Raw genomic sequence first — 115,343 nt, forward strand, 5'->3', positions numbered from 1 at the left:
CATAATGCGATACCAAAATTCTGTATCTAATGTCTGTTTCATATGTTCATTAAAATACCCTATCGTTTCAAAACAGTCTCTTTTTATAAGTACATTAGTAGGCTCTCCAATTTTATTTTTAGGTGAATTCAAAAATTGTGGATCTTTTAAATATTGTCTTCCTGAACAGATGCCTTGTTTCACCTCAAAAGACTCCCAATATTGAAATAAATTACTATAGTTAGATATAAAGTAATTGATTTGATCTGTACGCTTCTCATAAATAAAATCCCGATTGCTGTATACCAGTCCAACTGTATCTTTCTCTAATGCCAATTGAATAAGTTCAGAGATGCAATTAGGTTGTAAAATATCATCCTGAAAGAGTAATTTCACAAAAGCTCCTTGACATTGTTTGATACAATGATTCCAATTTGCTCCAATGCCATCGGGTTGGTGCTGATGTATATAAATTGGCCATTGGGTCTTTGCTTTATAGCTCTCAATAATTTGTAAGGTATTGTCTTTAGAAGCGTCATCAGAGATCACAATTTCCAAATTGTCATAATCCTGATTTATTGCACTTTCCATAGCTTCAGCAATGTAAGACTCTCCGTTGAAAGTAGGAATACATATGGATACTAAAGGCTTGGCTCTATTCATTTTGATTGTACATTTTTTGATGAATCTTATTGACCAAATTGCCTTCATTATCAATTTGCCATGATGCAGAATCATTAGCCGTTTTCATGTAATATTCCTGTTCTTCGGTAAGTCTATTGGTATCGATATACCAACCACCATGACGAGCTTGGTAAGGAGCATCAGTTCGCCATCCTTTAGTAAAGTGTTTGAGTTTATAGTTATAATTGGGACGATATAAAGCAAAGGTTGTATCTATTTCGGCTTTGTATACATTGGGTTTTATTTGAGAGGTCCAAAACTTATGTTCCCAATTTACTATTTGAGGTTTATTTGAATTACTATCAGGAATATCATCAATTTTCAACGAGAATCCAACTTTGGTTCTATCATAAGCTTCATCTAAGAGCTTTCTAAATACCTCCATAAAATTATCAGGACATTCAGCTAATGGAACAATATCAGCGTCGGTCACCGCATAGTATCCTTTGCTGTATGTTTTAAAAACCTCATCTGTTTTCCAAAATGACAGATGACCAGTATTATCTTTCTTCTTATAAATACTTACCTGATCTTTTATAGCATTGAAATAATCGAGTAAAGGTTTATATGTGGAAGCATTATCAAGAACTACAATATTTGTATATCCTGAATCTAATAAGAAATCAATAAGCTGCTTCAAATAATATAGTTGATTAAAACTGATAATAATGATTGGTATGCTTTTAGGGTCTTTAAGTTGAGCTCTTACAGTAGGATTAAAAAAATGAGCAGATTGCATAGATAACTTATGCCATACCAACTGTTTTAGTTTATGAAGTTTAAATTTGATTTTTTTCAACAAAGACATAGAGCTTTCTATTTATTATAAAGCGAAACTTTACTTAATAAACCATCTCCTTTGTTAAATATAGTATTTAATACCGAACCTAAGAAAAGATACATATGATCGTTAATACTTAATTTCTTAATTTTTATAAGACTTTCAAACCAAACTTTCCAGGCATTATAGCGTTTTTTGTCTCTAATGAAATATTTAAAAATAAAAAGATAGAAACGATTTAAGATGTCCTTACTCTCTGGTGATAGTTGTGCACCTAATTTAGCTTCAAGCTTTTTCCGTGCCTGATAATAGTGCCAATATTTGTTATTTTCACTACTGTTGGAAATATTTTCTGAATGTGATCTTATATAATCCAGAGGTTCATCAACAACATCGTAATTGGGATATTTATGTAAAATGCGCGCAAAAAACTCCCACTCTTGTCCTGCTTGCAACGTCTCATCAAAACGAAATTGATTATCAATTAAAAATTGCTTTTGAAAAATTGGCCCCTGAATAGGGATTATAATACGTTTAGAAATAAAATCATTAAATGGATCTTCGGAATCAATTCTATCAGACTTAAGTCCGATAAGATTAGTAATATTATCTTCAAAAACATACGATTTACATATCGTGTATAAGCTCTTATTCTGAATTAATTTTTGTAACTGCTTTTCAAGCTTAGAGGGATGAAATATATCATCACTATCAATCCAATTTACATATTGTCCTTGGCTTTTTATTAATCCGTAATTACGACATGCATTGGCGCCTTTGGGTAAATCCTTTGGTCTATTGTAAAACTTAATTCGCTCATCTTTAGCGCTATAATTTTCCACTACAGTTTTACTATCATCAGTACTTCCATCATCAACTACGAGACATTCCCAGTTGGTAAAAGTTTGGTTTATAATAGAATCCAGCGTTTCTCCAATAAGACGAGCTCTGTTATAATTAGGAATAATAATTGAAACTTGAGGATTCATAGTTAGGCTAACCGCGTTGATTATTTACAATTAAGTTTGATGGTTCGTCATTTTGCCCTTTATAAATAAAAATCAAATTATGATAAAAATGAATGGCAATAATGTTCTCGTCAAAATAAGTAGGCTCATAACCAGGTTTGACATACTCTTTATGATTTAATCCATCTGTAAGGGATTTAAAAAAGCTCATCATGGTCTCTGGATTATTCATATTATCGCTGTCACCTCCTTTATCTTTCCAATACGATGTCTGTGTGTCTTCTATAACATAAATTCCACCAGATTTAAGTTTTGGAAATAAATGCTTGAAGGTAGTGATAACATGCTCATTGATGTGACTCCCGTCATCGATGATGATATCCAAATCTCCAATTTCTGTAATAGTTTTATCCAGAAATTTAAGGTCAACCTGGCTTCCTTTAAAAATTTTAATTCTGTTTTCCTGCAAAGCAGATTTATCATAGATATCCAAAGCATGAATTTTCCCATGCCAAAAGTATGATTTCCACATACGAAGCGAGTGACCTCCATAATCGTGATGCTCATATCCTCCAACTCCAATTTCTAACAGCTTAATATTCTTAAATTTATAAGGTCTGAAATGCTTTTGATAGTGTTGAAGATAAAAATGCCCATCTGCTTTATCGGTACCAAACATCAATCCTAACTTATTTAGATTAAATGTGTACCACAGCTTTAAGAGTTTGTTAATGAACTTGAGGATAAACTGCATAGTAAGATTCTAACTAGTATATAGGTTTATTAATTGCGCTCCTAAAATACGACTATCGTAATGATTTACAACAAAATTTCTAGCAGCTTTACCCATCTCATCACGAATAGCTCTGTGCGTGTATAATTTATAGATCGCACTTACAAAACCATCTACATTCTTTTCAGGAACAATAATTCCGGTTTCACCATCAATCAGACCATCATTCATTCCTCCAACATCAGATATGATTACAGGTAAACCCATGGCTTGCGCTTCTTGAATAACCAATCCTTGATTTTCACATCTTCCATTATCATCAATGATACCAGGAAACAGAAATACCGACGAGCGTTCCATTAGTAGTTTGATATCTTCCTGATTCTTTCTCCCTAGCAATTTAATTATTTGAGAGATATTGTGCTTCTCAATATATGATTGACATACGTCATATTGCTCTCCTTCACCTATAACCACTAGCTCAGCATCTTTAATATTATGCTTTTCCACAAATTGATGCATTATTTTCAATGCCAGTAAAGGGGCTTTGAACTTCACTAACCTACCGATAAATAAAATTCTAAACGTACTTTCTTTGCAATCTAAGTTAGGCTTAAAAAATGTTGTATCAAGACCAACGGGTAAGGTTGTAATCCTGTCATTTTCAAAATTAAGTTTTAATAATTTGTTTCTTGTGAAATTAGTATTTACTGTAAAACTCAGTTCTTTTAATGCAACTAAATCCTTGTAAAAACTGATATCATATTTATGAACGTCATAACCGTGAAATGTCACTACAGTTTTCTTAGAATAATTTTTTATTTGATCTAATAAATGAACTGCATTATCACCAAAATGAATATGCATGACATCGTAGGACTTAAATTCGAAATACCATTTATAATAAGCTCTGTAAAATTGTCTTAAGCCTAATGCTTTTTTACCTAATCTAAACACATTCAAACTCCTGATTAACTCTCCTCTAAATGGCCTAGCGCCTTTACTAAAAAAAATAGTCAACGCTTTAAACAGTCTTGAAATTATTGGTTTTGGTATTAGACTCTCTTTGGAAAAAAGTATTGTTTTATCTAATATATCTAAAAGCTCATTATTTAAGAAACTTGCTAGCTTAACATTTACAGAACGTGTTGCCAGAACATCGACCTCATGTCCTTCTTTCAAAAGAAAATGTATTTGATTTATAATAAAAGCTTCCGAAGCTGCTGGAAATTCTCCAACAACCACACCAATTTTAAGCTTCTTTATAGACATAATTAACGGAGAATAGCTTTAACAATGCGTTTGATATGCTTCAAAAATAAGATAACATCTCCCACAATGAAAAGAAATTTAAAATTTAATAGGAAAGCTTTAAGTAATTGTCTGTCTACAATAAGTGCATTTACATAGTTTTGAAATGACAAATGATACTTTCGTTTCAAAAATTTGTTCTTAGCATTATCCTTGTAGATTTCTCTGTGTGTAAAATAGCCTAATTTAAACCCTTCAAACACACTAATTGATGAATGAATACCAGAACCATGTTGACGATAATGAGCTCCAACAAAGTTTAGACATGCGCCATTTCCTTTTTTAAGCAACTGAGCTATGATATAAATATCTCTGAAGTACTTAAACTTATTATGAATACTAATATCCAACCATTCCTTTTTATAAACAAGTGTAAGATTACCAATATGCCAGCCTTTTAATGAACGCTCAAAATCGAAATCTACAATATCACTATCATCAGAAAAATACTTTCCGTTAAAGTCTAATTGCAATTCACCTGTGCTATTATTTAATACATTAAAACGCGTCCAGCAAAAACTGTATGTAGGGTTTATTTCTAAAAAATCAATTTGTTTTTGAAGTTTTTTAGAGTCTACCCAAAAATCATCTCCTTCACAAACAGCTATATACTTGCCTTTAGCTTTAGTAAAATTGTACACATAATTAAAACGACCTGATGGTCTCCCGTCTATAGCAATATTATTTTCTCTTTCATGAAGAAATAGTCTTATTACAGAAGGGTACTTTTTAGCATAATCGATGCATAGTTCGCGAGTTCCATCGTTACTACAATCATCCCCTAATAAAATTTCAAATTCAAAATTAGTATCTTGATTAATAAGTGAATCCAGACACTGCTGTATGTAGTCAATATGGTTGTATGTTATTGTAATTATTGACACCAACGGCTTAACCGATGAAGACCTGTTAGTGAACTCCTGAACCTCTTTTTTTTGATATGGAATTAATGCCTTATGCATTATTGATGTATGCTTCTTTAGTTAATTCCATATATATCAACTCTTCATCGCGATGCGTTTCTTTAAAGCCCAGTTTATCGTGTACTCTAAAAATTACAGGATGGTTAATTCTAATTCTTATTTTAACTTTATCAAGATTAAGATTAATAAATGCCTGCTTTAAAATCAACGGAACTGCTTTACTTGCAATTCCTTTTCCCCAGGCATTAGTATCACCAATAAATATCCCATAATAGCTTTCACCATCTTTAATATTGGTTAATTGAATATTACCAACGTAAGTATCATTATACAGGATAGCAAATCGATGTGAATCTTCTTCAGAACGTACTTTTTTAATCCAATTTAATTCATCTTCAATTAAAATTTTCCGATCAGGTGCACTTACAGTCAGCTCCCATACTTTAGGATCATTTCTCCATTTCACTGAGGTATACGCATCTTTCTCTTCTAAATAGCGTAAAGAAACGTTTTCATTTTTAAGATTCATTGAATTGAAATTTTAAGTGTTCATGCATATTATCAATTATATCTAACATTTCATCCTTGTTGTTATACTTTAACAAAAACATGCCTAATCGGTTTGATGAATTTTCAAATCGGTTGATAGGGTCTCCATTGCCAACTCGATAATGCTCATAGATAAGATGATTTTTGAGCGTTTCAGAAGTTTCAATGCCTTGTAAAACTCCTGATTCTAGACTGTGAACTACATAATGTGAAAAATAGTGTTTTTCTGATGTCATTCTCAAGTCACTGCAATCTTCTCCTAGGCAAGATTTAATAGCATACAATTTCATATCAACTCCTGTGCAGTGCTCTATAAGTTCTGGAAGCATATTCCCTCCGTTTCTTGGACCAATTTCAATAATATGTATTTGATTATCACTATCTATTATAATGTCAAAATTCAAGCCTCCTTGTTTCATTCCTAACAGTGTCATCAGCCTTTGAATTTCACGATGCACCTTATCAGTAATGTCTTTGGTATGCAATGTTGGCACACTGACAGAACAAGGCAAGAGAGGATTTGTTGAAGAAAAATGAATATCGCCAAAACACCTAAAAACCAATTCTCCATTAACCAGAAATCCGTCACCTCCAATTTGAAAGCCTTGCTTTTCAATAAACTCTTCAACTATAACCTTACCACATCTTGAAAATCCTAATGCACTTTCGAACTCATTTTCGAAATTTTGATTTGGAACGATTGTGAATATTCCTTTACTACCTGAGGAATCTACAGGTTTAATGATTGCCTTTTTTTGTAATTGATCTATAAATGTTTTGGCACTTTGATAATCATTAAAATCTGATGCTTCTGGTGTATTAAAATTGTGCTTTTCTAAAAACTGTCTGAACAAATCCTTTCTAGATAAAATTTCCACAGCATTATACGGGTTTACTGGTAAACCTAAATGTTCGCCTACACAAGCTGCAGTTGTAGCTGCTGGATCAGATGCATAGGCAGAAATACCATCTAAATTCAATTTAGATGCAAGATTAAGGACAGCTTCCTTATCAGTGGTACTTACATTGTAGTATTCATCAGCAAATTGATGTCCGGGATTATTTGGCAAGTAGTCACATGTAATCACATAAACTCCTAACGCTTTAGCTTTTTTGATAAACGACACCTGCAAATCGGAACCACCTAATAACAAAATGCGTTTCATAATTCTTTGTTTATTATGTCAGCAATCTTTTCAACGTATTTAAACTCTAAACCTGGATAAAGAGGTAAGCATAGCACTCTTTGGGAAATATCCTCAGATATCTTACAAACAGAATGTGGTAAATACGATAATTTGTTTAAGCTTGGATAAAAATATCTTCTGGGAAAAATAGCTTCCTCACTTAGTTTTTTGACTATTATTTTAAGTTGTTTTTCACTCTTTAGAATTATCGGACAATAACTATAATTCCATTGGGTGCCCTCTCTGATTTTAAAAAGTATATCTTGAGGCAGCAACTGGCTATACATTTCAAAAACAGTTTTTCTGCCATTGATAATTTCATCTATATAAGGCAAAACAGCTAATCCCATTGCACCTTGTAACTCACTCATTTTTGCGTTAATTCCAATACTTAAAAAATCTTCTTTACCAAAGTGGCCAAAATTATGATGAAGAAATAGTTGATCAAATAAGTCTTTATCTCTGGCGAAAATAGCTCCACCCTCTCCAGTATGAAACACTTTAGTAGCATGAAAACTACAGGTGCTTACATCGCCATAGTTAAATATGGATTGTTGCTTATATTTTACTCCAAAGCAGTGAGCAGCATCATAAATAACTTTTAGATTATGCTTTTTAGCTATGACTTCTATAGCTCTTACATTACAAGGATTTCCATAGACATGAGTTGCCAAAATTGCTGTTGTATTTTTAGTTATAGCCTCTTCAATCTTTGTGTCGTCTATTGTAAGATATTCAGGATGAATATCGACAAAAATGGGATTACAGCCTTCCCAGACAATACTCGAAACTGTTGCCACATAACTAAATGGCGTGGTGATAATTTCGCCTTTCAAGCCTAAAGCCTTTATAGCTATTTGTATGGGCAAAGTTCCATTTGCAGTAGCTAACACATGCTCAGTATTTAAGTAAGTGCTTAATTTATTTTCCAATTGCCTTACCAAAACACCTCTATTGGTAATCCAGCCCGATTTCCAGATACTTTCTAACAGTGATTGATATTCACTTTGTGGCGGTAAAAATGTTTTGGTTACATTAATCATCTAAATCATTTAAAATCTTGAATAAAAATCGTTCTTTATTATTAACCAAATCATAAAGATCTGGTGTAAAATAATCATCTCGCGACTTACCTATTGGTGTAGAGTTGTTAATTTTTGGTGCATTGAGAATAGGTTCTATATCTTTCTCCTTAAAACCATTAGACTTTAAGAATTTAAAGATATCCTCGTTGAGATGTGATTGTTTTAAAAATTTAATTGGAGCCATATCCTCTTTATATTGATCTGAATTCATGTAGGCATCGTCAATATTTCTTAGAATTTTGAATGGTTCTTTAAAGAAAAACAGAATAAATTGAGATGTTGCAGGGCCAATTGGCAACTTTCTATTGACTTCAGGAAGTTGTTCACGAGGATTGTCTTCATATAATAAATGTAAGAATTCACTAAAAGTTATTTGTTCATAATTATCAAAACGTTCATCTAAATCTTTTTTTGGCAACCATGGAGACTTTACCCAATCTCTAAATTCATAAAGTGAGATATACCTATCGTAAATATCTCTACGAATACTTATGATCTGTTTTCCTCTATGTTCATTTGGTATTTGTTTATAGATTCCATGTTCATCCAGGAAACCTCTTTTAGCTGAGGTATCTCTTATATTAGGAAATTCCTTAATAATCAAATAAGGTTTTTTCTTTAATTTAGAACGAAACATAACCCTCTCCAGAAGCGAGTAATGTCTACTTTTATATGCTTGAACAATCATTTTTCGTGCAAACTCACTTCCTGTTTTTGGGTAATTGAGCATGACGAATGAATCTGTAATTATCATTGAATTCTATTACAATTGATTTCTGGACTTAAAAATCCTTTTACTTTTGAATACACTTTATTATGCCCAATACTCTTCTTAACGTGAAATAATATTATTTCTTCTATTTTTAGCTTGGGCGCATTCGCTCTATTTTCTATCACTCTCAGCAATATATTATAAATTCCCTCATTCAATTGCGGTTTTTTAATAGAAATATTTATGCATTGCTTTACACCTTTTACACTTTCTACCACTGCGTCTTTCATCATTCCTGTACCAACATTTGTAATTAATTGATCAGATTCATTGTATATGGCAGTGGCAACATCAACTCGTTTATCTGTATCTTTCAACAAGGTTAAACAAATTTCAATATTGATATCTTCATCTGAAAAAATATCATCTTTAGTCTTGTTGACACCAATGGAGTGAATTTCGACAAAATCGTTAAGCTTGTCGTTAAACTCTAAATAATTATTTGTGCTTTTCTTTCGATTCGTTATGTAAAAATTCACAGCGTCTTGAGTACTTCCCATAAATCCTATGCGACCATTATTGAGAACCATCCCAGCTGTACATAAACTTTCAACAGAACTCATGTTATGACTTACAAATAAAACGGTTCGTCCGTGCCCTTGGCTAATATCTTGCATTTTCCCTATAGCCTTCTTTTGAAACTCTATATCGCCTACTGCAAGCACTTCATCAACTATTAAAATATCGGGTTCCAAAAAAGCAGCTACAGCAAATGCTAATCGCACTCTCATACCTGAAGAATAACGTTTTACAGGTGTATCTATATATCTATCACAGCCACTAAAATCGATAATCTCTTCTTCTTTTGATCGTATTTCAGATTTAGTCATCCCAAGAATAGCGCCATTTAAATAGATATTCTCACGACCAGTTAATTCAGGATGAAAACCAGTACCAACTTCCAAAAGAGATGAAATTCGTCCTTTTGTTTTTATAACTCCAGTAGTAGGAGTTGTAATTCTCGAAAGTAATTTTAGCAAAGTAGATTTACCAGCACCATTCTTCCCAATAATACCTAAAACCTCACCTCTCTGAACTTCAAAATTAATATCCTGTAAAGCCCATACATAATCAGAACTGCCTTGCACACTTCTATCATTTACCTCACCAACCTTTAGGAATGGGTTTTCTTTACCTCTGATCTGATACCACCATTTCTTCATATCATCACTTAATGTGCCTGTACCAACCAGACCTAAGCGGTATTGCTTGGATATATTTTCTACTTTTAGAATAACATCGCTCATTTAGAGGAGAATTTAGATTTAACTTTGTTTTTAATATACTTCAAAATTTTAAAAAAATACATGTTTTCCAAAAAGATCTGTATGTAATATGTCCATTTAAAGTTGATTGGGAGCAAGAACTCATATCCAGTCAAGTAAACCTTATTAGAGGTGAGTTTAGCACTCAATTTATTTAATACATTGCGCTCATGAATTATTTGTAGCCAATAAAACTCTTTGTCCAACGATTTAATTGGCACTTCAGGATACCAGGATGTGTGTTCCCTATCATAAACCGTCAAAGGTGATTCTGAGCCTGATACTTTTTCAATTAAACTAATGAAAGGTCCTGAAAAAACACCTTCTCTCAATCCTAATCTATAACCTTTGGTTACTTGTAATGTCAATCCACGAGTCAAATCAATTATAAGTTGTTTTTTAGGTTGAAAATTCTTCTGAATAGCTGCAACGGTATCTTTATGAAGACAATCATCATTGTCAAGCCTGGTGGTAATAATATGTGTCGTGGATTCATCGATCATTTCCACAATGTGCGAAGGCAACGATGTTTCAAAATCATTAAAACCATTTACATACTTCGGAATAAAACACGGTAGATCTGATATAATTTGCTGGTTAATTTTTCTGAATCTTTTTGGCGTATCTATATCAAAGTAGACCAACCATTTAAAGTCTTTTTCAGATTGATGTGTTATCGATGGCACACAATACTTTTGAAATAAATCATAACGATCTTTCAACCAAACCTCATCATTTACCTGATTACCTGTTTTATCAGATTGCCACATGTTTTGCCTAATGTTAAACCGTGTGATGATGAAGTGATTAAATTGCTCCATAGTATTAAATAGTATCGACAAAACTTCGCTCTGTACGATTAAAAATCACAATACCCAGAAACGCAATAGCGATAGTACATCCAGCAGTGTACAAAAGACCGTTTGTTGAGAAATCACCTTCGCCTAAAATCATATATCGCGCACCTTCAATAATATATGCTAAAGGGTTGTAATCGACAATCCATGCAAAATCTGGTAATTTTTTTGAAATCAAACTCATAGGATACATTACAGCAGACGTATACATCAAGAGTTGCACTCCAAAACTCACCAAGTATTTTAAATCTCTATACTTTGTTACAAGAGAAGATATAATCATCCCAAGACCTAATCCCATTAACCCCATTAGTATGACTAAAACAGGAAAGAATAATAGGAGCTTATCAGGATGCAGATCATAACCTGCATATAAGTAATACATATAAAATACCAGTAATATAAACAGCTGTATGCCAAGCTTTAACAAGTTTGAAATTACAACAGAAATAGGAATTATAATTCTTGGAAAATACACTTTACTAAAAATTCCAGCATTACTTTTAAACGTATCAGATGTCGAGTTTAAACAGTCTCTAAAGTAATTCCATATTGATATTCCGGCAAGATTGAAAAGAAATGGAGGTATTGATCCTGTATCAATATTAGCTACTTTATTAAAAATCAATGTAAAAGTAATTGCAGTAAATAGTGGCTGTATCAAATACCATAAGGGTCCTAGAACAGTTTGCTTGTATACAGTAACTACATCTCTTCTAACGAGAAGGACTAATAAATCTCTGTATCTCCATATTTCTTTGAAGTTAATATTGATTAACTTTCGTTTGGCCGATATGGTATAAAGCCATTCTTCTTTGTGGTCGAATTTCAAAAAAATTAGATTTTTTTAGGTCTTTATTCGGGGAATAAATATAGTGAAATCAGACTATATTATGAGATGAAAAACATATAATATTTTAAACAGTATATTAAGATGTGAAATAATCCCATGTAATTTTCAATCCCTCTTTAACTGTATATTGAGGCTCATACTGAAGTAATGTGTTAGCTTTATCAATATTGGCTAAAGAATCTCTAACATCACCTTGTCTTGGTGGCCCATAGATAGCTTCTAAATCAGAACCTGCAGCGACTTTTAAAGCATCCCACAAATAATTAATACTAATACGCTCGCCACATGCTACATTAAACACTTGATTTTTAGCTTCTTTAGGTGCAAAAAACCCTCGGATATTTGCCTGCACTGCATTATCTACAAATGTAAAATCTCTCGTTTGTTCTCCATCACCATTTATTTTTGGCGATTGATTATCCTTCAGAGCTTGCATAAATAAAGGAATCACTGCCGCATAAGCGCCATCTGGACTCTGTTTGGGACCAAATACATTGAAATACCGCAATCCGATTACATCAGTGTCGTACGTTCTTCCGAAGACATCTGCATACAATTCATTGACATATTTAGTAACCGCATAAGGCGACAACGGGTTTCCTATCTGATCCTCTATTTTAGGTAAAGTTTTACTATCGCCATAGGTTGAACTAGATGCCGCATAAACCATTCTTTTTACTGACGAAGCATCTTTAATCGCAATCATCATATTTAAAAAACCAGAAATATTAACGGCATTGGTTGTTGCTGGATCATTAATAGATCGTGGTACAGAACCTAAAGCAGCTTGGTGTGTGACATAATCTATATCTTTTACAGCATCTTTACAGGTTTGCAAGTCTCTAATATCGCCTTCAATAAGTTCAAAAGCCGGATTAGAATGAAACTCTGTTAAGTTTTTACGATGACCGTTAGAAAAGTCGTCTAAAACCCTAACTTTCTTCGCATTGTATTTTAAAAGGTATTCAACTAAGTTAGACCCAATAAAACCGCCTCCTCCTGTAACAAGAAAAGACAATTGGCTTAAGTCTTCAGAATGGTATTTATTGTTATACATTATAATCTTGCGTCTACAGTGTGTTTTGGTAATAATGATTTTACATCGAATATAACTGATATATCAGATTTCAATTTATTTAAATCTAATTCTAAAAACTCATTATGAGATACTGCTAAAACAATAGCGTCGTAATCTGTTCTTAATTTGGATTGATCACACAATAAATCAAAACCATACTCCTCGGAAACTTCATCTTTTGAAGCCCATGGATCATAAACATCAACATTAACATTAAAGGTTTCAAATTCTCGAATGATATCAATCACTCTTGAATTTCGAATATCTGGACAATTCTCTTTAAATGTAATTCCTAAAACAAGCACATTAGAATTTTTGATCCTTGCTCCCTTTTTAATCATCATTTTGACAGTCTCTTGTGCTACATAACCTCCCATACTATCATTCATCTTTCGTCCTGCAAGAATGATTTCTGGATTATAACCAGATTCAATAGCTTTTTGAGCCAGATAATACGGATCTACACCAATACAGTGTCCGCCAACAAGACCTGGAGTGAAATTTATAAAGTTCCATTTGGTTCCAGCAGCTTCCAGAACAGCTTTTGTATCGATATCTAATAATCTAAAAATCTTGGACAATTCATTAACAAAAGCAATATTTATGTCTCTCTGGGAATTCTCAATAACCTTAGCAGCTTCAGCTACTTTAATAGAAGGCGCAGAATGGGTGCCAGCTGTAATTATCGATTTATAAAGATCATCAACAACTTTGGCTATTTCAGGTGTAGAACCTGATGTAACCTTGAGTATTTTAGTTACTGTATGCTTTTTATCTCCTGGATTAATTCGTTCTGGAGAATATCCTGCATAAAAGTCCACATTGAATTTCAATCCAGATTGCTCCTCTAATATAGGAACACAGATATCTTCTGTTACTCCTGGATATACGGTAGACTCATAAATTACAATATCATCTTTCTTTAAGACACTACTCACTGTTTCACTTGCTTTGATTAACGGAGTGAAAATAGGTTTATTTAATGCATCTGTAGGAGTTGGAACAGTAACAATGTAGATATTAGAATCTGCTATATCCTTGATATCATTTGATATATATAAACCCGAGGTACTGTTAGAGTCTTTACTTAAAACAGACATGAGATGATTATTCTCAACCTCTAGCGTTTTATCTACACCATCTCTTAGTTCTTTGATACGTTTTTCATTGATATCAAAACCTACTACCATATATTTTTTTGCAAATTCAACTGCTAATGGCAATCCAACATATCCAAGACCTAATATTGTGATTTTTTTATTACTATTCATTATCAATTAATTATCGATTTTATAAGAAAGTTCAAATCTAAATAAAAACTCCAATTTCGGGCATATTTTTTATTGATTTCAACCTTATCTACCCAAATAATCGTTCTATTGTAATTTTCTGGGTCTGATTGCTTAGACAATATGTCTTCTTCGTTTCTATATTTTAGTGTTGCCGGACCAGTAATACCTGGTTTTAATTTTAATATGATACGGTCTTCACCAACAAGTTCATCAGCAAAACCTTTCACATCTGGTCTTGGCCCAACAAAACTCATGTCTCCAATAAGCACATTTACTATTTGAGGAAGCTCATCTAATTTATACTGTCTCAACCATTTACCAAAGCGTGTCGCACTTAAATCCAATTGCCCTAAAATATGTTCCTCAGCCTTAAGTGTTCTAATTTTAAAAATCTTAAATGGTTTAGCATGCTGCCCTATTCGCGATTGTGAAAACAATCCAAATTGATTAGTGTCTATTGTTGAAATGATAATTAAAAAAACTATTGGCACAATTAATATTGGAAAAAGCAATAAGGATAATATCAAATCAAAAATGCGCTTCTGTATTAATTGGTGCCTTGTAATCACTTTATAATCGCTTTAAAAACCTTTTAAAACGAGACATCATCTTTCCAAACTTAGTTTCATCTTTTTCATGATATGCATTTCCATACACACCATAACCGTAGCCATAACCGTAACCATAACCGTAACCATAACCATAGTTGTGATTTGTTTTATGCTTGTAGAAGTTTAATACAAAACTAATATTCTTTACTTCTCCTGTTTTATACTTGGCATTAATTAATGACAACATTCCTTTTTTAGTATAATCTAACCTCACCATGAAAATTGACGCATCCGCATATTGGGTTAATTCAAGAGCATCAGTTACTAATCCTAATGGTGGTGTATCTAAAATGATCATATCATACTCCAGCCTCAACTTAGTAATTAAATCCTTAAGATAATCACCCATCAATAATTCTGAAGGATTTGGAGGAATTGGACCTGAAGGAACAATATCCAAATTTTCTATGTGAGAAATATGCTTCACCTTATCGAATTCACTTTCTCCAATAAGATAATTCACGATACCTTTATCATTCTTAATATCAAAATCATCAAAGATTTTTGGTTTACGTAAATCAAGACCCAATAAAATTGTCTTTTTTCCTGATAACGCATAAACCGTGGCAATGTTTATTGAGCAAAACGTTTTTCCTTCACCACTTACAGATGAAGTAATCATTAGCGTTTTACCTTTATCTTGATCTTCTTGTCGCTTGTATATAAATTGTAAACTTGAACGAATTGCACGAAAAGATTCAGCTACAGCAGATTTTGGCTTTTCATAAACAATTAGGTTATTCTTATATTTATACTTTCCTATCAATCCCAGAATTGGAATATTTGATAGTTGCTCAACCTCATCAGATCCATGGATGGTATTGTCTAGAAGAAAAATGATGAAAATCAATAACATTGGTGTAAAAAAACCAACCATCAAGGCCATCATATAATTTAAGGTCTTGTTTGGACCAATAGGCGGATTACCAATATCTTTAGCTTCATCAATAATGGCAATATCTGAAACATTAGCCGCTCTAACTATTTCTGCTTCACTCTTTTTTGCCAGATACACGTCATAGGCCTCCTGGCTTATATCCATCTTTCTTTGAATCTTTAGAAACTGCTGCTGATCTGTTGGCAAGTCACTAAGTTTAGATTCTAAATTGGCAATGCTTGAATTTATAGTTCTAAGCTGCTCATTAATTGTAGTTTTTGTAGCACTAACGGTTTCTAATAAAACATTTTTAGCAGAAGTAATTTGCCTATCCAGATCTTTAAATATAGATGAGCCCTCCTTTGTTGTATACTCCAGGTTTTGACGCTCTAACGCTAATGAAGTGATCTTTGAAACACCATTTAATATGTTCATCTCATTAATACCAACCGACGTAGGAGCTGCAATTTCTGTGTAATTGTTTTTTGTAGATAGATAATTTTCTAGTGAATTGAGGTAATTCAATTTAGCTCTTTCTTGTTCTTTTACTAAATCCAAATCCTTTAGACGACTCGAGACTTGGGCCATTTCTTCACTTACGTTAAACACTTTATTGTTTTGTCTGAAGTCATTCATTTCTCCAGTAATCTCCTTTAAATTCAGATTTACTGCATTTAAACTACTATCTATAAAACGTATGGTATTTGTTGCATATTGATTTTTTCTCTCAAGTTCAAACTCACTTAAGATGGCTGCTGTTGCATTTAAATAATCAACAATTTTTTGTTTGTTATTACCTGATAATAAAAGCCTTAAAACAGATGAAGAATTTGAATAAGGACTTATTTTTACTCCAATTTGATATTTGTGTACAACGTCATCAAACTTACTAAACCTTAAAAAATACTCACCCTTTTTAACTTTAGAACTTGAAGGTTTTAAATGAACCACCCCTTTAAAAAATGGTAAATCCACTTTTTCACCAAACTTATAAACCTGAGTGAATGGTCCAGAAGGAATTTCTATTCTGTAAATCTGCTTTGAATCGTCATACACCTGTGCCTGAGCAGATCTGCCTTCATACTCTGTAAATATTTCAAACTTATTTTCGTCTAAAATTCTGACTCCAATGGGTTTATTTAAGATTTGAGGTTTTGATAAATCCAGTGCTACTCTAAATGGCGCATTCTTATAAATATCTACCATTCTGTACTTCCCTTGTACCATATAGGTCATGTAATATTGCAAGGAATCAATAACCTTTTCATTATGCGATCTGGTTCGTACAGTGGTCATTATTTTCCCGACCTTTCCAGAAACACCTCCCCAATTAAAGGAAATACTCGTGTTTGCTGTAAAAAATGGATTTTGATCACTTTCTACTGAAATAAGGGAGCCTAATCGATAAACATTTTGTTTTCTTACGTTGATGAAGTAAGCTAAGATCAATGCACAACCTACACTTATCAATACAAATTTCCAAAGGTTTAATACCTTAAATAGAAAGCCTCTAAAATCGAAAGCCAATCCTTTAGATGACACATCCATATCATTGTAATCTGTATAATCACCTTGACTCATAAATTATCGATTTATTAATAAAATAATGGTAGTTACTACTGAAAGCACAGAAAATATTGCTGTAAGACTTTCTCGTCCTGTGGTACCCGTACCCCATGTTTTCTGCTTTATAGGCTTCACATAAATCATGTCGTTGGGCTGGATATAATAGTATGGCGAATTCATCACATTTCTATCTGTTAAATCAAGATGATGAATTTTTTGACCTGTAGGATATTGCCTGATAATCTGAACATCTGTCTTATCACCTGTTGTTGGAATCTCTCCAGCGTTGGCAATAGCTTCATAAATATTCATTCGTTGTTGATATACTACCTGTGTTCCTGGAGATCCAATTTCACCTGTCGCTGTATAACGCAAACCTGATAACTTTACAGTTACAAATATATTAGCAGTTTCTTTAAATTCTTGCTCTAACAACTTCTTCTCTAACATGTTTTCAATCTCTTCAGTGGTATATCCCAACACGCTAATCTTGCCTAAAGCTGGAACTCTGATTTGACCATGCACATCTACAGTAAAACCATCAAAATAGGCTCGTTCTTCGCCACTTGCACTAAGAACATCTTCGCCAATTGGGTTAAAAATTGATACTGACTTCTGGTCTAAGGCTTTTACTCTAATATTTAGAATATCATTAATTTGAACTCGATAAGGCTTCGGACTCTCTTTTACCATTTGTATGGAGTCTGTGGCTGCACTTTTATTTTGGAGATAGACAATTTTCTTGTGTGGAACACATGATGAGATCAAAACGCCCACCAGGATAATAAAAATAAATAAAACTTTATTCATTATGTAGTCTCTTGTTACTTCACAAATATAGCCTATCACTATTAATATCAAAACTATTCATCGTTTTTTTGAGTATTATCGTTTTCTTTGTAAAAAAATTATCTTGAATTATTTAACTGTAGAAAACATATCAAAATCTTATGGCGAATTAGAGCTCTTTTCTAACCTCTCATTTAGCATCCATAAAGATGACAAAATAGCCTTTGTTGCAAAAAATGGTAGTGGCAAAACCTCTATCCTTAATATTTTGTCTGGAGCCGACTCACCAGACTCCGGACAAATTGTGATGCGTAATGGGTTGCGAATTTCGTTTTTATCACAATCTCCTCAATTCGACAAAAACCTAACCATCAATGATACTATTTTTAATTCAGATTCCCCTCAGTTAAAAATTATTGAAAACTACGAAAAAGCATTGCAGCATCCAGAAAACACAGAAGCTTACCAAAAAGCTTTTGAGCAAATGGATATTCATAACGCATGGGAATTTGAACTACAATTCAAACAAATCCTGTCACAACTCAAATTAGAGGATCTCAACCAAAAGATCAGTACGATGTCTGGCGGACAAATAAAACGATTAGCGCTGGCTCAAGCTCTGATTAGTAATCCTGACCTTTTAGTCCTTGACGAACCAACTAACCATTTAGACCTTGAAATGATTGAATGGCTGGAGCAGTATTTTGCAAAAGCACAGTTTACATTGTTTATGGTGACACACGACCGTTACTTTCTTGAACGTGTATGTAATGAGATTATAGAACTTGATCATGGTAAATTATACACCTACAAGGGAAATTACTCATACTACCTTGAAAACAAAGAGTCTCGCATTGCTCAGGAACAAGTAGAAACAGGTAAAGCAAAACAACTTTACAAAAAAGAATTGGAATGGATGCGTCGTCAACCTAAAGCACGAACCACCAAATCCAAATCACGAATTGATGATTTTTCAGATATAAAAAAGCGTGCGCACCAACGTAGAAAAGACCACAAAGTTCAATTGGAAATCAACATGGAACGCCTAGGCAGTAAGATTGTTGAATTCCACAATGTCTCAAAAGCATTTGAGGACAAGGTCATCCTCAAAGGTTTTGAATATGTCTTTAAACGTGGTGAACGCATTGGTATTATTGGTAAGAACGGAACAGGAAAATCAACATTCCTCAATATGCTAACCCATAGTATTCAACCTGATACAGGCAAAATCATTATTGGTGATACCGTAAAATTTGGATACTACACGCAAGGTGGTATTAAGGTTAAGCCTGAGCAAAAAGTGATTGATGTTATCAAGGAATTTGGCGAGTATATTCCACTAACTAAAGGACGACAAATTAGCGCAAAACAATTGTTAGAGCGGTTTCTTTTCGACGGAAAAAAGCAACACGATTATGTTGAAAAACTCAGTGGTGGCGAACAAAAACGATTGTATTTGTGCACTGTTTTAATTCAGAATCCTAATTTCTTAATCCTGGATGAACCAACTAACGATCTTGATATTGTTACATTAAATATTTTGGAAGAATTCCTACTCGACTTTCCAGGCTGCTTGCTTGTGGTATCTCACGACAGGTATTTTATGGATAAAATTGTTGATCACCTATTTGTATTTAAAGGTAATGGTGAAGTACAAGATTTTCCGGGCAACTATTCTGATTATCGCGAATATGATGCATCGCAACCTCCGGAAACCAAAGCTGAAAAATCCAATATAGAAGTTTCAGAACAAAAAGAAGATCAAAACAAAGCCAATAAATTAAGCTACAACGAACAAAAGGAATATAAGAATCTGGAAAGCAAGATTCGTTCTTTAGAACTGGATAAAAAAGCCTTGGAAGAAAAGTTCAACGATACGTCTTTGTCACAAGACCAAATAAACGATCTGTCACAACAACTTCAGGTCATTATTGAGGATATCGAGGAAAAAGAAATGCGATGGTTTGAATTATCTGAAAAGTTTGAATCCTAATCATGTTTCAAATTATTGAATACATAACGTTCTTATTTAAATCTACCAATCAACATGGAGTGCATTCCCCTTTTGTATATGATCTGGTGACCAAATGCTTTTATGACAACACAAGATATGATGCTTATGCTCAACTTTCAGAGTACAGGTCATTTTTGTTAAGCAATGACCAAGTTATTGACATCACCGATTTTGGTTCAGGCTCCAGAGTCTTCAAATCCAATTCAAGAGCTGTAAAAGCTATTGCTAAAACCTCTGGAACTACAGCAAAAAGAGCTGAATTACTTTATCGAATTGCACATTATTTTCAACCTGAGCAAACGCTAGAACTTGGTACCTCATTAGGAATAGCCACACAAGCTATGGCACTAGGCAATGAAACAAATCATATTCTTTCTATTGAAGGTTGCCCAAATTGTGCTGAAATCGCTCAGCAACAACTTTCCAATTTCAATGTCAATAATGTAACTATCAAAACTGGCTCGTTTGAAACCATTCTTCCGAAGTTAAAAGACAATAGCTATGACCTTATCTTCTTTGATGGGAATCACAACAAAACAGCAACACTCCGCTACTTTAATGAATTATTGAATACTGCTCACAACGACTCTGTTTTTATTTTTGATGATATCCATTGGTCGAAAGATATGGTCGAAGCATGGGACACCATCAAAGCCCATCCTAAGGTCACTGTCACTATTGACACTTTTTTTTGGGGATTTGTATGCTTCAGAAAAGAGCAAGCCAAAGAAAATTTCGTTATCAGATTGTAACAAGAGTTAATGTATTGCGTCATATGAAGTGAAATCTGTATCTTGCAGAACATCACTTTAAAAGTATATTCCAGTATGGGAAACGTTATTGAAATTAGAGATATCATTCGTGATTTTCAACTTGGTCAAGAAACCGTTCATGTATTAAAAGGTATTGATTTAGATATCGAAACTGGTGATTATGTTGCCATCATGGGACCATCTGGCTCGGGGAAATCAACGCTAATGAACCTTCTGGGATGCTTAGATACGCCAACTTCAGGAACGTATATTCTTAATGGAAAAGATGTAAGTCAGATGAGTGATGATGAGCTTGCTGAAATTAGAAATACTGAAATTGGTTTCGTATTTCAAACGTTCAACCTATTACCAAGAACTACAGCTTTAGACAATGTAGCTTTACCAATGGTTTATGCTGGTGCATCAAAATCCCAACGTAATAAAAGAGCTGAAGAAGTTTTAGTAGATGTTGGTCTTGCCGATCGTATGGATCACAAACCCAACCAACTCTCTGGTGGACAACGTCAGCGTGTGGCTGTTGGTCGCGCTCTGGTTAACAAACCGTCTATCATTTTAGCCGATGAGCCTACAGGAAACCTGGATTCAAAAACAGGTCATGAGATCATGGCACTTTTTGATGATATTCATAAAGCAGGAAATACTGTAATCATGGTAACGCATGAGGAAGATATTGCTGCTCATGCCAGTCGTATCATCAGACTTCGAGATGGTATTGTTGAAAGTGATACAAGAAACTAATAACAAAACACGATGCTCTGGATTTTATTAATTGTCGGTTTTTTTATGATGATCAAGATGATTAGTAAAAACAATCAACGTCTTCGCGAACGTCGCAATAAAGATTCGATGTTTAATAAACGTCGTTTTAAGCGATAAGTATGTTTCACCCTTAATGAGGATATTAAAATATGTTCTGGCAACCTTGCTATTTCTTGTCTTTCTAGAAGCAAAAAGCTATGTCATTCTTGAAATCTTTTTTAGTGTCCTTGATGAATCATTTTACAAATTCTATTTATTAACAGCTTCTGTAATAGAAACACTATGTATTTTACTGTTATTATATCTAGTGAATAAAAAATCACTATTCACCTCCTTCAAAATCTCTTATCGCTATTTACTTATTGGTTTAGCCTTAGGAGCTTCATATGTTTTTGTCCAGCAGCCTTTAAATAAAGTTTACAATGTAATTTTCAACGATGATAAAGCCATCGTTTTCGATTTTATTTCAGCAGACATCAGTATTTGGAAAGCTCTGGCAATAGTAGTTTTCATTCCGCTGGCAGAAGAACTATTTTTTCGTGGTTATATTCAAAACGGTTTAAACAAACACATTAAACCCTTGTTTGCCGTTATATTGTCTTCATTCTTGTTTGCCATCATCCACTTTCCCTTTATAGGTTTATTTTATCCAGATTCTGAATTTTTCATCCTAGATTTTCATTTAACTTATATTGCTTGTTTTGGCGGACTCATATCTGCACTGCTCTATCATAAATCAAAATCGTTTATCCCTTCTATAGTATTTCATATGAGTTGGAATCTAGGAGTGATTTTAGTATAATTTTAAAACTTTATACAAAATAGTTTTCAATTAAAACGTTTAACTTGCGTCTATGAAAATTTACACAAAAACAGGAGACAAAGGAACAACTGCACTCTTTGGTGGCACCAGAGTTCCAAAACATCATATTAGAATTGACAGCTACGGAACTGTAGATGAATTGAATTCACATCTCGGTCTCATACGCGATCAGGAGATCAACCAGCATTACAAAGCGGTATTAATGGATATTCAGGATAAACTCTTTACCGTTGGTGCTATTTTAGCAACCGATCCTGAAAAAGCTATGCTTAAAAGTGGAAAAGAGCGACTCAATATTCCGAAGATCTCTGAAGCCGACATTACAAGATTAGAGCAGGAAATGGATACTATGAACGAAGCATTGCCGCCTATGACTCACTTTGTATTGCCTGGAGGACATCAAACCGTGTCATTCTGTCACATTGCACGCTGTGTATGCCGTAGAGCAGAACGTTTAGCTAGTGCGCTTAATGATTTGGAACCATTTCAACCCGAAAGCTTAAAGTACTTAAACCGACTTTCTGACTACCTGTTTGTGTTGGCACGAAAGTTGTCATATGATTTGCAAGCCGAAGAAGTAAAATGGATTCCGAAGAAAGAATCCTAGAAGTACCACTTTGCAGAATAGAGTATCAGTTCTATAGGCTTAAACGATTGAAAATGTAAGTTCTTTTAAATTATTATTTAATTAATTCGATTTTTTCTTGACTTTTTGAACTATAATTTTATTTTTGCAAAAAATAAACACACTAAGAAATGTATTGGACATTAGAATTAGCATCATATTTAAGTGATGCGCCTTGGCCAGCAACAAAAGACGAATTAATTGACTACGCTATTAGAACAGGAGCTCCTTTGGAAGTTGTTGAAAATCTACAAGCGATAGAAGACGAAGGCGACTCTTACGATTCCATTGAAGAAATCTGGTCAGATTATCCGACAGACGAAGACTATCTCTGGAATGAAGATGAGTATTAAAGTAATTGAACATAAAATTACTTTCTCAATATAAGAAACGTTAAAAAGTCTCATTTGGAGACTTTTTTTGTGCCTTTTTTTTCGTAAAAACATAACACAAATCATATCTTTGGAATTCCTTAATTTTAAAGATAAAACGTTGTTCGCAACGTTCTAAATAATATATACACATGAGTTTTTTAAATTCAGTACTTAAAGTATTTGTTGGAGACAAATCCAAACAAGATGTCAAGGCGCTTTCGCCTATTGTTGATCAGGTAAAATCTTTTGAAAGTGCCCTCGAGCAATTATCACATGACGAGTTAAGAGCAAAAACAGCCGAGTTCAAAGAAAAAATTGCAGCAGCACGTCAACCACTTCAAGATCAAATAGACCAACTCTTACTAGATGCCGAAGCTACAGAAGACATTGACAAAAGAGAGGATATCTATGTTGAAATCGATAAAATTGAAGACGAGATCTACGAGGTAACCGAAGTTGTCCTTAACGATATTATGGCTGAAGCCTTTGCTGTGGTTAAAGAAACAGCAAAGCGTTTTGTTAACAACACCAAAATTGTTGTTAAAGCTAATGAATTTGACCGCTTGGTATCTGGCGAAAATGATTATGTGACCTTACAAGGTGATGAAGCCGTTTGGTCTAATTCATGGGATGCTGCAGGTAAGCCTATTACTTGGGACATGGTGCACTATGATGTACAACTTATTGGTGGTGCTGCTATGCACCAAGGAAAAATTGCAGAGATGCAAACTGGTGAAGGTAAAACCTTAGTAGCAACACTTCCTGTATACTTAAATGCCTTATCTGGTAAAGGTGTGCATTTAGTAACCGTAAATGATTACTTAGCAAAACGTGATAGCGCGTGGATGGCTCCAATTTTTCAGTTTCACGGAATGAGTATTGATTGTATAGACTACCATCAACCTAACTCAGAAGCACGTCGTAAGGCCTATAGAGCAGATATCACCTACGGAACCAACAACGAATTTGGTTTTGACTACCTAAGAGATAATATGGCACATTCGCCAGATGACCTGGTTCAGCGTCCGCATCACTTCGCTATTGTGGATGAGGTGGATTCGGTATTGGTTGATGATGCGCGTACACCATTAATTATTTCCGGACCGATTCCGCAAGGAGATCGTCACGAATTTATCGAGCTGAAACCTAAAGTTGATGATATTGTTAGTACCCAACGAAAAGAATTGGTTGGTGTATTAGCTGAAGCCAAGAAGCTAATTGCAGAAGGCGATACCAAAGAAGGTGGTTTCTTATTATTAAGAGCCTATAGAGGTATTCCGAAGAATAAAGCCTTGATTAAATATTTAAGTGAAGAAGGGATCAAGCAGTTACTCCAAAAAACAGAGAACTTCTACATGCAGGATAACAACAGAGAAATGCCTAAAATTGATGCAGAACTCTACTACGTTATCGAAGAAAAAAACAACCAGGTAGAATTAACCGATAAAGGTGTTGAATTCCTTTCTGGTAAAGACAATCCAGATTTCTTTGTGATGCCAGAAATTGGTTTGGAGATTGCAAAAATCGAGGCTAAAGGACTTACAAAAGAGGAAGAGGCTGAAGAGAAAGAAGAACTATTTAGAGACTTCGGGATCAAATCGGAACGTATCCACACCCTTAACCAGTTGTTGAAAGCCTATGCTTTGTTTGAAAAAGACATTCAGTATGTAGTGATCGATAACAAGGTGATGATTGTTGACGAACAAACTGGTCGTATTATGGATGGTCGTCGTTATAGTGACGGACTCCACCAAGCGATTGAAGCCAAGGAAAATGTAAAGATCGAAGATGCCACGCAAACCTTTGCTACAGTAACCCTTCAGAATTATTTCAGAATGTACCGAAAGCTATCTGGTATGACAGGTACAGCAGTTACTGAAGCTGGAGAATTCTGGGAAATCTATAAATTAGATGTGGTTGAAATTCCAACCAACAGACCAATTGCACGTGACGATAAACAGGATTTAGTTTATAAAACGAAACGTGAAAAATACAACGCTGTTATTGACGAGGTAACGAAATTATCTCAAGCAGGACGACCAGTATTAATTGGTACAACCTCTGTAGAGATTTCGGAGTTACTCGGAAAAATGCTAAGCATTAGAAAAGTACCTCATAATGTACTGAACGCGAAACTCCATAAAAAAGAAGCCGATATTGTTGCTGAAGCTGGACAACCAGGACAAGTAACGATTGCAACTAACATGGCAGGTCGTGGTACTGATATTAAATTATCTGACGAAGTTAAAGACGCAGGTGGTTTAGCCATTGTAGGTACAGAACGTCACGATTCTCGACGTGTCGACAGACAGTTACGTGGTCGTGCAGGTCGTCAGGGTGATCCTGGAAGCTCGCAGTTCTACGTATCGTTAGAAGATAACTTAATGCGTCTCTTTGGTAGTGAACGAATTGCCAAGATGATGGATAAAATGGGATTAAAAGAAGGTGAAGTGATTCAGCATTCTATGATTTCAAAATCGATTGAGCGTGCTCAGAAAAAAGTAGAGGAAAATCAGTTTGGTGTTCGTAAGCGTCTCTTAGAATATGATGATGTGATGAATGCACAACGTGAAGTGGTATACAAACGTCGTCGTCATGCCTTACATGGTGAGCGACTTCGAGTGGACTTAGCAAATATGATCTACGATACTTCTGAAGGTATTGCTGAAACCAATAAAGCTGCTGAAGATTTCAAGAACTTCGAGTTTGAATTGATCAGATACTTCTCTATGAGTTCTCCAATTTCCGAAGCTGAATTTGGAAAGCTATCGGTTCAGGATATTGCAGGAAAAGTATATAAAGCGGCGTTTGAGCATTACAGAGAAAAGATGCGACGTAATGCGGAGTTGGCATTCCCTGTGATTGAGAATGTATATCTCAACCAACGTGATAAATACAAGCGTATTGTCGTACCATTTACAGATGGCGTCAAGAATTTACAGGTGGTTACCGATCTTGAAAAAGCGTATGAAAGTAAAGGAACACAGCTGATTAATGATTTTGAAAAGAACATTACTTTGGCCATTGTAGATGATGCTTGGAAAACGCATTTACGCAAAATGGACGAGTTAAAGCAGTCGGTACAATTAGCAGTTCACGAGCAAAAAGATCCGTTGTTGATTTACAAGTTTGAAGCTTTTGAGTTGTTCAAGGACATGATTGACCAGGTGAATAAAGATGTGATCTCGTTCTTATTTAAAGGCGAATTACCTACGGAAACACAAAACAATATTCAAGAAGCGAAAGCACGTAAGCAAGAAAAGTTACAGACGCAAAAAGACGAGATTCCAAATATGGATGAACGTGCTGCACAAAGCCGAGCAGCTGGAAACACGCAACGTCAACCAGAAGTTGTAGAAACCATCGTACGTGACAAACCAAAAATTGGACGTAACGATCGTGTAACGATCAAGCATGTGATGAGTGGTGAGAATAAAGTGGTGAAGTACAAACAAGCGGAACCATTAATCGCTAAAGGCGAATGGGTCTTAGTAGATTAAGTATACTGTCACACTGAGCGAAGTCGAAGTGCAACTCAAGCAAACTGTCACACTGAGCGCAATCACATGTCATGCTGAGCATAATTATATGTCATGCTGAGCGTAGTCGAAGCATGTCACACTGAGCATTACCGAGAATCAATATACTTGTTGATACGAAGGTACCAAGCGAAGCTTACCGAAGTGCTAAACATAAAAATCCCGAACACAAGGTGTTCGGGATTTTTTTATGGATTCGACATTAATTAATAGCTTCTCCCTGATGTGCCGAATTCAAATGTATAGTTACTGGATTTACCAGTATATAACAATTGGTTAGTTGATCGTCATTTCTGACTTTACTAAAACGTATATTACAAATATCTAGCACTAAGCGATAAAATATACAGGTATATTTACGGGGTTTGGAAAATAAGTAGAATTACGTATCGACATCTTCTCTTGAATTTGCAACTTTAATACAACCTATTGGAAATCAAAAATATACCTAGTAATAGGTATAGTTTGGTGTTGTTTTCTAGAATATATTTATGAATTAGAATAACGCTGAGACTTGGTTTATCCAGAAGATAGATTTGGATAAGTGCTATTGATGTTATTATATAGGGCGTTGTGAGCAAGCTGACCAAAAACACGAATGAAACTAAACAAACTTAAATTAAAGAACTTTAGAAGTTATTCTCAAGAAACTGAAATTGATATTTCTGACTTGAATGTTATCATAGGAAAGAATGATGTTGGTAAATCATCAATTTTAGAAGCATTAGACATTTTTTTCAATAGCAAACCTGATAAAAATGACTTGTGCATCGAAAATGATAACAGCCGAATTGAAATTACTTGTGTTTTTTCGGATTTGCCTGAACAGTTAATCTTAGATGACACAATTGCAACCAGCCTTTCTGAAGAATACCTTTTAAACTCAGATGATAAACTTGAAATTAAAAAATCATTTCCTGTTTCAGCTTCAGGAAGTGTTTCGGAAGAATCTGTTATAATTTGTGATTATCCCGACAACGAAAATTTATCCGATTTACTTTCCAAAAAAAGAACGACTTTACAACTACAATTTAAAGAGTTAGGAATAAACCCAGAAGGAGTAAATAAAACTAAAAGCAAAGAGTTAAGAAATGCCATTCGTAATCACTTTTACGAAGAAGGACAAATAACAACTCAACAAGCCGAAATAAAAATTGACGGAAGATTAGACAACGAAGATAATAGAAAGAAAATATGGACAAATCTTAAAAAGTATTTACCATTATTCTCTTTGTTTTTTGTTGACAAGCAGTTAAATGACCAAGATTCTGACATTCAAGACCCAATGAAAGAAATAATCAAAGAGGTCCTAAAACGTGATAACATAACACCGTTGTTAGAACAATTAAAAGAAGCCGTACAAGATGCTTCGACAGACCTTGCTGACGATACAATTACTAAATTAAATGATTTAGACCCAGAATTAGCTGAAACTTTGCGGTCTAATTTCCCTAAAGAACCAACTTGGAATTCAATATTCAAATTGACATTAGAAGATGAAAGAGGTGTTCCGCTAAACAAACGAGGAAGTGGAATGAGAAGACTTGTTTTATTAAGCTTTTTTAGAGCACAAGTTGAGAATAGAAGAACAGCAAATGCGCCAAATATTATTTATGCCCTTGAAGAACCGGAAACGTCACAACATCCAGACTTTCAATTAATGATAGTAAATGCTTTAAAAGAACTTTCGGAAACGGATAACGCTCAAGTATTCTTTACAACACACAACTCAAATTTAGCTAAAGAAATTCCAAAGGAATCTTTGAGATATGTTTATTCAGATAATGGACAAGTAAATGTTGAAAGTGGCTTAAATGATGATGGAACAGATAATGAAGAAATAATAGACAGAATTATTCAAACACTTGGTGCATTACCTGACCCAAAAAACAAAGTTAAAGTTCTAATTTTTGTTGAAGGGGAAAATGATGTAAATGCATTGATAGGTTTAAGCAAGCTTTTAAATGGCACAGACGAAAACATAATAAATTTAGAAAATAACGAGGCTGTTGCATTTATTCCAACAGGTGGTTCTCAACTGAAATTTTATATAGAGAAAAAGTACTTAGACGGTTTATTACAATCACAAGTTCATATTTATGATTCTGATATTCCAGCATATGTGCAAAGTGTTGCTGACTTAAACGCAGAAGGAGTGGATACCAAAATAGGATTTAATACCACAAAAATTGAATTAGAAAATTATCTTCATCACGAAGCAATAATTGAATGTTACCAAGATTTAAATATCAACATAAATTTGACTGAAATTTTAGATGATGAAGATGTACCAACAAAAGTGGCTATGGCAGTTCATCAAGAAACAAGTGATACAGATTGGAATGCTATAAATCCTGACCCTTTAAAAACTGCGGAAAAACAGAAGAAGAAAATATCAAATGCTAAACGACAATTAAATAATCTTTCGATAGAGAAAATGACAGTAGAAAGAATAATAGAACGTGGCGGATTTGATGAAGTTAAAAGTTGGTTGGACACTATTAAAGGATTTGTGGAATAAAAAGCCAGCTCACAACAACGTATATAAAAAATAGCGGTTTTAGTGCTTAAACGAAAGATTAATAATAAAATAAAGGTCAGTTATAAACCGAAAAGTTAATGCTTAAAAATCCGCTACTTTTCATATACAAGGGCGTTGTATAACAGTAAGAATACCTAATAATGGGTATTCCGAACAATAAAAATATATGTACTTTTAAAACTAAAACCAACCATTATGAAAATCAAATTTATTATCTCGTTTTTAACAATATTAATGACTAATATAATTAATGCTAAAGACATTAAATTTACATTTAATAATAAAACTGGTCAGGATATAATAAATCTGGAATATTGGTTAGGTTCTGTAACAGAGTCGAATAGTCCTAGTTTAGCATATAATTCAAAAGGACCAGTTACAAAAGATACGGAAAAAAGCATTTTGATTGACTTTCATAAAAGAAAGAGAAACACTGTATTAATAAAAGCATATTTAAAAGGAGGCGGTTTTATCAGACAAAAATATACAATAGGTAAAAGCGAAACAAATCCAACACTAGAAATAATCAACATTGCAGAAAAAATACCTACTGATGAATTTAAGAAGATAAAAACAAAATTTACAGAACTAAAACTAGATGGAGAAAATATTAAGGCTAGTGATGTCAATGGTATTAACGCTTTAATAGGTTCAGTTCGGATTTATGACAGCAATGATAAAGTCATATATAAAATTGACCCTAACGTTTTAAAAACAAAAATTACGACTACTTCCTTACCAGATTTAAAGCAAAAAATTGAAGGAATTTTTTCTAGTGAAACTGCTATTTCTGGAGAAGTCAATCTTCCATTTGCAAACTTATCTTCATCATTTTCAACTGGAGATGTAGCAAAATTTATCTGGGAAATTGAAGATGTTGGTCAATTCAATTGGTCGTCCACAAATGGAAAAAGCCTTGCTCAATTATTTTATGCACTGCCTCAAGAAACTAAAGATGTTCTTGTCCAGTTATATTCCGATAATCCAAATGCGAAAATGAAATTTATTGACCAAGCCTTTATGATTGGTCGTCTTGAAGTAACCACAAAAAGAACAAGAAAGATAACTTCAGATTCAGAATTAAATGCTTCAAATTTTGTGACTGGAAAAGGAAACTATTTATTTTTAGATGATATATCCGATGAATTTGTAGTGAAAAATGTAATTACTGAAATTAATGGATATGATGCATCTGCTTTATTAAAAACAATGTATTTGAGCGAAAAAGCAAAAGAACAAAACTCAATTACTTCCCTAAATAACGAACGAATTAAAACTGAATATAATTTTCTAACACAACTATATCCTGAATTATTAAAACCAACTTCGGAAGTTAATGTTATGAAAAAGGCAATTAGAGATTTAAATAAGAGTCAAGATAATCAGTTGTTATTTATAAACAAGGCTTTAGAAAAACAGAACATTAAGATTGAGAACGTAGTTGAACAGAATAACTAACAATTACGTTGCACAACAATGGCTATAAGTAATTTCTTGTTCTCGCCTACTTTGACATGCACTTGAAAAACTAAGCACTTATATCCGAGACCTTTATGACACATTAAAAGAATTTTATATAGTGGAATTTATTTATAAAATATTAAGACAATATCCCGAAATAGGCACTCTATTTATAGCTACAACATTCACAGCTTTAGGGTTTATTTTTAAGACCTTAATTGATACATTTTTAGAAAATAAAAAACATAGAAATGAAATTAGAAAATTATATTGGACAGAAAGAATAAGTGCTGCTAAAAAAGCATCAGAATATTACTTTGACCTTTTAGAGCTGATTGGTTTAATGATTCATAAAATAGATATAGTATTAAATCACAACGAACCAAGCTCTTTAGAGAATGTAATGCATGAAACAATAGAGAAAATTTCCCAAAGATCTGTTAACCCTTCAACTTTTGAACATCATCATATTCATATTTTCTATAACTTCGATTCTGAAGTTTTTGACAAGCTTAACACTGAATCGTTTGATTTAATAAAAAAACTAGAAACAACTCATATTTCGGAAACTGATTCTAATGAAACTATAGACAAAAAGTTAAATCAAATGAAGTCTATACTAGTTTCATTAAAAGCAAATCATGAAACAAAAAAAGATTTGTATAAAAAGTACTTAAATAAAATAAATGAAGATTTATCTGAATTTGTAAAATAACTTACCACAATAACGTGTATAGCTCATTGAGGCTGAATTCCCAATCGGAATTCATTGCAATTTACTATCTTTCGGTTACGACGGAAAATCATAGCTGATTTCCCGCAATAAGACATACACATAACCGCTAACAATAATTATCGATAAAACTTCAAAACCATGTCTGAATTTCTAACAGAAAATAATTTAAATGCTGCACTTAGCCATATATTTGAAAGCGCCAAATATGAATTATTAATCATATCTCCTTATATAAAACTTCACGACAGAATTAAATCTATTTTAAAAAGTAAATTAAACAATCCCGATTTATCGATTGTTTTACTTTTTGGAAAAAATGAAGATGATATTTCTAAAAGTTTAAATCAAGATGACTTTAATTTTTTTAAGCAATTCCCTAATATTCAAATTAGGTTTGAAAAAAGATTACATGCCAAACTTTATGCAAATGAGTATGAATACTTAATAACTTCAATGAATCTTTACGATTATTCTCAAAACATAAATATTGAATCAGGAATAATTGGAGATGTCACAGAAAAAAGAATAGGTAAACAAACTTTAGATTATTTCAATAGAGTAATCGAACAATCTGAATTAATATTTGAAAAAGTACCAGTATTTGAAACTAAAATGTTCGGTTTATCCTCTAAATATCTGGACTCAGAAATTGAAATTGATAATAGCGATGCGTTTTACAGCAACAAAAGCTATAAAAAAGTATTCAAAAAAAATCAGGTCAAGATTACATACGACAACAAAAACAGAAATAATATTGGATACTGCATCAGAACAGGCATAGAAATCCCATTTAACATAAAAAAACCATTGTGTGACAATGCCTTTAAATCATGGAAAAGATATGAAAATCAAGACTATGCAGAAAAATACTGTCACTTTTCTGGTGAATTATCTAATGGAAACACTAGTGTAGGTAAACCTATATTAAAAGAGAATTGGAACACTGCAAAGAAAACACATGGCTTTTAAAAAATTTAAATAACAACCCAAAACCCAAAACCCATGCTACACCTCCTCTGGTCCATACTAAACGGCATTATCGCGCTCTACTTTCTATATGTGATTGTAGGCTTTATACGTCAAGGCAAATCCTTTTTTAAAAGGCGGTTTAAAGTCATGTCTATTGTTGTAGTATGTATTGGTATGGTTCAAATTATTTCGGCAGTAACGTCAGAAGCTCCTAACAACAAGATTATTCTGGCAAACGATTATAACACAACCAATCCTTCAAAAGTGATCAAACTCACACTTGAAGAGCATCTCACGTTTGATATCAATATGCTGGTTAAGTATTCTGTTGATCAAAACGAACTCATTCCCATAGAAAGCAATAGCTATGTAACCGGATTGGTGAGTGGCTACACTTGGGAATACAATTCTATTGAAACCCATAATTTCAAACCTAACGACAGCTCAGAATTTACAGTTCAAGGCACTCTAAACTGGAATTTGTTTGGGATTACCGTGTACAGCCAACCTAAAACATTTACTGGTACTATATCTAATCCTTAATCACCTTTTTAGTCAATTCTCCTTGTTCAGAAGTGAGTTGTATCACATACACACCTTTTGCTAAATGCGCAATAGAAATCGTACGTTCTAGCTGGTTGCCAACAAAGTTGATGCGTTGTAATAATCGTCCGTTGACATCATAAATATCGGCAGTATCAATAACGGTTTCAGAACTGATATGAAGCTCATCGTTGGCTGGATTAGGAAACACCTGTACAGTTGTGTTTGCTTCAAATTCATTGACTGATAGATTTGCTTCAACAGTCGTTTCAAAATCATTAGTAATGATTGGAAAATTAAAATCAAAATAAATTTCAGCATCGTTGCTAAAGGTATCACCAACAGTTAAGGTATCTACTGTTTTTATTTTAAATACCACATAGCCATCATTATTAGCATCATCAAAAGGCAGGTCGATATTTTCAAAAATAAATTCCACCTCATTGGTATTCTGGATTCTCGTAATATAATTATGACTGGCATCTAATGGAATAAGCGTACTGATATCAAATGTACTAAGATCTATTTCATCTTTAATCACCACATTAATGGCATTGGCTGTTCCTGTATTTTCAAAACGAATCATGTAACGCACATATTCACCCACCATAGCTTCTCTAATGCTATTGCCTTCCAAACATCGCTTGTCATTTGGGTCAAATGAATTCACAACAGTTTGTTTGATAGAGGTGATATTATCTTCTTCATAAATATCACCAGAAATTGGATTGATTACCGACTGAAACCCAATTTGATCTCCGTCATTTACAGGATTGTCAGGATCTGTTGGTGTATTGAAATTCATGGTGATGAATAATTCTCTAGTCTCATAAGGTTGCAGATTAGCATAGTTCCATTCGAGTGAACCAAACGATTGCATATCTGGACTCGGATTAGACGATACAAAATCAACTACAAAATCATCAAAATTAAATTCCACAGTTCCCGAAATGGTATTGCTGCCTTTGTTTTTATAGACCATCTTATAATCTGCATCAAAACCAGGTCGTGCTTCCGTAAGCGGAACAATGTAAATCTCTAAATCCATAAATGGTCCATTTGGTGTGATACAAAAATCCTGAATGTTCGGACTCATGCTTGCAGGGAAATCAGCAGCTATACTTTCTGGCGAAATCGTAAAATAAGAGGCATTCTCAATATCGGGAGAAATGGTAAAAGTTCCTGCTTGTAGTGGTACGATATAACCACCTGAATCATTGGTAATGATACTACCTTCGGAATTGCCATCGCTGATATTTAGTTTTAGATTAGGATAGATCAGATCATTAGTATCACAGCCATCCTGATTTGTATCTATTTTGACATCACCTTGAACAATAAAAAACTCACCGCCTGGCTCAAACGTACAGTACGAATTGATCACGCAATTCGTGTAACCATAAAAATCAATTCTATTCTGAATACTAGCGATTTCCGTGGCATCTACACAGATGAATTGAAGGTTCGGACAGTTATCAATAAAAAAGCTTCCACCATTGAGATCGTCGCCATTCTTCATAAAAATGGCATTAATATTACTATCCTGAATAACCAACTGACCTACATTTGGATTCTGACTAATATCTAATTGTGTGATTTGGTTATCGCTAATGTAAAATTCCTCAAGCAGTGGATTCTGACTCAGATCAATATCTGAAATTTGATTACTATTACACTTGATATAAATAATCTCAGGATTATTAGTAACATCTAAAGCAACCAACTGATTAAACTCGCAATTAATAATTCTAAGTGCTGTATTTAATGATAAATCAACATTTGTAATATTATTTTGCGGACACCATAAACGCTCCAGAGCTGTAAAAGCACTGATGCCTTCTAAAGAGCTTATAGACTGATTAATAAGATATAAATGGACAATATTGGCAGCTTCACTTTCTTGAATTTCTCCGTCGTTATTGGTATCAGCATCTATATCACCTACTCCATCATTATTCAGGTCGACACAGTTTGTATTTACTAGTGCGTTTTTAAAATTAGCATCAGGAATTGTTACAATTTGAGCTTGTAAGACATTACAAGAGAATAACAAGGCAAGAATAAAGTAGAAGTATTTCATAAAAATAGTTTAAGAAAGTAGAAAGGCAATATAGGAAATTTCTTAATACTCTTTAGAGCAATTTCAGTCTTAATTCAATGCAATGAGCACATTTGGATCTGGACAATTCTCTTGATAAAACGCTAAATCGGCTTTAGCACACACACCAGGATAGTCACCAACATAACCTTGTAGGTCTTTAATCATCTGAAAATGCAAATGCGGCGCATAATCGCCATTGACAGATGCATCACCAAGTGTGGCTAGTTGTTCGCCTTGCTGGAATGTTTGTCCGACACGTAGATTTTCGATAGAAGCCAAACTGAGATGTCCATACAAGGTATAGAACTCGATGTTATTGATGTGATGTTTTAGAAGGATTGTTGGTCCGTAATCCCCAAAATTAGTATTGTTGTTGAAGCTATGCACCTCAGCATCTAGAGGTGTGTAAATGGGTGTGTTGGCTGCAATCCATAGGTCGAGTCCGAGATGAATATTGCGTTCGGTGTCAGGATTAGCATCATTAAAATACGCACTGCGACGATAGATACCTCGAGTTTCGAGATAACCACCATAAGCCACTACTCCATTATGGGTTTTGATATGGTTGTTGATATAGGTTTCTAAAGCGTCTGGCGAGGACACATCAACGGTTTGGAGTTCCTCATTAGATACAGAGAGATCCAAAGGTATATAGTCTATTTTAGGAATGGATGGATTAATAACATAAAGCGACTGAGTTCCGAGTTCGGCTAAGACTTTAGAAAAGGGCTGTGAGGTCATGCAGGCAATTTTTAGCAAAAATATGAAATCTATAGATTACTATGCACTGCGACTTTGCTTAGTCAGGTTTGGGACACTTCGACTACGCTCAGTGTGACAGGCCTGCGTTTGAGAGAGCTACCAAATGTCACTTAGTGACTGAGATTCCTCGCTATACTCTGAATGACAAAGTCAAGACGATTTATTTGTCATTCAGAAGGAGGAACGACTGAAGAATCTGTATATAATTTTTAGGTAAGAGATGCTGAAATATTGCACTTCGTCAAGCTTCACTTGGTACCTTTGTGTCAACATATATGTTGACTCTCGGTAATGCTCAGTGTGACAGGTCTACGTTTGAGTGAGCTAACCAAATGTCACTTAGTGACTGAGATTCTTCGCTATGCTCTGAATGACAATAAAACAACTTCATTTGTCATTCAGAAGGAGGAACGACTGAAGAATCTGTACATCATACTAGGTTCTGAGATTCCGTATCAAGTACGGAATGACGTCGATCTATTTTGTTCATATCGTCAACCTGAACTTGTTTCAGGTTCTCATTAGTATTGCAAAAATTCCGAATCAGGTGTTAAATGACAATGTCTCTATTTCTTTAAAGCTACTTCCAAAGCTTCCGCTTTATCTTTGGCATACTGCAAAGTGCTGTCCATTGCAAAACAGGTTTTGTAGTTTTCAAGAGCTTTCAGGCTATCCCCTTTCAGTATTAAAGCATCAGCATAGCTATCATAAGGATTTGCCGAATCTGGATACATATCAACATTAAGTTTAAAGATCTTTAAGGCATCATCAACGCGGTTTTCATTAATGAGTCCGTAGCCTAGAATATTCAATTCTGATTCGTCAAAATTATAATCATCGGCATGATTAGCTTTCAAGTCTTTATAATGCGCAATGGCCTTATCGATATCCTCAGTAAATATATGCTCAGCAACTGTATTTTTGATACTTGGTTTTCTGAGTTCAAAAGGCTTCCCCTCTCTAATACTACCCATAGCAGACATCACATTAGCATAGGTTTCTGCCGAATTATTGGTCAGCACAATAAATCCGCTTTTATCCTCCACTTCATTATGTAAAAACGTAGCAAAACCAACCCAACCGCCAGAGTGACTCACCACTTTAGGCTCACCTGGATTGTACTCTAAAAACCACCCAAAACCATAGCCTGTATATTCACCATCGTTTGTTTTTCCAGAAGTCCAAGCTTCATCTAAATAGTCTTTAGAAATGATGGTATAATTAGCCAAGGCCATATTCCATTTGTAGAGATCTTGCAAAGTGGAATAAACCCCTCCATCACCTCTAACCGCATTAAGAAAATGGTAGTCGTTTAGTTTGTTGTCTTTTTGATTGAGTGCTGTTTCATAACCAAACACGCGATTTGGCATGTTTGGATCTGCACCTTCTTGATACTTATATAAAGTGGTATTGGTCATCCCAACAGGATCAAAGATGTGTTCTTTAAAAAAGTCACTTAAATGTTGTCCAGAAATCTTCTCAATAATTGTTGCCAATACTAAATACCCCGTATTACTGTATTCCCAGCGTTCACCAGGCTGAAAATCCAGTTCAGGACCCACACGATAGAATTCTTTTAAGACCTCATCGTTTCCAAGCAAGTAGGTTTTTGTCGAATCCTCAGGTGTCCAATGCATAGCCATCAAACGCTCGTAATCTGTGAGTCCAGACACATGGTGCAGTAGTTGTCGTACTGAAATGTTATCATAAGGAAACTCAGGTAAAATGGTATTGACCTTTTGATCGTAATCGAGTTGTCCAGCTTCTTTGAGTTTCATGATTGCCATTCCTGTGAATTGTTTACTTACGGAAGCCAATCGGAATTGTGAATTGAGATCTAACGAATCCATCGGATTGATAGAACGTAATCCATTAGAACTTTTAAAAACAACCTCACCATTCTCGTACACCAGAATATTTCCGGTAGGTATCCCTTGAGATGTCATTTGAGTAACAAAGTCGGCATATGGACTTGTTGTGTCTTCGGTTACTGTTGAATTAGAATCGGTTTTACATGAAAAAAAGCATACCAAAACAAGGTATACAAGCGCTAATGGTTTAAATGATGTCATCTGTTTTGATTGAAGTGTTTACTTCATAAAGATAAGAGTTTAAATGAATTGTTACAGATGTGTTGTAAGTTTTGGGATAAAGATGCATTATTGGATTTGTCATTCAGAAGGAGGAACGACTGAAGAATCTATGTGAAGTTTTTGGATATGAGATGCTGAAATATTGCACTTCGACTCACGCTCAGTGTGACAGGTCGAGGTTTGAGTGGGTTGCCTAATGTCGCTTAGCGACTGAGATTCTGAAATATTATACTTCGTCAAGCTTCACTTGGTACCTTTGTGTCAACATATATGTTGACTCCCGGTAATGCTCAGCATGACAAGCCACACAAGTAAGTATCGTTTAAAGATTGAGTGAAGTAAACAAATGCCACTTTGTGACCGACTGACTAGTCTTTTAGGACTACATCGCTATACTTGGCATTAAGTACGATGGTTTTACCTGAGTTTCTATCGTTAGGATAGTTCTCAATGGTTTTTTGAGACGTTAATTGATCATTTAATCTGGAGCGATTGCCTTTAAAGTATACACTATAATCTGTTTTAGGCAACGAAATCACAGCTTCACTATTTTCTAATATAATATTGAGATTACTAAATGTATCTGCAATATTAGAAATGACCAGATCGCCAAAACTACCATCAATAATAGCATTATTGGTAAGGTTTCGCAAAATAATATCCGACGAATTGCTATTCAACACCAAACGCTCAACCGTTTCAATTTGTGCATCTTCAACATACTTTAAATTCAGTTCACCTACGCTCCATCTTACAATATCCACAGGAGAATAAGACACATTGATGGAAGTCTCGCTTCCATCAATGTGATTTGCTACTAATGTAGCGTGTGATATATCTGCTTTTAGGTTGTTGATTACCGAAGACATTTTTAATTCACCATGTCTTACGTTCATATTCAATTTAGCCTTTTTAGGCATCTTGATCTTGATGGTACGTTTTAGGTTGTCACCTCTCATCTCTAAACGTCTTGCCAGACTTTCACGACGATGATCATGTGCTTCTTGGCGCTTTTCATGCGCTTTGTGACGTGCTTCCAAACGCTTCTCCATTATTTCAGCACGCTTTTCCATTTCCTTTTCTCTTAGTGCCATACGTTTCTCGATCTCCTTACCTCGTAATTCCATCTCTTTTCCGTATTTCTCACCCCAAACTTCCATTTTCTTAGCCCATTCTTTGTCAAAACGTTTTCCAAACTCTTCGCCCCAAGCTTCCATTTTCTTACCGTAGTCTTCTCCAAAGTTCTTTCCAAATCGCTCTCCCCAAGCTTCCATACGTTTCTCATAATCGGAGAAATCAACCTTAGCCATTTCTCGTCCCCAAGTTTTCATTCTCTCCTTGTATTCTTTACCGTACTTCTTTTCGTAGTCTTTACTCCAACGCTCTAAATAGGCTTCTCCATCCTTTTTATACGCTTCTGTATCAAAACTAACATTACTAATACCTTCAGGAAGTTCTGGTAATTCAGGGAGTTCTGGCATTTCAGGAACCTGAAGATTGGCCATTTCTGGCATTTCCGGCATTTCTGGTAATTCTGGCATTTCTGGCATTTCTGGAAATTCTAATTCACCTAAAACTTCAAGAGCTTCGAGTGCTTTCAGCGACTCTAAATTAACATGTAAGTTGCCCAAGTCTTCCCATGAGCCAGAGTGACCTTCCGAAGAAATCTTTACATAATCTCCAGAGCCTGTAACTTTCACATTCCAGTGTTTAAGTGCTTCCTGTAGTTCTTCCTTAGATAATTTTTCACCTTCAATATAAGCTTCAATTTCTAAGGTGTTTTTATTCCATGTATCAATTTCTATTTGAACATAGCTGGTATTGAGATCGATATTAACATCTTTGGTCACATCTACCCTCTGTGATAATTTTGTTAGCTTCTGTTGCGCAGTAACACTCATGGTGATACAACAAAACATTAACATAACTATTTTGAATTTTGTTTTCATGTCTTTATTTTTTATTCTGAAATCATAACTGCTTGCTAAAGCCTGATTCGAATTTCAGATCATTTGGTTTGTTAAAAGTTTTTAGCTTCTTCCGAAGTATTTAAATCATGTAATTGTTCTTTTAGACGATACAATAAATTGAGACGCAACTTTAAATTATCGATCAATGCGCTAACGGTCAATTCGTTTGGACCATTTTCGGTAAGTTCAACCGACAAGCGTTTGTACTCCTGATTTAACTCTGCAAGTCTCACAACATATCCATCAAACAGTTCTTTATTATCTGGTGTTAATTTCACCTTTGATAATTCTAAGTTGATGTTAGCTAAATAGTAATCTTCAACTTTTTTCAAATCTGGTGAAATGTCTCCCAGTGATTTTAATTGCTGTTCTTTTTCAGGATTTGTTGTCTCTACAACTTGTGGCAGCACTGATTTTGGCTCTTGAAAGAACTTATAGGCTCCAAAAGCCAAACCTAATAATACAACCACACTAGCTGCAATATAAAACACACTGAAACGATTTTTGACTGATGGATCTTCTGGTAAAGCTTTGTCTAACTTTTCAAGAAAACGTGCTTCGTGGCCTTCGCTCATTTTTAATTGCGATGTTTTCTCTTCATTTTTAAATAAATGTCTAAGATCTTGTGCCATTTTTAATAGGTATTAAAAGTTCCTTTAATTTCGATTTTCCTCTGGAGAGTTGTGTTCTTGATGCGACTTCTGTAATTTTTAAAATTTCAGAAATCTCTTGATGATCATAGCCTTCCATAAGATATAACATCACTACATAGCGATATTTATCAGGCAGCTTTTTAATAGCATCTTTCACTTCGTCCAGTGTTATTGTATCATCAACTAACCATTCGTTTTCATAACTCTCATCAACTACTTTCAGATGCACCTGATCCAATTCCTGCAAGTGTTGCTTCTTGGATTTTAAACAGTCAATAGCTTTATTTACAACGATACGTTTTAACCAGGCTCCAAAAGTAACTTCAGCTTTATACTGATTGAGTTTTGCAAATGCTTTGATAAAGGCTTCTTGTACGATATCTTCAGCTTCCATAGAATCTTTTACAAAGCGCATCGCAACTGCATACATCCCATCACAATACTGATTGTATAGTTTTAGTTGCGCAAATCGATCATTCTGCTTGCATCTCTCAATAATGTCAACTTGAAGTGTCTTCAAATCTCTTTTGGTTTGGTTGTGTTCACTTTAAAGACGATGCTAAAAAGTGAGTGTTGCAAAATTTGTTACTTTTTTTTAATTTAATAAGAAAAATGAGTCGCTCTTCGTTATTAGTTTAGCATTTCATTTATATTTGATAACGAAAAATTACTATCATCCTCTTTTAAGCTATGAATACGTTTTTAAAACGCCTACTTGTTACTTTGTCTGTTGTTGCACTCGGACTTTTTATTTACTCCTACTTTGTAGAAAATATTTTTGCTTCTCGACTGAGTCCTAAAGATACAGTAGAATTTAGATTGAACGACCTTCGACTTGAAGTATTCTACAACAGACCTTCCAAAAAAGGACGGGACGTTTTTGGCGCTTTAGTCCCTTATAATAAAGTTTGGAGAACAGGTGCTAACGAAGCTACAACATTTGAAACCAACAAAAAATTAATGATTAAAGGCATCTATGTGCCTGAAGGTAAATATACGCTCTGGACGGTTCCAAATGATTCTTCATGGAAAGTCATTTTAAACACCAAACAATATTCCTGGGGAGTTGATGAAGAAATGCAACCCATGTGGGATCCTAATTATGATCTTTTGGAAATCGATATTCCTGTGGAAAAATTAGACAGTGTTGTAGAGCAATTTACAATAGCTTTTGATAATTCTACAGACAACCTGAAACTTACTATGGCTTGGGATAAAACAAAAATAGCAGTACCTTTAAATGTAATAAACGACAAAAAATAAGGGTTTGTTAAAAAAATCAAAATCTTCAGCATTACATGAAAAAGAGGGTGTATCTCCATCTGAGATTACCAACACAACTTCTATTAAAAGTATTCAGAAGAAACGACGCGTACAACCCACTACCGAAGACCTAGTCTCTGAAATATTAAACGGAAATATCACTGCACTAAGCAGAGCGATTACCCTTGTTGAAAGCTCTAATCCTAAACATCTTGAAAAAGCTAACGAGATTATTCAACATTGCTTACCTCATGCAAATACTTCGATTAGAATAGGAATCACAGGTGTTCCAGGTGTTGGTAAAAGTACATTTATTGAAGCCTTTGGAATGCATTTAACAGCTTTAGGTAAAAGAGTTGCTGTGCTTGCTGTTGATCCAAGTAGCAGTTTGAGTAAAGGCAGTATTTTGGGCGATAAGACCAGAATGGAAGATTTGGTAAAAAATGACAATGCGTTTATTAGACCCTCACCTTCGGGAACATCGCTTGGTGGTGTAGCTCGAAAGACTCGTGAAACTATTATTTTATGTGAAGCAGCTGGATTTGATACAATAATTATTGAAACTGTTGGTGTTGGACAAAGCGAAACTGCAGTACATAGCATGGTCGATTTCTTTTTGCTACTGAAAATTGCAGGTGCTGGAGATGAATTGCAAGGTATTAAACGTGGAATCATTGAAATGGCTGATGCCATAGCCATCAATAAAGCCGATGGTGAGAATCTCAAAGCGGCTAAATTAGCCAAAGTTGAATTTAACAGAGCGCTTCATTTGTATCCACAAAAGGATTCAGAATGGCAACCAAAAGTCACCTTATGTAGCGCGCTCAAGCGTGAAGGCATTGATGACCTTTGGGCTTTGATCACAGATTATATGGCTCATACTAAAGCCAACAATTATTTTGAACACAACCGAACAGAGCAAAATAAATTTTGGCTACTACAAACCATTGAAGAACGTTTAAAATCTGATTTTTTTAATCAACCAAAGATTAAAGAAGAACTGAAAGCTCAGTTACAATTACTTGAGGACGGAAAAACCACTCCTTTTGTGGCTGCAGAATACCTTTTAAAACTTAAAAATTAGCCTTATACCACTCCACTTGTTTTCTAACAGCTTCCAATAATGTCGTTTGCGGATTGTAATTTAATAATCGTCTGGCTTTATCGATATTCGCTTTAGTACGCGATTGATCTCCTGGACGCTTAGGAATGACATTCAATGTAATAGATTTCCCCAGAACTTGCTCAACAGCCTCAATACCTTCCTGAGTGGTGTGTTCAACCTCTGTCCCTAAATTGATGATCTCGCCATCTACCTTAGTTTCATTTCCTATCACACTCACTACGCCATCAACAATATCTCCTACATAGGTAAAACTACGTAAGTGTTTATCACTACCTTCAAATAAAGGAAACGGTTTGTCTTGCAAGCCTAAAGCAATAAGTTTGGTATACATTTTTTCAGGACGCTCACGTGGTCCTATCACTGAGTACAATCGTAAGGAACAAGCTCGCATTTGTTGTTCTCTACTTTTTTGGAGTACCAATTGTTCGGCTGCTAACTTGGTAACACCATAATGTGAAGCAGGCTTTGGTGCTTTATCTTCTGGAAATGTTGCTTCTAATCCGTATATGGATGATGTTCCGATATTGATAAACAACTTCAAAGCTTCACAGGACATAGCATAATCAATAAGATTCTTGGTTGCTATAATATTATTACTGAAATAGTCCTCAAATGTAGAGGTTTGAGAAATACCAGGTTGAGCAGCAAAATGAAAAATATAATTAATGTCGGTTGGCAAGTCTTTAGCAAAATCGGAATCGCGTAGATCTTTTTTTGTGACAACAATACCTTTTTTGGTTAAAGCTTTAGCATTTAGATCTTTCAATTCCTGATCGTAATAATCATTAAAATTATCTAAGGCAATAACCTCATGACCTAGAGCATGCAAACGCTCTGCTGTATGTGAACCAATAAAACCAACAGCTCCTGTAACTAGTATTTTCATGTATACAATTTGAAACTACAAAATAACAATTTTTAAATCAAACCAAATCAACTGCATGCAGATAAAAATGAATATTTTTGTATACAAACTTTCCATGAATGGATTATAGATTCACGATTATTGTTCCGGTTTATAATGAAGCAGATAACCTATTGCGTGTTGAACAAGAACTTGTAGATTATCAAAAACATTCGGCCATTGCTACTAAAATCCTTTTTATAAATGATGGTTCTCTAGATGAGAGCCAGATCCTTCTGGACACTATTTGTGACAATCATGATGGTTTTAATGTGTTGCAATTCAGGAAAAATGAAGGACTAAGCGCAGCTCTTAAAGCAGGTTTTGATCATGTTACTACAGAACTTGTTGGATATATTGATGCTGATCTTCAAACTACGCCTAAAGATTTTGATTTGCTATTAGCTCATATTGATAATTACGATTTGGTTACTGGAGTTCGAACGCAAAGAGAAGATAATATTATAAAGCAACTATCTTCAAAGATTGGCAACAGTATTCGCAGGCTATTTACTAAAGATGGTATGGACGATACAGGTTGTCCGTTAAAAGTGATTAGAACAGAATATGCTAAGCACATCCCAATGTTTAAAGGTTTGCATCGTTTTTTACCTGCAATGATTTTACTTCAGCATGGAACCATAAAACAGGTGCCAGTTCAACATTTTCCCAGAATTGCTGGCAGTTCAAAATTTGGACTTCGGAAACGATTGATATCTCCTCTCATGGATTGTTTCGCTTATTTATGGATGAAACGAAAATCCATAAACTATACGATTAAAAAAAAGAGCTTTTAGTTCCTTAGACTAACTTATATCTTGACTGGAGGTACTTGTCTAATTTGTAGAATAAAAATCCAGAAAAAGCTCCAAAGAGCATTCCACTCACAACATCTAACGGATAGTGCACTCCTATATAAATGCGACTATAGCCCATAGCGATTGCCCAAACCATCAAAATATAGGGTAAGAATTTATATTTAGATCGTAACATTAAACTCGTAAACACAGCTACAGCCATTGAGTTTGATGCATGCCCTGAGAAATACCCGTATTTCCCACCGCAATACTCTTTTACTAATCTAAACATGCCTTCGATATCGCCATTGTGACATGGTCTGAGTCGCATAACTAACACCTTTTTAAAAAGGTTAGTAATTTGATCTGTAAACGTAATCATTAAAGCAACCACTAAGAGTGTTAGCAAGAACATTTTAGTGTTAAGTCGCTTATACATGAGATAAGCCAATAGCACATAAAAAGGGATCCAATTGAATTTGGTGGTGTAGAACATCCAAAATCCATCCCATGTTTTAGTTCCTAAGTTATTTAAATAGATAAATAATTCGGTATCAAGTTGTACTAGTTCTTCTAACATTATTCGTCGTATCTGGAAACTTCTCTATCGTAAAAATCGGTTGCAGCTTGTATTAAATTTTCGGCCTCACTTTCTATTTCACGTTGATCATGTTCATCAAACTCTTCAAACCACTCGACATCATCATCTTCGAGATTGATAATAAATCTTGGGAATTCGGTATGAATCACATATATCGCATTTGGATAATCCGTATTATCTCCGAGAATAAATTTTGGTAATTCCATATTGTTCTTACGCGTTAGTATTTGACAAAATTAACTTTTTCGTGAGATAATTAAATCTAATAAACAATAATATTGCAGCAGTGGTTAATCCAGCAAGTAGACCAAGCCATATCCCAAAACTACCATAGGCCTCTTCTTTTCCGAGGAAAAAACTAATAGGAAACCCAACGACCCAATAAGAAATAAAGGTAATTATTGTTGGTATTTTTACATCTTGCAAACCTCTAAGAGCTCCTAAAACAACAACTTGGATACTATCACTTATCTGAAATATAGCTGCTGCAATCATCAATTTAGCTGCAATACTGACCACTTCGGTATTATCTAATAAATTCTTACTATCATCAAAATCGACATACAATTTTGGTAACTCATTATGAAATAAGAAAAAGATAGTTCCGAAACAAATTGCTAATAAGATTGCCAACATAAAAATAGAAAATGCTATTCTTCGCAATTCAAAATATTGATGTAATCCTTTTTGATTTCCAACTCTTATCATAGAGGCCACACTTAATCCCATTGCGACCATAAAAGTCATCGATGATAAATTAAGAGCTATTTGATTGGCTGCCTGAGGATTTTTACCTAACAAACCACTTAACCAAATGGCTGCTGTAAAAATGGCTACTTCAAAAAACATCTGCATCGCACTTGGCGCTCCTAAGTTTATAATTTTTCTGAGCATTAACTTTTCAAGAACAAAGATCTTAATGTTGGTGACATAGGCTTTTGATTTCTCTTTTTTAGTTAATAACCACCAAAGATGTGCAACCATAATAAAACGAGAACATAAAGTTCCGTAGGCAGCTCCTACAATACCCAACTCAGGAAAACCAAATTTTCCAAAGATCAAAATGTAATTCAACACTACATTAACAATATTAGCCAAAATAGTAGCATACATAGGATATCTGGTCATTGACAATCCATCGCTAAACTGTTTGAACGCCTGAAAAACTATGAGCGGAATTAATGAAAAGGCAACCAGAGTCAGGTATGGTAGAGCAAGTTCAACCACTTCAACAGGCTGTTTCATAAAATATAATAGTGGTTTGGCAAAGAATACTGAAAAAAACAACAAAATTCCTAATACAGTACACAGAAACAAACCATGCTTAAAGGAAGATTTTCCTTTAGAAAAATCATTAGCTGCATCTGCCTCAGCAACCAGAGGTGTAATAGCTGTTGAAAATCCTATTCCAATAGACATAGCAATAAACATGAAACTATTTCCGAGGGAAACCGCAGCCAGTTCTGCAGTACCTAACTGACCAACCATGATATTATCAACAAAACTCACAAAAGTATGTCCGAGCATCCCAAGAATAACTGGTGCAGCTAACTTAAAATTGTAATTAAACTCTCTAGTGTATTGTGATAAGATCAAAAGCTATTTTTTTAATGGCCAAAGTTAAAGTATTTGGTTTGGGTTATCCCAAAGAAGGTCAAGTTTTACGATCTACCACAATTCAATTGTTTGATTATTATAAAGTTATGAACGGTAATTGTTAATAAGTTGAACTGTAAATAGTTATAATTAATTCCTGAAACTATTATTTTTATCATCAATAAATACCTTATTGTAGTAGGTTAGGTATTTGGGGTAGAAACTTTTTTAGCTATTATTTTAGAGGGATTTAAAAATTTTGTTGTTAAAAACGTTTCAGACAAAAAGAGGCTTTGTCCTCTTTTTGTTGTTTATAGACTTTACTAAAATTGCCTTCCTAACCATTCTCTAAATTTATATAACGTAGGCAAGGGATCATTTAAAAATGTTTTCACTTCGGTATTGTTCATTAAGTATGATCTTTTTAAGATAAATGCTGGTCGACGCTTAATAGACGAAAAAACACCTTTTAAGCGCATATAACTTGTATGTTCATATCCCGTATTTAACACTGGTTGACCATGAGCTAATTGTATGACCAAATCTGGAAAATTAATTCCTGCAACACGAGACGCTTCAATACTACCCCAAAAACGAGGGTTGATTTCAATGAGTTTGTAATCATTGGCCTTTTTATCATATCGCATATCCAAATGAGCCACACCTGACCAATCAAGCTTTAGCATGACTTCTCTGACAAGCTCAAATACCTTATCATTATCTACAAAATCAAAACCAAGTTGCGGAGCAAACGGACTATGACCCTGTAAAGTCCCTTGCTGAATAGTGTAAGTTATTATTTTTCCGTTGCGACATAGCACACTACAATCAATGTCATAACCCTCAATATATTCCTGAATAAACAGAGGTTGACTGATGTTGGGAATCTGCTTCTCAAAATCGGCTTTGGTCGTTATCTTAATAATTCCATCACCACCTTTTTGATCTTTAGGCTTTATTAGTATAGGAAAATTGATTGTAGATAACATCGCTTGCTTATCGCTTTCCGAAGTTATATTAAATGATCTGGGATGCCGAATCTCATTTGTCTGAGCAAATTCACTTAAAAGTCTTTTTTCTTTAGCAATTTCAAAATTTGTTAATTCAGGTAGAGGTATGATCTTAGAAAATTGAGAGATCGTTTCTTTGTGCTTAATAAAAAAATATAGTTCAGACTCGGCTATTGGTACAACAATGGAGATGTTATTAGCTTGTATCTCATTTTTGATTATCTCTAACCAATTAGCTTCAGTAGTTCTCTCATAATACTTGTAATACGAAGTGTATTTCGAATATTTTGTAGCTGTACGCTTTTTATTGGAGAGCACAAATAGTTTGTAGCGCTCTACATGAGATAAACATTGTATCACAGATAAAGCCCATGTGCTGTCACCATCTGGCACTAAAACATGTAGTTTTGTGCTCATATTATCATAGAGAGTAAATAATTAATAGGGATTCAATATCAAATATACTATTTTTAAAACGTAATATCTTGTGATTGCTTTTGAGCACTTTTAAATTCCTGAATCATGTCCTCAACAATTTGAGCAGCAGGCTTAATATCATGGATTAATCCTGCAATTTGACCAATCTCTAATTCGCCATCTTCCAAATCACCTTCAAACATCCCACGTTTAGCTCGGGCACGACCTAACAGTGTTTTAAGTTCTTCAATGGATGGTCCTGTTTTATAGAGTTCCTGAACTTCATCAAAGAATTTATTCTTTATTAAACGAACAGGTGCCAATTCTTTCAAGGTTAATTGAGTGTCACCTTCTTTAGCATCAACAACCACGTTTTTAAATGCTTCATGAGCAGATGATTCTTCACTAGCAACGAAACGGCTTCCAACCTGAACCGCATCTGCACCTAGAATCATTACCGCTAGCATAATTTGTCCGGTAGCAATTCCTCCTGCTGCTATTAACGGAATCTTTAATTGTTCTTTAACCATTGGAATTAGCGTTAAAGTAGTAGTTTCTTCTCTTCCGTTATGACCACCTGCTTCAAAACCTTCGGCAACCACAGCATCAACACCTGCGTCTTGAGCTTTCAATGCAAATTTTACACTACTCACTACATGAACTACAGTGATTCCTCTTTCTTTCAACCATGAGGTCCAAGTTTTAGGGTTTCCTGCTGAAGTAAATACAATCTTTACACCTTCGTCCACAATAATATTCATGATCTCTTCGATGTTTGGATATAACATCGGAACATTAACTCCAAAAGGTTTGTCTGTTGCTTTTTTACATTTTTGAATATGGTCACGAAGCACATCCGGATACATTGAACCTGCGCCAATTAAACCTAATGCTCCTGCATTACTAGCTGCGGAAGCAAGTCTCCAACCACTATTCCAAATCATTCCAGCTTGAATAATTGGATATTTGATATGGAAGAGCTCAGTAATTTTATTAGCCATTTATGATTTTATAAGTTTAAATGTTTTTGAAGTATTACCAGATTGAAATAATAGAATATAGATACCTGGCGATATTGAAGATACATCCAACTGACTGGCAGAAGAGTTAACTTCTTGTTCTAATATAATTTTCCCAAGCGTATCATAAACAATCATTGTTGTTGTTTCATTAGCTGTAGGAATCTGTATGCTTAAAATGTTAGTCACAGGGTTTGGATACACCTTAAAACTAAAAAACGTCTCTTCCTGTAATGAAAGTCCAATGTCTCTGGCTATTTCTAAATTTGGAATCCCATAGCCTAAAAAATAATCTGGCGTAGTGTATTGTGATGCAGATTGCCTTACATATTGTTTAATCTCTTCATTTGTTGCATCAGGCAAAGCTTGCCATAATGAGGCAATACCTCCAGCCATTATCGGAGCACTAAACGATGTTCCATTATTATTAACAATAGTATTGGTGTCATCAATTACAAAAGCTGCAGCTCCTCGAGCTACAACATCTGGTTTCTGTGAAGGTTGAAAAGCACTTCCCTGAGAGCTAAAACCTGCGTATTCACCATCGGCATTAACAGCACCTACAGTTAACACCCCTTGAGCATCAGCAGGTGCACCAACACCAGTAGCACCAGAATTTCCAGCTGATATAACTACCAGAATTCCTTTTTCATTAGCAATATCAGCTCCTCTTGTAATAAAAGCAGTTGCTCCATCTAAATCTTCAGGAGCATAACTATAGTTTTGATTTTGATAGGTTCTATAACCTAATGAACTATTTATGATATGTACACCAAGACTATCAGAACGTTCCGCAGCTTCGACCCAATAGGCTTCTTCAACTGGTGTCTCACTCGAAACATCTTCGGTCCTAAATAGATAATACGTCGCATCTGGAGCAGTTCCTACAAACTGATCTTGAACAAAGCCTGCCATATTACTTAAAACTTTCGTTCCATGATCATTTCCTATGAATTCATAAACATTTTCATTTCGTCCAACAAAATCATAACCATCTAACAAATCGCCATTATCACGCAAACGTTGAAAAGCAGCCATAGTATCTGCATTTGCAAACCCTGAATCCAGAACAGCAATAATAATACCTTCTCCTGTATAATTTTCCAGATGAAGTGCGTTGGCATTGATCATGTTAACCTGATTTTGAGTATCTCCATAATTAAAATCTACAGTTGCATTTTCAATTGCGAATTTATCTGAGATCTCAGCAGACCTAGACAAGGTGTTTAAACTCCTATCTGCAAATTCAACAGCCTCTACAAATTCAAAATCTGAGACTAATGCATTAATATCCTCTTCAGATCCACGAACATAAACTGCATTAAACCATTTGGACTTTGCAAAAACAGTCACTCCTGTTTCAGGAGCTTTGAGTTGAGTAATGTAAGCTTCGTTGACAGGAACATCACGTTCATCTATACTTATACCATGATTACTTTTGCGATCGATGGCTTGTTGAGTTAAAATGGTGATTGGATTATCAATTGCATCTTGCACATTTTCTTTTGCGTTGAAATAAACCCAAGCATCTTGTTCCTGAGCGATAGCATTCAACTGAAATAGCACAATACAAACAAGTAGGATTTTCTTCATAGCAATTTATATTTCATTTAAAAACCAGGTTGTTTTTTAACTTGAAAAATAAGATTTCTGTACTGCAATTTAAGAAATTACTCCCGAACCTACTAATTCGTCATCCAGATACCAAGCCACAAACTGACCTTCTGTAATTGCCGATTGTGGATTTTCAAATTCGACAAAAAGACCGTTATCTACTTTGTAGAGTGTAGCTTTCTCAAGAGGTTGTCGGTAACGAATTCTAGCTTTGACTTCCATAGTTTCATCTACGTCCAGTGTTAGATCTTCACGAATCCAATGTAATTCATCATTAGTAACAAACAAAGCTCTTTTTAAAAGCCCTGGATGAGATTTTCCCTGACCAGTATAAATAACATTGTCATCAACATCTGTTTCAATAACAAAGAGAGGCTCAACAGTTCCTCCAACAGCCAGACCTTTTCGTTGCCCTTTAGTAAAGTAGTGTGCACCTTGATGCTTTCCAACGATTTTTCCGTCGGAAACCGAGTAATTGATTTTCTTTGTTAAATACTGAAGTTCTTTTTCTTTAGAATCGAATTTGGGACTATCTGAAGTATACAAAGCTTTATCTTCAGGAATTTCAACAATCACACCTTCCTTTGGCTTTAATTTTTGCTGAAGAAATTCTGGTAATCTCACTTTTCCTATGAAACATAAACCCTGAGAATCCTTTTTATCTGCAGTGACCAAATCTAACTTAGTTGCAATATCACGAACTTCAGGTTTGGTCAGTTCTCCAATTGGGAAAAGCGCTTTAGATAATTGTTCTTGAGATAATTGACATAGGAAATAGGATTGATCTTTGTTGTTATCTACACCAGACAAGAGCTGATAGATAGTTTGCCCATCCTTTTCAAAAGTACCCTTCCGACAATAATGCCCTGTTGCTACATAATCAGCACCAAGGTCTAATGCTATTTTCATAAAGACATCAAACTTGATTTCTCTGTTGCAAAGCACATCTGGATTTGGCGTTCTTCCTTTTTGATATTCATCAAACATATAGTCTACAATTCGCTCTTTGTATTGCTCACTTAGATCTATGGTTTGGAATGGAATACCCAATTTGTCAGCTACCAACATGGCATCGTTACTATCGTCTAACCATGGACATTCATCTGAAATAGTCACAGAATCATCATGCCAATTTTTCATAAACAAGCCAATAACCTCATAGCCTTGCTCCTTTAATAAATAGGCAGCAACACTTGAATCTACACCTCCTGAAAGTCCGACAATTACTCTTTTCATCTGATAGTCAATATTCTTTTTTATAGGACAGATGGAACACTTAAGTTCATCTTAACTAAATCTAATAAACACCTTATTCGCGTGTTTCATTTTGCAAAATTAAGAAATAAAAATAGCAACAGGATATCTGCTGCTATTATAATTACCTATACAATGTATTAGTTTAGACTATTGCTTTTTCGGATTTTTACTTCGCTTGGTATGGTCTTTAGTTTTGACAAGTTTTCCGCCTTCATAGTATTTCCATATGCCATGCTTAAGATCATTTTTGTAGGCGCCCTTTGCTGCAATATTTCCATCTGCATCATAGTATGTAGATACGCCGTTGAGCTGGTCATTTTTATAGAGAAACTTTTTAAGGACATTTCCATTTTCAGCATACCAAATAGATTCACCTTCGAGTTTGCCATTGCTGTAATTTGATCGTTCTGCAATAGAACCATCGGTATATAATATTTGCTTTTCTCCATCAAGTTCACCATTATCGTTATAGTATTCAATAGACATAATGTTATCACTCTTATTATGGTAATAGATCCACTTCCCAAAACGAAGTTTGCCATTCATCTGTCCTTCACTGATAAGCTTTCCTTTGGAGGACAAAAACTTAACCAAAGCGTTGTTATTCTGATCATTAAACTCTTTTGTTGCACTCAACACACTCTTTCCTTTACTGAGTTTATAGAACTTAAAGATTCCTATTTCTTTTCCATGGTTAAACTGTCCTTCATATCGTAATTCTTTAGTTTTATCAAAGTACTTCCTCCAAATTCCATGGCGTTTACCATCTTCATCAAACTGATTTACAGTATTTTGAGCATTTAAACTTAAAGATGCAATTGTTAAAATATATATAAAAAAATGACGCTTCATCTAGTTTTGTTTAATCATTTGTTAGATTTGTTGAACAGACTAATTTTTTATTAATAATGTTGAACAACAAAAACTCAAAAAAATGAAAATTATTTCAAAAACATTAAAATTTCTACCGTTATTTTTATTTGCTCTTGTAATTGCATCATGTAGCAATGACGATGATGGTACTCCAGTACTACCACAACCTCAAAATATTGTGGAGATCGCTGCTGGAAATTCAGATTTAACAAGTTTAGTAGCTGCTTTACAAGCTGCAGATGGAGATTTAGTAAACGTATTAAGTGGTAGTGGTCCATTTACTGTACTTGCTCCAACAAATGCTGCTTTTGCAACATTTTTAAGCGACAACGGATTCTCACAATTAAGTGATGTACCAACAGATCTTTTATCACAAGTATTATTAAACCATGTTATTTCAGCAGATTTAACTTCAGGTGATTTAGTAGGCTTAGGAGCAGGATACACAAGTACTAACGCTACAGGTGTTGGTGGAAGAAACTTAAGTATTTACTTCAATACTGATGGAGGCGTTGAATTTAACGGCATATCATCTGTGACTCCAGATGGTGCTGATATTGATGCTTCAAATGGAACTATACACATTGTAGACCGAGTAATCGGACTTCCAACAATTGTAGACCATGCTGTGGCAAATCCTGGATTTAGCAACTTGGTTGCTGCTTTAGGCGCTGCTGATGGAGACCTTGTAAACGTTCTTAGTGGTGCTGGACCATTTACAGTACTGGCACCAGATAATGATGCATTTGTTACATTTTTAGACGGAACACCATTAGGAGATGTTCCAACTGATGTTTTAGCCAATATCTTATTAAACCATGTTATTGGTAGCGATGTCGCTTCTAGTTCATTGGTAGCTGCTGGAGCTGGATATACAAATACATTAGCAACAGGACCAAATGATAACAATCTAAGCTTATATTACAATACTAGCGATGGTGTTCGTTTTAATGGTGTGTCTTCTGTAGATCAAGCGGATGTCATTGGAACAAACGGAATTATACATGCTGTAGGTACTGTAATTGATATTCCTTCAGTAGTAACATTTGCAACTGCAGATCCAAACTTCTCAACCTTAGTAACTGCGTTAACAGATTTAACACCAGCGACAGACTTTGTTGCAACACTATCAACTGCAAACGGAACAGCTCCTGCGCCTTTTACAGTATTTGCGCCTACAAACGCAGCTTTCGATGCATTAGACGCTATACCAGCAGAAGATGTATTAACGCAAGTATTATTACACCATGTTTTAGATGAGGCCAATGTAACGTCTTCTGATTTAATAGAAAGTAATGGAGCAAATCCAACAATGTTAAACGGACAAGCCATTACAATTAGTGTACCAGGCACAGGAGATAACATTGCAGATGTTACAGATGGTGCTGGAAATACAGATGTAGGAATTGTAGCGGTAGATGTACAAGCCGGAAACGGAGTCATCCACGTATTAAACAAAGTGATGTTACCGTCTGCTGATTAATCACATTCTTATAAGTTCATTCGAAATTGATTAATAGCAGTAATTGAATTAGAATGAATTCAATGAAGAGCCTCTAGACCATCTAGAGGCTCTTTTTATTGGGCTACGTTTCAAAATTATTTACACACTATTATTACTGTTTGAAAATGACATTACAATAAATAACAAATGCATTAATACAAAAAGTCCTTAGATATCAACTAAGGGCTTTTTTTTTAGATTGAGCAGGACTATATGTTAAACGCAACGTCTTCGCTTACAAAATTACATTTACCTGATAATCAAAACAATAAGAATATTTGCAAAGAATCAATCTCAATGTTAATATTTGTTTAATGTTTTGTTAATTTTATTAAACAAAATTCAATTTTTAAGTAACTTTAATAAAATTAATGCAAAAAAAATTAAAATTATGAAAAAAACATTACTCTTTATCACGTTGTTAAGCGCCTATTTAATGTTTGGCCAAGCAACTACAAATCAATCAGTTGGAACCGTTAACTCAAGTATAACGAATCCAACTGGACCTCAAGCCAGTGAAATCTTTAGATTTAGAGCTGGTAATGTGACACAATTGGATGATGGATCCAATTTTACTTTCAATAACTCTCGATGGTTTGCCTTAGGTCGTGTGCCTACAGGTTCACAATCTGTGTATGGATTACGTTTTCAAATCCCAAATAAGTCATTAACTTTTGGTTATCAAAACATCAACAACGCTAATGACAAACCTAGAATCCAATGGATAGGCAGTGATGCGAGTAGCAATGACCTTGAGTTTAGAGTTGCTAATAGCTTTACCTCTACCAATTCTACTCTTGTAGCAACAATGGATAATGAAGGAAGTACAACATTTGGAAGAGTTCGAAGTATAGGTGCTTTTTCAAGTCTAGCCAGAGTAGAAATCGACAATATAAGTAGAGGAGGCTTAAAAGGAAGTACCGCTACTGGTTTAAAGATAAACTCAGATCCTATATCCAAAAGTAATACGTGTAGAGGAATTGATATAACATCAAACGCTGGTAACATCTTTAATATTGGCGGTAATATCCTAACCCAAGGACCGAACAGTACTGGATTAAACTTACAAACTAGTGGAACAAATCGAAGTATAGGGATTAGTTCTAGAGTTACTAGTGGTAGTAATGAAAAGATTGCAGTTTTTGGATCAACATTTCTTACTAGCGGATTTGATGCTGCTATTTACGGTGAGGTTAGTTTAGGAGGTTCAAACAGTTTTGCTGGCTATTTTGACGGAAATGTTTTCACTACAGGATCTTATTTGCCATCAGACAGAAAATTAAAAGAAAATGTAAAAGAAGAAACAAACGTGTTAGAACGTCTGGCGCTCCTAAGACCAATTACGTACGATTACAAAATAATGAGCGAAATAAGTTTATCTGATAAGAAACAACATGGTTTCATCTCACAAGAATTTGCAGAAGTATTTCCAGAACTAACACTAGACATCACAAAACCTGTTTTTGATAAAGAAGGAAATACTACATCAAAATTTTCTTTTAAGTCGATTAATTACACTGGAATGATCTCTATCTTGACAGCAGCTGTTAATGAACTTAATGATGAAGTTAAATTACTCAAGGAGGAATTAGCAGAATTGAAAGGTCAGAAACTTTCAAAGGAAAGCAATAACGAGTTATCCACAGAAAATAGTACAGGAGCTCAACTTGAGCAAAATATTCCAAATCCGTTTACAGATCGAACAACGATTCGTTACCAATTACAGGAAGGCGCTAGCGATGCCAGCTTAATGGTTTTTGATATGAATGGTAGAATTGTTAGAGAGTTCAAACTATCAAATAAAAGCGGTGAAATTACCATCAACGCATCGCAAATAGGCAAAGGAATGTTTATATATAGTTTAGTTCTAAATGGTCAGGAATTGATCTCTAAAAGAATGATTATAAAATAAAACTACTTGCAACCAACCAAAAGAGCCTTTAGAATAGTCTAAAGGCTCTTTTATATGTTCTATTTAAACGTTCTTACTTCTTTCTCTTCTGCTGTGCTTGCTTTTGTTGCTCTGCCTGCTCCATCATCTGAGCCATTTTCTTCTGAAATTTATTTTGCTTTTTAGGCTTCGTTTTATTCACCTGAATCTGCGCGTGAATCTTGTCTTCGTCTAAAATATAATTCTTGATGACGATCATGATACCAATACTAATCAAGTTAGAGATAAAGTAATACAAACTCAATCCTGAAGCATACTGATTAAAGAAAACTAACATTAACAATGGTGAGAAATAAATCATATACTTCATCATCTTGCTCATATCTGGCATACCTTCTTGTGTTGGTTGTGATGCCATTTGCTGTCCTGTAGTCATCTTCATATAGAAGAAAATTGCTATTGCAGCCAAAATAGGGAATAAACTCACGTGATCTCCGTAAAATGGTATGTTGAATGGCAATTCGGCAATCACATCATAAGAGGATAAATCATCTGCCCAAAGGAAACTTTTTTGTCTTAAATCAAAGGCTGTAGGGAAAAACATGAATAAAGCATAAAACACTGGCAGTTGAATTAAGCCAGGAAGACATCCTGCTAACGGACTTGCACCTGCTTTGTTCTGTAATGCCATAGTCTCTTGTTGTGCTTTCATTTTGTTATCCTTATGCTTCTCTCTGATGGCGTCTAATTCTGGTTTAAGGACTCTCAGTTTCGCTTGAGATAAGAATTGTTTGTATTGCACAAAAGACATCATTAATTTAATTAAGATGGTCATCACAATAATGGCAATACCATAAGGTAGGAATGAACTCAGAAATCCGAATAAAGGAATGAACAGCGCTTTATTGATCCATCCAAAAATTCCCCATCCAAAAGGAATACTTTCCTCAAGATCATATTCGTATTGTTTTAAAACTTTACTATCTGTTGGTCCAAAGTATAATTGAAAATTATTATCTGCTTCACCACCATTGAACGTGAGAGGTAATTTAGAGGCAAATTGTTTTGTAAACACGGTATCGACCTCCTCATCCTGTACAAGATCTGTAGTAGCAATAGTCGCTTTTTTGAAGGGTTTATCAGCAACGAGTATAGAACTAAAGAAATGCTGTCTGTAAGATAACCAACGGGCTTCTTCTATATCCTCTTCGTCTTCACCCATTTGAGCTAACTTGTCAATTTTATCACCTTCATACATGTAGGTTAAACGCGTATAGCGATTTTCGTAAGTGATACTTTGATCATGACGAAATGCCTTTAATTTCCAATCCAGGTTAATATCCTGAGAACTATTTACTAAAGTGTTCAGGCCTTGGGAACGAATTGAAAAGTCAATCATGTAGTTATCAGACTTCAACTCGTAACGATACTCTAAAAATTTAGACTCTGAAGCCTTGAATTTCATTGAAACCACTGTATTATCTCCATTCTTAGTCACAGTTGGTTCGAAATATTTGTCTTCAGTATTTAAAATTCTATTATCAGTTGTTGGTAATGTGATATTAAATGCAGCATTACCATTTTGAATTAAAGCGATTGGAATAGAATCGTAGTCTACAAATTCTTTAAGAATTACTTCGGAAAGAAATCCTCCTTTATTACTAAATTTCAAGTCCAGCACATCTGTTTCTACTGTTGTATAGGTATCGGTTGCCGATGGCAAAGTAGACGAATAAGCAAACGCTCCTAATTTATTTTTTAAATCTACAAGTTTTAAAGAGTCACCAGGCTGAGGCGCTGAAAAATCTTCAGCAGTGGTTACTTTTGTAGACTCATTAGATGTTGTTTGTTTTTCTTGAGCTTTCTTTTCAGCTTCAAGTTGTTCTTGTTTTTCCTGTTCGGCTATTTCTTCAGGAGAGGGCGCATTTTGCCACATCATAAAGAGTAATATTCCGAAGATAAGAATAAACCCTATAATTGAATTTAGATCAAATTTTTTTTCTTCCATGCGTATAATTTAGTTCTCCGATTGGTTAGGAGAGGATCGCTTTGAATCTATCAAAAAGCTATCCAATATTAGTTTTGTGCCATACTGACACTATTATTATTTGTTTTGAAATTTAGGGCAGCCTTTACAAAGGATACAAAAAGCGGATGTGGATTAGCGACAGTACTTTTATATTCTGGGTGATATTGCACACCAATAAACCAAGGGTGTGCTGGAATCTCAATAATCTCTACCAGACCTGTCTCAGGATTAAACCCTGTGGCTTTCATTCCTGCCTCTTCAATCTGCTGCTTGTATTTATTATTAAATTCGTAACGATGTCTGTGACGCTCTTTTATCGTTTTTGTTTGATATACATCTTTTGCAATTGTATCATCGATAAGTTCGCAATCCCATGCTCCAAGACGCATTGTACCTCCTTTGTGAGTAATAGTTTTTTGCGATTCCATAAGATCAATTACAGGATTTGGAGTGGCCTCATCCATTTCAGTAGAATTAGCATCTTTCAATCCTAAAACATTCCTCGCGTATTCAATCACTGCCATTTGCATACCTAAACAAATCCCTAAAAAAGGAATGTTATGTTCGCGAACATACTGTACCGCTTCAATTTTTCCTTCTATTCCACGTTCACCAAAACCTGGTGCTACTAATACACCATGCAAATGTTTTAATTTTTCGGCAGCATTAGACTCGGTCAAGTATTCAGAGTGAATGGATTCAACTTTAACTTTCACTTCGTTCTCTGCTCCTGCATGAATGAATGCTTCCAGTATGGATTTATAAGAATCCTGAAGTTCTACATATTTACCTATAAGTCCGATTGTAACCTCTCCTGACGGATTTTTATGACGAGACAAAAACTGATTCCACTGTGTAAGATCAGGTTGAGAGCTGTTTAACGCCAACTTGCCTAGGACTACTTTATCAAGACCTTCATCCAACATCAAATTTGGTACATCATAAATTGTTGAGGCGTCAATAGACTGTATGACAGCTTCAGGGCGTACATTACAAAACTTAGCGAGTTTTTCGCGGACATCTCTTGGTAATTCATGTTCTGTACGACAAACTAAAACATCTGCCATGACTCCACTTTCCATCAATGTTTTGACACTATGTTGAGTTGGTTTGGTTTTTAATTCACCAGCTGCAGATAAATAAGGCACAAGTGTTAAATGGATGACAATGGCATTATTTTCGCCTAATTCCCATTTCAATTGACGTACTGCTTCTACATAAGGTAAAGACTCAATATCACCAACTGTTCCACCAATTTCAGTAATCACAATATCGTAATCTCCTGTTTGTCCTAAGATCTGTACACGATGTTTGATTTCATCAGTAATATGAGGAATAACCTGAACTGTTTTTCCTAAAAACTCGCCACGACGTTCCTTTTCAATAACACTTTGATATATACGACCAGTAGTAACGTTATTTGATTGACTGGTAGGAACGTTTAAAAAACGCTCATAATGCCCAAGATCAAGATCAGTTTCAGCACCATCATCAGTAACATAGCATTCACCATGTTCATAAGGGTTTAGAGTTCCTGGATCAACATTGATGTATGGGTCTAGTTTTTGGATGGTAGTTCTATAACCTTGAGCTTGAAGTAATTTTGCCAATGAAGCAGCAATAATTCCTTTTCCAAGTGAGGAAGTTACGCCTCCAGTTACAAAGATGTATTTAGTAGTTGTCATGTTGCGCTGTTAAACGCAGGCAAATTTACAAAATTTAAATAGTTATTGTTGTATTACGGTTAGGATTAATTATCAACATTAGGAATGAATCTGAGTTCACCTATATTTGACTTGTGTTTATTGTTAAAATAGTCGAAATTGTAATGTCAATCTCTATCAAATTCTCCTGATGATCATTAAAAGTTTAGAACATACCAGCACAACCGACATCCTTAACACTTTTAATCTATCCTTTTCAGATTATTTTATTGCCTTTGCATTAAGTCTCGAACAGTTGGAGCAAAAACTGAAATCAGAAGATATAGACCTCTCCATTTCTGTAGGTGCATTCCACGAGAATCAATTGGTAGGTTTTATTCTTCATGGTAAACGAAAACTCAATAATATAAGTACATTTTATAATGCAGGCACTGGTGTTATTCCATGTGAGCGTGGTCAAAACTTGACACAAAGAATGTATCAGTTTTGTATACCAACACTTATAGCTAAAAACTTAAAACAAGGGTTTTTAGAGGTAATCTCTAACAATGATGCTGCAATTTCCATTTATAAAAAAGTAGGTTTTAAGACTACTAGATCGCTACCTTGCTATAAAGGTATTCCTCAGATAAAACCTGCTAATATTGCAGTTGGTATTAGAGCATTAGATACTGTGGATTGGAATCTATTCAAATCATTTTGGGATTGGAATCCAACCTGGCAAAATCAACCTGAAACTCTAAATTCTATTTCTGAGACCCTTAAAACTTTAGCAGCTTATTACAATGATATGCTTATAGGCTATATGATTTACAATCCAAAAACAAATAAAATTCATCAGTTTGCTATTAATAACACTCATCGTCATTTAGGTATTGCTACACATATTTTTGATTATGTTTCAAAAGGCAAAAGTGTTACCTTAATCAATATCGATCAAAATGATGTGGCTACAAATTCCTTTCTAAACACTTTAAAGCTTGAACAATTTTTAACACAGTACGAAATGACCATATTGTTGTAAAAAAAGAGTAGCAGACTCAAATTAGTATGCCACTCTTCTCTCCCATTATTATGCTTTTCTTTTTCTGATTTTCTTTCTAATCACAAAAAACAATACTGTTCCAATAATCACCAAAGGCCAAACATATATAAGTGCGAGAATTAAACTTTCAATGATATGCCAACCATAAGTTAAACCCTCTTTACCTTTAGCAAAAAATGTTTTTGAATAGCTTTCTGGTTCTTCTTTGTAGGCTACAGTTTCGTATAAATCTATTTGAATTGTGCTGTAAGACACTTTATTAGTTAAGTATTTTAAGCGACCCTGTGCCGATTCTATTTCCTCCTGAATGATGCGTAGTTTATCTTCAGTTGTAAGAATATCTTCAACGGTAATGGCGTTCTTGCGTAAAATCATTTCATATCGTGCTTTAACTTCTTTTTTCGTTTCCAATCGGGTTTGAATATCGATATACTCTTCTGTGACATCCTTTGTCGTTATATTTTCATACTCTACAAATTCAACCATAAACCCTATAGAATCCATCATAGTATCAAAGTACTGTTGTGGGATTTTAATGGTAAATCTATTTTCCTTTTGATATAAGTTATTCTCAAATCGCAAATCAGAAATATAAGCGCCATAGCTTTGAGCAATACGTTTAATCTTTCTGGTAGCTGTTTTGACATTCTCAACTTTATATCTTGCATTAGCTGATTTTATAATTTTCAAATCGGCTGGAACCTGACTAATTCCTACTTCAGACTGGAGTGCTGTTTGTGCCTCATCTGATACTACTTCGTAATCATCTTTAATGTCTGCTGTTGCTAAAGAGACGTTTTCTTTATAATTCGCATTGTGGTTACAGGACATGACGGAGATCCATATAGAAAAGATGACAATTAATTTAATTTTTGATTTCAATACGATTGCATTCATAATTTTATATTTTTAATGATTATGAAACAAATCTAGAGCGTCAATGCTATCATGGCTTGTAAAGCTCCTGTAAAACCTTTGTAAATTAATTTACAATCATTAAGAAGCTGAATATAAATAGCATATAATTTATTGAATCCCACAGATACATATCAATTCAATCAGCTTAAAACCGCTGTGATCTCTAAATTTTTAGAACATCATAGTGTACCAACAGATGTAAAAGACTGGAATGGTAATGATATTGTTATGTTTCAGGAGGATTTGTTTTCTGAAGTCAAAGCACGAGTAAGTGAAAAATGGTTTTACACCTATTTTAAAAATGAGGCTTCTAAACTTCCAAGAGTAGACATGCTCAATTTACTGAGTAGCTATATTGGCTTTGAAAACTGGAACGCGTTTAAATCTGCTCATATTTCCGAAGCATATTCAAAAAAGAAAAAAAAGATCTTTTGGCCAGCCATTTTTATTCCAATAATAGCAGTCTTTGCTGTCACCATGATAAATTCGAAAAATGAGTTTCGATTTTGTTTTCAAGACGATTTAAATACTAAAATTGTAACTGAATTGAATATAAAAATCCTTCAAGAGAACCAATCACCATTGTATTTTAAAACGGATAGCTTAGGATGTTTTAATTATAAAACGAAAAAAGACAAGATTACATTCGTAGTATCCTCGCCTTATTATAAAACAGATACTATTATTAGATCTATTGATAGAAATAAACATCACAGCATTAAGCTAAAAAGTGATGACTATGCATTAATTTTAAAGTATTACACCAGTGGAAATGTAAAAGACTGGTCAACTCATAAACAGAAAATAGAAAATATTATTCATGCTAAGGCTTCAATTTACAGGCATTATCATAATAATATGGGAGTAGAAATCTATTCGAAGGAAGAATTCGTTAGACTTTTAACCATACCCACTTCAGCATTAAACCGAATACGTATATTAGATAAAGATTTTGATTACGATAACAATCAAATCACAACGTTACACTTTATAGTAGATTGAAAAAAATTGTATACATAGTACTCCTGATATTGATAATCTCATGTAAAAATGAGAATCAAATGGCTGCTGATAACGTAATGGAAGCTACGGTAACTGACTTTGAACTTGAAGTAGCACCAGAATCTTTATTGCGAATAAGCACACAGAAATTAAATGAATATGTTGAGCTCCTTAAACTTAAGCAAGATCATCCAGATTTTGAAAGTGAAATCAATGCTCAGTTATCAAGCTTCACTAAGGATCATCTACCATTATCTGACTATCCAGAGGAGTTTACCATTTCAGATATACATCAAATTGGAGACACAAGGCTAGAAGCAGATAGCTTAGAACTCTTTACGTTAGGCTTTACAGTCCATACTAATTCGAAAACCTTCAAAGACTCTGTATTAACCAGAGTAAGTAGTAAATTAGATTACACACAATATACCGAAGCTGTGACAGTAAAAAAAGTGACTTTTTTAAAATTTACCGATAAATAAGAGTATTAGCTAAGGTGTAGAATTAGACACCTGAAGAACCTTTCCGTTATAATATTTATTCCCATTGAGAGCAAAATCCTGAATATACTCTGCCATTTCTAAAGCGGTTGTTGGCGCTTGATAATCTGGAAAGGCCTCTTTGAGCATTTCCGTTTGCACAGCACCTAAAGCCAGAACGTTAAACTGAGGACCTGTTTCTTTGTATTCTTCAGCAAGTAATTCGGTTAATGTGATTACTGCACCTTTACTTGAACTGTAAGCTGCAAGCCCAGGAAATTTCATACTCCCTTGGATGCCTCCCATAGAGCTTATGGTTACTACATGACTACTAGATTTCATAAAAGGCAAAACAATGCGTGTCATTTCAGAAACACCAAACACATTGGTTTCGTAAACTTTAGCAAAATCTTTGAATGTGGTTTCTGCAAATGGTTTATTGAGTAGCATTCCTGCATTATTAATCAATATATCGACATGCTTGAACTCGTTTTTAATAAACTGCTCAACTTTTTTGTAATCGTCCACTTCACATAAATCGAAAGAAAAAGACGCTATATTATCAAAGTGCAAATTATTGACAGGCTGTGCATTTCTTGACAGGGCTAACACATTATGTCCTTGATTGGCGAACAAATGCACTAACTCGAAACCTATCCCACGACTTGTACCAGTTATAATTATATTTTTACTCTCCATACATCACAATTTCTTTAGTTTCTGTAGTACTCATCATTTCAATAGCTGGTATTATTTTATTGATTAAACCTGCCATGAATTCATAATTTAACTCACTTACCTCATCGTCTACATGATGGTAATAATCAAAATTAGTGAGATCGCACGATGAAATGGTTTGGCATGGTAAATTGAATTGCTGATAAAATGGATAATTATCTGAACGTTTAAACAAACTATATTTTTTAGCTACTTCGGAATAACCTATAAGATTACTACCAGCATACTCATTGATTTTAGCCGCCATATTTGACAAATCATAACCAGAAACAAAAGCTTCATAATCACGATCTTTAAATGGTACACCTATCATTTCAAAATTAACCATACTATATAGATTAAGTCCTTCTTGTTTTAATCGCTCTGCCAGATGCTTAGACCCTAATAGTCCCATCTCTTCTGCGGAAAACAAAGCGACCATTATACTGCGCTTGTTACTCTTTTTGGCTGCAAAATATTTAGCTATTGCCATGACTGCACTAGTTCCTGCTGCATTATCATTAGCTCCATTAGCAATAGAATCGCCATCAACTATTCTACCTTTTCCAATATGATCGTAATGGGCTCCCAGAATAATAACTTCATCTTTAAGAGTTTTATCTGTACCTTCAATAAAACCAACGACATTAAACGCATCGATTTCTCCAATTTTGAAGTTATCTCTATAAGTCTCGTAATATGGTTTTACGCCATAAGATTTAAGCTCGTTTTCAATATACGTTGCAGATTGATCTATACCTTCACTACCAGTATTTCGTCCCTGACGATCGTCTGATGCCAAATAGGTTACAATGTCTTTAACTTCAGAGCTAGTAATAGTTATTGTTTTTGAGCTTTCACCAGCTTTACCTGGTTGACCGTCGTCACCTTTGAATTTAGCGGCACATGATACCACAAATAAACACGCAACAAGTATCGTAATTAGTTTATGCATTCCTATAGATTTTAATAAAGTTTAAATATAAAAAATCCCGAGTTGAAAACATCAACTCGGGATTATATAAATTAGATTCCTCACATGAGTTTAGAATAATAAATCTCAAATTGCTTACACCAGCATCGTCACAGGATTTTCGATGTATCCTTTTAATGTTTGGAGAAATTGTGCTCCAGTAGCGCCATCGACGGTTCTGTGATCACATGCCATAGTTAACTTCATAGTATTTCCTGGAACTACTTTCCCGTCTTTTACGACTGGTTTTTCTACAATAGCTCCAACAGAAAGAATTGCTGAATTTGGCTGATTGATAATTGATGTAAAGCTTTCGATACCAAACATACCTAAGTTAGAAATAGTGAAGGTACTTCCCTCCATTTCATCTAAAGTAAGTTTTTTGTTTCTCGCTCTACCAGCATAATCTTTTACTGCAGCACCAATTTGGGTTAAACTTTGCTCATTAGCAAAACGAACCACAGGAACCACCAAACCGTCAGGCACTGCAACTGCTACACCAATATGCACATGATTGTTTAAGCGCATTTTATCATCAAACCACTGCGAATTCACTTGTGGATGCTGACGTAGTGCAAGAGCACAAGCCTTAACAATCATATCATTATAAGATATTTTTGTATCTGGTAATGAGTTATACTGTGCTCTGAACGCTATAGCATTTTCCATATCAAATTCTACATTTAAGTAGTAATGTGGCGCAGTAAATTTAGACTTCGCTAAGTTTTTAGCAATAGCTTTACGCATATTAGAATTTACCACCTCATCAAAATCTTCTTGTCCAGAAGGTACAAACTTAGCCACAAGTGCAGACGATTGTGATGCCGCAGCAGGTGTAAAGTTTTCAATATCGCGTTTTATAATTCGTCCATTCTCACCAGATCCTTGTACCTGAGACAAATTGATACCTTTCTCTTCGGCCATTCTTTTAGCTAATGGCGATACAAAGATTCTACCATTTGGAGAAGTAGGAGCTGAATTCACTTTAGCAGTTGTTTCAACTGTCTTAGGCGTCTCTTTTTGTTTCGGTGCTTCAACGGCTTTAGTTTCTTTCTTTGGAGCGTCTTCTTGTTTGGTTTCTGAAGATGACGAGTCAACTTTAAAGTTTTTAGCAACTCCTGAAACATCAGTTCCCTCAGGACCAATAATAGCGAGAAGTGCATCTACTTTTGCAGACTCTCCTTCTTGTAATCCTACATGAAGCAGAGTTCCTGATTGGAATGATTCAAATTCCATAGTAGCTTTGTCTGTTTCAATTTCAGCTAAAATATCTCCCTCTTCAACAGTATCACCTACATTTTTTAACCAAGAAGCTACGGTTCCTTCTTCCATTGTATCACTTAATCGTGGCATGGTAACCACTATGACACCTTCTGGTAGCTCTTCGTTTGAATCTGTAGCATCTGATTCAGCATCTGATTCAAAATCAACATCTGAAATATCAACATCTTCATTGTTGCTTTCAGTAGCAGCATCAGAGGTCTCAACTTTACCATCAAGAAGCGCTGAAATATCTTCACCTTCTTCGCCGATGATAGCTAAAAGTGTATCCACCTTAGCTGTTTCTCCTTCTCCAATACCAATATGAAGCAAAGTTCCTTCGTTAAAAGATTCAAACTCCATTGTAGCTTTATCGGTTTCGATTTCGGCTAAAATATCGCCTTCTTCTACTTTATCTCCAACTTTTTTCAACCAGGAAGCGACAGTGCCTTCTTCCATAGTGTCGCTCAAACGAGGCATATTAATTACTTCAGCCATAGCTTATAATTTGTGTTGTATAAATGGATAATCTTCTTGCTCATAAACCGCATCATACATAACGCTCTTTTCAGGATATGGTGATTCTTCTGCGAATTTCTCGCATTCTTTCACCAGCGCTTTTACGCGTTTATCAATAACAGCGATATCATCTTCTGTTGCATATTTCTTTTCCAGGATAATATCTTTTACCTGTGTAATTGGATCGATTTTTTTATACTCCGCCACTTCATCTTTGGTTCTGTAATGCTGTGCATCAGACATTGAGTGTCCTCTATAACGGTAGGTTTTAAGCTCTAAGAATGTTGGCCCTTCACCACGTCTAGCTCTGGCAATTGCTTCGTCAAAAGCTTCAGCAACTTTAACAGGATTCATTCCATCTACTGGTCCGCAAGGCATTTCATAACCTAATCCCAATTTCCAGATATCTGTGTGGTTAGCAGTTCGCTCTACCGATGTTCCCATGGCATATCCATTATTTTCACAAACAAAAACAACAGGTAATTTCCATAGCATTGCTAAGTTGAACGTTTCATGAAGCGAACCTTGACGTGCAGCACCATCTCCAAAACAACATAAGGTAACTGCATCACTTCCGTGATATTTATCACCAAAAGCAATACCAGCTCCCAATGGAATTTGACCACCTACAATACCATGACCTCCATAAAAACGATGCTCCTTAGAAAAGATATGCATCGATCCACCAAGACCCTGTGAGGTACCAGTAGCTTTACCGTATAATTCAGCCATAACACGTTTAGGATCTACACCCATACCTATTGGCTGAACATGGTTTCTATATGCAGTAATCATTTTATCTTTAGTCAAATCCATAGCGTGAAGCGCTCCAGCTAACACAGCTTCCTGACCATTATACAGGTGAAGAAATCCTCTTACTTTTTGTTGAATGTAAACTGCAGCTAGCTTGTCTTCAAACTTCCTCCAGAACAACATGTCTTCATACCATTTTAGGTAAACTTCTTTTGTTACTTTTTGCATTGGTGACGTTAATTATTTAAACGAATAACAAAAGTAACACTTTAGTTAGTAATGAAAAAACCGAAAATCGTAAAATTTATTACGAAAACGTTATAGAAAACTTCTATCGAAACCAAGTGGCAGTAAATTGGCAAGCGAGTGTGATTTTACAACCTTACCAGAAGTACCCATAAAGTAAATTTCAATAGGTGACTCTTGTTTAAATTCGTATTCTGCTATAGATTGTCTACACGCTCCGCAAGGAGGAATAGGTGTGCTGGTCTCATGAGTTTGCGATCCAGCAGTGATAGCCATAGATACTATTTTAGCATTAGGAAATTGTGCTCCTGTGTAGTATATAGCAGTACGTTCGGCACATAAACCTGAAGGATAGGAGGCGTTTTCTTGATTACTACCAGTGATGATCTCACCATTATCAAGTAAAATAGCCGCTCCAACCAAAAATTTAGAATAAGGCGCATAGGCCTTTAATCTTGCTTCTTTAGCCTTTTCCATAAGTGACGCTATAGATTTTGGCAATTCATCAAAACTATCAAAAACAATTAGCTTAGATTCTATATTCACTTCCTTCATTACAAACCATTTTAGACAAAAAAACTATTGCTAAAGAACAATAGTTTTTTGTGTTTTTCTTATTGACTACTAGTATTCGTCATACTCTCCATCACCAAAATTAAATGTTAGAGAAAAACGCAGTGTGTTTTCTAACGGACTTTGAACTTTAGATGCTGAAAATAGATATGATAGATCAATATTAATTGTTGTGTATTTAAATCCAGCTCCTAGAGCAAAAAACTTTCGTGCTCCTTTTTCTTCACTTTCATTAAAATATCCTGCTCTAAATGCAAATGAATCTTGATAAAGATACTCTGCACCTAAAGCCCAAGTAAACTCTTTTAATTCTTCACTAAAACCTCCTGGTGCATCACCAAACGATTGAAAAATTCCTGACAAGAAACTAACATCATTAGATTGACCTCCTGTTATGATAGTTGGCTCACTTTCGTCTACATCTGGAGTACTTGTATCGTCAGGAGTTTGTTCCCCATCTCCATTTCTATCCACAAAACCAAATAACGGCGGTGTAGGAACTAATAACTTGGTAATCTCTGCAGTGACAGCTAGCTTATTATAATCATCGAAAATAAAATCAAACCCACCACCAATTCTTAAGTTAGTTGGTAAAAAGTTTTCTCTACCTCCATCATCATATTTGATTTTTGGACCTAGATTTTGAATAGCAAAACCAAAACGGGTTCTACCATTAAAACTGTTGTATGCTTCTTCTTCACTTTGATAATAACCTGATATATCAACACCAAATGATCCTGCTGCTTGTGCATTGGCATCAACGGCTTGAATTCTTAAATCTGAACGCAAATAACGTAATGCTACAGACATTGCAAACTGATCAGCTAAACGCAATGAATAAGATGCATCTACTGTAAATTCATTTGGTTTCTCTATTAATGGCTCAGAAAATTCATCTGGACGAATTTCAATTTCACCTAAACCAAAGTATTTAAAACTAAATCCGAAAGAACTTCGGTCATCAATTCTATTAAAATAGGTCAAATAAGCAATTGAAATATCATTAACTAATTTACTTAGGTAAGGCGTATAACTTACGGCAATTCCTGATTTCGCCTCAGAAAATGTGTATTTAGCAGCATTCCATTGTTGTGCATAAGCATCTACTGAAGTTGCTACTCCCATATCTCCCATACCTGCTGAACGCGCATCTGGTGCTATCAGCATAAATGGAACTCCAGTTGTAATAACTGTAGATTGATTTGGAAAGGTTATTGTTTCCTGGGCATTAGAAAAATTAAATACCGAAAGTGTAATAAGGGCTAAAATGTATTTTTTCATCTGTAAATTCATGTTCATTTCAAGGCATTTCCACATTGAATATATTAAGCAAATATAATTTATTATTATAGTATGACAAGTTTTTCGATTTTTTCGACTTGTTTATTTAAACGATTGGATCTTACTTTTAGTTTATAAACATAGACACCTTTACCGATTTTATCGCCAAAATCATCTCTGCCATCCCAAACTATGTCTTTAGAAAGCGAACTAGTTACCTTTCCACCTCCTGAAGTTTGTCCGTTTAATGTTCTGACTAATTTTCCAGAAACAGTAAATATCTGTACTGAAACGTCTAAAACATCAGAACTATTGTGATTGAACCAAAATTCTGTGTAATCTATAAATGGATTTGGATAATTTAAAACGTTACTAATCACCAATTCTTCATCTTTATCTCTTACCAAAAACTCAATTTCGGAAGTAGATGAATTATTATAAACGTCCCATGCTTTGAGGGTTAGAGTATGAAGTCCTGGCTCCAAATCTCTAAATGGATAACTTAATCTTCCGCTTTGATAATCATCAACATTAGCTTGATAATAATCATTTAAAACAAATGGATTCGTTTCATCACCATCAATAATTGCTGTAATGTCATGACCAATTCCACTCGCTGTATTTATCCCGTTATCATCTTGAAGTTTAGCAATAAGTGTAGGTTGTTCGTTTGTAATTCCCCCTGAAACAAAATTCTCATCGTTCATAAAAAGATTAATTACAGGACCTATATTGTCTTCTTCAGCATTTTCATTGATGCCTCCAATTTCAATATCAAAATTGTAACCCGACTTATCATCAAGAATATTGTCTTGCTTAGAATAGAAACTCACCTTTCCTGGACCTACAGGTATTCCAATATCTCTAGGCACCACAAATTCAAAATCAAATTGACCATTGGTAACTGTGGCCTGACCTTTAAATAAAGTTTCTCCAAGCGTTTTAAAATCAAGTATAATTAAACCATCATCATCACTAATTCCATTATTACCCAGCGTTTGCCTTTCAATTTCTTTATCGAAAACAGTTGCAGTAACAATACCATTGTAATTGGATAGAAAGTTTCCTGAAGAATCATAAAGTTCACCAGACATTTTCACTCTATCTAGTGCTTTTAATGGTTCGTTAAAAGCATCGACAGGTGTATCATTAACTTGAGTTAATCTAATTTCAGGTCTAGGAAATGCTAATTTCATTGCTGGATCTCCAATAAAGAATACCAATGGTTTTTGCGGACTTCCAGACACGCCGTCGTCGTTTTTAGTAAGTCTTAGTGCTTCAGCCATAGTTGGATATTCTATAGACCCATAATTAAATAAATATTCGTCGAGAATTTCGTTGAAAGTCACACCAACAGTAACAAAAATTTGTCTAGTAGTGGTGATCAATGCTATGGCTCCACCTTCTTTATTCCAATAGGTAAACTCTCCTGCTGTAGGTCTTTGCGGATTATCAAATTTGGTATATTCGCATGTAACTGTTACAAAGAGGTTAAACTTACAGATGTTTCTAATATCTTGGGCGTCTACCTTTGTAAAAATTCGTTCAGCAGCCAGACCATCCTCTCCTCCATGACCAAAATAATTGACCACAAGTGCTCCTACTTCCAATGCATCTTTTAGTGCCTGATTCACCACAGGATAACGCTCTCCACTAGCAGTAGCTTGCTGTTGGTAGGAGTCTGTGTGAATCTTGATAACATTCATAAATGGTTTTTCATCTGTTACTTCATTACCAATCTCATCGGTTGTATTCTGTAATACTTTTTCCCAAGCTTTATCTACATCATCAGAAACAACAACAAAGTTATTCCTCCAACTCCCAAAAGCCTCTTCTCCATAATAGCCTTCAATTTTGTCTACTAGTTCTTTTGCTCTTTGAGGTGAATCTGCTAGTATTCTACCTACAGCAATATCCAAACGCTCCTGACTTTCCATAAGTCCTTCATTTTCGTCCATCATTCCGTAGAAATCATCAGATATAAATGAAGATGTTAAACTAAAACTTTGTTTAGAATTCCAGATAGGTACAATATTAGTGTTATTTGAAATTCTGTCTTTATAATCGTAAGACGCATCTCCAAAAAGACATACGTATTTTATTCGCCTACTCGGACTACTCGCATTGTGATATACATAACGTATTAGATTTCTAATTGCAGAAATATCCTGATTTCCAGAACTGAACTCTGCATAGATTTGATCAAGTGTGACAACTTTTACATTTAGATTATACTTATCTCTATTAATTTGAGCCAACCTTTCTGCCTGAGAGCTGTAATTGCTTCTAGCAACAATTATGTAATCAATATCTTGAAATTCTCCTTGTTCGTTTAAAAAAATGGTTCCTTTGATATTTTGATTACTTACACTCGTATTAGCATCTCTTGATGGTTGGAAATAATCTAAATTAGATACCGTAATATACCGTTTACTTTCTCCAGCGACATCTTTAAAACTCAATGTTTGACTTTGGTCGGTATTTATAACCGACTTCACATTATACTTGTCTGTAATATCCCAGACTTCCTGGAGGTTATTTGCATTTGATATTGTGTACTCTGCAATTCCTGGATTGAGAGCAACGTCATTGTTTTTAAATACGAACTGAGAACCTTCAAAAATCAATCCTCTGGTAGCTTCTATTGAAATGTAATCCAGATAGCCTAATGCTGAAGGGTTACCGTTATTATCATATACAAGGTCAACAGTTACCTCTGAAGATGGTAAGTTTACATCATTTTGATAGGTACTCGAGAAAGCCAATATAGGATCATCAACTACAGAAAAACTAAGTGTTCCAGCCAGATTACCATTCAACACGACCTGCATGTTAGTTGCTGTACTTTCACTAACACCTGCCGCAAGAACTTTGACATTAGCTGGCTCAGTAGATACTATGTTAGGAAAACTAAAGTTAAAGGTTCTTTCATTTTCAACATCAAAGCGCTCACCAAACCATCTTCTACCAATCTTTGCTAAATTATTCTCATCGACCTCGTGGAACTGATAATCCTGAAAGGTATTAACTTCTATAGTCACCTCATCTTGCGGTTGATTTAATAGCTCAATACGTTTACCTGGACCACTACCTAAATTGATAAAATAATATGATTTATCAGAATAGAGATTGATATTAGTATCACTTTCCTGATTGTATTCTGTAGGACCTTCGGCATAAAACAATATGTAGTCATCATCATTAAAAACACCATCTTCCTCGCCAACAAACCGTATAGCATTCTCTGTGAGATCTAAAGGATAAAACTCGCTATTAGCCATTGGAAGCATAGCGCCTCCATTTCCGTAAACTCTAATAGATCTTGGATCTACATTAGTATTTACTCCAATAGAATTGAGAAATCCTTTACTCAATCTAAACACACCCGATTTATCTACATAGAACTTATGCCATGTTCCAGAGCTTAGTACCGAATTTGTAATTTCATTTATATTTTGTGAACTTCTATTTAAACTTCCGTATTGATAGGTAACCGAAAAGCTAGTTACTTTTTTATAAACACCTCTATCATTAATAATTGGTGTTAGTTCTAAATAGGCCGACACCTTATCTCTATCAATAGCATTCTTTAATGTAATATTAGGTGCATTAGGAATAGTAGATAGTGGAATATCTTTAAGTTCAGATACACTAATGTTAGCATAAGCAACTTGTGTGAGCTCTACAGAATTCTCATTAATTCTTGACGTTTCCTCCCATTGAGTAGAAAACACCAAACCCCTTTCATAGGTGAAATTAAAATACTTTGTTTCAAAACTTGGAACCTCAATCTCTGAGTTAGCAGTTTCTAAAGTTCTGGTACCATTCCATAAGATATCAAACTGTTTCTCTTGAGAATAACTAAAAAATGAAATGATAGATAGAAGTAATAGTAAATATTTTTTCATAGTAAAATAACGTCTATAAACTCATGATATTATAGAGTCTCAATTTTTTATTCAAAATTACAACAATAATTAATTTATTCAATCGTTATTAAGAACAAAATACATCGATAAACTGGTCAAAAATCCGTTATTGTGTACAAAAAAGAGGATGAAATGCAACTTTTTTTGCATGAATTTGCCAAAAAATGTTGTTAGTTTACCTTTAATTACTATATTGCGTCTCTAAAATTAAAACTAGCTTACTTAAAAAGTATGGATATGAAAAACGTCTTAAACCTAAGGATACTATTAGCCCTAGTACTATCTTTAACAATTGTTAGCTGTAGCAGAAACTCTTCTTCTAAGAACATGTCTAGAGCAACAGGATGGAAAATCAACGATAAAAATGGTGGTTTCCAGTACAATGACAAATTTCAAGAGCAAGAAACTGGACCTGGTCTAGTATTCGTAGAAGGTGGAACTTTCACAATGGGAAAAGTTCAGGATGATGTCATGCATGACTGGAACAATTCTCCAAACCAACAACATATTCAATCATTCTACATGGATGAATCTGAGGTAACAAATAAAATGTATACCGAGTATCTTGATTGGATTAAAAGAACTTATCCGCCAGAAGAAGAAAATTATAGATTAATTTACGAAGGTGCTTTACCAGACACCTTAGTTTGGAGAAATCGTTTAGGCTATGCTGAAATGATGACTGAAAATTACTTACGTCATCCAGGTTATGGAGAATATCCTGTTGTTGGTGTAAGCTGGATCCAAGCTGTAGAATTTGCTAACTGGAGAACAGACAGAGTTGCAGAAATGGATTTACAAAATGCTGGTTACTTAGAAAGAGATTCGCATTTATCATCATCTGCAGAAAGCAATTTCAACGTTGATACTTATATTAACGCGCCAACATTAACATACGGTGGAAATGATTCAATTATCAATCCGGAGAAATCCAGACGTAGAGTACAAACTACTGCTTCCGGAGATACTATAAACACATACGCTAGAAGAGAATCTGGTATTATTTCTCCAGATTACAGACTACCAACAGAAGCAGAATGGGAATATGCAGCACTTGGATTAAGTGAATTGAGAAGTTATAATGTTTACAGAGGTCGTAAGAAATATCCATGGGACGGTCAATATACACGTTCTGGAAATCGTAAAACAAGAGGTGATCAATTAGCTAACTTCAAACAGGGTAAAGGTGATTACGGTGGAATTGCTGGTTGGTCTGATGATGGAGCTGATATTACAGCTCAAGTAATGTCTTACGAGCCAAATGACTATGGATTATACGATATGGCTGGTAATGTTGCCGAATGGGTTGCTGATGTTTATAGACCTATTGTAGATGACGAGTTTAACGACTTTAACTACTACAGAGGTAATGTATATACCAAAAATGCAATTAATGAAGATGGTACTGTAAAAGTAGTGACTCCTGAAGAAATTGTTTTTGATACATTAGCTAACGGAAAGATTATTGCTAGAAACTTACCTGGTGAAATTTTACAAGTAGGTGTAGATGAAAATGAAACCTATTTAAGAACTAACTTTGATAAAAGCGATAACAGAAACTACAGAGATGGAGATGTAAGATCGTCTCGTCAATATGCTGATAGTTTTGATGAAGAAGATACAGATGAGACTGAAAGCATGACTCGTAAAATGTATAATTCTCCAAAACACAATATCGAAAGAGACTCAACAGGAAATGTTATCAAAGAATACGATACTTCTAATCAAAGAACATCTTTAATTAACGATCAAGTTCGTGTTTACAAAGGTGGTTCATGGAAAGATAGAGCATATTGGATTGATCCAGCTCAACGTAGATATTTCCCACAAGATATGGCTACAGATTACATTGGATTTAGATGTGCAATGTCAAGAGTAGGATCTAAATCGCAAGGAAAAGGAAAGAAAAGAAATTAATCTTTTATTCAAATAATATAAAGCCTTAATCATTTTTGATTAGGGCTTTTTTATTACATTTATTTCATGGAATTAGAAACTATTTATAAGTACTTCCTGAAGTGTCGTACTGTTTGTACAGATACAAGAAAGATCACACCTAAATGTATGTTCTTCGCTTTAAAAGGTGACAATTTTAATGGTAATACGTTTGCCAAAGATGCCTTAGCAAAAGGCGCTTCATTTGCTGTAATAGATGAAAAAAAACAACAAATAAATAACCAACAGTATATTCTCGTTACTGACGTTTTAAAGACATTACAGGATCTTGCAACACTTCATCGTAAAATGCTCAACATTCCAATAATCTCGTTAACTGGAAGCAATGGCAAAACAACCACCAAAGAGCTTATTAATTCTGTGCTCTCAAAAAAATATAATACTACTGCTACTGTGGGAAATTTAAATAATCATATTGGAGTTCCTCTCACATTACTAAGTATGGACAATGCTACTGAAATTGGCATTGTGGAAATGGGTGCTAATCATCAAAAAGAAATAGAGTTCCTTTGTGATATTGCTTTACCAGATTACGGATTGATAACAAACTTCGGAAAAGCTCATCTTGAAGGGTTTGGAGGAGTTGAAGGTGTTATTAAAGGTAAGTCTGAGCTTTATGTGCATTTGAAAGCTCATAACAAGACCATATTTATCAATCAAAATGATGACTTACAAGTAAAACAAGCAGGTGATTATGACAACTTAATTCGGTTTGGATCAGACACAACATTACTTAAATCGCAACCATTTGTAAATCTAGCATACAAAAAACATAAAATTCAAACCCATTTAACGGGTGCTTATAACTATAACAATATATGTATAGCCATTGCCCTTGGTGAGTATTTTAATGTTGAAGAGCAAGACATCATTGATGCTATTGAAAACTACATCCCAAGCAATAACAGGTCTCAAATTATTGAAAAAAACGGACACCATATCATCTTAGATGCCTACAATGCAAATCCCTCTAGTATGTTAGCAGCTTTATCAAACTTTGAACAACAAGACAGTCAAAACAAAATAGCTATTTTGGGAGATATGTTTGAGTTAGGTGCAGATGCAAAAATGGAGCATCAATCTATTGCAGATTTGGCAAATACACTGGCATTAGAGCACTTGATCTTAGTTGGTGAAAACTTTTTTAATATTGAGCATAAACACAATAATACATCCTATTTTAATACTTACGAGGAGTTAAAAACAGCATTTCAAGCGTTTAAATTTAAAAATAAGATGATCTTGATCAAAGGCTCCAGAGGCATGGCTTTAGAGCGTATATTAGAACTTCTATAGGAGTTACAGCTCGCAATGAACTTATAATTAATTCCAAATCAAATTCACTGCTGAAGATAGAACATCGAAAACGATTTTATTTTTTCTATTTGAGACACCTAAAAAGCATTGCTTTGGGTGGATTAACTTCGTTGATCCAGATAAAACCCAATTCTGAAAATAGAAAATACCTAATCGAAAACGATTTTATTTTTTCTTTTGGTGACATCTTCAAAGAGATACTTTGGATGTCTCCAAAAGAAAAAATCTACACTTTCGTGTAGATTTTCTGCTTGTTGTGGGTCATACTGGATTCGAACCAGTGACTTCTACCCTGTCAAGGTAACACTCTAAACCAACTGAGTTAATGACCCATACTTCTAAAACCAAAAAAGTCTACATTTCTGTAGACTTCTGTGGGCGCGAAGGGATTCGAACCCCTGACCCCTTGGGTGTAAACCAAGTGCTCTGAACCAACTGAGCTACGCGCCCTAAATATTGGACTGCAAATATAGTCTAGATTTTTAATTAGCAAAAGCTTTTTTGAAAAAAAATAAAATAATTTTTTCGAGGCATCATGTACTAAAAAAAATAGCTAATTAATCTTGTTCTAATTTATTTTGATATTTTTAAGTTATATAATAAAAACACGTTGAAGTACATCTCTTTTATTGACCAATTAGGTATTGATATCGATGAATTATCGCATATTGATTCTTATGGTATCATGAAACTACAAAAACAACTCAAAGCCAAAGCAATGTTAGGAGATGCTAACAATCTTGGTGAGGTTGCTAATTTGATAGACCAACTTAAAGATGAAACAAATCGACAATATCATGTTTTTGTTGAAAAACACCAATGGTTAAAACATCTCATATCTGGAAATCACCAACTTATTAATCAGAGTGAAATTGAAATAGATCAATATGAAATTCAGAATATAGATGGTCTAAAATATTTTCTTGCACCATTTCTAAAAGAAAATCTAAAGCTTTTTTTATCAGAAACACTCAACAAAGGGAAATATGTTCTCATACTAAAAGTACTTGTTCATAATAATCTGTTTTCCGAAGAGAACAATCAACTCGTTATTAATTTTTTTAAAGCTAGACTTAATTATGCTACTGTATATTTGAGAGAAAAGCGATTAAAACAGAAAGAATATCCCGTGGGATTTATTGCAAACAAAATATTTATAAACTGTTTGAATCAATATCCAGATTGTTTTAATGAAGAGATACAAGAACTAAACTCTGAGATTATTGATGTTTACAATTCTAAGCGCCGAAATATCGATAATAATGAATTTAGATTTGCAGCAAAGGCAATGGTCGCCTTATCAATTCTTGACACCTCCAATATTTTTTTAGAGGAAACTTTAAAATCCAATGCTAGTATAGCTCGAGAATATACGTATCCATCAAGATCTAGCAGAAGAACAGGCTCAGGTTTTGGAGGCTGGGGAATTTTTGTATTGGTTATGCTCGTAATCCGAGTTGTATTATGGGTTGGGAAGAGCGATACCAGCTATAGTTCTTATCCTACAACTTCAAATAACACAATCATAAAAATTTCAGATTACAGAAAAAATAATATTAACGAATTACATAATATTGTCTCTGTATACCCTAAAATAAGCGAGAATAAACCCACTGTCCCATTACGTTATAATCTTTATGACAACCCTTATAAGCCAAAATTTCATACATTTTATCCACCAAAAACCAGTGAGGACATCTCAAGATATGACACCTATGTCACCAATTTAACAAACAAGGAGCTCATTATGTTTATGCTTTATAAAAATAATGACAAAGCGGTATATATTCCGAAGAATAAAAGAGCATCATTACAAATTAGTGCAAAGGATACTATTATGTTTTACTCCGGAAAAAATTTCGTTAATTTCTCAAAGTCCTCGAAGTTTTTTAAAACTGAAGCCTATATGAGCAAATTATACATTATTGATAGTATCAATTTCGATCAAAAGCATTATATCAATGTGTATCCAGAAAATGAGTTTGAGATTATTGCTGACAAAACTCTGAGTCCAACTAGAAAATCGGACTCTATTCATTTAAAAAACATCTTTTACAGAACTACAACCCTTAATAAAGCAAGAACACAAACGGTCATTAATCTTTACAAACCGCCTAACTAAGTCCAGTTCTACTATCATCCTTAAAGTTTCTTTGCTTTTCTTTTTCGTAGTCTGGAAGTAATGCAGATAAACCGTATACAATATGTCTTAGCGACTTATAATCTTGTTTCTCTAAGGCTTGATCTCCTTGTTTAAATAACTTATCAGCTCTTCTTTGATTTGAGAATTCAGTACAGAACTTCAAGTTCAAAAAATAAGTGATAAAGTTTTCATCACTGGATTGAATGATGGCATCATAGAGCTCGTCAAGTTCTTTTATTTTAGAACGAATTAAATATTTATTACCAGAATTAATCACTTCGCGTTCATTTTTAATGATTCGCGCATACTTTTCCTGATAGCGTTCATTTTCTTCTTTATTCAAATGATATTCTAAACTAGACTTTGTATCCTTATACTCTTCTATCTCTTTGGCGATAAGCTTATTTCGGGTAAGGTCATCAAAATCCTGAATGAGTTTTCGCTTTCTATCATCGAGTTGAAACTTTGCATCAGAAATATCATCGTCATTTATTAAAGAGGCTGAAATCTGAGTCTCAATTAATCCAACACGAATGGTTTCTAATTGTTGAGAATATTCAAAATTTTCTTCAGAATTATTGGTCTTGATCAACGCTTCAACATCACCTAAAACTGTATTTATTTCCATATTGATCTTGTTGATACTTATAGCACGTTCAGACTCACTAAATACATTTTTAAACTCCTGATCGCAAGATTGTAGAAAAACATTAATCTTCAAGTCACGAGACTCAGTTACTTCAATTTCTATTTCTATATCAGTACCCTTAATCAAATCTTCCTCAAGATCTTTCCCTGAGATCTCTATATATCCAATACTCAATCCTGAACTTGGTAAGCCTTTGGATTTTCCTTCAATAATATTAATGATTAAATTGGATTTTGATTGTTGTAGTATAGTTTTAGATGCTGTTTTGTAAATTTTCTTTCTCAATGGAAGTATACTTCCCTTAGCAAACACCTTCTCTAATCTTGTTGCTGATGCATCAAGATCATCCACTTCCATACAAATATCATTAGGTAATGGCTGCCCTTGCACATTGTAACTGCCTTGATTGATGGATATAGTATCAATGATTTTAACCACATCTAAAGCAGAATTCAACAATTGGATTTTAAACAAATTTAAACGCCCTTCAAGTAGTGGGACAAATTCTGAAAATCCTCCATCATCTAGTGTCTTAACTCCAGAATCATAGCCACCATCTTTTCTCATTATTCTAAAACCACTCACTTTATCTGATGCAACTTTACCTGTGATTAACTCTTCAAGATCTCTTGTGTTTTGCTCATAAAACAATTTAAAATCAACAGTATCTTCTTCCTTTTCTACTACTAGCACATCCTGTGACACTGATGCTGGCTTAGAGCCTGCATAATATGCAGCACCATGCACTACAGCAGATGTTGGGTCTATTGTAGAATTTACCTCTACGCCAATAGCTTCTGAAATTCGCTTTTTAATTAATGGCACATAAGTACTTCCGCCAATTAAAATAACTCGCTCAATTTGAGAGTTTAGCAACTGATTGTTTTTAATCACATCCTGAATGAATTGGATGGTTTGCTCTACCTTAGGTGCTATGAGATCTTCAAACTGTTCACGTTTTATAACAAACTGCTCAAAGAAATTATCACCATTGATATCGATATCAAGCTCAATTTCAGTTTCCTCATAATGTGATAGTTCCTTTTTGGCTTCTTCAGCAATTTTCAGTAATTCGAAGTAGAGTCCTTTGAAGTTGGTTGTTTTAGATTTTAGATCTTTCCAGAGGTTAGCAATACCTAATTTCTCTTCAATAAAAGGCACGATCAATTTTTCAACAATTAGATTATCAAAATCGGCACCTCCAAGATAGTTATCTCCTAAATTATCCGTAACCTTTAGTTCTCTGTCGTTGACCTCAACTAAAGCAACATCAAAGGTTCCTCCTCCAAAATCGTAAACAATCCAGTTTTGTTTATCACTCACTTCTATAGAAGAGGTATTAGCAAAAGCCAAACAAGCTGCAATAGGTTCTTGCAATAAAACCACCTCTTTAAATCCTGCCATATATCCAGCTTTCTTAGTTGCATTGGACTGAATGGTATCAAAAGACGCAGGAATTGTGATAACCACAGAAGTCATTGATTCTTCGTCATTAACAAAGTTCTTAAGCTCTTTTAGAATTAGTGAAGACAACTCAATAGGCGACATTTCTTTATCAATGGAAGGAACATAATAGGTGTCTTGAGTACCCATCTTTCGTTTGAAAAGCATGCAAATATTTTCAGCATCTTTTTCCAAATAGTCAAGAGCTTTATCTCCAATTACTGTTCTATTTCCTCGGAAAGCAATACATGAAGGCAGAGTTTGCTTCAAACCTAAAGGATTGTTGTATATTTTGATATTCCCATCGTCATATTTAGCAATGAGACTGTTGGTTGTTCCTAAATCAATAGCAAAGTTTATAGTTTTCATTCCAGGCTATTCTACAATTACAATTCCTTTTTGAAGGAGTTTTGTTTCATTATTTTCCACTTGATAAATCACAGGCTTCAATACTTTAGTTATTTTAGATTGTTTATTTAAATCTCCTAAAATATTAGCTTCTACATCTGTCATTTCATTTCGGTACGACTGACCAACTGGGTTAACTATCTGAAAACCCATAGTTTCAAATTCATGATATATACGATCTAAATATCGATTTGCACTGTCATTGTTTTCCTTCTTCATTTTTATATCCAATGCAAATATTTGGTTGATTATCTCTGTCATATGACTCATTTTAATTGAATATTAAAGATACAAATATTTATTACCTATACGATTTCAGCTACAACAAATGTACTTCCACCAATATAGATTAGATCATCAGGATTGGCCACCTTTTTAGCTGCTTCTAAGGCAGCATTCACACTAACATAAGAACTACCTGTAAATCCTTTTTCAATAAATACAGATCTTAAGGTTTTGGCGTCTAGTCCACGCTGTACGTCAGGTTTACAAAAATAGTAGAGCGCTGTCTTAGGCATTAAGGGTAATATACGATCCAGATCTTTATCTTTAACAACACCAAAAACAATGTGCAGGTTTCTATAATCTTCTTCCTTAATTTGATCAACAATATAACTCAAACCTTCTTTATTGTGAGCTGTATCACATATAATTTTAGGTTGTTTTTGAAGTACCTGCCAACGTCCTTTTAATCCTGTATTGGCAACTACATTTTTAAGTCCGGTTTTAATATGCGCTTCGGAAATTTGAAATGCAAAATCCTTGTCCAGCACTCGCAATGCCTGAATGGCTGTTTTTATATTGTGCTTTTGGTAACTTCCTTTTAGATCGCTCTCGAAAGTGTGTTCTACAAGTTGATCGGCAAAATAAATATCTGAAGTATTTGTTAGAGCGATCTTTTTAAAAATAGACTCCGTTTCATTATGTGTTTCACCAATTACAACAGGGATATTTGGTTTTATAATTCCTGCTTTTTCTTTAGCGATAGCCTCATAAGTATTCCCTAAAAATTGCATGTGGTCAAACCCAATATTAGTAATTACAGAGAGTTCAGGAGTAATAATATTAGTTGAGTCTAATCGGCCTCCCAATCCAACTTCAATAACGGCTATATCTACATTTTGCGTAGCAAAATAATCAAAAGCCATTCCTACAGTCATTTCAAAAAAAGACAGTTTATGTGTCTCAAAAAAAGATAGATTTCGTTTAATAAATCCTATAACAAAGGATTTACTCGCTTCTTTTCCGTTGATTTTGATACGCTCTCTAAAATCTCTTAAATGAGGAGAAGTATACAATCCTACTTTATATCCAGCCTCTTGCAGTATTGAAGCTAGCATATGACTAGTAGATCCTTTACCATTAGTTCCTGCTACATGAAGACTTTTAAACTTTTGGTGTGGATTATTTAGATGTCTGGCAAATTGAATTGAATTTGACAAGTCTTTTTTAAAAGCCGTTTTGCCCTGATTTTGATACATAGGTAACTGCTCAAACATCCAGTTGACTGTATCCTGGTAATTCATTTACTGACTAACATCAAAGTTGATACTAACAAAACCAATTTGACGTGCTGGTGCTTTAGAATCTGCACGCCATTTATGAGATAAGGCAATTTTTTTTGCAGGTCCTAAAAGACAAGGATGCGTATTTGTAGTCCCTCTAATTCCCGGAGTGGCTTCAATAACTTTTCCATTACGATCAACAACGATCTTTACAACAACTAAGCCGTATTCGTTACAATCTTGTTTAAATATTTTTTTGGAAGGTTCTCCTCGTCCTCCTAATCCGAAACCAACACCACCTTTTCCTGGACCGGAACCACCAAAGTAACTTGGCGCATAAGGATTTCCATCTAACTGCCCTTTATCTCCTGGTCCATCACCTGGACCTTCACCACTAGTTTCGGTACCATCAGAATTTTTGACACCTCCAATAAGGGCATCTAGTTTATCTTTTTTGTCCTGCTCTTCTTTTGCCTTTTGAGCTTCTGCAGCTTTTCGTATTTGTTCTTGACGTTCGGCTTCAGCTTTAGCTTTAGCTTCTGCTTCTTGTGCTTTTTTTATAGCTATAGCTTCTGGCGACTCATTGGTTAGCACTTCTTCTGCTTTATCATTAGCCTCAGAAGTTTCCTGAGGTTGCTCAGCTTGTTGTTCTCCTTTTACTATCTCTTCAACTGGTTGCGATTTGATAGGTGTTTTGGGTTGAATATTTCCAGAGCCAACAGGAGAATTTCCAAAATTAACAGCAACGCCATACTCAAATGGAGGATCCATATAAGTGAAACCTCTAACCACAAATAGCAATAGCAAGATAATAACTGCAATGAGCGCAGTGATTTTTGCTGAATTTCGTTCGTGTATGGTTTCAAAATATTTCATTTATTAAACAATATATAATACCTACTTCAAGATTTATGCCAAGAGAAAATCAAGTATTAGTTATTAGGCTTGACCGCTAGAATAACTTTAAACTTATTCCTATTAGCAATGTCCATAACTTTAACAACATTCTCAACTGGAACAGACTTTTCTGCTCTTAGAACTACGGTAGGTTGGTCTTGGCTTGACAAAGCAGATATTAATTCGCTTTCCAATACACTTTCACCAACTCGCTTCTGATCTATATAATAGGTAAGATCTTTCTTGATAGTTACCGCAACTGACCTTTTATTTTCTGTTTTTCCGCTGGCTTTTGGTAACAAAATATCAATAGCATTGGTTGTAACCAAAGTTGAGGCTAACATAAAAAAGATCAATAACAAGAATACAATATCTGTCATTGATGACATATTAAATTCTGGTGTAACTTTATTTCTTCCTCTTAAATTCATTAAATAGGTTCGTTTAAGTGATCTAAAAACTCTAACGAATTTGCTTCCATTTGATAAACAACCTTATCTGTTTTAACTACCAAATGATTGTAAGCCATATAAGCTACGATACCTACAATAAGTCCTGCAACTGTTGTAGTCATGGCTGTGTATAATCCATCAGACAGTTGCTTGATATCTATCTGACCTCCAGAATTGGCAATTTCAAAAATAGATAAGATCATACCTATTACTGTTCCTAAGAACCCAATCATTGGTGCAACTCCCGATATTGTTGCCAAAATACTCACATTTTTTTCAAGACTGTATATTTCTAATCGTCCAGCATTTTCAATGGCTGTATTAATATCTTCCAATGGTTTACCAATACGACTGATTCCTTTATTGATAAGTCTGGATACTGGAGAATTATCTTGAGCACATAACATTTGTGCGGAGTCAATTTTACCATTGCTTACATGATCTTTGATTTGATTCATGAAATTAGAATCTACTTTAGACGCAGCTTTAATAGCAAAGAGGCGTTCAAAATAAATATAGATAGCAGCAATAAGAAGTATGAACAACAACGCTATAATAATTTGTCCTGCTGTTCCTCCACTACTAATAAGTTCAATTATGGATAGTGATTTTTCAGTTGATTCAGCATCAGTAATAACTTCTGCTCCATCTTGAATATTACCTTGTAATATCATGTTATAGGGATTGAAAATTAATTTTAACTATTCTAATAACGATAGTTTTCTTTATAAAGTATATGTCTTAAAACAATGTTCTTGTAAACAAAAATACAAGGGCTCCAGCAAGAAAACCTACAAGAGCTAACCAAGAGATCTTTTTTAGATACCAGAAAAAGTCAATTTTCTCCATACCCATTGCTACAACACCAGCAGCTGAACCAATAATTAACATACTTCCTCCTGTTCCTGCAGAATAAGCAATAAAATGCCATAATTGATCATCTATGGCTTCAGAAAACATTCCTAAACTTGCGGCTACCAGAGGTACATTATCAATAACTGCAGAGCCAACACCTAATAATAGAACCACAAGGTCTGAAACTCTGGTGCCAGCCATTTCACTGCCTAACATTGGCATTGATTCTTGTAGACTTCCTGCAAATCCAAATAAGATTCCAAGTGACTCAAGAGCGGCTACAGCCATTAATATTCCGAGGAAAAACAAAATACTTGGCAATTCAATTTTTGATAACGAATGATGAACTGGACTATGGCTAGCATGTTCCTGATGTCCATCATCACCAATTTGAGAAATCGCAAATTTAGAATTACTGTAAATTTCTGCAAACACTGCAACTACTCCTAAAGCTAGCATCATACCTACATAAGGTGGCAAGTGTGTAACGGTTTTAAAAATTGGAACTGATACAATACCACCTAATCCTAAATACAGCATTGTTGCACTAAATCTATTCTTCACCTTATTCTCATCATCTTCTACTTTATCCATCTTACCTTGAAAAGGAGGCATAAAAGACGCAATAAATGTTGGAACCAACATACATATCAATGATGGAACAAATAAATATGCAAATAAATGTCCAGTGGTTACTTTTTTACCAATCCATAACATCGTAGTGGTTACATCTCCAATAGGAGACCAAGCTCCACCTGCATTGGCTGCAATGATAATCAAACCTGCATACCAAATACGGACACTTCTATCTTTAACTATCTTTTGTAAGATTGAAATCAATACAATAGTAGCTGTTAAATTATCGATGATTGCAGATAATATAAAGGCCAAAATGGCAAAAATCCATAATATTTTCTTCTTACTATTGGTTTTTATAAAACTCTTAATTGTTGAAAATCCGTCAAAATAATCTATGATCTCAACAATAGTCATCGCTCCAAGTAAGAATACTAAGATCTCAGCTGTTTTACCTAGATGATGCAATAAGGTTTCTTCCATGATATGCATCTTGCTCTCTTCTCCCAGAGTAGAAAACCCATCAACTAAACCGTGATTAGCCGAATCAAACCACTGTGGAAAAGAATCAATACCCAAAGCAATTAGAGCCCAACTAATGGCCATCATAATCAAAGCTGGTATTAATTTATCAATCTTAATACTATGTTCTACAGTTATAGCTAGATAGCCTAATACAAATACTAAAATAATTATGGTTTCCATATTGATTTATTATATAAGTTGAGTAAGAGCGATTTCGAAAGCGGTCTCACTAATTCCTGTTTTTGTGTGATTTTTATCGTAAACTTTTTGTAAAGCCTTTCTAATGGTTTTTGAGGTATCATTGAAAATAGCTTCATCGGTCATTTGTACTTTTCGCTCCATAAAATAAGCAAATACTCTAGCCATTCCACAGTTTGATATGAAATCAGGAATGAGGCTTACTTTATTATCTGTGTGCTCCATAATACTTCCGAAGAAAATCTCCTTATCAGCAAAAGGGACATTAGCACCACAGGAAATAACTTCCAATCCTGTATCAATCATTTGATCAATTTGACTTTGAGTAATAAGTCGAGATGCAGCACATGGCGCAAAAATTTCAGTTTTAAGCGACCATATTTTTTCGTTCATTTCTGAAAAAGGGATCAAATGTTCACCTTCCAGATGGTTTCCTGTTTTATCAAGAAACATATCCGTAATTTCGTCCAAACTAAATCCGTCTTCATTAATCAATCCACCAACGATATCTATAATACCCACAATCTTAGCACCCATTTGCGCTAAATAAAATGCGGCTGCAGCTCCAACATTACCAAATCCTTGTACTATGGCTTTTTTTCCAGCAATAGAATCGCCATGGATATCATAAAAGTGTTTGGCAGCTTCTGCAACACCAAAACCGGTAATCATATCGGCTACAGTATATTTTCTTGATACACTTGGAGAATACTTAGGGTTTTCGATAACTTTAATCACGCCATGACGTAATTGTCCGATACGATTGATCTTATCGGCTTGGGTTGGTTTAAAGTGACCTTCAAAAACACCTTCTTGAGGATGCCAAACACCACTCTCCTCAGTGATAGGAATTACTTCGTGGATTTCATCCACATTCAAATCGCCTCCTGTTCCATAATAGCTTTTCAGCAATGGAGAGACTGCTTTATACCAACGCTCTAAAACGCCTTTTTTTCTTGGATCTTTAGGATCGAAATTGATTCCAGATTTTGCACCTCCAATGGCAGGACCAGATACAGTAAACTTCACTTCCATGGTCTTAGCCAGAGATAGAACTTCATTCATATCTAGACCTTTACGCATTCTTGTTCCACCTCCTGCAGCTCCACCTCTAAGAGAGTTTATTACTGTCCAGCCTTCGGCATCAGTTTCTGGATCTTTCCAGTTAAAAATAATTTCGGGTTCTTTTTCTTCGTACTTCTGAAGTAAATCTTTCATGTAGTTAGTTATTCTGTAACAAATATAAAAAACTAAAAATCGCTAGATATTAATTTTACAATAATTTTATGGATAATACACGTAACCTGATGAATGATCTTTGGATGCACCTGTCACACTAGATAAACAATTAATGTCGCCTCGTAATTTAAGCACTCCAAGTAAACCAAAAATGAGGGCTTCTTTAAATTCAATAAGGTCTTTTGAAGGTACAATAAGCTTAAACGCTTTTTGGTTTTGAATTCTATCTAATAGGTAATTATTGTAAGTTCCTCCTCCAGTGAATAACACCTCACTATTTGACCTTACACTTGCAGCAATTTGAATAGCGATATGTTCAACAAACGTTCTAAGAATATCAGCTTCTGAACCTCGCGAAGTGTCTAATATTGGAACTATTTGGTCTTCAACCCACTCTAAGCCTAAAGATTTAGGAGATGTCTCTTTGTAGTAATCCAGAGCATTTAGAGCATTTAAAATGTCATGATCAATACCTCCTGATTTTGCAATAGTTCCACCTTTATCATAGTCAAACCCTAAGGCATTGGCATATCGGTTCATAACTATATTTACCGGACAAATATCATAGGCAATTCTTTGGTTATCTATTTCCGAAGAGATATTAGCAAAACCACCAAGATTGATGCAATAATCATAGTCTGAAAACAATAATCGGTCACCAATTGGCACTAACGGAGCTCCTTGTCCGCCAAGTTCAACATCTTGTACCCGAAAATCACAAATAAGGGTTTGTTGGATAAACTCAGCTAATATTGGATGATTACCTATTTGATATGTATAGCCATTGTCTGGCTGATGTAAGGCTGTATGCCCATGTGAACATACAGCATCAAGATCTTCTATTTTATGGTCTTTTATGAACTTTTGAATCACATCACCTAAGTATTCAGTGTAGCTTATATTTATATGGTCAATGACATTTCTAGGTTCATTAACTAGGTTTTTTAATCTGATCAACCACTTTTCTGAATATGGTATGGTTTCGGCTTTATGAATTTTGAAGGTCCAATATTGATGAAACTCAAAAGTGATATGCGCCAAGTCGATTCCATCTAAAGATGTTCCAGACATCACACCTATAACGTTGTACTTAGATTTTATCATATTCAGTAAAAATAGCAATCCTTATTGAAAATATACTAATAAAGAGTTATCTTTGCACTCACTTTTTATCAATTCAATAATTTAAACACACTATGGATTTAAGTTTAACAGAAGAACATATCATGATTCGCGACGCTGCTCGTGATTTTGCACAAACCGAATTACTTCCTGGAGTCATAGAAAGGGATGAAAAACAACAATTTCCACAAGAATTAGTCAAAAAAATGGCTGATTTAGGATTTATGGGAATTATGGTAGACCCAAAATATGGTGGAAGCGGTATGGATGCAATCTCCTATGTCTTAATCATGGAAGAACTTTCTAAAATTGATGCTTCTGCGTCTGTTATGGTATCGGTAAACAACTCTTTAGTATGTTATGGTCTTGAAGCTTATGGAACTGAAGAGCAAAAACAAAAATACTTAACAAAGTTAGCCACTGGTGAATTTATAGGTGCTTTTTGTTTGAGTGAACCAGAAGCAGGAAGTGATGCAACATCTCAAGCTACTACAGCTATAGACAAAGGTGATCATTATATTCTTAACGGAACAAAAAACTGGATAACAAATGGTGGTCGTAGTGATGTATATTTAGTTATTGCCCAAACAGATAGAGACAAAGGTCATAGAGGCATCAATGCTTTTATTGTAGAAAAAGGCATGGAAGGTTTCGATATAGGACCTAAAGAAGATAAATTAGGAATTAGAGGTAGTGACACGCATACTTTACAGTTTAATGATGTTAAAGTACCGAAAGAAAATAGAATTGGTGAAGACGGATTTGGATTTAAATTTGCAATGAAAACCCTATCTGGTGGACGTATTGGTATTGCTGCTCAGGCATTAGGTATTGCAGCAGGAGCATACGAATTAGCACTTAAATACTCAAAAGAGCGTAAAGCTTTTGGTACTGAAATATGTAACCACCAAGCCATTGCTTTTAAATTAGCCGATATGTATACTGAAATAGAAGCTGCAAGACTACTAGTGATGAAAGCTGCATGGGAAAAAGATCAAGGTAAAAACCATGATATGTCTAGTGCAATGGCCAAATTATATGCTTCTAAAGTTGCTATGGAACAAACGGTAGAAGCTGTTCAAATTCATGGTGGAAATGGGTTTGTAAAAGAATATCACGTGGAGCGATTAATGCGAGATGCAAAAATTACGCAGATTTATGAAGGGACTTCTGAAATTCAGAAAATTGTAATTTCAAGAGGTGTCATCAAAGGATAATCTCAAAATACCATCAAAAAAGGCTTCAAAAGAAATTTTGAAGCCTTTTTTAGTTAGATGATAATTCATTGAGAACTAATCTCAGCTCTCCGTAAGTGTATTTTTCGTCAATTTGATGCTTTAATTCTGAAAGGTTATCAAAAGTATATTTTGGAATCAACACTTTCAATTCTTTATAATGTGCTTCTGAAATTAGATCTGTGATCGTAACCTCTCCAGAAGGGATAAAACTGGCTAAATGACCAATTATTGTATTAATGTTTAGCGCTCTTTCATTTGCAATCTCTTCTATAGATTTACCCAATTTAAATAATGCCAGAGATTCTTTTTTTGTGTCTCCCTTTTTTCGTTTAGGCTTAGGATGTTCAAACATCTCGGTATCTAATGATGTTTCAATACCATTCTCTTCACAATAATCTCTGATCACTTGAAGTATTTCAGCACCATATTTTTCAACACGAACTTTTCCCATTCCATTAACAGCCTTAAGTTCAGCTTTATTTGTTGGTAATGTTTCACACATTTCATACAATGCCTTTTGCGTAAAAATTTGATAATGTATAAGGTCTTCCCGAAGTGCGATTGCATTTCTTAATTCTCGAAGCAACTCAAATAACTCAACATTAGTTGTGCCATCAATTACTGCTTTTCTAGGTGTCTTTGGTTTCTCTTTTCCTAAGAAAACAGATTGAGCTCTAAGTTTTATAAACGCTTCAACCTTGAAGCTTTCAGATAAACTAGAAAAATACAACATCTTGGTTATAATTAATTCCTCTAATTGATCTAGTGATTTATTAATATCTTTCTCTATAGCTTTATTATCAGTGGTAAAACTGATGCTTTTAAAAGGATCAAACAGTTTAGGTTTAACCTCTCCAACAAAATAAGTAATGGCCTTTTTAAAACGCTCCTGTATGGCTGCGCTATTCTGAGGCTCTTCATTGCTCTGCGCTATTTTAGAGAGTTGAATTTTAAAGGCGTTACTCACTTTCAATAGATTAGTAACGGAATCTTTAATACCAATTAAAGGCGCTTCCATATGACCTTCGATACTACCTTTGTTCTTGTAGTATATATCTAAAATTCGCCTCACTGGACTTAAAAACTCAAAAAAATTGAATATTTCGCTAATAAGTTGCAGCTGAAAATCAATTTTAGATTGTAATAAAGTATGATTATCAGGCTGGTTCTCTTCTGCATTTTTAGTAAATGATAGTACATTATTATCATTTATAATCTGACTGGAATTGATTTTACTACTAAGAACTAAACCGTCCAAAGACTTACACCTACTAAGTGCCACATAAGTTTGACCATGAGCAAAAGCACTTTCGGCATCAATAATAGCTTTTTCAAAGGTGAGACCTTGACTCTTGTGAATGGTAATAGACCATGCTAATCGCAAAGGTATTTGCGTATACGCTCCAATTTTATTCTCTTTTATTTCGTTGGTTTCCGGATTGATTTTATAGTCAATATTTTCCCATGTTTCTGGTGTAACATTAATATTAAAATCATCATCAGGACATTTAACAACCACCTCGTCTTCGTCTAATAAAATAACTTTCCCGATTTTACCATTGAAGTATCGTTTTTCTTCCGTAGTATCATTTTTTACAAACATGACTTGAGCACCTTCCTTTAAGACTAACTCTTCTTTATTCGGAAAAGAGAATTCAGGAAATTTACCATCAATTACAGCTTTATAAACTTTTGCTTTAGCGTCTATTTTTTCCAGCTCAGATCTGTTTACACGATCAGCTTTACTGTTGTGAGTAGTTAATGTTATATAACCTTCATTTTCCTTTGGAGTAAAGTGAGGCTGATATCGTTTGTTCAATATATCTTCTGAAGATTTTGATAATGTGTTAGTTCTAATCTCATTTAAAATATTAATAAATTCAGGGTTATCTTGTCTGTAAATATGTCGTAACTCAACAGTAATAGGTTTGCATTGTTGGTATGCTTGACTACTAAAGAAATACACATTTTTGTAATACGGACTTAATAAATGCCATTCATTTTCTTTAATTACAGGAGATAACTGTTGTAAATCTCCTATCATTAATAATTGAACACCTCCAAATATTAAATTTCTATGTCTAAAACGTCTCAATGTTCTATCAATACCATCTAAGATATCAGCTCTAACCATACTGATTTCATCAATAACCAAAAGGTCTAATGATTTAATAATATTGATTTTAGTCTTACTGAATTTTCTTGAAAAACCAGAATTTGTAGCCTCTCTTTCATCTGGCAAGATGGGACCAAAAGGTAATTGAAAAAACGAATGAATTGTTACTCCTTTAGCGTTAATAGCTGCTACACCTGTAGGTGCTACTACAACCATACGCTTCATTGAGTTCATTTTCAGCTTATGAAGAAAGGTCGTCTTACCAGTACCAGCTTTACCTGTTAAAAACACATTTCTGTTTGTGTTGTTTACAAAATTCCAAGCTAATTCTAATTCAGTATTTAACTCCATTAATAATTTTAATTCTAATAGCTGAAGATATAAAAAGAAGTTTTATAAATGTACTGTAACCTAATAAAAAATGCCTTATTGATCTTCAATATTAAAAGGCAAAATAAACGTCAACGGGTAGACACCTTTTGCTAACCAAAGCTTCGTAATAAAACATTGACTTGCAAATAGCTTTTTCCTGTTTTATAGTTCTTATACTTCTTGAAGTTAAGATTAATAAATTCACCAAATTTGGTTTGTTGCTCTAATTTATGAATTAAGGAAATCATATCATTATAATGACCTTCAAGACTAAATTGATAGGTATTAACTATTAAATCATTTTTAGCAACTTTGTGTGGTTCAATAAACTCTACTACTTTTAAATTATTTGATATGGCAAATGTATTTATGGTATTGAGCATACTGTTCTGTATAGAACTTTCACCCAATTGATATCTGGTCAATAATGAATCGTGATAGATCTTTCTTTGTTTTAATGATGAGAGCTTTGAAGGCATGTTTTCTAGAAGATCGACGTCTTGACCAAGCCTCTTGTATTCGCGCTTTAATTCAAGTGTATTAACAATAGCATACCTGTAAGCAATAGCAGCCAGTAACACCAAGGCAATAATCAATAATACGTTTTTAGTCCTCTGAGTCATCTTTCATATGAATTTTAATTGTGAAACTCGAAGATGATTTAGCAATGTCTTCGAAATTTAATATATCAACCGAAGTGATCCAGCTAATTGCCTCTAACTGAGAAATCCATCGAGAAAACCAAACACTTTCATTAATTTGTCCTGAGATCAAAATGGTGTTTTTTTGGTGTTCTATATCATTGCCTTCCTTAATTTTTTTAAGTAATGGTTGATAGTTTAACTCTTTTAAAATTACAGTCTCTGGAAGTCGGTTTATAATATCATTTATATAAAATGAGCTTTTAGACGAACTGTTTTTTAGAATATCTGTAACAATCTTTTCATTTTTTTGAATCTCTTCATTGAGTTCCATCATTTTAGTCTTTGAAAGCTCTAAGACTTGACTAGTTTGTCTCAAAGAATTCACAGCATTGTAATAATGATTAAAAAACAAAGCGTTAATGAGTAAAACAATAAATAAGCTACCCAATCCTATCTTAAGAAACTGACTAGCAAATCGTTTTTGTTTAAACCTAATGTTTAATTCCTTTTTTGTGTTTGTAAAACCAGATTGAATAGTGTCATAGTTAAGTATCGTGTGTAAAGCAGCACCACAACTCAATATGTACTTACTTTCGATATCAAGACCATTAATATTGAACATCAATTCTGTTCTGTTCTCTCTTGATGTAATATTAGAAATCAATTTATTGTCAATAGAAAGACTCGCATTAGAAGTGTGCACAACTTCAGCATCTATAAAAGAACAAACATTAGAGCCTATAAGATTTCCTAAAGTAAAATTAATAACAGGGATATGTTTTGCTGCATATGATTCTAATATTTCATCTACATAAGATTTTCTACAGATAGATACAAAGTGATTTTCGCCCTGACTTATGGATTCATAATAAAATTCGTCAACAGTAATGTTTGGAAACGCCAAATGAACTAACTTCGATAGATTATTAGATGTGCTCGCTACTTTTTTTGTTAAAACTGAATTAGTATTTATAACCAAAATTATAGGTTTGCTTTTAGGAAGTTGAGCTTTTAAATCATCAAGCGTATTTGACTCCAAGCAAGTACCAAGTTCCAACTGATTTTGCTTTTTGATAAGCGCAATTCCATAAAACTTGTATGCGTTATCTAATTGTGTTTGCTCAACACCATAAAAACGATTTCCAAATTGTAAATATGAAGCTAGATTAGTTTTCATTAGCAAATACTGTTGGTTTTATAAATACAGTTAATTTTGATTTTCTGCCCTCTCTTACACGCTTACTAAACAACCATTTAATTATAGGAATACGTGCCAAAAACGGTACACCAGAACCTGAGTTATTAGAGAAGTTTTCTTCCAAACCTCCTAATACAGCTATGTCTTGATCTTTCATTCTCACCACCGAAGAAAAACTTCTAGAGCTAATGTCTGGCGGAGCATCTTCTGCTATTCGCTGTCCAAAACTAGATTGTATAACATTAATATCTAATAATACTTGTTTATCTCCAGTTACATAAGGTTTAATCTCTAAACCAAGTTTTGCATCAATTGGAAAATAGTTTCTAATTTCAGAAGTTTGAGGATTGTCAGTACCAATAATATTTCTCTGCACAATAGCGTAATATGAGGTCTGACCATTAGAAAATGATGCTCTGTGTCCATTTAAAGTCGCTATTTTAGGTGTAGATTTAATCTTTAGATCACCATTAGTCTCCATAGCCTTTACAGTGGCAAAAAAGTTTGGAACTACTCTACCAAAATTAAAAACTGAGGTATTACTAAACCCACTAATAATTTGATTGATCGTTTTAGCTCCAACGTTAATATCTGTAGTTGGAAACAATCCTCCCGATGTTGTTGTTGGTTCATTCCCTATTCCCCAACTCACTCCAGTTTCTAAGGTATTAGACACTTGTGCTTCAACAATCATAACTTCAATAAGAATAACAGGAATGGTCTTATCGATATTTTTAATGAATTTTTTAAAGAATTCAATTTTAGCACCTGTTCCTGTAACATATATGCTATTGAGTTCAAAGTCTATTTTACATTCTAGTCCTTCTTTTACCTCTTCAGGAATTAAATCCAGTATACTACCATTATTTTCATTTGTAACTCGATCTGTAGAAATATTTGAATAGCTCCTATTTTGAGGTCTTGGAACTACATTTGTATTTGGATTATTGAATCCGTTATTTAACTGATTTCTAAACCCTTGTTCTGCAGCTTGATAATTTCCTCTTATGTCGTTACTACCACTCATCATCTGCGGATCGGCCATCATATTTACAGAACGATGTCTCAGCTTAACAATCTCAACTTTTCTGACACTGAGTTGTTTTTCGGTTCCAAAAAAATAGATATCATCTTCTATCTTAAATGTAAAATTATCAGATGCTGTGAAGTTTGAAGACGCATTTCTATTTTGCTGCTGAAGATTCCCTGTATTTGTTGATACTGCTGTTTGTGGTTCAAATAACTTAATAAGCAAATTATCAAAACTAATAGACTTTGCTTTGAAAGTAGTATTTCCGGCACCATCTAATGGCGATGCCATAAAGGTATCGATATCCAGAGCTTCTGCGGCTGTTTGAATGATATCCTTAATTGGTGCATTCTTAAAATTAACCTCTAGAAGCTGACGTGTAGAGTCTATCACCTTAAAGTTTAAATTAGGACCTATACGCATACTTAACTTGTTATTTTGCATCTCTTGGTTTGAGATTCCAAATTTGTCAAACACATAAAAACCATCCTTTGTTTTTGTTAGTGTTAGATTATTGGTCAGTGCTAATTTATCCATGGCAGCATCGAAATCTGAAGACTTGATATAAGCTGTCAAATCCATAGTTTCCATACCAGGTGCATAGAGTAAGTTTTTAGCGCTAACATCCATGATCTCTTTAAAAACCTCATACAATTTATTTTTTTTGACATCAATTGATAATGTTTCATCTAGAGGGTCATATGTAATTTTTTTAGGATAAATCTCTTCTTTAGCCTCTTCCAAAAAAGGTTTTATAGAAAGTATGTTTTTGGTAAACTCAATAGTAAGATTATACTCTTTGCATAAAAAGAGTAGCATATCTGAAATAATAACATTTGAAAAATTATTCTTGATATTTATGTTATTCAATTCGGGAGCAACATTGATATTAATTTTATGCACATTCGAAACAGCCAGTAAAAAATTTGGAAGTGTCACATCATTTAAAGAAATACTGGCATCCAGTTTTTGTGTTAAACCAATATTATTAGTAGACAATTGCTCTAATTGTAGATCAATAGTCGATAATCTTTGGTCGTTTTGAGAGTGACCAATACCAACTATAAAAATTAAGACTATTATTTTAAATACTAATTTCATTCTGTTCATTTTTATTATTTCTAGAACAATAGATTTTCCATTATTCAATTAAAAGTGAATATACCTCAGCCACAGAGGTTGTGCCGTTACGAATAAGATTTATTGCATTTGTTTTAAGGCTATTTATACCTTCAGCATGCATGTAATCATCTATCTCAAGACGATTATTTCTTATGTGTTCTATTAATGCTTTTTTTATTGGTATGATCTCATATATTGCCTTTCTTCCATTATAACCTGTATAGTAGCATTCATCGCAACCTACTGCTACAAACTGTGTTTTTAAATTTTGAGGAATTTCAAATTGATCTGGAAAATCTGACTGTTGAATCAATTTTTCAGTTTTACAGTTTGAACATAGTTGTCTAACTAGCCGTTGAGCGACACTAACATTTAAAGTATTGGCTATTAAAAAAGTAGGAATGTCCATATCAATTAGCCGTGAGATAGTTGCCCATGCAGAGTTTGTGTGAATTGTAGATAGCACCAAATGACCAGTAAGAGCAGCTCTAATTGCCATATTAGCAGTTTTGGCATCTCTAATTTCTCCAACCATAATAACATCCGGATCTTGTCTCAAGAACGTTCGGAGTGTACTTGAAAAATCTAAACCAATATTTTCTTTCAATTGAACTTGATTTACACCTTCTAATGTATACTCAATAGGATCTTCAATAGTTAATATATTAGTTCTTTCATCATTTAACAGCTTTAAAGTCGCATATAATGTTGTGGTCTTTCCCGAACCTGTCGGCCCAGAAATCAATACAATTCCATTTGGTTTTTTTATGGCTTCTTTATAAGTGTTCAATTCTGAATTTGTGAATCCTAAATCTTCCAATTGAATGTGGTCTGCGTCTTTACTTAAAATACGAAGTACCATTTTTTCACCATGCAACGTAGGTAATGATGAGACTCTAATGTCAAAATCTTCAGCATCAGAATGTATGGTAATACGACCATCTTGTGGTAAACGTTTTTCTGAAATATCTAAACCTCCTTTAATTTTTAGCTTGTTTATGATTACTGGATATTGATCAGATTCGATAATGAAATACTCTTTCAATTTACCATCTAGCCTCAAGCGAACTCTACACCGTTCTTCATAGATTTCAAAATGAATATCACTACTCCCAATATGCTTAGCAGTTGCCAACAACTTTTCTAAAAAATCAGAAGAATAATTAAAATGTTCAGCATGTGTTTGATCCCTTTTCCTGAAATTTGATGCTAAGTATTGCTTGATATTAGATTCTGTTTCAGACAATAAAATGATCTCTTTTCCAAATACAATTTGTAATTCTTGTTTCAGAGTAGGGCTAACATTGTATGTTTTAAAGGTCCAAACATCACCTTGCACACCAACAGGTATGATATTATAGTGATAAGCTTGTTCACTACTAATAAGTTGCTTTAAATGAATTGGTATTTTAAAATCTTCTTTTACCATGATTATAAAACGTATAAAGATGATGTGAGTCCAATCCAATCTGACACATAGATAATGGCAAAAAACAAACTCATATATCCAGCTAGTGGAACAGATTGACACTTAGAATAGTGTTTCAATACGAGATGCATCAATAAAGAGAATAACAATGAAAACACAAATACAATTAAAAATGATATGGTTGAAAAAGAGAAGATCAAGGCTAAAAACAATAAGACATCACCTAAACCGAATACCTCTTGAAAATTCGACTTCAACTTCAGTTTTGAATACAAAAAAACAATCAAAAGCAATGTAGAGATGAATATGAAATTCATTCCTATGGACACATAAAACAATTCAGGTAACGTGCTGTTATAGAATAAAATAGCACTACAAAATCCAAAGAACGGAAACAAGAACCAATACACCTGACGCTCCCTAAAATCCTGATAAAAGATCAAGCTGAAACTACTTATTAATATGATTTTTAAAATTACCATTAGTCTTTTACAATTTGTTTTGGAATACCATTTTCATTGATCTCCCATACGTTAAAAATTCCATCACCATCAAAGTCTGTAATGGCAGTAGCTCTTGCTATAAAATTTGTATTATCGGCTTGTATCACCTCATAAACATAGTTAGCACTTCCGTTGTCTTTAACCGTCTTTGGTGCTTCAAAATCTATATCGTCCAGATCATGAGCATATTTAGAATACAGGTAGCGATGTGTTGTTTGGTTATTATAGATATACTTAAGCTGCATTTGCGCCTCTATACTCTTAGCTTTGACGACTAAGGGCATTAAATTGGGTAACGCTATAAGCATAAAAACACCAATAATGAGCAATACAATTAACACCTCCTGTAAGCTAAAGGCTTTCATTTTCAGTTTCTTTTTATTCCATTTCATAATGTGTAGTTTATATAAAGCCATGTTGTTCTGCTTTTAAAATCAAACTTCTATCAGATTCATTTTCTACTGAAAAAAGCGCCTTTAAGTTTCGTTTTCTGAGTTCAATTGCACTTTTAGACAATGGAATAACATTAGGCAAGTACTTCATCGTTGTTCCTAACGAAAGGTGATATAGTAATTGACGATCTATCTTATCTAAGCTGAAATCGTTGGCTATATGTATCCGAATTAATTTTAAAATAGCTCTACTATAGTAAGGAGCGTGATGCAATACTGAAGACAACGCTTTTATTAATTCGTCGAAATCAATATCACTTCGTATGAGCAGACCATCTGGATTTAAGGATTTTAAAATATTATGGATCTTATAATTATTGTTGCATGAGGTGAGCACAATAACTTTTGCATTTGGAAAATTGGCCTTAAGACCAGCTCCTATATCTTCACAACAATCTAATACCTCATCATTATACATATTAATATTAGTATCTAATACAATCAGATCGAATGGAGTGGTATTAAAAGCTTCATTAATTTCCTTTAACGCAGTGTCATAATCTGTTACAGACTTAATGTTACAATAACTTATATCGAAGGATTGACTGATCTCATGCAATGCTCTTGTTACAATCCTAATAATCAAAGGCTCGTCTTCTGCAATAAGGACATTTAAGGTATTACTCATAGTTAACGTGTTATGTGATTTTAAAAAGTGGTTATCAAATTAACTAGTGCTAAAGTAGATATCACTTAAGGATTAGTGCTAGGGCGAAACCTTAGTTTTTCTAAGCGAAAACCTCAGTTATATGTCTAGACCCATCTCTAATTTTACCATCAATTGTATCGATTATTTTAAAATCATGGTAGGGTCACCATTAATAGACCTTATCACCTTCTACTTTTTTTTTTAGGTCTTTAATTGTAATAGTCGGTGAAGTGTTAACTATTAAAATCACATTTCAATGAAACATTATTCATCCACATTTTTCAGATTGTTTTTATTCCTGATACCTGTAAGTATATGGGCTCAGGAATTACCAGAAATTGTTCCACCCTCTCCTGAGGCAGCTGCTTTAGGGAATTTTGTGGACGTTCCTATTTCGCACTACACAGGCTTACCGAATATTTCAGTGCCTATTTATACCATCAAACAAAAAGGCATAAGTATCCCAATACAACTGAGCTACCACGCCAGAGGTGTTAAGGTTGCAGAAGTTGCACCAAGAACAGGTATGGGCTGGTCCTTACAATATGGTGGTAGTGTCACCCGACAGGTGAGAGGTAAAAGTGATGAGTTTTCTATAAACGGTTATTTAAATAATGGAAGTGCTTTCACCGATTATGCTAGTGACCAAGATGTAAGAGCATCGGTACATGGCATCGAGACCAATTATCCAGATTACGATTTCTATCCTGACCAATTCAATTTCAGTGCAGGAAGTATCAGTGGTAAATTCATACTGGACTATACCACAGGAGATCCTATCATCCAAAGCTTTGATGATGTTAAAATAGAATACTCAATGGGTGGAGGAAGTAATTCAGTTGCTCCCTCTGGCATTAATGGCTTCGTCATCACAGACTCTGATGGTACCAAATATTACTTCGGAAAAACAAAACAAGGTAACCGGTTTGCTGGTGATTACCAAGATTCGGGTGGAATGTCTGTCTACTTTAATGGAGATGTAGTACTCGATTATTCTGAAGCTATCGACAGGTACTACAGTTCGTGGAAATTAGTGGAAATAGAAACCATTTATGGCGAAAAGATCAATTACTACTACGAAGGCGAACATGGTGTTAATAGTGCTAGTCATTACTACAGAAAAGCCTATGATAAACATACAGCTCCACAAGGGTCTAATGTAGTAAATACTGCTGCTGGAATGAATGATATAACTACGATGCATACCAGATTATCTTTAGTTAGAAACTATGAAAAGCAGTTAAAGAAAATAACCTTTAATAACGAGAGAGATAGTATCATTTTTACAAAATCTCAAAACTGGAGACAGGATTTTGAGGGGTTCTCTTTAGATAAGATCTCTATCTATCATAAAGCCCAGCACATCAAATCCTACCATTTAAACTATACGTACACCACAAGTACAGATACCTCTAACTTATTGTGGTATTACAATGACCCTGGCAATAGTAATTTCACCAGATCCTGGAGTAGAATGTTTTTAAGTAGCGTACAGGAAGAAGGTGCTAATGGTGTTACCAAACCGCCATACACTTTTACCTATGACTCTACAGTTTTACCAAGCACCTATTCATCCCGACAGGATTATTGGGGCTATTACAATGCTGCACCTAATAACGGTCCATTTACCAGAATGTTTACCTATGGAATGTATGAGCCTGACAGACGTGTTAATATTGATGCTTCTGAAGCTGGATTACTAAAAGAAATTCAATATCCTACTGGTGGAAAAACACTACTGACTTATGAACATAATATTGGTAAAGTCCCCGAAGAATTTAATTCGGTCATTGTGCCAAATATTAATCCTGGATCTGTTGATGAAACTACTATAGAACTCACTAAATCAGATTTCTCATTCAATCAAGGATTATATACACCTTACACCTTGCAACTGCCTTCAGGGACTCCAGTAACATATAGTATAGAATGCTTTCATTTACAAGATATAAACAATCCATTACCCGAAGGTGTCAATTGCTTGTTCTATTTTACAGTTAATGGTGGAGAAATTAGTTTGGATCAACCTACAACCATATATACAGGAACAGATACCAGTGCTACGATTCAAGTGTTCCCAATTAATCATCCGGAAATTCCAAGTAATCAGCATTTAGACAATATTTACAATTTTAGAATTGTCATTGATTATGATACACCAGATCAAAGAACCAATTTATATGGTCCTGGAAAGCGTATCAAACGTATCGATAATATCGATCTTTTAGGAAACACAATAACTAAAGAGTACGAATACAAGTATAGCGTTGTTGATCCTACTAATGGCAATGTCAGCTATAAAGATAGTGGCGCAATTATAGGGCTGCCATCTTACCTTAATACCTCTCCTGGATTTGCACCTAATTATTTTACTACTGTTACCGATTATAATGATGCTGGTGCTATGTTCGGAAGTTTTCAACCAAATACTATAGGCTATTCTGGTGTCATAGAATATTTAGGCACTAAGTATGATAACGTTGGAAAAACCGAATACACGTTCACTAATATAGGAGATACAGGAGGCGACTACTTCAAATTCCCATATCATCCTCCTACTGATAATGAGTGGCTACGTGGGAAAAACGTAAGAACCAAAGTATTCAAAAATGAAAATAACAACTATACGCTTGTTAAAGAAATTTACAATAAATATTTATATGGAGGGACTGAATATGCATCAGACTTTGAGTATGCAGGATTACTAAATCCAGATTTTGAATTTACACCTCAAGCCATCTATCTGGATTGGGAACAAAATACGAACGAAGAACCTGATTGGATAGAAAATGATAAACCTGCAGGTTACGTAAACGACCGCACTTTATTCAAACTACCTTTATATATGTTGCAAAGAATGCCTGTAGGAGATCCAAATATTAACCCCGTTACTTTCCATCCTGGTTATCGAATATATCATTTAACAGGAGGAACTCAGCATCTTTTGAGAACCACAGAAAAAGACTATTTAGATAATGGTACGCTGGAGAAGACCACAACTTACGGTTATAATTATGATGAGCATTACCAAACAAAAACGGTAACCTCAGTGACAAGTGATGGTAAAGATGTCAAACAAGAATTCCATTATCCACAGGATCTGCTTAATGCATATACGCCCACAGAAAATGGTATAGTACAGAACTTAATTGATCAAAATAGAATAGCGCCTTTAGAAACAAAAACGTTTAAAGATACTGATGGAGATGGACTCATTGATACCAATGAAGTCATGAATAGTTCAAGAACAAAATACGATTGGCTTGATGGCGTATTAGAACCCTCTCTTATTCAAACGGCTAAAGGCACCAACCCTCTTGAAAATCGTATCCGATTTAAAAAGTATGATGCTGATGGTAACATTCTTCACGTCTCCAGAGAAGATGGTATGGACATCTGCTATATCTATGGATACGATAAAAGCTTACCTGTAGCCAAGATTGAAAATGCAACCTACAGTCAGGTGGCAGGATTCGTAAATAGTATTCAAAATGCATCAGATTTTGATACCTCTAGTTGTATGAGTTCTCAAGCGTGTAACGAAAACACCCTTAGAAATGCACAAAATAATTTGCGACAAGCATTACCGCTAGCCATGGTCACCACTTATACCTATGATCCGCTAATTGGTGTCACTTCTATGACTGACCCTAAAGGCTATACCGTGTACTACGAGTATGATGATTTACACAGACTGGTTAGAGTCAAAGATCAGGATGGAAAGATACTCAGCGAAAACAAGTATCACTACCTATTGGATTAATTAATAATTACAAATCAAAAGCATTATGAAATATCATATAAACACAGCACTCGTAAAACTAAGCTTTGGGTTACTTCTTTGTATGGCCTTTAGTAGTTTTAGCTATGCACAAAATCTTACCGGACCATCTCCTGTCGACATAGGTAGTACACATACCTACACCTACGATGATGGAAACAACAGACCAAATCACTCATGGTATATCAATGGTGGTACACTTGTATCTTCCAGCTCCTCAGGAACTGTATACTCAGCCGTGATTCAGTGGACAAGCCTTGGTAACAAGAGTATATTATTCCTCGGGAAAAAGAACAGCATCCTTGGTAGTTTACCAGTAATCGTTGAAGAGGCTGCACCACCGCCGCCTGTAGCAACTGAGCTCAACTACATCCATAACTTCACACCTCGTGTGGCGACTACTAATATCAATGCACTTGGTAGTTCTCAGAAAGTAGAATCTATTACGTACTTTGATGGACTAGGAAGACCTGCGCAGCAAATTGCCATTAGAGGTGGCGGGAACAGTGAGGACATCATCACTCATATTGGATATGACGACTTTGGGCGAAAAACCAAAGACTATCTGCCTTACAGTTCTTCAACTAATATTAGCGACTATAGAACCGATGCATTACCTGCAACACTGTCTTATTACGATGACAGTAGCTATGAAGAAGACTTTCCAGGAATGAGCCTTGCTGATATCAATCCCTATTCGGAAAAAGAACTTGAAGATTCACCTCTTGGCAGAGTATTTAAGCAAGCTGCTCCAGGAAAAGATTGGAAACTTGGCAATGGTCATGAAATTGAAATGGACTATCTCACTAATTCGTCTTCTGAAGTCCGCCATTATGAAGTCACACTTAGTGTTGGTAATAACACCTACTCACCAAGTTTAGTACTCAATACATCTTCTAATAATAATTACGGATATTACAATGAAAACGAACTCTCTAAAAGTGTAGTCAAAGATGAAAACCATGATGGGAGTAACACTAAAGATCATACCACAGAGGAGTTTACCAACAAACAAGGTCAAGTGGTTTTAAAACGCACCTATAATAATAATGTCGCTCATGACACCTATTATGTCTATGATAGTTTTGGGAATCTCACCTATGTCTTACCTCCAAAAGCAGAAGCACAAGCTAATGCACCAAATAGTACTGAACTCAATGAACTGTGTTATCAGTACATCTATGATCAGCGTAATCGTCTGGTAGAAAAAAAGATTCCAGGTAAAGATTGGGAATGGATTGTGTATAATGAACTCGATCTACCTGTACTCACACAAGATGCGAATCTTCGTGAGCAAGACAAGTGGCTCTTTACCAAATACGATGTCTTTGGTAGAGTGGCTTATACTGGTGTGATCATTGCAGAGATTGATAGAATCAAAGCACAGAAAGCTGCAGATGTGGCCAAACTATTATGGGTAACAAAAACAGGTAAGCCTTACACTATTGCTGGCACTACGGTGTTTTATGAAGATGACAGTTTCGTCTTTCCAGAGTTTGGAATAGAGGAGCTCTATACCATCAGCTATTATGACGGTTATAAATTTGATATCGGAGAAGGGGTTGCTCAATCTGCCTATGGCGTCACACCACTCTCTAAGCCTAAAGGATTAGCTACTGGAAGTAAAGTGAGAGTTTTAGACACAGAGGATTGGATCACAACCGTAACCTATTACGATGACAAATCAAATCCAATATATGTTTATAGTCATAATGCCTATTTAAATACTACCGACCAAATCAAAAGTAAGATGTCATTTGATGGGAGAGCTTTAGAAACAACATCATCACATAAAAGAGATGGCTTTGAAGAGATCTCTACTGTAGATCGATTTGAATATGATCATACTAACAGACTAATTGCTCATGTTCAAAATGTCAATGAAGCCAATCAAAATGAATTGATTACTCATAATCATTATGACGATTTGGGACAACTCGTTCGTAAAGGTGTTGGTGGTAAAACAAGTGCTCCCTCAAGATTACAAGATGTGGACTATAATTATAACATTAGAGGGTGGCTCAAGACCATTAACGATCCTGATAATTTAGGTAATGATCTGTTTGCGTTTGGTATTAACTACAATACTATTGATTATCATACAAATGCTGACAAAAAGCTATTTAATGGTAATATTTCTGAAACACTATGGAAAACCGCTAATGATGATGTATTGAGAGCCTACAAATACGAGTATGATGCGCTTAACAGAATCATAAATGGGAAAAGTATCAATACCTCTAATCCTACTGAAAACAACAAGCATAATCTCAAGCTAGTTGAGTACGATAAAAACGGAAATATTACAACACTAAGACGTAGTGGTTATGGGAATACCAACAATTACATTGAGTATATGGATCACCTGACCTACACCTACGATGGAGGTAATAAGCTAATTGACGTCTTAGAAGAAGGACACCATCACATTGGTTTTGCAGATAATATCAGTCAGCAAAATGGAGATTATAATTACGATGCTAATGGTAATATGATCGTAGATCGAAATAAAGGGATAGAACGTATTGATTACAACCACTTAAACTTACCAACGCGCGTGATTTTACCTCAAGGAGATATTCGTTATATTTATGATGCCACTGGAGCAAAACTTAAGAAAATCATAAAAGAAGAGGAACATACTGAATATGCAGGGAATTATATCTATGAAAATGGAAAGTTTAAATTCTTCTCACAGCCTGAAGGTTATGCTGAACCTGAAAAAGATGAGTTTAGATATGTGTATCAATACAAAGACCATTTAAGTAATATCCGTTTGGCTTATTCTGATTTTAATGGTGATGGTAGTATTGATGATAAAGACGAAATTACCGAAGAAAATAATTACTATCCGTTTGGTATGAAACATGATGGCTATAATACCAACATCAATGGTGTAGATCACAAATACGGATTTGGTGCTAAGGAAGAACAAGATGAACTAGGACTAGGATGGATTGATATTACAGCACGTAATTACGATCCAGCGCTTGGACGTTGGATGAATTTGGATCCGCTTGCGGAGAAAATGAGAAGACATTCGCCATATAATTATGCTTTTGATAATCCTATTTATTTTGTAGACCCAGATGGTCTAGAGCCTTGTCCTAATGGAGATTGTCCTCAAGAAGTAGTTGAAACAAAAACCAATACTTTAAGCTATACGAATACAAAGTATAGAGGCACACATTTATATACATTAACTCAGACTAAAAGCACTATTACTACATCTACATCAACAGATGAAAACGGTAATACAATAACTACAAAAACTAAAGATACTAGAACAACAACTTATGAATATGAGTTAATGGCTAGTAAAGATAGTGATAATCATAATAGTACAACTGAATTAATGTCAACAAAAACAGTAGAATCAGACCGAACTGTAACAACTATAACTACTGGAGACATTGATAGCAAGCCTAAAGTAAAGTCAGAAGTTGTTGCTACAGATTTAGATGGTAAAGACGGAACGACAAATATATCTTTTGATAAACAACATAGTGCTGTAAAAACAGTAGCTGAAGATCTAAAATCTAAAATTCAAGATGATATAAATTACGTTCCAATAAAACACTGGGTTCCTAATACAGTTGCTGTACCATTGGCAGCTACTGTAGGTTTTATAACAAGTAAAATTGGAGGTGGATGGATTATGGGAACTGCAATGTCAAAACGAATGTATGACTCAGAATCAAGATTTAATGGACATACTATGATTATAAAAACGGAATCTTCAACAAGAAAAATAAAAAATGAGGAATAAAAATATAATACTGTTTTATATAATTCTAATTTTAATTATTCTAAGTGGTCTTAAATTCAAAAACTTTGAATACTTAATATATATTGCATACTTTTTAATGATATTGTCACTATATTTAACTTATAAATATAAGGGTATAAATATACTTCCATCTAAAAATTTAGGCAAATATAAAATCATTAATTTCTCAGCTTTATATGGTATTATTATTATTAGTATTGGACTTTATTCAATTCATTTAGAACTACTTAATACCGGCGCAAAAAAGAATTTTTTAAATTTTTATTATTTATTTTATCTTAATGTATACTTATTCCTATTAATGAGTATTAAATTAAAAAAAAAAAAATAGATTTATAATTCTCATAGTTATCCCAAGCTTGTGCTAGCTACCCGATCGCGCGGATTTGTAATCCGTGCCATAAATAATAAAACAGAAACCCAAGCAAGCTCAAACGATCTCGTTTGTTCTAACACATAACCAAACCAAAAGCCATGACCAACATCATGGCTTTTGTTATTGTATCATCCCAAACACCTTCATTCATTTAAAAAATAATACAAACCTTAGTTTTTCTAAGCAAAACCCTCAGTTCATTTTTGAAACACATCTCTAATTTTATTGGCAATGATGTCGTTTATTTAAATCAACCTAGCAGTAAGTCTTAACAGACTTATTAATTGTTATCCATTCTTTTTCAATTGATTTAAATAGACGATCAAGTGTTAACTATTAAAATCAATATTGAAATGAAAAAACACACCTCAATTGTATTTAAAATATTCTTATTTATAGCTTCTGGAAGTATATGGGCTCAAGAATTACCAAATATTGTACCTCCTGCACCTGAAGCTGCAGCACTGGGAAAATTTACTGAAATCCCCATTTCACACTATACAGGAGTACCTAATATTTCTATACCTATTACTTCATTCAATGTTGGAAACAAAAGTTTTCCAGTGAGTATAAATTATCATGCTCGAGGTCTCCAAGTTTCAGAAACTGCTTCAAGAGTTGGACTAGGTTGGGCGCTTAATGCTAGTGGTCAGATCAGTAGACAAGTAAGACATAAAGCTGATGATGGTTTCACCGGAATCTTTGGAGACACCTTCAGTACTTATAATGATGTATTTAACAATGAATCTAACACTAATTTAGCTTCAGATTTAGCGACTAGATTCAGTGAAACCTCAGATTATGATTATGATAAACTCCCTGATCTTTTCACCCTTTCAGCTGGTGATCTCTCCAGTAAATTCATTTTCAACTATGAAGATTCAAAGCCTCTTGCTCAAAAATATGATGATATCATCATAGAACATGTCATGGGTGGTGGAGATACAGTGGGATCAGGTATCGCTGGATTTATTGTAACTGATAAAAACGGCTACAGGTACTATTTTGGCATCGACAGCTCCGGAAACGCATATAATCCAGTGGCTGATGTTAACTATACGCAAAAGAAATACACATTTAAAGCTAATGGCACCTATAGTGTAGTTGACCCTCTTCAAGAGCCAGTTGATATGGCAGATGAATGGGCATTCTTTCCATATTATAATACTTGGCATTTAACAGAAATTGTAAGTCCAAATGGTGATCGAGCTCATCTTATATATACTAAAGAAACCAATTATATGTATAGGAGATCTGGTGACAAATACAATATTGAGGCTAGTTCCAATGAAAAACTCCATAATTATACCGATTTAGTTAGAGTACAACAATGGCAATTATCAGAGATTAGATACAATTATGGTGCAGATGGCGATTATACTAAAATTGTTTTTGAAGGCAATGATCTAAGAGAAGACATGTATACATCTATAGACACTTCTGATGATGACACCTCCAGTGATGCCTGGCCTTCAGATGCCAAAGAGTTAGACGCAATAAAACTCTATCAGCAAAGTCACACCTATCTTGACAATGGAGAGATGGTTACAGATTTCACGCTTAACAAAACCTTCAATTTAAGCCATCATTACATGATTAGTAATGATGATAATGGCCCTAATTCTAACCATCTGCCACTTCTAGGAATTATGAATCCTTCTGCTCGTAAACGCTTGGTCTTAGACTCTATAACTGAAGTTGGTCTTAATGGTGTATCAAAACCACCTTATGTATTTACCTATAACTCTGAGATTTTACCAAACCGACATTCTAATTCTAAAGATTATTGGGGATATTATAATGGAAAGAACAATGGACATTTTTTATGTGGCTACGGAAACAACAGACGTGTAGATACAACACTTTCTGAAGCAGGAATGTTAAAAAAAATCACCTACCCTACTGCAGGTAGTACTCGATTCACTTACGAGCATAATATAGGTAGAATTGGTTCTGAATATGACGGTATTTCATTACCAGATATAAATCCAGATTCAGGAGGAGCGATAAGCTTATCTAATATTGGAATTACTAACGGACTGTTTCATCCTGGTGGGATTTACGGTGGTTATTATAAAACTGAAAGATTTACAGTCACAAGCGCCTCGCTATTTAATTTTAATATTCAACTGCCTGAATGGAACATGGTAAATCAAATGGAGGCCTGTGTTGAAGGTTCTGCCGATTGTGAATTTAGAATCCGATTAGTCCCTATAGACGGAAATAATAGTCCAGACCCTTCTGAATCCATATACATCTGGACAAACTCATTGCCTATGTGGATTCCTGCGGGTGAGTATCAACTCGAAGTACATACTCCAAATAATTGGGATCCATATGCGCAAGCCGATGATCCTAATAGCGGTTTTTTTATAGCAGCCTTAAGTTGGACAGATCAGGTTGCTGATGAGGATACAGTATTGTATGCTGCAGGTAAACGCATTAAACAAATTGAGTTTTTAGATGAAAATAATACTGTCGTTTCTAAACGCACCTATGATTATAATAACTCAGGAATCATTTTAGGAATTTCCGACTTTAACTACAGTGTAACTTTAGATTATGGTGGAGAGCCCGTTGAGGCTATTTATGAGCCATATCATTTATTTAGTACCTATCAAGGAAACACCATAGGTTACAAATTTGTCGAGGAATTTTATGGAGATAAAAATAATAACTACGGAAAACGAAGCTATAATTTCTTAGTTACAAAAGATTCAGGCGATTTTACTGCTCGACCACGCACACCTCCAACCGATAACGAATGGCTTAGAGGCTTACCTATCCAAATCATTGATTATAAACGTAATGACAACGGAAGTTACAGTAGAGTCAAACAAATAGATAATGAGTACCTCGTTGCAAATGACGATTATAGAGATGTGCTTCCGCTGCCTATTCAAACAATTGATGGTTTAGAAAATCCCATTCTAACTCCTGAAACAGTGATCTACAACACGGATAATATTCCAACAAATCTACCGGATATATTCTATGAGGAAACAAATATCAATGTGAGAGTACCTCTTGTCCATCATTTTGTAGGAAATAGTATTATAGATGAAGTAGAAGGAGATTCAAAAATTAAGATCTTCCATTTTACAGGTGGCACCTTAGATACGTCTGAAACTATCGAAACTTTGTATGACGGCAATCAAAATCCAACTTTAGTGACAAAAACTAAAACTGGCTTCAACTATGATGTGCATTATCAACCAGACATGGTAACTACAGTAACTAGTGATGGTAAACCTGTTATTCAAACGTTTTCATATCCACAGGAACTGGTTAGCGATTATACAATTCATCCTGAAACCTACAGCCCAAATCCGATTACAGCATTAGCTGAACAACACCGTTTTGTACCGCTCGAAACTCATACTTATAAAGATGACAACCAAGATGGATATCCAGGATTTGCAGCTCCAGAAGAATTAAAAAGTAAAACAAAAACAATATATGCATGGCAGAGCGGTGTATTAGAACCCTCTCTTATTCAAACGGCTAAAGGTACCAACCCTCTTGAAAATCGTATCAGATTTAAAAAGTATGATGCTGATGGTAACATTCTTCACGTCTCCAGAGAAGATGGTATGGACATCTGCTATATCTATGGATACGATAAAAGCTTACCTGTAGCCAAGATTGAAAATGCAACCTACAGTCAGGTGGCAGGATTCGTAAATAGTATTCAAAATGCATCAGATTTTGATACCTCTAGTTGTATGAGTTCTCAAGCGTGTAACGAAAACACCCTTAGAAATGCACAAAACAATTTGCGACAAGCATTACCGCTAGCCATGGTCACCACTTATACCTATGATCCGCTAATTGGTGTCACTTCTATGACTGACCCTAAAGGCTATACCGTGTACTACGAGTATGATGATTTACACAGACTGGTTAGAGTCAAAGATCAGGATGGAAAGGTACTCAGCGAAAACAAGTATCACTACCTATTGGATTAATTAATAATTACAAATCAAAAGCATTATGAAATATCATATAAACACAGCACTCGTAAAACTAAGCTTTGGGTTACTTCTTTGTATGGCCTTTAGTAGTTTTAGCTATGCACAAAATCTTACCGGACCATCTCCTGTCGACATAGGTAGTACACATACCTACACCTACGATGATGGTAACAACAGACCAAATCACTCATGGTATATCAATGGTGGTACACTTGTATCTTCCAGCTCCTCAGGAACGGCATACTCTGCAGTAATTCAGTGGACAGGCCTTGGTAATAAGAGTATTCTATTTTTAGGAAAAAAGAATACTATCCTTGGGAGTTTACCAGTAATCGTTGAAGAGGCTGCACCGCCGCCGCCTGTAGCAACTGAGCTTAACTATATCCATAATATTACACCTCGTGTGGCAACTACTAATATCAATGCACTTGGTAACTCTCAGAAAGTAGAATCTATTACGTACTTTGATGGACTAGGAAGACCTGCGCAGCAAATTGCCATTAGAGGTGGTGGGAACAGTGAGGACATCATCACTCATATTGGATATGACGACTTTGGGCGAAAAACCAAAGACTATCTGCCTTACAGTTCTTCAACTAATATTAGCGACTACAGAACCGATGCCTTACCTGCAACACTGTCCTATTATGATGACAGTAGCTACGAAGAAGACTTTCCAGGAATGAGCCTTGCTGATATCAATCCCTATTCGGAAAAAGAACTTGAAGATTCACCTCTTGGCAGAGTACTTAAGCAAGCTGCTCCAGGAAAAGATTGGAAACTTGGCAATGGTCATGAAATTGAAATGGACTATCTCACTAATTCGTCTTCTGAAGTCCGCCATTATGAAGTCACACTTAGTGTTGGTAATAACACCTACTCACCAAGTTTAGTACTCAATACATCTTCTAATAATAATTACGGATATTACAATGAAAACGAACTCTCTAAAAGTGTAGTCAAAGATGAAAACCATGATGGGAGTAACACTAAAAATCATACCACTGAATCCTTTTCAAACAAACAAGGTCAGGTGGTTTTAAAACGCACCTATAATAATAATGTCGCTCATGACACCTATTATGTCTATGATAGCTTTGGGAATCTCACCTATGTCTTACCGCCAAAAGCAGAAGCACAAGCTAATGCACCAAATAGTACTGAACTCAATGAACTGTGTTACCAGTACATCTATGATCAGCGTAATCGTCTGGTAGAAAAAAAGATTCCAGGTAAAGACTGGGAATGGATTGTCTATAATAGACTAGATCAACCTGTACTTACCCAAGATGCGAATCTTCGTGAGCAGAACAAATGGCTCTTTACCAAATACGATGTCTTTGGCAGAGTGGCTTATACTGGTGTAATCATTGCAGAGATTGATAGAATCAAAGCACAGAAAGCTGCTGATGTGGCTAAACTGTTATGGGTAACAAAAACAGATAAGCCCTACACTATTGCTGGCACTACAGTGTTTTATGAGGATGACAGTTTCGTCTTTCCAGAGTTTGGAATAGAAGAGCTCTATACCATTAACTATTACGACAATTATAAATTTGATCTCGGAGAAGGGGTTGCTCAATCTGCCTATGGCGTCACACCACTCTCTAAGCCTAAAGGATTAGCTACTGGAAGTAAAGTGAGAGTTTTAGACACGGATGATTGGATCACAACCGTAACCTATTACGATGACAAATCAAATCCCATTTACATCTATAGTCATAATGCCTATTTAAAAACTACAGACCAAATCAAAAGCAATATGTCATTTGATGGGAGAGCTTTAGAAACAACATCATCACATAAAAGAGATGGCTTTGAAGAGATCTCTACTGTAGATCGATTTGAATATGATCATACTAACAGACTAATTGCTCATGTTCAAAATGTCAATGAAGCCAATCAAAATGAATTGATTACTCATAATCATTATGACGATTTGGGACAACTCGTTCGTAAAGGTGTTGGTGGTAAAACAAGTGCTCCCTCAAGATTACAAGAGGTGGATTATAACTATAACATCAGAGGTTGGCTTAAAACCATTAACAATCCTGATAATTTAGGTAATGATCTGTTTGCGTTTGGTATTAACTACAACACTATTGATTATCATACCAATAATGATAAAAAGCTTTTTAATGGTAATATTTCTGAAACACTATGGAAAACCGCTAATGATGACGTATTAAGAGCCTACAAATACGAGTATGATGCGCTTAACAGAATCATTAATGGTAAAAGTATCAATACCTCTAATCCTACTGAAAACAACAAGCATAATCTCAAGCTAGTTGAGTACGATAAAAACGGAAATATTACAAGACTAAGACGTAGTGGTTATGGGAATACTAACAATTACATTGAGTATATGGATCACCTGACCTACACCTACGACGGAGGTAATAAGTTGGTTGATGTCTTAGAAGAAGGACACCATCACATTGGTTTTGCAGATAATATCAGTCAGCAGAATGGAGATTATAATTACGATGCTAATGGTAATATGATCGTAGATCGAAATAAAGGGATAGAACGTATTGATTACAACCACTTAAACTTACCAACGCGCGTGATTTTACCTCAAGGAGATATTCGTTATATTTATGATGCCACTGGAGCAAAACTTAAGAAAATAATCAAAGAAGAGGAACATACCGAATATGCAGGGAATTATATCTATGAAAATGGAAAGTTTAAATTCTTCTCACAGCCTGAAGGTTATGCTGAACCTGAAAAAGATGAGTTTAGATATGTCTATCAATACAAAGACCATCTAAGTAACATTCGTTTGGCTTATTCTGATTTTAACGGGGATGGTAGTATTGATGATAAAGAAGAGATTACTGAAGAAAATAACTACTACCCGTTTGGTATGAAACATAAAGGGTATAATAGCAATACCAATGGTGTAAATCATAAATACGGATTTGGAAGTAAAGAAGAACAAAATGAACTCGGACTTGGATGGATTGATATCACAGCACGTAATTATGACCCAGCGCTTGGACGTTGGATGAATATTGACCCAATGGCAGAAGCTTATTATCCTATATCACCGTATCAATATGTTTTGAATAACCCTATAGTTAATGAAGACCATAATGGTAAGTGGACTGTCACAAGACATTACAATATGACATATAATTCTCTTTCAGCTGCAGGTATAGGGAAAAAACAGGCTGATTTGATTGCACACTATTCTTCAGTTTTTGCTGATAATCCTGGAT

Annotated in this window: 89 protein-coding genes and 2 tRNA genes (2 of these 91 cut by a window edge); 29 read left to right on the forward strand and 62 right to left on the reverse strand. The window is 34.5% G+C overall.

What is annotated here, in order from left to right:
* From Q0951_RS04355 to Q0951_RS04440, 18 genes are all read right to left on the reverse strand, one after another.
* On the reverse strand, window positions 1-642 hold the 5' portion of the coding sequence (locus Q0951_RS04355) for a glycosyltransferase family 2 protein (RefSeq protein WP_299334718.1). The gene continues 231 nt to the left of window position 1, outside the view; the window shows 642 of its 873 coding nt (coding positions 1-642); it begins with the start codon at window positions 640-642; the stop codon falls past the left edge of the window.
* Window positions 635-1,471: a glycosyltransferase family A protein gene (locus Q0951_RS04360; protein ID WP_299334721.1), complete on the reverse strand. Its 837-nt coding sequence runs from the start codon at window positions 1,469-1,471 to the stop codon at window positions 635-637. Before Q0951_RS04360 ends, Q0951_RS04355 begins: the two co-directional genes overlap by 8 nt.
* Window positions 1,472-1,479: 8 nt before the next feature.
* Window positions 1,480-2,433, reverse strand: a complete 954-nt coding sequence (locus Q0951_RS04365; RefSeq protein WP_299334724.1) for a glycosyltransferase family 2 protein — start codon at window positions 2,431-2,433, stop codon at window positions 1,480-1,482.
* A 7-nt stretch (window positions 2,434-2,440) separates the two neighbouring features.
* A complete protein-coding gene (locus tag Q0951_RS04370; protein ID WP_299334726.1) occupies window positions 2,441-3,166 on the reverse strand; it encodes a class I SAM-dependent methyltransferase in 726 nt (241 codons plus the stop codon).
* 9 nt (window positions 3,167-3,175) lie between these two features.
* Window positions 3,176-4,417: a glycosyltransferase gene (locus tag Q0951_RS04375; RefSeq protein ID WP_299334729.1), complete on the reverse strand. Its 1,242-nt coding sequence runs from the start codon at window positions 4,415-4,417 to the stop codon at window positions 3,176-3,178.
* A 2-nt stretch (window positions 4,418-4,419) separates the two neighbouring features.
* Complete coding sequence (locus tag Q0951_RS04380) at window positions 4,420-5,418, reverse strand: glycosyltransferase family 2 protein (RefSeq protein WP_299334731.1); 999 nt, start codon at window positions 5,416-5,418, stop codon at window positions 4,420-4,422.
* Window positions 5,411-5,908: a GNAT family protein gene (locus Q0951_RS04385; protein ID WP_299334733.1), complete on the reverse strand. Its 498-nt coding sequence runs from the start codon at window positions 5,906-5,908 to the stop codon at window positions 5,411-5,413. The genes Q0951_RS04380 and Q0951_RS04385 overlap by 8 nt, the downstream gene beginning before the upstream one ends.
* Window positions 5,898-7,094 (reverse strand): acetyl-CoA carboxylase biotin carboxylase subunit family protein, encoded by a 1,197-nt coding sequence (locus Q0951_RS04390; protein WP_299334736.1) that lies wholly within the window; start codon window positions 7,092-7,094, stop codon window positions 5,898-5,900. Before Q0951_RS04390 ends, Q0951_RS04385 begins: the two co-directional genes overlap by 11 nt.
* On the reverse strand, window positions 7,091-8,158 hold the full coding sequence (locus tag Q0951_RS04395) for a DegT/DnrJ/EryC1/StrS aminotransferase family protein (RefSeq protein ID WP_299334739.1): 1,068 nt from the start codon (window positions 8,156-8,158) through the stop codon (window positions 7,091-7,093). Before Q0951_RS04395 ends, Q0951_RS04390 begins: the two co-directional genes overlap by 4 nt.
* Window positions 8,151-8,954, reverse strand: a complete 804-nt coding sequence (locus Q0951_RS04400; protein WP_299334741.1) for a sulfotransferase domain-containing protein — start codon at window positions 8,952-8,954, stop codon at window positions 8,151-8,153. The genes Q0951_RS04395 and Q0951_RS04400 overlap by 8 nt, the downstream gene beginning before the upstream one ends.
* Window positions 8,951-10,219, reverse strand: coding sequence for an ABC transporter ATP-binding protein (locus tag Q0951_RS04405; RefSeq protein ID WP_299334743.1), 1,269 nt, complete (start codon window positions 10,217-10,219; stop codon window positions 8,951-8,953). The genes Q0951_RS04400 and Q0951_RS04405 overlap by 4 nt, the downstream gene beginning before the upstream one ends.
* Window positions 10,216-11,007: a glycosyltransferase gene (locus tag Q0951_RS04410; protein WP_299334745.1), complete on the reverse strand. Its 792-nt coding sequence runs from the start codon at window positions 11,005-11,007 to the stop codon at window positions 10,216-10,218. Before Q0951_RS04410 ends, Q0951_RS04405 begins: the two co-directional genes overlap by 4 nt.
* Before the next feature lie 55 nt (window positions 11,008-11,062).
* On the reverse strand, window positions 11,063-11,926 hold the full coding sequence (locus Q0951_RS04415) for an ABC transporter permease (RefSeq protein ID WP_299334748.1): 864 nt from the start codon (window positions 11,924-11,926) through the stop codon (window positions 11,063-11,065).
* Window positions 11,927-12,023: 97 nt separating this feature from the next.
* On the reverse strand, window positions 12,024-13,004 hold the full coding sequence (locus tag Q0951_RS04420) for an SDR family oxidoreductase (RefSeq protein WP_299334751.1): 981 nt from the start codon (window positions 13,002-13,004) through the stop codon (window positions 12,024-12,026).
* The gene (locus tag Q0951_RS04425; RefSeq protein ID WP_299334753.1) at window positions 13,004-14,296 is read right to left on the reverse strand and encodes a nucleotide sugar dehydrogenase; all 1,293 of its coding nucleotides are present in this window, start codon (window positions 14,294-14,296) and stop codon (window positions 13,004-13,006) included. Before Q0951_RS04425 ends, Q0951_RS04420 begins: the two co-directional genes overlap by 1 nt.
* 2 nt (window positions 14,297-14,298) lie before the next feature.
* Window positions 14,299-14,886 carry a sugar transferase gene (locus tag Q0951_RS04430; RefSeq protein WP_299334756.1) on the reverse strand — a complete coding sequence of 196 codons (588 nt, stop codon included), beginning with the start codon at window positions 14,884-14,886 and terminating at the stop codon, window positions 14,299-14,301.
* A 1-nt stretch (window position 14,887) separates the two neighbouring features.
* Window positions 14,888-17,386, reverse strand: coding sequence for a tyrosine-protein kinase family protein (locus Q0951_RS04435; protein WP_299334758.1), 2,499 nt, complete (start codon window positions 17,384-17,386; stop codon window positions 14,888-14,890).
* Between the two features lie 3 nt (window positions 17,387-17,389).
* Window positions 17,390-18,181 (reverse strand): polysaccharide biosynthesis/export family protein, encoded by a 792-nt coding sequence (locus Q0951_RS04440; protein ID WP_299334761.1) that lies wholly within the window; start codon window positions 18,179-18,181, stop codon window positions 17,390-17,392.
* Between the two features lie 103 nt (window positions 18,182-18,284).
* On the opposite strand from Q0951_RS04440, the gene Q0951_RS04445 reads away from it, so the two are divergent.
* The 12 genes from Q0951_RS04445 (at window position 18,285) to Q0951_RS04500 (ending at window position 33,318) form a co-directional block, all read left to right on the forward strand.
* Window positions 18,285-20,153, forward strand: a complete 1,869-nt coding sequence (locus Q0951_RS04445) for an ABC-F family ATP-binding cassette domain-containing protein (protein WP_299334764.1) — start codon at window positions 18,285-18,287, stop codon at window positions 20,151-20,153.
* Window positions 20,154-20,155: 2 nt separating this feature from the next.
* Window positions 20,156-20,926, forward strand: coding sequence for an O-methyltransferase (locus tag Q0951_RS04450; RefSeq protein ID WP_367179740.1), 771 nt, complete (start codon window positions 20,156-20,158; stop codon window positions 20,924-20,926).
* Between the two features lie 75 nt (window positions 20,927-21,001).
* On the forward strand, window positions 21,002-21,685 hold the full coding sequence (locus tag Q0951_RS04455; protein WP_299334767.1) for an ABC transporter ATP-binding protein: 684 nt from the start codon (window positions 21,002-21,004) through the stop codon (window positions 21,683-21,685).
* 154 nt (window positions 21,686-21,839) lie between these two features.
* Window positions 21,840-22,508 carry a type II CAAX endopeptidase family protein gene (locus tag Q0951_RS04460; protein WP_299334770.1) on the forward strand — a complete coding sequence of 223 codons (669 nt, stop codon included), beginning with the start codon at window positions 21,840-21,842 and terminating at the stop codon, window positions 22,506-22,508.
* A 52-nt stretch (window positions 22,509-22,560) separates the two neighbouring features.
* Window positions 22,561-23,136 (forward strand): cob(I)yrinic acid a,c-diamide adenosyltransferase, encoded by a 576-nt coding sequence (locus tag Q0951_RS04465; protein ID WP_299334772.1) that lies wholly within the window; start codon window positions 22,561-22,563, stop codon window positions 23,134-23,136.
* A 149-nt stretch (window positions 23,137-23,285) separates the two neighbouring features.
* Window positions 23,286-23,507 carry a DUF2795 domain-containing protein gene (locus Q0951_RS04470; RefSeq protein WP_010177336.1) on the forward strand — a complete coding sequence of 74 codons (222 nt, stop codon included), beginning with the start codon at window positions 23,286-23,288 and terminating at the stop codon, window positions 23,505-23,507.
* 170 nt (window positions 23,508-23,677) lie between these two features.
* Window positions 23,678-27,028 (forward strand): preprotein translocase subunit SecA, encoded by a 3,351-nt coding sequence (gene secA / locus Q0951_RS04475; RefSeq protein ID WP_299334774.1) that lies wholly within the window; start codon window positions 23,678-23,680, stop codon window positions 27,026-27,028.
* Between the two features lie 637 nt (window positions 27,029-27,665).
* A complete protein-coding gene (locus Q0951_RS04480) occupies window positions 27,666-29,588 on the forward strand; it encodes an ATP-binding protein (RefSeq protein WP_299334776.1) in 1,923 nt (640 codons plus the stop codon).
* 216 nt (window positions 29,589-29,804) lie between these two features.
* A complete protein-coding gene (locus Q0951_RS04485; RefSeq protein ID WP_299334777.1) occupies window positions 29,805-31,067 on the forward strand; it encodes a hypothetical protein in 1,263 nt (420 codons plus the stop codon).
* 121 nt (window positions 31,068-31,188) lie between these two features.
* Window positions 31,189-31,785, forward strand: coding sequence for a hypothetical protein (locus Q0951_RS04490; RefSeq protein WP_299334778.1), 597 nt, complete (start codon window positions 31,189-31,191; stop codon window positions 31,783-31,785).
* A gap of 159 nt (window positions 31,786-31,944) precedes the next feature.
* Complete coding sequence (locus tag Q0951_RS04495) at window positions 31,945-32,775, forward strand: phospholipase D family protein (protein ID WP_299334780.1); 831 nt, start codon at window positions 31,945-31,947, stop codon at window positions 32,773-32,775.
* 33 nt (window positions 32,776-32,808) lie between these two features.
* Window positions 32,809-33,318, forward strand: a complete 510-nt coding sequence (locus Q0951_RS04500) for a hypothetical protein (RefSeq protein ID WP_299334782.1) — start codon at window positions 32,809-32,811, stop codon at window positions 33,316-33,318.
* On the opposite strand, the gene Q0951_RS04505 is transcribed toward Q0951_RS04500, so the two are convergent.
* Both Q0951_RS04505 and Q0951_RS04510 read right to left on the reverse strand, forming a co-directional pair.
* A complete protein-coding gene (locus Q0951_RS04505; RefSeq protein ID WP_299334783.1) occupies window positions 33,308-35,398 on the reverse strand; it encodes a T9SS type A sorting domain-containing protein in 2,091 nt (696 codons plus the stop codon). The two genes, Q0951_RS04500 and Q0951_RS04505, sit on opposite strands and share 11 nt — an antisense overlap.
* A gap of 69 nt (window positions 35,399-35,467) precedes the next feature.
* Window positions 35,468-36,160 (reverse strand): peptidoglycan DD-metalloendopeptidase family protein, encoded by a 693-nt coding sequence (locus Q0951_RS04510; protein ID WP_299334786.1) that lies wholly within the window; start codon window positions 36,158-36,160, stop codon window positions 35,468-35,470.
* A gap of 363 nt (window positions 36,161-36,523) precedes the next feature.
* Between Q0951_RS04510 and Q0951_RS04515 the strand changes: the two genes are divergently transcribed.
* Window positions 36,524-36,706, forward strand: coding sequence for a hypothetical protein (locus tag Q0951_RS04515; protein WP_299334788.1), 183 nt, complete (start codon window positions 36,524-36,526; stop codon window positions 36,704-36,706).
* 41 nt (window positions 36,707-36,747) lie between these two features.
* Here the strand turns inward: Q0951_RS04515 and Q0951_RS04520 are convergent, their stop codons facing one another.
* The 4 genes from Q0951_RS04520 to Q0951_RS04535 all read right to left on the reverse strand — a co-directional run bounded on the left by Q0951_RS04520 (window position 36,748) and on the right by Q0951_RS04535 (window position 41,417).
* Window positions 36,748-38,253, reverse strand: a complete 1,506-nt coding sequence (locus tag Q0951_RS04520; RefSeq protein ID WP_299334790.1) for a serine hydrolase domain-containing protein — start codon at window positions 38,251-38,253, stop codon at window positions 36,748-36,750.
* 389 nt (window positions 38,254-38,642) lie between these two features.
* Window positions 38,643-40,223 (reverse strand): hypothetical protein, encoded by a 1,581-nt coding sequence (locus Q0951_RS04525; RefSeq protein WP_299334792.1) that lies wholly within the window; start codon window positions 40,221-40,223, stop codon window positions 38,643-38,645.
* A gap of 71 nt (window positions 40,224-40,294) precedes the next feature.
* Window positions 40,295-40,876, reverse strand: a complete 582-nt coding sequence (locus Q0951_RS04530) for a hypothetical protein (protein ID WP_299334794.1) — start codon at window positions 40,874-40,876, stop codon at window positions 40,295-40,297.
* On the reverse strand, window positions 40,860-41,417 hold the full coding sequence (locus tag Q0951_RS04535) for an RNA polymerase sigma factor (RefSeq protein WP_299334796.1): 558 nt from the start codon (window positions 41,415-41,417) through the stop codon (window positions 40,860-40,862). The genes Q0951_RS04530 and Q0951_RS04535 overlap by 17 nt, the downstream gene beginning before the upstream one ends.
* A gap of 170 nt (window positions 41,418-41,587) precedes the next feature.
* Here Q0951_RS04535 and Q0951_RS04540 point away from each other — a divergent pair, with 170 nt between their 5' ends.
* Both Q0951_RS04540 and meaB read left to right on the forward strand, forming a co-directional pair.
* Entirely contained in the window at window positions 41,588-42,160 is a 573-nt protein-coding gene (locus tag Q0951_RS04540) for a DUF2911 domain-containing protein (RefSeq protein ID WP_299334798.1), read from the forward strand.
* 4 nt (window positions 42,161-42,164) lie between these two features.
* Window positions 42,165-43,244, forward strand: coding sequence for a methylmalonyl Co-A mutase-associated GTPase MeaB (meaB, locus tag Q0951_RS04545; protein WP_299334800.1), 1,080 nt, complete (start codon window positions 42,165-42,167; stop codon window positions 43,242-43,244).
* On the opposite strand, the gene Q0951_RS04550 is transcribed toward meaB, so the two are convergent.
* Window positions 43,234-44,172, reverse strand: coding sequence for an NAD(P)-dependent oxidoreductase (locus Q0951_RS04550; RefSeq protein ID WP_299334802.1), 939 nt, complete (start codon window positions 44,170-44,172; stop codon window positions 43,234-43,236). The genes meaB and Q0951_RS04550 overlap by 11 nt on opposite strands.
* Before the next feature lie 98 nt (window positions 44,173-44,270).
* Here Q0951_RS04550 and Q0951_RS04555 point away from each other — a divergent pair, with 98 nt between their 5' ends.
* Complete coding sequence (locus tag Q0951_RS04555) at window positions 44,271-44,987, forward strand: glycosyltransferase family 2 protein (RefSeq protein ID WP_299334804.1); 717 nt, start codon at window positions 44,271-44,273, stop codon at window positions 44,985-44,987.
* A gap of 4 nt (window positions 44,988-44,991) precedes the next feature.
* Here the strand turns inward: Q0951_RS04555 and Q0951_RS04560 are convergent, their stop codons facing one another.
* The 8 genes from Q0951_RS04560 to Q0951_RS04595 all read right to left on the reverse strand — a co-directional run bounded on the left by Q0951_RS04560 (window position 44,992) and on the right by Q0951_RS04595 (window position 53,353).
* Window positions 44,992-45,567 (reverse strand): phosphatase PAP2 family protein, encoded by a 576-nt coding sequence (locus Q0951_RS04560; protein ID WP_299334806.1) that lies wholly within the window; start codon window positions 45,565-45,567, stop codon window positions 44,992-44,994.
* The gene (locus Q0951_RS04565; RefSeq protein WP_299334808.1) at window positions 45,567-45,794 is read right to left on the reverse strand and encodes a hypothetical protein; all 228 of its coding nucleotides are present in this window, start codon (window positions 45,792-45,794) and stop codon (window positions 45,567-45,569) included. Before Q0951_RS04565 ends, Q0951_RS04560 begins: the two co-directional genes overlap by 1 nt.
* A gap of 7 nt (window positions 45,795-45,801) precedes the next feature.
* Window positions 45,802-47,184, reverse strand: coding sequence for an MATE family efflux transporter (locus tag Q0951_RS04570; RefSeq protein WP_299334811.1), 1,383 nt, complete (start codon window positions 47,182-47,184; stop codon window positions 45,802-45,804).
* Window positions 47,185-47,507: 323 nt separating this feature from the next.
* Entirely contained in the window at window positions 47,508-48,611 is a 1,104-nt protein-coding gene (locus Q0951_RS04575; protein ID WP_299334813.1) for an ATP-grasp domain-containing protein, read from the reverse strand.
* Between the two features lie 53 nt (window positions 48,612-48,664).
* The gene (locus tag Q0951_RS04580; RefSeq protein WP_299334816.1) at window positions 48,665-49,612 is read right to left on the reverse strand and encodes a nitronate monooxygenase; all 948 of its coding nucleotides are present in this window, start codon (window positions 49,610-49,612) and stop codon (window positions 48,665-48,667) included.
* Window positions 49,613-51,223 carry a S8 family serine peptidase gene (locus Q0951_RS04585; protein ID WP_299334819.1) on the reverse strand — a complete coding sequence of 537 codons (1,611 nt, stop codon included), beginning with the start codon at window positions 51,221-51,223 and terminating at the stop codon, window positions 49,613-49,615.
* Between the two features lie 69 nt (window positions 51,224-51,292).
* Complete coding sequence (gene mnmA / locus Q0951_RS04590; protein WP_299334821.1) at window positions 51,293-52,480, reverse strand: tRNA 2-thiouridine(34) synthase MnmA; 1,188 nt, start codon at window positions 52,478-52,480, stop codon at window positions 51,293-51,295.
* A 168-nt stretch (window positions 52,481-52,648) separates the two neighbouring features.
* A complete protein-coding gene (locus Q0951_RS04595; protein WP_299334823.1) occupies window positions 52,649-53,353 on the reverse strand; it encodes a toxin-antitoxin system YwqK family antitoxin in 705 nt (234 codons plus the stop codon).
* Window positions 53,354-53,435: 82 nt separating this feature from the next.
* On the opposite strand from Q0951_RS04595, the gene Q0951_RS04600 reads away from it, so the two are divergent.
* Both Q0951_RS04600 and Q0951_RS04605 read left to right on the forward strand, forming a co-directional pair.
* On the forward strand, window positions 53,436-54,857 hold the full coding sequence (locus tag Q0951_RS04600; protein ID WP_299334825.1) for a fasciclin domain-containing protein: 1,422 nt from the start codon (window positions 53,436-53,438) through the stop codon (window positions 54,855-54,857).
* A gap of 412 nt (window positions 54,858-55,269) precedes the next feature.
* Window positions 55,270-56,790 (forward strand): tail fiber domain-containing protein, encoded by a 1,521-nt coding sequence (locus Q0951_RS04605; RefSeq protein ID WP_299334827.1) that lies wholly within the window; start codon window positions 55,270-55,272, stop codon window positions 56,788-56,790.
* 73 nt (window positions 56,791-56,863) lie between these two features.
* On the opposite strand, the gene yidC is transcribed toward Q0951_RS04605, so the two are convergent.
* Both yidC and Q0951_RS04615 read right to left on the reverse strand, forming a co-directional pair.
* Window positions 56,864-58,777, reverse strand: a complete 1,914-nt coding sequence (gene yidC, locus Q0951_RS04610) for a membrane protein insertase YidC (protein WP_299334830.1) — start codon at window positions 58,775-58,777, stop codon at window positions 56,864-56,866.
* Between the two features lie 68 nt (window positions 58,778-58,845).
* Window positions 58,846-60,483 (reverse strand): CTP synthase, encoded by a 1,638-nt coding sequence (locus Q0951_RS04615; RefSeq protein WP_299334832.1) that lies wholly within the window; start codon window positions 60,481-60,483, stop codon window positions 58,846-58,848.
* 169 nt (window positions 60,484-60,652) lie between these two features.
* Between Q0951_RS04615 and Q0951_RS04620 the strand changes: the two genes are divergently transcribed.
* Window positions 60,653-61,486: a GNAT family N-acetyltransferase gene (locus Q0951_RS04620; protein ID WP_299334835.1), complete on the forward strand. Its 834-nt coding sequence runs from the start codon at window positions 60,653-60,655 to the stop codon at window positions 61,484-61,486.
* Between the two features lie 48 nt (window positions 61,487-61,534).
* Here the strand turns inward: Q0951_RS04620 and Q0951_RS04625 are convergent, their stop codons facing one another.
* Window positions 61,535-62,404, reverse strand: coding sequence for a DUF4349 domain-containing protein (locus Q0951_RS04625; protein ID WP_299334837.1), 870 nt, complete (start codon window positions 62,402-62,404; stop codon window positions 61,535-61,537).
* A gap of 132 nt (window positions 62,405-62,536) precedes the next feature.
* Between Q0951_RS04625 and Q0951_RS04630 the strand changes: the two genes are divergently transcribed.
* Window positions 62,537-63,427, forward strand: coding sequence for a hypothetical protein (locus Q0951_RS04630; protein WP_299334840.1), 891 nt, complete (start codon window positions 62,537-62,539; stop codon window positions 63,425-63,427).
* 59 nt (window positions 63,428-63,486) lie between these two features.
* Window positions 63,487-63,909 (forward strand): hypothetical protein, encoded by a 423-nt coding sequence (locus Q0951_RS04635; protein ID WP_299334842.1) that lies wholly within the window; start codon window positions 63,487-63,489, stop codon window positions 63,907-63,909.
* 9 nt (window positions 63,910-63,918) lie between these two features.
* On the opposite strand, the gene Q0951_RS04640 is transcribed toward Q0951_RS04635, so the two are convergent.
* From Q0951_RS04640 to porU, 7 genes are all read right to left on the reverse strand, one after another.
* Entirely contained in the window at window positions 63,919-64,605 is a 687-nt protein-coding gene (locus Q0951_RS04640) for an SDR family oxidoreductase (protein ID WP_299334845.1), read from the reverse strand.
* Complete coding sequence (locus tag Q0951_RS04645) at window positions 64,595-65,578, reverse strand: M20/M25/M40 family metallo-hydrolase (RefSeq protein ID WP_299334848.1); 984 nt, start codon at window positions 65,576-65,578, stop codon at window positions 64,595-64,597. Before Q0951_RS04645 ends, Q0951_RS04640 begins: the two co-directional genes overlap by 11 nt.
* A gap of 114 nt (window positions 65,579-65,692) precedes the next feature.
* Entirely contained in the window at window positions 65,693-67,354 is a 1,662-nt protein-coding gene (locus tag Q0951_RS04650; RefSeq protein ID WP_299334851.1) for a pyruvate dehydrogenase complex dihydrolipoamide acetyltransferase, read from the reverse strand.
* Window positions 67,355-67,357: 3 nt separating this feature from the next.
* Window positions 67,358-68,356 (reverse strand): pyruvate dehydrogenase (acetyl-transferring) E1 component subunit alpha, encoded by a 999-nt coding sequence (pdhA, locus tag Q0951_RS04655; protein WP_299334854.1) that lies wholly within the window; start codon window positions 68,354-68,356, stop codon window positions 67,358-67,360.
* A 90-nt stretch (window positions 68,357-68,446) separates the two neighbouring features.
* Entirely contained in the window at window positions 68,447-68,929 is a 483-nt protein-coding gene (cdd, locus tag Q0951_RS04660) for a cytidine deaminase (RefSeq protein WP_299334856.1), read from the reverse strand.
* A 69-nt stretch (window positions 68,930-68,998) separates the two neighbouring features.
* Entirely contained in the window at window positions 68,999-70,228 is a 1,230-nt protein-coding gene (gene porV / locus Q0951_RS04665) for a type IX secretion system outer membrane channel protein PorV (RefSeq protein ID WP_299334859.1), read from the reverse strand.
* 65 nt (window positions 70,229-70,293) lie between these two features.
* Window positions 70,294-74,136 (reverse strand): type IX secretion system sortase PorU, encoded by a 3,843-nt coding sequence (gene porU / locus Q0951_RS04670; protein WP_299334861.1) that lies wholly within the window; start codon window positions 74,134-74,136, stop codon window positions 70,294-70,296.
* A 252-nt stretch (window positions 74,137-74,388) separates the two neighbouring features.
* On the opposite strand from porU, the gene gldJ reads away from it, so the two are divergent.
* Together gldJ and murF are read left to right on the forward strand one after the other, a co-directional pair.
* The gene (gene gldJ / locus Q0951_RS04675) at window positions 74,389-76,074 is read left to right on the forward strand and encodes a gliding motility lipoprotein GldJ (RefSeq protein WP_299334863.1); all 1,686 of its coding nucleotides are present in this window, start codon (window positions 74,389-74,391) and stop codon (window positions 76,072-76,074) included.
* 66 nt (window positions 76,075-76,140) lie between these two features.
* On the forward strand, window positions 76,141-77,409 hold the full coding sequence (murF, locus tag Q0951_RS04680; RefSeq protein WP_299334865.1) for a UDP-N-acetylmuramoyl-tripeptide--D-alanyl-D-alanine ligase: 1,269 nt from the start codon (window positions 76,141-76,143) through the stop codon (window positions 77,407-77,409).
* 278 nt (window positions 77,410-77,687) lie between these two features.
* On the opposite strand, the gene Q0951_RS04685 is transcribed toward murF, so the two are convergent.
* Both Q0951_RS04685 and Q0951_RS04690 read right to left on the reverse strand, forming a co-directional pair.
* Window positions 77,688-77,762: transfer RNA gene (locus Q0951_RS04685), tRNA-Val, on the reverse strand.
* Window positions 77,763-77,805: 43 nt separating this feature from the next.
* Window positions 77,806-77,880 (reverse strand) — tRNA-Val (locus Q0951_RS04690).
* A 160-nt stretch (window positions 77,881-78,040) separates the two neighbouring features.
* Here Q0951_RS04690 and Q0951_RS04695 point away from each other — a divergent pair.
* On the forward strand, window positions 78,041-79,552 hold the full coding sequence (locus Q0951_RS04695) for a hypothetical protein (protein WP_299334867.1): 1,512 nt from the start codon (window positions 78,041-78,043) through the stop codon (window positions 79,550-79,552).
* Here the strand turns inward: Q0951_RS04695 and Q0951_RS04700 are convergent.
* The 9 genes from Q0951_RS04700 to Q0951_RS04740 form a co-directional block, all read right to left on the reverse strand.
* Window positions 79,545-82,034 carry an Hsp70 family protein gene (locus Q0951_RS04700; RefSeq protein WP_299334869.1) on the reverse strand — a complete coding sequence of 830 codons (2,490 nt, stop codon included), beginning with the start codon at window positions 82,032-82,034 and terminating at the stop codon, window positions 79,545-79,547. The two genes, Q0951_RS04695 and Q0951_RS04700, sit on opposite strands and share 8 nt — an antisense overlap.
* A 6-nt stretch (window positions 82,035-82,040) precedes the next feature.
* Entirely contained in the window at window positions 82,041-82,334 is a 294-nt protein-coding gene (locus tag Q0951_RS04705) for a hypothetical protein (RefSeq protein ID WP_299334871.1), read from the reverse strand.
* A gap of 44 nt (window positions 82,335-82,378) precedes the next feature.
* Window positions 82,379-83,599 carry a folylpolyglutamate synthase/dihydrofolate synthase family protein gene (locus Q0951_RS04710; RefSeq protein ID WP_299334873.1) on the reverse strand — a complete coding sequence of 407 codons (1,221 nt, stop codon included), beginning with the start codon at window positions 83,597-83,599 and terminating at the stop codon, window positions 82,379-82,381.
* On the reverse strand, window positions 83,600-84,454 hold the full coding sequence (locus tag Q0951_RS04715) for an energy transducer TonB (protein WP_299334876.1): 855 nt from the start codon (window positions 84,452-84,454) through the stop codon (window positions 83,600-83,602).
* A gap of 56 nt (window positions 84,455-84,510) precedes the next feature.
* On the reverse strand, window positions 84,511-84,906 hold the full coding sequence (locus Q0951_RS04720; protein ID WP_299334879.1) for a biopolymer transporter ExbD: 396 nt from the start codon (window positions 84,904-84,906) through the stop codon (window positions 84,511-84,513).
* On the reverse strand, window positions 84,906-85,601 hold the full coding sequence (locus Q0951_RS04725; protein ID WP_299334881.1) for a MotA/TolQ/ExbB proton channel family protein: 696 nt from the start codon (window positions 85,599-85,601) through the stop codon (window positions 84,906-84,908). The genes Q0951_RS04720 and Q0951_RS04725 overlap by 1 nt, the downstream gene beginning before the upstream one ends.
* A 67-nt stretch (window positions 85,602-85,668) precedes the next feature.
* Complete coding sequence (nhaD, locus tag Q0951_RS04730; RefSeq protein WP_299334883.1) at window positions 85,669-87,063, reverse strand: sodium:proton antiporter NhaD; 1,395 nt, start codon at window positions 87,061-87,063, stop codon at window positions 85,669-85,671.
* A gap of 9 nt (window positions 87,064-87,072) precedes the next feature.
* Window positions 87,073-88,299, reverse strand: a complete 1,227-nt coding sequence (locus tag Q0951_RS04735) for a Glu/Leu/Phe/Val dehydrogenase dimerization domain-containing protein (protein ID WP_299334885.1) — start codon at window positions 88,297-88,299, stop codon at window positions 87,073-87,075.
* Window positions 88,300-88,365: 66 nt separating this feature from the next.
* Entirely contained in the window at window positions 88,366-89,424 is a 1,059-nt protein-coding gene (locus Q0951_RS04740) for an anhydro-N-acetylmuramic acid kinase (RefSeq protein WP_299334888.1), read from the reverse strand.
* 92 nt (window positions 89,425-89,516) lie between these two features.
* Between Q0951_RS04740 and Q0951_RS04745 the strand changes: the two genes are divergently transcribed.
* Window positions 89,517-90,659: an acyl-CoA dehydrogenase gene (locus Q0951_RS04745; RefSeq protein ID WP_299334891.1), complete on the forward strand. Its 1,143-nt coding sequence runs from the start codon at window positions 89,517-89,519 to the stop codon at window positions 90,657-90,659.
* A 49-nt stretch (window positions 90,660-90,708) separates the two neighbouring features.
* On the opposite strand, the gene Q0951_RS04750 is transcribed toward Q0951_RS04745, so the two are convergent.
* The 8 genes from Q0951_RS04750 to Q0951_RS04785 all read right to left on the reverse strand — a co-directional run bounded on the left by Q0951_RS04750 (window position 90,709) and on the right by Q0951_RS04785 (window position 100,174).
* The gene (locus Q0951_RS04750) at window positions 90,709-93,147 is read right to left on the reverse strand and encodes a helix-turn-helix domain-containing protein (protein ID WP_299334893.1); all 2,439 of its coding nucleotides are present in this window, start codon (window positions 93,145-93,147) and stop codon (window positions 90,709-90,711) included.
* A gap of 131 nt (window positions 93,148-93,278) precedes the next feature.
* On the reverse strand, window positions 93,279-93,791 hold the full coding sequence (pilO, locus tag Q0951_RS04755; RefSeq protein ID WP_299334894.1) for a type 4a pilus biogenesis protein PilO: 513 nt from the start codon (window positions 93,789-93,791) through the stop codon (window positions 93,279-93,281).
* On the reverse strand, window positions 93,775-94,989 hold the full coding sequence (locus tag Q0951_RS04760) for a hypothetical protein (protein ID WP_299334897.1): 1,215 nt from the start codon (window positions 94,987-94,989) through the stop codon (window positions 93,775-93,777). The genes pilO and Q0951_RS04760 overlap by 17 nt, the downstream gene beginning before the upstream one ends.
* Entirely contained in the window at window positions 94,979-97,141 is a 2,163-nt protein-coding gene (locus Q0951_RS04765) for a general secretion pathway protein GspD (RefSeq protein ID WP_299334898.1), read from the reverse strand. The genes Q0951_RS04760 and Q0951_RS04765 overlap by 11 nt, the downstream gene beginning before the upstream one ends.
* A 40-nt stretch (window positions 97,142-97,181) precedes the next feature.
* Window positions 97,182-98,591, reverse strand: coding sequence for a GspE/PulE family protein (locus Q0951_RS04770; protein WP_299334900.1), 1,410 nt, complete (start codon window positions 98,589-98,591; stop codon window positions 97,182-97,184).
* A gap of 2 nt (window positions 98,592-98,593) precedes the next feature.
* Window positions 98,594-99,073, reverse strand: coding sequence for a hypothetical protein (locus Q0951_RS04775; protein ID WP_299334902.1), 480 nt, complete (start codon window positions 99,071-99,073; stop codon window positions 98,594-98,596).
* The gene (locus Q0951_RS04780; protein ID WP_299334905.1) at window positions 99,073-99,486 is read right to left on the reverse strand and encodes a type II secretion system protein; all 414 of its coding nucleotides are present in this window, start codon (window positions 99,484-99,486) and stop codon (window positions 99,073-99,075) included. Before Q0951_RS04780 ends, Q0951_RS04775 begins: the two co-directional genes overlap by 1 nt.
* Window positions 99,487-99,496: 10 nt before the next feature.
* On the reverse strand, window positions 99,497-100,174 hold the full coding sequence (locus tag Q0951_RS04785) for a DNA-binding response regulator (RefSeq protein WP_299334908.1): 678 nt from the start codon (window positions 100,172-100,174) through the stop codon (window positions 99,497-99,499).
* A gap of 277 nt (window positions 100,175-100,451) precedes the next feature.
* Between Q0951_RS04785 and Q0951_RS04790 the strand changes: the two genes are divergently transcribed.
* The 4 genes from Q0951_RS04790 to Q0951_RS04805 form a co-directional block, all read left to right on the forward strand.
* Window positions 100,452-103,958, forward strand: coding sequence for an RHS repeat domain-containing protein (locus Q0951_RS04790; RefSeq protein ID WP_299334911.1), 3,507 nt, complete (start codon window positions 100,452-100,454; stop codon window positions 103,956-103,958).
* A gap of 25 nt (window positions 103,959-103,983) precedes the next feature.
* Window positions 103,984-107,745, forward strand: coding sequence for a DUF6443 domain-containing protein (locus Q0951_RS04795; protein WP_299334914.1), 3,762 nt, complete (start codon window positions 103,984-103,986; stop codon window positions 107,743-107,745).
* Between the two features lie 750 nt (window positions 107,746-108,495).
* The gene (locus Q0951_RS04800) at window positions 108,496-112,110 is read left to right on the forward strand and encodes an RHS repeat domain-containing protein (RefSeq protein WP_299334916.1); all 3,615 of its coding nucleotides are present in this window, start codon (window positions 108,496-108,498) and stop codon (window positions 112,108-112,110) included.
* A gap of 25 nt (window positions 112,111-112,135) precedes the next feature.
* A protein-coding gene (locus Q0951_RS04805; protein WP_299334919.1) for a DUF6443 domain-containing protein crosses the window boundary here: on the forward strand, window positions 112,136-115,343 show its 5' portion. 593 nt of this gene lie beyond the right edge of the window; only the first 3,208 of its 3,801 coding nucleotides appear in the window; it begins with the start codon at window positions 112,136-112,138; the stop codon falls past the right edge of the window.

This window comes from uncultured Psychroserpens sp. (genome assembly GCF_947501425.1).
Classification (GTDB): Bacteria; Bacteroidota; Bacteroidia; order Flavobacteriales; family Flavobacteriaceae; genus Psychroserpens.

Excerpts from the sequence above, each read along its gene's own strand:
- Q0951_RS04360 (WP_299334721.1), bottom strand. The coding sequence starts at position 1,471 with ATGTCTTTGTTGAAAAAAATCAAATTTAAACTTCATAAACTAAAACAG.
- Q0951_RS04365 (WP_299334724.1), bottom strand. The coding sequence starts at position 2,433 with ATGAATCCTCAAGTTTCAATTATTATTCCTAATTATAACAGAGCTCGT.
- Q0951_RS04370 (WP_299334726.1), bottom strand. The coding sequence starts at position 3,166 with ATGCAGTTTATCCTCAAGTTCATTAACAAACTCTTAAAGCTGTGGTAC.
- Q0951_RS04375 (WP_299334729.1), bottom strand. The coding sequence starts at position 4,417 with ATGTCTATAAAGAAGCTTAAAATTGGTGTGGTTGTTGGAGAATTTCCA.
- Q0951_RS04380 (WP_299334731.1), bottom strand. The coding sequence starts at position 5,418 with ATGCATAAGGCATTAATTCCATATCAAAAAAAAGAGGTTCAGGAGTTC.
- Q0951_RS04385 (WP_299334733.1), bottom strand. The coding sequence starts at position 5,908 with ATGAATCTTAAAAATGAAAACGTTTCTTTACGCTATTTAGAAGAGAAA.
- Q0951_RS04390 (WP_299334736.1), bottom strand. The coding sequence starts at position 7,094 with ATGAAACGCATTTTGTTATTAGGTGGTTCCGATTTGCAGGTGTCGTTT.
- Q0951_RS04395 (WP_299334739.1), bottom strand. The coding sequence starts at position 8,158 with ATGATTAATGTAACCAAAACATTTTTACCGCCACAAAGTGAATATCAA.
- Q0951_RS04400 (WP_299334741.1), bottom strand. The coding sequence starts at position 8,954 with ATGATAATTACAGATTCATTCGTCATGCTCAATTACCCAAAAACAGGA.
- Q0951_RS04405 (WP_299334743.1), bottom strand. The coding sequence starts at position 10,219 with ATGAGCGATGTTATTCTAAAAGTAGAAAATATATCCAAGCAATACCGC.
- Q0951_RS04410 (WP_299334745.1), bottom strand. The coding sequence starts at position 11,007 with ATGTGGCAATCTGATAAAACAGGTAATCAGGTAAATGATGAGGTTTGG.
- Q0951_RS04420 (WP_299334751.1), bottom strand. The coding sequence starts at position 13,004 with ATGTATAACAATAAATACCATTCTGAAGACTTAAGCCAATTGTCTTTT.
- Q0951_RS04425 (WP_299334753.1), bottom strand. The coding sequence starts at position 14,296 with ATGAATAGTAATAAAAAAATCACAATATTAGGTCTTGGATATGTTGGA.
- Q0951_RS04435 (WP_299334758.1), bottom strand. The coding sequence starts at position 17,386 with ATGAGTCAAGGTGATTATACAGATTACAATGATATGGATGTGTCATCT.
- Q0951_RS04440 (WP_299334761.1), bottom strand. The coding sequence starts at position 18,181 with ATGAATAAAGTTTTATTTATTTTTATTATCCTGGTGGGCGTTTTGATC.
- Q0951_RS04450 (WP_367179740.1), top strand. The coding sequence starts at position 20,156 with ATGTTTCAAATTATTGAATACATAACGTTCTTATTTAAATCTACCAAT.
- Q0951_RS04455 (WP_299334767.1), top strand. The coding sequence starts at position 21,002 with ATGGGAAACGTTATTGAAATTAGAGATATCATTCGTGATTTTCAACTT.
- Q0951_RS04460 (WP_299334770.1), top strand. The coding sequence starts at position 21,840 with ATGAGGATATTAAAATATGTTCTGGCAACCTTGCTATTTCTTGTCTTT.
- Q0951_RS04465 (WP_299334772.1), top strand. The coding sequence starts at position 22,561 with ATGAAAATTTACACAAAAACAGGAGACAAAGGAACAACTGCACTCTTT.
- Q0951_RS04470 (WP_010177336.1), top strand. The coding sequence starts at position 23,286 with ATGTATTGGACATTAGAATTAGCATCATATTTAAGTGATGCGCCTTGG.
- secA (WP_299334774.1), top strand. The coding sequence starts at position 23,678 with ATGAGTTTTTTAAATTCAGTACTTAAAGTATTTGTTGGAGACAAATCC.
- Q0951_RS04480 (WP_299334776.1), top strand. The coding sequence starts at position 27,666 with ATGAAACTAAACAAACTTAAATTAAAGAACTTTAGAAGTTATTCTCAA.
- Q0951_RS04485 (WP_299334777.1), top strand. The coding sequence starts at position 29,805 with ATGAAAATCAAATTTATTATCTCGTTTTTAACAATATTAATGACTAAT.
- Q0951_RS04495 (WP_299334780.1), top strand. The coding sequence starts at position 31,945 with ATGTCTGAATTTCTAACAGAAAATAATTTAAATGCTGCACTTAGCCAT.
- Q0951_RS04500 (WP_299334782.1), top strand. The coding sequence starts at position 32,809 with ATGCTACACCTCCTCTGGTCCATACTAAACGGCATTATCGCGCTCTAC.
- Q0951_RS04505 (WP_299334783.1), bottom strand. The coding sequence starts at position 35,398 with ATGAAATACTTCTACTTTATTCTTGCCTTGTTATTCTCTTGTAATGTC.
- Q0951_RS04510 (WP_299334786.1), bottom strand. The coding sequence starts at position 36,160 with ATGACCTCACAGCCCTTTTCTAAAGTCTTAGCCGAACTCGGAACTCAG.
- Q0951_RS04520 (WP_299334790.1), bottom strand. The coding sequence starts at position 38,253 with ATGACATCATTTAAACCATTAGCGCTTGTATACCTTGTTTTGGTATGC.
- Q0951_RS04525 (WP_299334792.1), bottom strand. The coding sequence starts at position 40,223 with ATGAAAACAAAATTCAAAATAGTTATGTTAATGTTTTGTTGTATCACC.
- Q0951_RS04530 (WP_299334794.1), bottom strand. The coding sequence starts at position 40,876 with ATGGCACAAGATCTTAGACATTTATTTAAAAATGAAGAGAAAACATCG.
- Q0951_RS04540 (WP_299334798.1), top strand. The coding sequence starts at position 41,588 with ATGAATACGTTTTTAAAACGCCTACTTGTTACTTTGTCTGTTGTTGCA.
- Q0951_RS04550 (WP_299334802.1), bottom strand. The coding sequence starts at position 44,172 with ATGAAAATACTAGTTACAGGAGCTGTTGGTTTTATTGGTTCACATACA.
- Q0951_RS04555 (WP_299334804.1), top strand. The coding sequence starts at position 44,271 with ATGGATTATAGATTCACGATTATTGTTCCGGTTTATAATGAAGCAGAT.
- Q0951_RS04560 (WP_299334806.1), bottom strand. The coding sequence starts at position 45,567 with ATGTTAGAAGAACTAGTACAACTTGATACCGAATTATTTATCTATTTA.
- Q0951_RS04565 (WP_299334808.1), bottom strand. The coding sequence starts at position 45,794 with ATGGAATTACCAAAATTTATTCTCGGAGATAATACGGATTATCCAAAT.
- Q0951_RS04575 (WP_299334813.1), bottom strand. The coding sequence starts at position 48,611 with ATGAGCACAAAACTACATGTTTTAGTGCCAGATGGTGACAGCACATGG.
- Q0951_RS04580 (WP_299334816.1), bottom strand. The coding sequence starts at position 49,612 with ATGGCTAATAAAATTACTGAGCTCTTCCATATCAAATATCCAATTATT.
- Q0951_RS04585 (WP_299334819.1), bottom strand. The coding sequence starts at position 51,223 with ATGAAGAAAATCCTACTTGTTTGTATTGTGCTATTTCAGTTGAATGCT.
- mnmA (WP_299334821.1), bottom strand. The coding sequence starts at position 52,480 with ATGAAAAGAGTAATTGTCGGACTTTCAGGAGGTGTAGATTCAAGTGTT.
- Q0951_RS04595 (WP_299334823.1), bottom strand. The coding sequence starts at position 53,353 with ATGAAGCGTCATTTTTTTATATATATTTTAACAATTGCATCTTTAAGT.
- Q0951_RS04600 (WP_299334825.1), top strand. The coding sequence starts at position 53,436 with ATGAAAATTATTTCAAAAACATTAAAATTTCTACCGTTATTTTTATTT.
- Q0951_RS04605 (WP_299334827.1), top strand. The coding sequence starts at position 55,270 with ATGAAAAAAACATTACTCTTTATCACGTTGTTAAGCGCCTATTTAATG.
- yidC (WP_299334830.1), bottom strand. The coding sequence starts at position 58,777 with ATGGAAGAAAAAAAATTTGATCTAAATTCAATTATAGGGTTTATTCTT.
- Q0951_RS04615 (WP_299334832.1), bottom strand. The coding sequence starts at position 60,483 with ATGACAACTACTAAATACATCTTTGTAACTGGAGGCGTAACTTCCTCA.
- Q0951_RS04620 (WP_299334835.1), top strand. The coding sequence starts at position 60,653 with ATGATCATTAAAAGTTTAGAACATACCAGCACAACCGACATCCTTAAC.
- Q0951_RS04625 (WP_299334837.1), bottom strand. The coding sequence starts at position 62,404 with ATGAATGCAATCGTATTGAAATCAAAAATTAAATTAATTGTCATCTTT.
- Q0951_RS04635 (WP_299334842.1), top strand. The coding sequence starts at position 63,487 with ATGGCTGCTGATAACGTAATGGAAGCTACGGTAACTGACTTTGAACTT.
- Q0951_RS04640 (WP_299334845.1), bottom strand. The coding sequence starts at position 64,605 with ATGGAGAGTAAAAATATAATTATAACTGGTACAAGTCGTGGGATAGGT.
- Q0951_RS04645 (WP_299334848.1), bottom strand. The coding sequence starts at position 65,578 with ATGCATAAACTAATTACGATACTTGTTGCGTGTTTATTTGTGGTATCA.
- Q0951_RS04650 (WP_299334851.1), bottom strand. The coding sequence starts at position 67,354 with ATGGCTGAAGTAATTAATATGCCTCGTTTGAGCGACACTATGGAAGAA.
- pdhA (WP_299334854.1), bottom strand. The coding sequence starts at position 68,356 with ATGCAAAAAGTAACAAAAGAAGTTTACCTAAAATGGTATGAAGACATG.
- cdd (WP_299334856.1), bottom strand. The coding sequence starts at position 68,929 with ATGAAGGAAGTGAATATAGAATCTAAGCTAATTGTTTTTGATAGTTTT.
- porV (WP_299334859.1), bottom strand. The coding sequence starts at position 70,228 with ATGAAAAAATACATTTTAGCCCTTATTACACTTTCGGTATTTAATTTT.
- porU (WP_299334861.1), bottom strand. The coding sequence starts at position 74,136 with ATGAAAAAATATTTACTATTACTTCTATCTATCATTTCATTTTTTAGT.
- gldJ (WP_299334863.1), top strand. The coding sequence starts at position 74,389 with ATGGATATGAAAAACGTCTTAAACCTAAGGATACTATTAGCCCTAGTA.
- murF (WP_299334865.1), top strand. The coding sequence starts at position 76,141 with ATGGAATTAGAAACTATTTATAAGTACTTCCTGAAGTGTCGTACTGTT.
- Q0951_RS04700 (WP_299334869.1), bottom strand. The coding sequence starts at position 82,034 with ATGAAAACTATAAACTTTGCTATTGATTTAGGAACAACCAACAGTCTC.
- Q0951_RS04705 (WP_299334871.1), bottom strand. The coding sequence starts at position 82,334 with ATGACAGAGATAATCAACCAAATATTTGCATTGGATATAAAAATGAAG.
- Q0951_RS04710 (WP_299334873.1), bottom strand. The coding sequence starts at position 83,599 with ATGAATTACCAGGATACAGTCAACTGGATGTTTGAGCAGTTACCTATG.
- Q0951_RS04715 (WP_299334876.1), bottom strand. The coding sequence starts at position 84,454 with ATGAAATATTTTGAAACCATACACGAACGAAATTCAGCAAAAATCACT.
- Q0951_RS04720 (WP_299334879.1), bottom strand. The coding sequence starts at position 84,906 with ATGAATTTAAGAGGAAGAAATAAAGTTACACCAGAATTTAATATGTCA.
- Q0951_RS04725 (WP_299334881.1), bottom strand. The coding sequence starts at position 85,601 with ATGATATTACAAGGTAATATTCAAGATGGAGCAGAAGTTATTACTGAT.
- nhaD (WP_299334883.1), bottom strand. The coding sequence starts at position 87,063 with ATGGAAACCATAATTATTTTAGTATTTGTATTAGGCTATCTAGCTATA.
- Q0951_RS04735 (WP_299334885.1), bottom strand. The coding sequence starts at position 88,299 with ATGAAAGATTTACTTCAGAAGTACGAAGAAAAAGAACCCGAAATTATT.
- Q0951_RS04740 (WP_299334888.1), bottom strand. The coding sequence starts at position 89,424 with ATGATAAAATCTAAGTACAACGTTATAGGTGTGATGTCTGGAACATCT.
- Q0951_RS04745 (WP_299334891.1), top strand. The coding sequence starts at position 89,517 with ATGGATTTAAGTTTAACAGAAGAACATATCATGATTCGCGACGCTGCT.
- Q0951_RS04750 (WP_299334893.1), bottom strand. The coding sequence starts at position 93,147 with ATGGAGTTAAATACTGAATTAGAATTAGCTTGGAATTTTGTAAACAAC.
- pilO (WP_299334894.1), bottom strand. The coding sequence starts at position 93,791 with ATGACTCAGAGGACTAAAAACGTATTATTGATTATTGCCTTGGTGTTA.
- Q0951_RS04760 (WP_299334897.1), bottom strand. The coding sequence starts at position 94,989 with ATGAAAACTAATCTAGCTTCATATTTACAATTTGGAAATCGTTTTTAT.
- Q0951_RS04765 (WP_299334898.1), bottom strand. The coding sequence starts at position 97,141 with ATGAAATTAGTATTTAAAATAATAGTCTTAATTTTTATAGTTGGTATT.
- Q0951_RS04770 (WP_299334900.1), bottom strand. The coding sequence starts at position 98,591 with ATGGTAAAAGAAGATTTTAAAATACCAATTCATTTAAAGCAACTTATT.
- Q0951_RS04775 (WP_299334902.1), bottom strand. The coding sequence starts at position 99,073 with ATGGTAATTTTAAAAATCATATTAATAAGTAGTTTCAGCTTGATCTTT.
- Q0951_RS04780 (WP_299334905.1), bottom strand. The coding sequence starts at position 99,486 with ATGAAATGGAATAAAAAGAAACTGAAAATGAAAGCCTTTAGCTTACAG.
- Q0951_RS04785 (WP_299334908.1), bottom strand. The coding sequence starts at position 100,174 with ATGAGTAATACCTTAAATGTCCTTATTGCAGAAGACGAGCCTTTGATT.
- Q0951_RS04790 (WP_299334911.1), top strand. The coding sequence starts at position 100,452 with ATGAAACATTATTCATCCACATTTTTCAGATTGTTTTTATTCCTGATA.
- Q0951_RS04795 (WP_299334914.1), top strand. The coding sequence starts at position 103,984 with ATGAAATATCATATAAACACAGCACTCGTAAAACTAAGCTTTGGGTTA.
- Q0951_RS04800 (WP_299334916.1), top strand. The coding sequence starts at position 108,496 with ATGAAAAAACACACCTCAATTGTATTTAAAATATTCTTATTTATAGCT.